This is a genomic window from Pontibacter ruber (assembly GCF_023630205.1).
GTDB classification, from domain to species: Bacteria; Bacteroidota; Bacteroidia; order Cytophagales; family Hymenobacteraceae; genus Pontibacter; species Pontibacter ruber.
The window spans coordinates 576715-692057 of the sequence record NZ_JALPRR010000003.1; the positions used below are offsets into that span (position 1 = coordinate 576715).

At 48.9% G+C, this 115343-nt stretch carries 95 protein-coding genes, 1 tRNA gene and 2 other RNA genes (2 of these 98 only partly in view); 50 read left to right on the top strand and 48 right to left on the bottom strand.

Annotation, left to right across the window (positions count from 1 at the left end):
- Positions 1–1325, bottom strand: the 5' portion of a protein-coding gene (locus tag MJ611_RS14295; RefSeq protein ID WP_250430555.1) for a sigma-54-dependent transcriptional regulator. 31 nt of this gene lie to the left of the window's left edge; only the first 1325 of its 1356 coding nucleotides appear in the window; its start codon is at positions 1323–1325; the stop codon falls past the left edge of the window.
- Positions 1326–1660: 335 nt separating this feature from the next.
- Here MJ611_RS14295 and MJ611_RS14300 point away from each other — a divergent pair, with 335 nt between their 5' ends.
- Entirely contained in the window at positions 1661–4084 is a 2424-nt protein-coding gene (locus MJ611_RS14300; RefSeq protein ID WP_250430556.1) for an ABC transporter permease, read from the top strand.
- 137 nt (positions 4085–4221) lie between these two features.
- On the opposite strand, the gene MJ611_RS14305 is transcribed toward MJ611_RS14300, so the two are convergent.
- Positions 4222–6105 (bottom strand): gamma-glutamyltransferase family protein, encoded by a 1884-nt coding sequence (locus MJ611_RS14305; protein WP_250430557.1) that lies wholly within the window; start codon positions 6103–6105, stop codon positions 4222–4224.
- Between the two features lie 219 nt (positions 6106–6324).
- On the opposite strand from MJ611_RS14305, the gene MJ611_RS14310 reads away from it, so the two are divergent.
- Complete coding sequence (locus MJ611_RS14310; protein WP_250430559.1) at positions 6325–6924, top strand: TetR/AcrR family transcriptional regulator; 600 nt, start codon at positions 6325–6327, stop codon at positions 6922–6924.
- Positions 6925–7021: 97 nt separating this feature from the next.
- A complete protein-coding gene (locus tag MJ611_RS14315; protein WP_250430560.1) occupies positions 7022–7555 on the top strand; it encodes a YceI family protein in 534 nt (177 codons plus the stop codon).
- 156 nt (positions 7556–7711) lie between these two features.
- Here the strand turns inward: MJ611_RS14315 and MJ611_RS14320 are convergent, their stop codons facing one another.
- Positions 7712–10429, bottom strand: coding sequence for a family 10 glycosylhydrolase (locus MJ611_RS14320; protein WP_250430562.1), 2718 nt, complete (start codon positions 10427–10429; stop codon positions 7712–7714).
- Between the two features lie 425 nt (positions 10430–10854).
- Between MJ611_RS14320 and MJ611_RS14325 the strand changes: the two genes are divergently transcribed.
- Positions 10855–11826 carry an aldo/keto reductase gene (locus MJ611_RS14325; protein WP_250430563.1) on the top strand — a complete coding sequence of 324 codons (972 nt, stop codon included), beginning with the start codon at positions 10855–10857 and terminating at the stop codon, positions 11824–11826.
- A 94-nt stretch (positions 11827–11920) separates the two neighbouring features.
- On the opposite strand, the gene MJ611_RS14330 is transcribed toward MJ611_RS14325, so the two are convergent.
- On the bottom strand, positions 11921–12337 hold the full coding sequence (locus MJ611_RS14330; RefSeq protein WP_250430565.1) for a hypothetical protein: 417 nt from the start codon (positions 12335–12337) through the stop codon (positions 11921–11923).
- A gap of 348 nt (positions 12338–12685) precedes the next feature.
- On the opposite strand from MJ611_RS14330, the gene MJ611_RS14335 reads away from it, so the two are divergent.
- From MJ611_RS14335 to MJ611_RS14355, 5 genes are all read left to right on the top strand, one after another.
- Positions 12686–13024, top strand: a complete 339-nt coding sequence (locus MJ611_RS14335; RefSeq protein WP_250430567.1) for a hypothetical protein — start codon at positions 12686–12688, stop codon at positions 13022–13024.
- A gap of 366 nt (positions 13025–13390) precedes the next feature.
- A complete protein-coding gene (locus MJ611_RS14340) occupies positions 13391–14479 on the top strand; it encodes an efflux RND transporter periplasmic adaptor subunit (RefSeq protein ID WP_250430568.1) in 1089 nt (362 codons plus the stop codon).
- A 26-nt stretch (positions 14480–14505) separates the two neighbouring features.
- Positions 14506–17706 (top strand): efflux RND transporter permease subunit, encoded by a 3201-nt coding sequence (locus MJ611_RS14345; protein ID WP_250430569.1) that lies wholly within the window; start codon positions 14506–14508, stop codon positions 17704–17706.
- Positions 17699–19132 carry a TolC family protein gene (locus MJ611_RS14350; RefSeq protein ID WP_250430570.1) on the top strand — a complete coding sequence of 478 codons (1434 nt, stop codon included), beginning with the start codon at positions 17699–17701 and terminating at the stop codon, positions 19130–19132. Before MJ611_RS14345 ends, MJ611_RS14350 begins: the two co-directional genes overlap by 8 nt.
- Before the next feature lie 258 nt (positions 19133–19390).
- Positions 19391–21043 carry a peptide MFS transporter gene (locus MJ611_RS14355; protein WP_250430572.1) on the top strand — a complete coding sequence of 551 codons (1653 nt, stop codon included), beginning with the start codon at positions 19391–19393 and terminating at the stop codon, positions 21041–21043.
- 308 nt (positions 21044–21351) lie between these two features.
- Here MJ611_RS14355 and MJ611_RS14360 read toward each other — a convergent pair whose 3' ends face one another.
- The 4 genes from MJ611_RS14360 to MJ611_RS14375 form a co-directional block, all read right to left on the bottom strand.
- Positions 21352–22218, bottom strand: a complete 867-nt coding sequence (locus MJ611_RS14360; RefSeq protein WP_250430574.1) for a DUF5694 domain-containing protein — start codon at positions 22216–22218, stop codon at positions 21352–21354.
- Positions 22219–22266: 48 nt separating this feature from the next.
- Positions 22267–22413, bottom strand: coding sequence for a hypothetical protein (locus tag MJ611_RS14365; protein ID WP_250430575.1), 147 nt, complete (start codon positions 22411–22413; stop codon positions 22267–22269).
- A gap of 149 nt (positions 22414–22562) precedes the next feature.
- The gene (locus MJ611_RS14370; RefSeq protein WP_250430577.1) at positions 22563–23255 is read right to left on the bottom strand and encodes an aspartate/glutamate racemase family protein; all 693 of its coding nucleotides are present in this window, start codon (positions 23253–23255) and stop codon (positions 22563–22565) included.
- 16 nt (positions 23256–23271) lie between these two features.
- A complete protein-coding gene (locus tag MJ611_RS14375; RefSeq protein ID WP_250430578.1) occupies positions 23272–23460 on the bottom strand; it encodes a hypothetical protein in 189 nt (62 codons plus the stop codon).
- Between the two features lie 168 nt (positions 23461–23628).
- On the opposite strand from MJ611_RS14375, the gene MJ611_RS14380 reads away from it, so the two are divergent.
- Together MJ611_RS14380 and wrbA are read left to right on the top strand one after the other, a co-directional pair.
- Positions 23629–23793 (top strand): hypothetical protein, encoded by a 165-nt coding sequence (locus tag MJ611_RS14380; protein WP_250430580.1) that lies wholly within the window; start codon positions 23629–23631, stop codon positions 23791–23793.
- A 91-nt stretch (positions 23794–23884) separates the two neighbouring features.
- The gene (gene wrbA, locus MJ611_RS14385) at positions 23885–25000 is read left to right on the top strand and encodes an NAD(P)H:quinone oxidoreductase (RefSeq protein ID WP_250430581.1); all 1116 of its coding nucleotides are present in this window, start codon (positions 23885–23887) and stop codon (positions 24998–25000) included.
- A gap of 125 nt (positions 25001–25125) precedes the next feature.
- Here wrbA and MJ611_RS14390 read toward each other — a convergent pair whose 3' ends face one another.
- Both MJ611_RS14390 and MJ611_RS14395 read right to left on the bottom strand, forming a co-directional pair.
- Entirely contained in the window at positions 25126–25617 is a 492-nt protein-coding gene (locus MJ611_RS14390; protein ID WP_250430582.1) for a Panacea domain-containing protein, read from the bottom strand.
- Positions 25614–26444 (bottom strand): hypothetical protein, encoded by an 831-nt coding sequence (locus MJ611_RS14395; RefSeq protein ID WP_250430584.1) that lies wholly within the window; start codon positions 26442–26444, stop codon positions 25614–25616. Before MJ611_RS14395 ends, MJ611_RS14390 begins: the two co-directional genes overlap by 4 nt.
- Positions 26445–26649: 205 nt before the next feature.
- On the opposite strand from MJ611_RS14395, the gene MJ611_RS14400 reads away from it, so the two are divergent.
- From MJ611_RS14400 to MJ611_RS14415, 4 genes are all read left to right on the top strand, one after another.
- Positions 26650–26859 (top strand): heavy-metal-associated domain-containing protein, encoded by a 210-nt coding sequence (locus tag MJ611_RS14400; protein ID WP_250430586.1) that lies wholly within the window; start codon positions 26650–26652, stop codon positions 26857–26859.
- A gap of 302 nt (positions 26860–27161) precedes the next feature.
- Positions 27162–28400, top strand: coding sequence for a hypothetical protein (locus MJ611_RS14405; protein ID WP_250430588.1), 1239 nt, complete (start codon positions 27162–27164; stop codon positions 28398–28400).
- Positions 28401–28901: 501 nt separating this feature from the next.
- The gene (locus tag MJ611_RS14410; RefSeq protein WP_250430590.1) at positions 28902–29303 is read left to right on the top strand and encodes a DoxX family protein; all 402 of its coding nucleotides are present in this window, start codon (positions 28902–28904) and stop codon (positions 29301–29303) included.
- 62 nt (positions 29304–29365) lie between these two features.
- Complete coding sequence (locus MJ611_RS14415) at positions 29366–30265, top strand: cation diffusion facilitator family transporter (RefSeq protein WP_250430591.1); 900 nt, start codon at positions 29366–29368, stop codon at positions 30263–30265.
- A gap of 442 nt (positions 30266–30707) precedes the next feature.
- Here MJ611_RS14415 and MJ611_RS14420 read toward each other — a convergent pair whose 3' ends face one another.
- The 4 genes from MJ611_RS14420 to MJ611_RS14435 all read right to left on the bottom strand — a co-directional run bounded on the left by MJ611_RS14420 (position 30708) and on the right by MJ611_RS14435 (position 35125).
- Positions 30708–31634, bottom strand: coding sequence for an MBL fold metallo-hydrolase (locus MJ611_RS14420; protein ID WP_250430593.1), 927 nt, complete (start codon positions 31632–31634; stop codon positions 30708–30710).
- A 103-nt stretch (positions 31635–31737) separates the two neighbouring features.
- Positions 31738–32640 (bottom strand): helix-turn-helix domain-containing protein, encoded by a 903-nt coding sequence (locus MJ611_RS14425; protein WP_250430595.1) that lies wholly within the window; start codon positions 32638–32640, stop codon positions 31738–31740.
- Between the two features lie 121 nt (positions 32641–32761).
- Positions 32762–34048: a multicopper oxidase family protein gene (locus MJ611_RS14430; protein WP_250430597.1), complete on the bottom strand. Its 1287-nt coding sequence runs from the start codon at positions 34046–34048 to the stop codon at positions 32762–32764.
- A 108-nt stretch (positions 34049–34156) separates the two neighbouring features.
- Positions 34157–35125 (bottom strand): D-2-hydroxyacid dehydrogenase family protein, encoded by a 969-nt coding sequence (locus MJ611_RS14435; protein WP_250430599.1) that lies wholly within the window; start codon positions 35123–35125, stop codon positions 34157–34159.
- Positions 35126–36194: 1069 nt separating this feature from the next.
- Between MJ611_RS14435 and MJ611_RS14440 the strand changes: the two genes are divergently transcribed.
- A complete protein-coding gene (locus MJ611_RS14440) occupies positions 36195–38279 on the top strand; it encodes a T9SS type A sorting domain-containing protein (RefSeq protein WP_250430601.1) in 2085 nt (694 codons plus the stop codon).
- Positions 38280–38523: 244 nt separating this feature from the next.
- Here the strand turns inward: MJ611_RS14440 and MJ611_RS14445 are convergent, their stop codons facing one another.
- The 4 genes from MJ611_RS14445 to MJ611_RS14460 form a co-directional block, all read right to left on the bottom strand.
- Positions 38524–38898 carry a hypothetical protein gene (locus MJ611_RS14445; RefSeq protein ID WP_250430602.1) on the bottom strand — a complete coding sequence of 125 codons (375 nt, stop codon included), beginning with the start codon at positions 38896–38898 and terminating at the stop codon, positions 38524–38526.
- Positions 38899–39124: 226 nt separating this feature from the next.
- Positions 39125–39532, bottom strand: a complete 408-nt coding sequence (uraH, locus tag MJ611_RS14450; protein WP_250430604.1) for a hydroxyisourate hydrolase — start codon at positions 39530–39532, stop codon at positions 39125–39127.
- Positions 39533–39547: 15 nt separating this feature from the next.
- Positions 39548–40108 (bottom strand): heme-binding protein, encoded by a 561-nt coding sequence (locus MJ611_RS14455; RefSeq protein WP_250430606.1) that lies wholly within the window; start codon positions 40106–40108, stop codon positions 39548–39550.
- A gap of 48 nt (positions 40109–40156) precedes the next feature.
- A complete protein-coding gene (locus MJ611_RS14460; RefSeq protein WP_250430608.1) occupies positions 40157–40726 on the bottom strand; it encodes a Crp/Fnr family transcriptional regulator in 570 nt (189 codons plus the stop codon).
- Positions 40727–41079: 353 nt separating this feature from the next.
- Here MJ611_RS14460 and MJ611_RS14465 point away from each other — a divergent pair, with 353 nt between their 5' ends.
- From MJ611_RS14465 to MJ611_RS14475, 3 genes are all read left to right on the top strand, one after another.
- Positions 41080–41928 (top strand): AraC family transcriptional regulator, encoded by an 849-nt coding sequence (locus MJ611_RS14465; RefSeq protein WP_250430610.1) that lies wholly within the window; start codon positions 41080–41082, stop codon positions 41926–41928.
- Between the two features lie 81 nt (positions 41929–42009).
- Entirely contained in the window at positions 42010–43368 is a 1359-nt protein-coding gene (locus MJ611_RS14470; RefSeq protein ID WP_250430611.1) for an amidohydrolase family protein, read from the top strand.
- Positions 43365–44030, top strand: a complete 666-nt coding sequence (locus MJ611_RS14475) for an ankyrin repeat domain-containing protein (RefSeq protein WP_377497142.1) — start codon at positions 43365–43367, stop codon at positions 44028–44030. The genes MJ611_RS14470 and MJ611_RS14475 overlap by 4 nt, the downstream gene beginning before the upstream one ends.
- 141 nt (positions 44031–44171) lie before the next feature.
- On the opposite strand, the gene MJ611_RS14480 is transcribed toward MJ611_RS14475, so the two are convergent.
- Entirely contained in the window at positions 44172–44780 is a 609-nt protein-coding gene (locus tag MJ611_RS14480) for a phosphoribosylformylglycinamidine synthase subunit PurQ (protein WP_317233150.1), read from the bottom strand.
- A 191-nt stretch (positions 44781–44971) separates the two neighbouring features.
- Between MJ611_RS14480 and MJ611_RS14485 the strand changes: the two genes are divergently transcribed.
- From MJ611_RS14485 to MJ611_RS14500, 4 genes are all read left to right on the top strand, one after another.
- On the top strand, positions 44972–45160 hold the full coding sequence (locus MJ611_RS14485; RefSeq protein ID WP_250430616.1) for a hypothetical protein: 189 nt from the start codon (positions 44972–44974) through the stop codon (positions 45158–45160).
- A gap of 84 nt (positions 45161–45244) precedes the next feature.
- Complete coding sequence (locus MJ611_RS14490) at positions 45245–46753, top strand: sensor histidine kinase (protein WP_250430618.1); 1509 nt, start codon at positions 45245–45247, stop codon at positions 46751–46753.
- 44 nt (positions 46754–46797) lie between these two features.
- On the top strand, positions 46798–47859 hold the full coding sequence (locus MJ611_RS14495) for a serine hydrolase domain-containing protein (RefSeq protein ID WP_250430620.1): 1062 nt from the start codon (positions 46798–46800) through the stop codon (positions 47857–47859).
- Positions 47860–48058: 199 nt separating this feature from the next.
- Positions 48059–48745, top strand: coding sequence for a LytR/AlgR family response regulator transcription factor (locus tag MJ611_RS14500; protein ID WP_250430621.1), 687 nt, complete (start codon positions 48059–48061; stop codon positions 48743–48745).
- Between the two features lie 63 nt (positions 48746–48808).
- Here the strand turns inward: MJ611_RS14500 and purL are convergent, their stop codons facing one another.
- From purL to MJ611_RS14515, 3 genes are all read right to left on the bottom strand, one after another.
- Positions 48809–52489, bottom strand: coding sequence for a phosphoribosylformylglycinamidine synthase (purL, locus tag MJ611_RS14505; RefSeq protein ID WP_250430623.1), 3681 nt, complete (start codon positions 52487–52489; stop codon positions 48809–48811).
- 449 nt (positions 52490–52938) lie between these two features.
- Entirely contained in the window at positions 52939–56646 is a 3708-nt protein-coding gene (locus MJ611_RS14510; protein WP_250430624.1) for a T9SS type A sorting domain-containing protein, read from the bottom strand.
- A gap of 639 nt (positions 56647–57285) precedes the next feature.
- Positions 57286–57357, bottom strand: a tRNA-Glu gene (locus MJ611_RS14515).
- A 195-nt stretch (positions 57358–57552) separates the two neighbouring features.
- Here MJ611_RS14515 and MJ611_RS14520 point away from each other — a divergent pair.
- The 3 genes from MJ611_RS14520 (at position 57553) to MJ611_RS14530 (ending at position 59155) form a co-directional block, all read left to right on the top strand.
- Entirely contained in the window at positions 57553–57828 is a 276-nt protein-coding gene (locus tag MJ611_RS14520) for a hypothetical protein (RefSeq protein WP_250430626.1), read from the top strand.
- Positions 57829–57907: 79 nt separating this feature from the next.
- A complete protein-coding gene (locus tag MJ611_RS14525) occupies positions 57908–58255 on the top strand; it encodes a hypothetical protein (RefSeq protein WP_250430628.1) in 348 nt (115 codons plus the stop codon).
- 189 nt (positions 58256–58444) lie between these two features.
- Positions 58445–59155, top strand: coding sequence for an SIMPL domain-containing protein (locus tag MJ611_RS14530; RefSeq protein WP_250430630.1), 711 nt, complete (start codon positions 58445–58447; stop codon positions 59153–59155).
- A gap of 73 nt (positions 59156–59228) precedes the next feature.
- Here the strand turns inward: MJ611_RS14530 and MJ611_RS14535 are convergent, their stop codons facing one another.
- The 4 genes from MJ611_RS14535 to MJ611_RS14550 all read right to left on the bottom strand — a co-directional run bounded on the left by MJ611_RS14535 (position 59229) and on the right by MJ611_RS14550 (position 63468).
- Positions 59229–60230 (bottom strand): hypothetical protein, encoded by a 1002-nt coding sequence (locus MJ611_RS14535; RefSeq protein WP_250430632.1) that lies wholly within the window; start codon positions 60228–60230, stop codon positions 59229–59231.
- Positions 60231–60853: 623 nt separating this feature from the next.
- Positions 60854–61310: RNase P RNA component class A (rnpB, locus tag MJ611_RS14540), an RNA gene on the bottom strand.
- Between the two features lie 116 nt (positions 61311–61426).
- Complete coding sequence (locus MJ611_RS14545; RefSeq protein WP_250430634.1) at positions 61427–62383, bottom strand: Smr/MutS family protein; 957 nt, start codon at positions 62381–62383, stop codon at positions 61427–61429.
- Positions 62384–62556: 173 nt separating this feature from the next.
- A complete protein-coding gene (locus MJ611_RS14550) occupies positions 62557–63468 on the bottom strand; it encodes a DUF2279 domain-containing protein (protein WP_250431395.1) in 912 nt (303 codons plus the stop codon).
- Between the two features lie 447 nt (positions 63469–63915).
- Between MJ611_RS14550 and MJ611_RS14555 the strand changes: the two genes are divergently transcribed.
- Positions 63916–67359, top strand: a complete 3444-nt coding sequence (locus MJ611_RS14555) for a pyruvate carboxylase (protein ID WP_250430635.1) — start codon at positions 63916–63918, stop codon at positions 67357–67359.
- A 288-nt stretch (positions 67360–67647) separates the two neighbouring features.
- Here MJ611_RS14555 and MJ611_RS14560 read toward each other — a convergent pair whose 3' ends face one another.
- A complete protein-coding gene (locus MJ611_RS14560) occupies positions 67648–67980 on the bottom strand; it encodes a tetratricopeptide repeat protein (protein WP_250430638.1) in 333 nt (110 codons plus the stop codon).
- A gap of 67 nt (positions 67981–68047) precedes the next feature.
- Here MJ611_RS14560 and MJ611_RS14565 point away from each other — a divergent pair, with 67 nt between their 5' ends.
- The 4 genes from MJ611_RS14565 to MJ611_RS14580 all read left to right on the top strand — a co-directional run bounded on the left by MJ611_RS14565 (position 68048) and on the right by MJ611_RS14580 (position 71787).
- A complete protein-coding gene (locus tag MJ611_RS14565; protein WP_250430639.1) occupies positions 68048–68788 on the top strand; it encodes an electron transfer flavoprotein subunit beta/FixA family protein in 741 nt (246 codons plus the stop codon).
- Between the two features lie 2 nt (positions 68789–68790).
- Positions 68791–69768 (top strand): electron transfer flavoprotein subunit alpha/FixB family protein, encoded by a 978-nt coding sequence (locus MJ611_RS14570; RefSeq protein ID WP_250430640.1) that lies wholly within the window; start codon positions 68791–68793, stop codon positions 69766–69768.
- A gap of 17 nt (positions 69769–69785) precedes the next feature.
- A complete protein-coding gene (locus tag MJ611_RS14575) occupies positions 69786–70382 on the top strand; it encodes a bifunctional nuclease domain-containing protein (protein WP_250430642.1) in 597 nt (198 codons plus the stop codon).
- A gap of 103 nt (positions 70383–70485) precedes the next feature.
- Positions 70486–71787 (top strand): NupC/NupG family nucleoside CNT transporter, encoded by a 1302-nt coding sequence (locus tag MJ611_RS14580; protein ID WP_250430644.1) that lies wholly within the window; start codon positions 70486–70488, stop codon positions 71785–71787.
- 85 nt (positions 71788–71872) lie between these two features.
- Here MJ611_RS14580 and MJ611_RS14585 read toward each other — a convergent pair whose 3' ends face one another.
- Positions 71873–72700, bottom strand: coding sequence for an ABC transporter ATP-binding protein (locus tag MJ611_RS14585; RefSeq protein ID WP_250430646.1), 828 nt, complete (start codon positions 72698–72700; stop codon positions 71873–71875).
- Positions 72701–72715: 15 nt separating this feature from the next.
- Positions 72716–73447 (bottom strand): MlaE family ABC transporter permease, encoded by a 732-nt coding sequence (locus tag MJ611_RS14590; protein WP_250430648.1) that lies wholly within the window; start codon positions 73445–73447, stop codon positions 72716–72718.
- 114 nt (positions 73448–73561) lie between these two features.
- Between MJ611_RS14590 and MJ611_RS14595 the strand changes: the two genes are divergently transcribed.
- The 6 genes from MJ611_RS14595 to dnaN all read left to right on the top strand — a co-directional run bounded on the left by MJ611_RS14595 (position 73562) and on the right by dnaN (position 80037).
- Positions 73562–74269 (top strand): SDR family oxidoreductase, encoded by a 708-nt coding sequence (locus MJ611_RS14595; RefSeq protein ID WP_250430650.1) that lies wholly within the window; start codon positions 73562–73564, stop codon positions 74267–74269.
- Positions 74270–74528: 259 nt separating this feature from the next.
- Complete coding sequence (locus tag MJ611_RS14600; protein WP_250430651.1) at positions 74529–75233, top strand: SDR family oxidoreductase; 705 nt, start codon at positions 74529–74531, stop codon at positions 75231–75233.
- Positions 75234–75359: 126 nt separating this feature from the next.
- Positions 75360–76274, top strand: a complete 915-nt coding sequence (gene gldA / locus MJ611_RS14605) for a gliding motility-associated ABC transporter ATP-binding subunit GldA (RefSeq protein ID WP_250430653.1) — start codon at positions 75360–75362, stop codon at positions 76272–76274.
- Between the two features lie 100 nt (positions 76275–76374).
- A complete protein-coding gene (gene gldF, locus MJ611_RS14610) occupies positions 76375–77103 on the top strand; it encodes a gliding motility-associated ABC transporter permease subunit GldF (RefSeq protein WP_250430655.1) in 729 nt (242 codons plus the stop codon).
- The gene (gene gldG / locus MJ611_RS14615) at positions 77097–78806 is read left to right on the top strand and encodes a gliding motility-associated ABC transporter substrate-binding protein GldG (RefSeq protein WP_250430657.1); all 1710 of its coding nucleotides are present in this window, start codon (positions 77097–77099) and stop codon (positions 78804–78806) included. The genes gldF and gldG overlap by 7 nt, the downstream gene beginning before the upstream one ends.
- 106 nt (positions 78807–78912) lie before the next feature.
- Positions 78913–80037: a DNA polymerase III subunit beta gene (gene dnaN / locus MJ611_RS14620; RefSeq protein ID WP_250430658.1), complete on the top strand. Its 1125-nt coding sequence runs from the start codon at positions 78913–78915 to the stop codon at positions 80035–80037.
- A gap of 82 nt (positions 80038–80119) precedes the next feature.
- Here dnaN and MJ611_RS14625 read toward each other — a convergent pair whose 3' ends face one another.
- On the bottom strand, positions 80120–81154 hold the full coding sequence (locus tag MJ611_RS14625) for an endonuclease/exonuclease/phosphatase family protein (protein WP_250430660.1): 1035 nt from the start codon (positions 81152–81154) through the stop codon (positions 80120–80122).
- Positions 81155–81231: 77 nt separating this feature from the next.
- Between MJ611_RS14625 and gldC the strand changes: the two genes are divergently transcribed.
- Entirely contained in the window at positions 81232–81570 is a 339-nt protein-coding gene (gene gldC, locus MJ611_RS14630; RefSeq protein ID WP_250430662.1) for a gliding motility protein GldC, read from the top strand.
- 93 nt (positions 81571–81663) lie between these two features.
- On the opposite strand, the gene MJ611_RS14635 is transcribed toward gldC, so the two are convergent.
- From MJ611_RS14635 to guaA, 6 genes are all read right to left on the bottom strand, one after another.
- Positions 81664–82170, bottom strand: coding sequence for a hypothetical protein (locus MJ611_RS14635; protein ID WP_250430663.1), 507 nt, complete (start codon positions 82168–82170; stop codon positions 81664–81666).
- 221 nt (positions 82171–82391) lie between these two features.
- Positions 82392–82928 carry a dCTP deaminase gene (gene dcd, locus MJ611_RS14640; RefSeq protein ID WP_250430665.1) on the bottom strand — a complete coding sequence of 179 codons (537 nt, stop codon included), beginning with the start codon at positions 82926–82928 and terminating at the stop codon, positions 82392–82394.
- Between the two features lie 147 nt (positions 82929–83075).
- Positions 83076–83405 (bottom strand): DMT family transporter, encoded by a 330-nt coding sequence (locus MJ611_RS14645; RefSeq protein WP_250430667.1) that lies wholly within the window; start codon positions 83403–83405, stop codon positions 83076–83078.
- A gap of 59 nt (positions 83406–83464) precedes the next feature.
- Positions 83465–84763: a glutamate-1-semialdehyde 2,1-aminomutase gene (hemL, locus tag MJ611_RS14650; protein ID WP_250430669.1), complete on the bottom strand. Its 1299-nt coding sequence runs from the start codon at positions 84761–84763 to the stop codon at positions 83465–83467.
- Positions 84764–84783: 20 nt separating this feature from the next.
- A complete protein-coding gene (locus tag MJ611_RS14655; RefSeq protein WP_250430671.1) occupies positions 84784–86493 on the bottom strand; it encodes an ABC transporter substrate-binding protein in 1710 nt (569 codons plus the stop codon).
- A 117-nt stretch (positions 86494–86610) separates the two neighbouring features.
- Positions 86611–88140 (bottom strand): glutamine-hydrolyzing GMP synthase, encoded by a 1530-nt coding sequence (gene guaA, locus MJ611_RS14660; RefSeq protein WP_250430673.1) that lies wholly within the window; start codon positions 88138–88140, stop codon positions 86611–86613.
- Between the two features lie 904 nt (positions 88141–89044).
- On the opposite strand from guaA, the gene ffs reads away from it, so the two are divergent.
- From ffs to MJ611_RS14680, 4 genes are all read left to right on the top strand, one after another.
- Positions 89045–89142: signal recognition particle sRNA small type (gene ffs, locus MJ611_RS14665), an RNA gene on the top strand.
- Positions 89143–89373: 231 nt separating this feature from the next.
- Entirely contained in the window at positions 89374–90030 is a 657-nt protein-coding gene (gene fsa / locus MJ611_RS14670) for a fructose-6-phosphate aldolase (RefSeq protein ID WP_250430675.1), read from the top strand.
- Positions 90031–90135: 105 nt separating this feature from the next.
- On the top strand, positions 90136–90339 hold the full coding sequence (locus tag MJ611_RS14675; protein ID WP_250430677.1) for a fructose-6-phosphate aldolase: 204 nt from the start codon (positions 90136–90138) through the stop codon (positions 90337–90339).
- A gap of 6 nt (positions 90340–90345) precedes the next feature.
- Positions 90346–91056 (top strand): cell division ATP-binding protein FtsE, encoded by a 711-nt coding sequence (locus MJ611_RS14680; RefSeq protein ID WP_250430679.1) that lies wholly within the window; start codon positions 90346–90348, stop codon positions 91054–91056.
- Between the two features lie 58 nt (positions 91057–91114).
- Here the strand turns inward: MJ611_RS14680 and MJ611_RS14685 are convergent, their stop codons facing one another.
- The 9 genes from MJ611_RS14685 to pseB all read right to left on the bottom strand — a co-directional run bounded on the left by MJ611_RS14685 (position 91115) and on the right by pseB (position 101290).
- Entirely contained in the window at positions 91115–92593 is a 1479-nt protein-coding gene (locus tag MJ611_RS14685) for a lipopolysaccharide biosynthesis protein (protein WP_250430681.1), read from the bottom strand.
- 66 nt (positions 92594–92659) lie between these two features.
- The gene (locus tag MJ611_RS14690; protein ID WP_250430683.1) at positions 92660–93955 is read right to left on the bottom strand and encodes a glycosyltransferase family protein; all 1296 of its coding nucleotides are present in this window, start codon (positions 93953–93955) and stop codon (positions 92660–92662) included.
- Positions 93956–93958: 3 nt separating this feature from the next.
- Positions 93959–95002 carry a pseudaminic acid synthase gene (gene pseI / locus MJ611_RS14695; RefSeq protein ID WP_250430685.1) on the bottom strand — a complete coding sequence of 348 codons (1044 nt, stop codon included), beginning with the start codon at positions 95000–95002 and terminating at the stop codon, positions 93959–93961.
- A gap of 20 nt (positions 95003–95022) precedes the next feature.
- The gene (pseG, locus tag MJ611_RS14700) at positions 95023–96501 is read right to left on the bottom strand and encodes a UDP-2,4-diacetamido-2,4,6-trideoxy-beta-L-altropyranose hydrolase (protein WP_250430687.1); all 1479 of its coding nucleotides are present in this window, start codon (positions 96499–96501) and stop codon (positions 95023–95025) included.
- 1 nt (position 96502) lies between these two features.
- Positions 96503–97312, bottom strand: coding sequence for a glycosyltransferase family protein (locus MJ611_RS14705; protein ID WP_250430688.1), 810 nt, complete (start codon positions 97310–97312; stop codon positions 96503–96505).
- Positions 97306–98094, bottom strand: coding sequence for an SDR family NAD(P)-dependent oxidoreductase (locus MJ611_RS14710; protein WP_250430690.1), 789 nt, complete (start codon positions 98092–98094; stop codon positions 97306–97308). Before MJ611_RS14710 ends, MJ611_RS14705 begins: the two co-directional genes overlap by 7 nt.
- Entirely contained in the window at positions 98091–98981 is an 891-nt protein-coding gene (locus MJ611_RS14715) for an aldo/keto reductase (RefSeq protein WP_250430691.1), read from the bottom strand. Before MJ611_RS14715 ends, MJ611_RS14710 begins: the two co-directional genes overlap by 4 nt.
- Complete coding sequence (gene pseC, locus MJ611_RS14720) at positions 98978–100183, bottom strand: UDP-4-amino-4,6-dideoxy-N-acetyl-beta-L-altrosamine transaminase (protein ID WP_250430692.1); 1206 nt, start codon at positions 100181–100183, stop codon at positions 98978–98980. Before pseC ends, MJ611_RS14715 begins: the two co-directional genes overlap by 4 nt.
- Before the next feature lie 87 nt (positions 100184–100270).
- Positions 100271–101290, bottom strand: a complete 1020-nt coding sequence (gene pseB, locus MJ611_RS14725) for a UDP-N-acetylglucosamine 4,6-dehydratase (inverting) (protein WP_250430694.1) — start codon at positions 101288–101290, stop codon at positions 100271–100273.
- A gap of 421 nt (positions 101291–101711) precedes the next feature.
- On the opposite strand from pseB, the gene MJ611_RS14730 reads away from it, so the two are divergent.
- The 7 genes from MJ611_RS14730 to MJ611_RS14760 all read left to right on the top strand — a co-directional run bounded on the left by MJ611_RS14730 (position 101712) and on the right by MJ611_RS14760 (position 110617).
- Positions 101712–102803, top strand: coding sequence for a glycosyltransferase family 61 protein (locus tag MJ611_RS14730; protein WP_250430696.1), 1092 nt, complete (start codon positions 101712–101714; stop codon positions 102801–102803).
- Between the two features lie 198 nt (positions 102804–103001).
- On the top strand, positions 103002–103424 hold the full coding sequence (locus MJ611_RS14735; protein ID WP_250430698.1) for a hypothetical protein: 423 nt from the start codon (positions 103002–103004) through the stop codon (positions 103422–103424).
- Positions 103425–103969: 545 nt separating this feature from the next.
- Entirely contained in the window at positions 103970–104806 is an 837-nt protein-coding gene (locus tag MJ611_RS14740) for a CPBP family intramembrane glutamic endopeptidase (protein ID WP_250430699.1), read from the top strand.
- A 226-nt stretch (positions 104807–105032) separates the two neighbouring features.
- A complete protein-coding gene (locus MJ611_RS14745; protein WP_250430701.1) occupies positions 105033–105983 on the top strand; it encodes an NmrA/HSCARG family protein in 951 nt (316 codons plus the stop codon).
- Between the two features lie 29 nt (positions 105984–106012).
- Positions 106013–106822, top strand: coding sequence for a class I SAM-dependent methyltransferase (locus tag MJ611_RS14750; protein ID WP_250430703.1), 810 nt, complete (start codon positions 106013–106015; stop codon positions 106820–106822).
- Positions 106823–107608: 786 nt separating this feature from the next.
- Positions 107609–108052 (top strand): hypothetical protein, encoded by a 444-nt coding sequence (locus MJ611_RS14755; RefSeq protein ID WP_250430705.1) that lies wholly within the window; start codon positions 107609–107611, stop codon positions 108050–108052.
- A gap of 183 nt (positions 108053–108235) precedes the next feature.
- Complete coding sequence (locus tag MJ611_RS14760; protein WP_250430707.1) at positions 108236–110617, top strand: TonB-dependent receptor domain-containing protein; 2382 nt, start codon at positions 108236–108238, stop codon at positions 110615–110617.
- A 72-nt stretch (positions 110618–110689) separates the two neighbouring features.
- Here MJ611_RS14760 and MJ611_RS14765 read toward each other — a convergent pair whose 3' ends face one another.
- On the bottom strand, positions 110690–112012 hold the full coding sequence (locus MJ611_RS14765) for a glycosyltransferase family 4 protein (RefSeq protein ID WP_250430708.1): 1323 nt from the start codon (positions 112010–112012) through the stop codon (positions 110690–110692).
- A gap of 234 nt (positions 112013–112246) precedes the next feature.
- Here MJ611_RS14765 and ffh point away from each other — a divergent pair, with 234 nt between their 5' ends.
- Entirely contained in the window at positions 112247–113581 is a 1335-nt protein-coding gene (gene ffh, locus MJ611_RS14770) for a signal recognition particle protein (protein ID WP_250430710.1), read from the top strand.
- Between the two features lie 87 nt (positions 113582–113668).
- Here ffh and MJ611_RS14775 read toward each other — a convergent pair whose 3' ends face one another.
- Both MJ611_RS14775 and MJ611_RS14780 read right to left on the bottom strand, forming a co-directional pair.
- Positions 113669–114421, bottom strand: a complete 753-nt coding sequence (locus MJ611_RS14775) for a hypothetical protein (RefSeq protein WP_250430712.1) — start codon at positions 114419–114421, stop codon at positions 113669–113671.
- Positions 114414–115343, bottom strand: partial view of a hybrid sensor histidine kinase/response regulator gene (locus tag MJ611_RS14780; protein ID WP_250430714.1) — the end only. Its footprint extends 1410 nt past the window's final position; only the last 930 of its 2340 coding nucleotides appear in the window; the start codon falls outside the window, past its right edge; it ends in the stop codon at positions 114414–114416. Before MJ611_RS14780 ends, MJ611_RS14775 begins: the two co-directional genes overlap by 8 nt.

Below are 115343 nucleotides of genomic sequence, written 5' to 3' on the forward strand. Positions count from 1 at the left end.
AGTGCGGTGCGGGTAATGCCCAGTTCTTTGGCCGCCCTGGAGAGATTGCCGCTGTGCTTCTGCAGCACCCGGTTGATGGTGATCTTCTCCAGCTCCTCCAGGTTCGACTCCTGCACCAGTACTTCTTCCACCGGCGCAGCTTCGATAGGAGAAAAGATGATATCTGGCGCGTCCAGCACGTCGCTATCGGCCATGATCACGGCCCGCTCGATGGCATATTGCAGCTCCCGAACATTGCCTGGATAGTGGTAGTGCAGCAGCTTGTCGAGCGCTACTTTGCTAAGCTCCGGCACCGGTTTCATGTACTTATGGGCGTATACTTCTGCATAGTGCCTTGCCAGCAGTATGATGTCGCTGCCCCGTTTGCGGAGGGGTGGTATGGTAATCTCTACGGTGTTGATGCGGTAGATCAGGTCTTTGCGGAAACGCACTTCGTTGGCCAGATCGGCAATCGGTACATTGGTCGCGCAAAGCAGGCGCACATCAATGTCTGTGGGCTCGTTGGCACCCACGCGAATTACCTGTCGGTTCTGCAGCACACTGAGCAGCTTCGACTGCTGTTGCAGGGATATGTTGCCGATCTCATCCAGGAAAATAGTGCCTCCGTTGGCCATCTCGAACCGGCCGGCGCGGTCCTCGCGGGCATCGGTAAAAGCGCCTTTCTTATGGCCGAACAACTCACTTTCGAAAAGCGACTCAGTAAGCGCGCCAACGTCCACTTTCACAAACGGTTTATCGGCCCGCAGCGATTGCTGGTGAATGGCTTTGGCGACCAGTTCCTTGCCTGTTCCATTTTCTCCAAGTATAAGTATGTTGGCATCGGTGGGGGCTACTTTCCGGATCTTGAGCAAAATATCCTGCATGGCCTCTGACTCTCCCAACAGCTCCAGGCCCATAGCCTTGGAACTTCCTGTTATAGTAGCTTTGGCGCCACCGCTCTTCCTGCTGATTGCGTCGGTTAGGGTTGCCAGCAGCTTTTCGTTATGCCAGGGCTTTACCACAAAATCAAAGGCGCCTTCTTTTACCGAGCGGATAGCCAGGTCTATGTCGCCGTAGGCCGTGATCATGATGACGGCAGCATCGGATTTAAGCTCTTTTATCTTGTTCAGCCAGAAAAAGCCCTCATTGCCCGTATTCAGGGCACTCCGAAAGTTCATGTCGAGCAGAATCACATCAAAAGCCTGCTGCTTTAAAAGAGCGGGAATCTGTTCCGGGTTCTTTTCGGTAACGATCTCCTTTACCTGCGGCCGCAGCAACAGGCGTACCGCTGTCAGCACATCTGCATCATCATCCACCACCAGTACCGAAGCCTTTTTTAACAGCATATGCTCTGTTTTATAGTTATATTGTACATAAAGAAACTATAATTATGCCATTTATACAACATGCTGAATACGAAGTGTTAGCAGCATTGGCACTAGCAGCAGGTGTGCAAAATCGCACACCTGCTGCGCGATTTTGCACGCCGACCTAAGTATGAAAGTGCCCTGATCGTTGAATTTCAGCTATATGTTGTTTTGGCATTGCTTGTGTACGCCTCCTGCTAAGCCAAATTGGGAAGTATAAAAAGTGCTCCTTACATAGCAGGTTATACTTGCCGGCAGGCCATTGCAGAGATAAACAGCATCAACCCAACGCAGAACAGATAAATCACAAGTGTATGTTCAGAAACTACTTCAAAACCGCCTATCGCAACCTTTTCCGGCACAAAGGCTTTACCGTAATCAATATTGCCGGCTTGGTTTTAGGGCTTACCGCCTGCCTGCTCATCGGCCTGTTTGTGTATGACGAGCTGCAGTACGATAAATTTCTGCCGGACCGGGAAAGGATCTACCGCGTTTACAACGACAGGTCAGCGGAAGCCAACACAACCTTAGCGCCTGTGCCTCCCATGTTTGCTACTACGCTGGAACAAAGCTTTCCGGAGGTAGAAGAAACGGTGCGCATCCTGATGCTGCAGTTTGAAGCCAATAACCTGGTAGAGGTAGGAGATAAGCGGATATACGAAAGCGGGCGCTTCTATACCGACCCCAACTTCTTCAAGGTATTTCAGCTTCCGTTCAAGTATGGCTCTCCAGAAAAGGCCCTCGATGATCCTTCCTCCATTGTTATCTCGGATAAGTTTGCAGAGCGTGTGTTCGGAGATATCGATCCTGTTGGCCAGAAAGTATCGGTTAACAAGTTGCCTTACCTGGTTAAGGGAGTGTTCAGCACCAAAGAGAAATTTCACATGCCGGTAAACTTTGTACTGCCCCTGGAATCGGCCGAACTCCCTGCAGATCGCATGAAAAGCTGGTCGTGGCAGCAGTTTTATACTTATGTTAAGTTGAAGCCGGGAACGGACCCGGAACTCACGCAATCCAAGTTCAGAGGCATTGTCAGAAAGCAGATCGATCCGGACCGAAACAAGCCTTATGACTACGTGCCGCACTTTCAGCCCCTGGACGAAGTATACCTCTATTCCTCTGACTTTGAGTATGACAAGTTCATTAAGGGGAATATCACCTATGTAAAAGCATTAAGTATAACCGCTGTGTTTATCCTCTTGATTGCCTGCTTTAACTTCGTGAATTTGGCTACGGCCAAGTCCATACAGCGGGGCAAAGAGGTGGGCGTACGTAAAGCTGTAGGAGCCAGCAGGGGTCAGCTCATGGTTCAGTTCCTGGGCGAAACCGTGCTGCTGACACTCATCAGCGTTATTTTTGCGGCGGCCCTTACTTCGCTGCTCCTGCCATCGCTTAACGCCTTTACGGGCAAAGAAATGGTCTTTAACGTGTTCACCAACCCATTGCTGCTGGGGTTGTTGCTTCTGCTGACACTGGTAGTAGGCATGCTGGCGGGTTTTTATCCGGCTATGGTGTTGTCGGGCTTCCAGCCTGTTCGGGTACTGAAGAGTGCCGTGGTGGTAGATAGCCGTGTGGGCAAGATACAATGGCTGCGGCATGGGCTGATTGTGGTGCAGTTTGCCTTGTCCATTTTCCTGATCATCTGTGCCGTGGTTGTTTTCAAACAGGTATCATACCTGCACAACAAAGACCTGGGCTTTAATCGCGACCAGATCATGTTTTTCCAGATGAGAGGGGAGCATATGTTCGAGAACTATGAAACGTTTAAAAACGAGCTTAAAAAAGCACCGGGCGTAAAAAATGTGTCGGTGGGCTATGGTTTCCCGGGCGATGCAACAGCCGGTGATAGAATCATTGTACCCAGAAATGGCGAAAAGATACACCACAGGGTTACGCAGCTGATGGTGGATTACGACTACATCAACACGCTCGATGTGAAAATTATAGCAGGCAGAGACTTCTCAAAGGCCTATAAAACAGATGCCGGAAACGCCTATATGATAAACGAGACGGCGGTACGGGACCTGGGCTTCGGTACCCCGGAGCAGGCACTCGGAAAGCCTTTGATCTGGCAGGTATGGAACGATAAAAATCCTGATTCGCTGAGTGAAGGAAAGATCATTGGCGTGGTGAAGGATTTCCATTTCAAGAGTCTGTATGAGAAGGTAGAGCCAACCGTGCTCCAGATCTTCCCGGATGCTTACGTGAAGGTAGCGGTGAAAATTGATGCTGCCGATGTCGCTGGTACCATACAGCGGGTAGAGCAAGTATGGAATAAGTTCGCACCGGATTACCCCATCGAGTATACTTTCATGGACGATACGTTTGCCAAAATGTACAAGGCAGAAGACAAGCTCAAGACCCTGCTGTGGATCTTTACCGGTATCGCCATATTCGTCGCCTGCCTGGGTCTGTTCGGTTTAGCCGCTTACGCTGCAGAGCGCCGTAAAAAGGAGATCGGCATCCGCAAAGTAATGGGTGCTGAAAACGCTTCGATTGTGACCTTGCTCTCCAAAGAGTTTATAAAACTGGTAGTGGTGGCGGCCCTTATTGCTTTTCCGCTGGCCTGGTATGCCATGCACCAGTGGCTGCAGGATTTTGCTTACCGTATCGATATCCCGATCTGGATTTTTATACTTGCCGGATTAGTAGCAGCTATCCTGGCTTTCGTAACCATCAGCTACCAGGCATTAAAGGCGGCTTCGGCCAATCCGGTGCTGAATCTAAGGATGGAATAGATCAAGCCACCCAATGTGATATCTTTTGATCTTTAAATCGGGTATAAAAACCTGAGTATTACCCAAAAGAGAAGCCCTGCTGGTGCACCAGCAGGGCTTCTCTTTTGGGTATGCAAGCTTTGGTCAGTAAGGATTCCTTACCAGCCTATGCCGTAATCCTCACCGTGGTTACTGGAGCCACCCCAGAAACTTCCGTGCTGCCAGTCAAAATAAATGGCGTTGATAGGACCGCTGGTACGATCGTCGAAGCTCATGATGTAGCCCATCTTTTTCAGCTCGTTTCTTACCGCTTCCGGTGTGCTGTCGTGCAATAAGATCTGGCCTGGTTTCGGTTTTCGGTCTTCGGTTTTTGTACCGCCCAGCGATAACCAGAGCTGGTTGGTATTGATGTTGGCAGCTTCGGATGCCTGCTGCACGTTCATGCCAAACTCAACCACATTCAAAAAGAACTGCAGCAGGTTCTGGTCCTGGGTGTCGCCACCCTGCACTGCAAAGGATAAGTAGGGTTTGCCGTCTTTTAAGGCCATGGAAGGAGTAAGCGTCACCCTAGGTCTTTTGCCAGGCTCTACTACGTTGAACGGATTGAGTGTAGGGTCCAGTACAAAGCTCTGCATGCGCTGACTCATGCCAATGCCGGTGTTGCCTGCAATTACAGCTGGCGTCCAGCCGCCGCTCGGCGTAATGGAAACTACCCAGCCGTCTTTATCAGCTGCCTCCACCGTGGTGGTACCTCTCCAGAGTCTGTCCTGGTACTCCTCTATGGAAGAAGAGCCGTTGCGGGTATCGTGGGTAGGAGCGAAGTTGCGTTTGGTCGTATCCATTTCGAAGCCTCTTTTCTTCAGTAGCTTTAAGTATGGATTTTTTTTGCCTTCAAACGGATAAGGGTCCCCGGGGCCAATGTTCGGGTCGTTCTTTTCATACTGGATCAGCCGGGCACGCTGTTTTGCATAGTCTTTACTAAGCAATCCTTTCATGGGTTCCTGTGGCGCGAAGTAGGGGTCTCCGTAGTAAAAGTCGCGGTCAGCAAAGGATAAGTTCATGGCCTGGTAAATCGTGTGGATATACTTTGAGCTGTTATACCCCATGCTTTTCAGGTCGAAGTTTTCGAGAATGTTCAGCGCCTGCAGCATGGATGGCCCTTGTGTCCATTGCTGTAACTTGTATACATCTACGCCGCGGTAAGTAACTTTCAGGGGCTCCTCCTCAATTGGTTTCCAGTTTGCCAGGTCCTTCATGGTAATCAGTCCGCCTTGCTCTTTTGAACCGCGAACAAACTCTTCTGCTATATCGCCTTTGTAGAAACGGTCGTAGGCAGCCATAATGGCATCTTTGCGGCTCATGCCTTTTTTAAGTGCAGCCCTTTCAGCTTCCACCATTTTGGTAAGTGTCTGCAGCAGATCTTTCTGTACAAATATCTCACCTGCTTCTGGCGCTTCTCTTTTCTCGCCCGGGTGTGTCAGGAACACTTTTTTGCTGTAAGGCCACTGCTTCAGCAGGTCTTTATTTTTCTCAAAGCTGTTGGCGGTCTGTGCCTCAATCGGGTAGCCGGCTGCCATTTCCATAGCCGGCGCCAGTACCTGCTCCAGGCTCAGGGTGCCATAGTTGGCCAGCATGTAAAGCAGTCCGCCAGGTGTACCGGGCGTAGTGGCTGCCAGCGGCCCGTTCTCCGGCGGAAAGTTGTAGCCTTTGCTTTTGAAGAACTTTGGCGTTGCTCCGGTTGGCGCTACACCCAGCGCGTTAATGGCGATAACCTTTTTGGTTTTCGGGTTGTAGATCAGGGCCTGAGTTTCTCCGCCCCAGCTCAGCACGTCCCACATGGTGCTGGTAGCAGCGAGCATGGCGCAGGCCGCATCCACGGCATTGCCGCCTTTCTGAAAGGTCATGGCGCCGGCTGTGGCAGCCAATGGCTTTCCGGTAATGGCCATCCAATTCTTGCCGTGCAAAACGGGCTTTTGCGTCTGTTGTGCAAAAGCAGACAAGGTAAAAGCAAGTATAAAAAAGAGACTTAGGAGTTGTTTCATATAGGCTTCATTTATGGTATCTAAAGATAAATAAAAACATCCAATTTACTAATCACAGTCTTCTTCAGGGTTGTTACCTATTATTCAATACATAAGCCAGGTTAGTGAACCTGCTTATCCATACTTGTCACCACATCAAAACAGATACTTTTTGAACTTATGGTACAGTTTTATAGTTTTGCTAACAGTGTTAGGTAAAATAACGCATCTAAGAATGAAATGGGAATAGCGGAAAGAAAGCAACGGCATAAAGAAGAAGTTCGTGCTTCCATACTGGAGGCTGCATGGCAGCTGGTGGTACAGGAAGGCTGGCAGGCGCTTTCTATCCGAAAGATTGCGGAGGCTATCGAGTACAGCGTGCCTGTGATCTACGACCATTTCGCTAACAAGGAGGCCATTCTGCTGGAGCTTACCAAACAGGGTTTCCGGAAATTGAATGACGGGCTAATTAAGGCGAAAGAAGGAGCTGGCAGCCCTGAGCAGCAGATAGAGGCAATGGCCTATGCTTACTGGAAGTTTGCATTCGAAAACAAAGCCTATTACCAGGTAATGTATGGCTTGGGAATCCCTTCCTGCGAAACGGTAAACCAGATAAGCGAGCTGAGCACATTCAGTGAGCTGATCCTGGAGCCGATAAAGGAACTGATCGCCGCCGGAAAAAGCCCGAAAACAGATCCTTTTCTAAAACTGCATACGTTCTGGTCTATGCTCCACGGTTTGATCTCCATCAACATGATGGGCAACGAAGACAAAGAGGAACTGAACCAGCTTGTATTGCAGGACTTTATAAAAAGCTTCGTTTCCGGTATGAAGGCATAATTTTTTTATGCTTCTCCTAACAGTGTTAGGAAAGATAACATTACTAACAAAGTATAACTTTTACACTTATATAAATTCAATTTCAGTACAGAATATTATGGCAACTACAAAATGGTCGTTAGACCTTTCTCACAGCGAATTAGGTTTTAAAATCAAGCACCTGATGATCTCAAATGTTACAGGTAACTTTACCCAGTTCGATGTGCAGTCAGAGACAGAGGGCGATGATTTTACAAATGCGAAGGTGGTAGCAAATGTTGACGTTGCATCTATCAACACCAATAACGAGCAGCGCGATGAGCACCTGCGCAATGCGGATTTCTTCAGCGTGGATGCACACCCGAACATGAAGTTTGTGTCTACCAAAGTAGAAAGAGTAGACGAAGATACTTTCAACCTCTACGGAGACCTGACCATCAAAGACACAACAAAGGCTGTAAAACTCTCCGTTGAGAACAATGGCATTGCTACTGACCCTTGGGGCAATGTGAAAGCCGGTTTCTCGATCAGCGGCAAGATCAACCGCAAAGACTGGGGCATCAATTACAACGCTGCGCTTGAAACGGGCGGGGTAATGCTAGGCGAAGAATTAAAGATCCAGGGTGAAGTACAGCTGGTAAAGCAGGCGTAAACCTGATATCTCATATTATAAAACTAAAGCGGCTGCCCTACGTAGGGCAGCCGCTTTAGTTTTATGGAAATACTAAGTATAAAAAGATCAGAAAGTATAAAGCCCCTGCTGACACATCAGCAGGGGCTTTATTATTAAGCAGCTTTTGGGCAGTGCTTAGTTATTCTTCAGCAGTTTGAACGTATAAACCTGCTGGGAGGTGATCAGGCGGGCCATGTACACGCTGCCTTTCAATGCATTGGCATGCACCTCAAAGCTGTATACCTTATCAGCCTCAACGCTGCCCTCGAACAGGCGCTGTACTACATTACCCTGCAGGTCGTAGATTTCTAGCACCGCGTTGCTTTCCTTATTGCTCAGGCTGAACTCTACCGTTGTCCGTGTTGTGAATGGGTTCGGGTACGCTCTGAGTTTAGCCGTGTCGGTTGCTTTGGCGGCAGCCACAGGAGCAGCAGGATTGCAGTTGCCTAATGTAGCACCCGTTCTGGCCAGCAGGGCAGGTACTGCACTTGGCGATACGCAATTGTCGTTCTTACCTTTCACGCAAACCAGCACTTTGTCATTGTTCTGGCCGCAGCGCACATCAGTTACGTGTACCGTTAGTTCAGCGGTAGCAGTACAGCCAAATTCGTTGGTGGCAAGCACCGAGAAAGTATAATCGCCGGCTGCAACAGGCGTAAACTCCACGATAGCGCCTGTTGTGCTGCTCAGGCCTGTGGCAGGGCTCCAGGTATAGCTGGTGGCTTCAGAAGTAGCATTGGCTGCGGTCAGTGTCAGCGACTGCGCGCCGTATCCCAAAGCAATGGTGTTGGCAGGTAAGCCGGTATATGTTGCATCGGCTCTGCTCAGGCTGATGGTAGCCTGCGGCACAGCTCCCTTGATGGTTACCACCGCTGTGGCAGAAGCCATGTTGCCGCTCAGGTCACGTGCCGTAAAGGTCACCAGGTTGTCGCCGGTGTTGCTGCAGTCGAAGGTGCCTTGAGAAATGCTCAGGCTGCTTTCATTCAGACCGCAGTTGTCCCAGGTTCCGCTGTTTATATCGGCAGCAGTGATGTTGACCGTACCATTGCTAAGCGTTCGGGTGATGTTCTGTACAAGTATAACCGGAGCGGTAACGTCTTTCTTCGTGAGCATAAAGCTACCCGATGTAGATTTGCCCGAGGCATCGGTTGCCGTAAAAGTGATCTGCATACTGCCTGCACCGCTCAAAGTGGTACCTGCGGCAGGTTCCTGCGTTAACGTGATCTCATCCGGGAAAGACACATCATCGCTTACCGTAACCAGGCTGCTGTAATCCGGCAGGGTGGCCGAGCAGGAAGCATTCAGTATGAGTTCTTGGTTTCCGATGCTGGCAATGATCGGCGCCATGTAGTCAGTCACGTTAGAGGGGGTACTTTCGTTGTGAAAGCGATCCAGGGCCGTAACAGTGTAGTAGTACGGAGCGCTGGATGCCAGTTTCTTGTCTACAAATTTCTCCATATCCGTGTTGGTGATCGCCAGGATGTTCTCTGTTTTTTCCAGGTCGATCATAGGGCTGAGCGAACGGTAAACGACAAAACGTTTGGCCTTGTCCATTTCGTTGCCGTTGTCTGCCGGTTTGGTCCACTTCAGCACCACCGAGTCGTTGGCGTGCCTTTCTGCAATAAGCTGGGTAGGCGTTGCCGGTGCTGTGTTATCGCGCCACGGCATGTTTGGCAACAGGGCAGGCTTGCTGTAAAAATCGACGCGCAGGGAATCTCGGAAACCGAGCTTGGTGGCACTACGCAGGCTGCTGGTGTTGTAAATTGCTTGTCCGTATACATTGGCGTGCTCCCGGTTAAGGCGCACCTGGTTTGGGATCTGGGAAGGATTTGCCCAGTTCGCGCCCTGTGCCGGATCGTTTACTTTGTAGCCTGCCATACCTATGTAAATGTGTCTGCCGGAGGCGTTGTTGTTCCACCATGGGATCAGGACGCTGTAGTTAGCTCCTGGCTGACCCATGTACCAGTACACCTGTGGGGCCAGGTAATCGATCCAGCCTTCCTGCAGCCACTTGCGCGAGTCGGCATACAAGGTAACGTAATGCTGCAGGCCACTGGTGGCAGAGCCTATCGCCGGGTTGGTGCTGTTGCGGTAAATGCCCGATGGCGAAATGCCGAATTTTACCCAGGGTTTGGCTGCTTTTATACTTTCACTTACCTGTTTAACAAGCAGGTTCACATTGTCTCGTCTCCAGTCGCCGCGGTCAGTAAACCCTCTCGGATCTGCCAGGAAATTTGCATCGTCATTGAAGCTGGCATTTGGATAAAAATAGTCGTCGAAGTGGATGCCGTCTACATCATAGCGGGCAACAATGTCATCGATCACGCTGGTTACATAATCTCTTACTTCCGGCAGGGCAGGGTTCAGAATGCGTTGTACCCCGGCAGCTAACAACCACTCCGGATGGCGCCGCGCCACATGGCTTGGGTCAAAGGAATTGATATTGTTGTAATTAGCAATGGCACGGTAGGGATTGATCCAGGCATGAAATTCTATGCCCCTTTTATGGCATTCCTCGATCATGAATTGCATCGGATCCCAAGCGGGACTTGGCGCTCTTCCCTGCAGGCCTGTCAGGTCGGAAGACCAGGGTTCGATGGTGCTTGGGTACAAGGCATCGCTCTGGCTGCGCACCTGCACGAACAGCGCATTTTTACCGGTTGCTTTGTGGTGGTCAACAATGGAAATAAAGGCTGCACGCTGCTGTGCAGGCGTCTGGGTTCGGTTTGGCCAGTCTATGTTTGCGTAGGTAGCAATCCAGGCACCCCGGAACTCCCTTTTGGGAGCATTTTGGGCCACTCCGTTAAAGAACAGGGCAAAGAATAAAAGTAATGCGAGTAAAGGTGTTTTCATAAGCAATTTTTTTGAGTGTTTTTGCAGGATAAAAGCTAATCTATAGCTCACAGCCTGCAGGAATGTTTAGAATTATAGAAATACTTTGCAAATTCATGCAATAAACATAATAAGTTGCTAATATTCAAGTAGTACTATTTTAAATGCCAAATTATTTGTGCGCTTAAATCCCGATCAGAACACAGAAAGGAAGGAGGGCCCTGTAGACCTATTCTCGATTTAGACTGCAGCCGGATCGATTTATACTTTCATACTTTTGCAGCTCTGGCAGAGGGAGGTTTTAAAGCATGGCTTTTAGTGCAGCTGCCTGCATCAGTTGATAACTTCGCTGCATTTTAATTGTAGTTTTCTGCAAGTTGCAGGTGTGTTAGTTTAAAAGCAGAAGAATTACGTTATATTCACTTCACACAGATTGAACAAGAACTATGGAATACAGAAGATTTGGACGCACCGGTTGGAACGTAAGCGAGATCGGGTATGGCATGTGGGGCATGGCAGGATGGACAAATTCAGATGACGAGCAGTCGGACCGGTCGCTGGACTTAGCCGTGGAAGGAGGCTGTAACTTTTTTGATACGGCCTGGGGCTATGGCAAAGGTAAAAGCGAAACCATACTGGGTTGCCTGGTAAAGCGGCATCCGGATAAGCGCCTGTACATGGCCACCAAGATCCCGCCTAAAAACCTGAAATGGCCATCAAAAGCGCACTACAAACTGGAAGAGTGTTTTCCTGCCGATCATATCATATCCTATACCGAAAAGAGCCTGAAGAACCTGGGCGTAGATACGATCGATCTGCAGCAGTTCCATGTGTGGGAAGATAGCTGGGCCGACAACGAGGAATGGCAGCGCGCAGTCGAGAAGCTGAAAGCCGACGGTAAAATACAGCACATGGGTATAAGCGTAAACCGCTGGGAGCCCGAAAATGTACTGAATACCCTGCGCACCGGACACATAAGCAGCGTACAGGTCATTTACAATATTTTCGACCAGGCACCGGAAGACACGCTCTTTCCATTGTGCCGGGAGCTGGACGTTGCCATCATTGCACGTGTTCCGTTCGATGAAGGAACTCTCACGGGAACATTCACAAAAGAGACTACTTTCCCGGAGGGCGACTGGCGCAGCACCTACTTTGTACCGGAGAATCTCAATTCCAGTGTAGAGCATGCCGACCGCCTGAAGCCACTGGTGCCGCATGGCATGACAATGGCAGAAATGGCCTTACGGTTTATACTTAGCAACCCCGATGTGAGCACGACCATACCAGGCATGCGCAAGGAGCAGCACGTAAAGTCAAACCTGGGCGCCAGCGATGGGAAAGGTTTGCCGAAAGACCTGCTGAACGAGTTGCAAAAGCACCGCTGGGATCGTGAGCCAACCGAGTGGTCGCAGTAGGAGGATCTAACAGTAAACAAACACAAAGAGCCGTTTCCTGTAAATAGGGCGGCTCTTTGTGTTTGTTAGAATAAAGTTATTACTGTTTGATATTTCAGAAAGTATCTTCAATCCATACTTTGCGGGCTATTCCCATGCCCACAAAATTGCCCCTGCCACCGCCTCTTAGTAGTACTGCGACATTTACACCCGGACGTAGCTCTACCATGTCGCTGGGCTGGCCATCTTTATTTATGATCTGCGTGGTTGGCAACACAAGTACGTACGCCCGGTTGTAACGCGAGTCTTGTGAAGGAAAGCCCTCTATTTCCAGCATGACCTGGCCCTGATCATAGTGACTTGAAATAATACTACCCCGGATATCAACCCGCTGTGGGGACAGTCGTGCGTTTTCTGAAGTAGTAGTGTTGTCAGTGCCAGCCGGGGCTGTGCTGGTTTTGCAGCCAGTTAAATACAGAGCAAACAGCAGGCATAAGCCAGGCAGCGCAAGTTGCATATTAGGAGCTTTCATTTATCCGTCTTTTAAATACTTATGATAGTTCAGTACGCCACGGGAGTATGTACTGTTAGATTTTGGCCCAAGGTCGGCCTGTTAACTAATGCAGATAATGAGGGAAATAGCTATTCTGGACTATATATTAGGAGTTATCCATGGCTCAGGCTATACTTCAAAATAGCCCGGAAAGCGCTTAGGTGATAGTTCCTGATCTGTGCACAAAGGATAGATTCATTTCAAGAACAAACATTGCTTAAAATAGAAAAAAAGAAAAATATGATTCTTTAGGTACACAACTATGGAATTTGCTTTACATTTGCGCCCACCAATTCTGAAGTTGTGAAGAGAATACTGTTGTTGTTTTTGATAACTATAACCTGCCTGAATCTGGCAGGCGGTTATGCTATTGCAGCAACCGTGCTGGCACAGCAAAGTGCAACTTTACTGCCTGATGTGCTGCCTGATGCAGGACAGCAGAAAGTAAAGAAGTCGGTAATTGATCTGCAAACCATACAGCTCAACAAAGAAGATTCGGAAGACGAGCCGCTTTTACCTGTACTTGCCCTGATCGCAACCTCTCCGGAGTATAGTTACATCCCCGACTTTAAGTTACTCAACAAGCACTTTCTGCTGCATTATGGCACGTCTATAAAGGATAAGGAACTTGCTGCCTACATCCTGCACCAGAATTTCAGACTATAGTTTCCTCTTTTCAGTTGCTTCTACTTCTGTAGGCCTGCCTCAAGGCCATCTGCAACTATAAATTCCCGCTTTCTTAAGCACCAAATTCAAAATTTTATTTTCCGGGTTCGGGTAAACTGCTGTTACCGGTAGTTTAAGCTGCGTTGCATTTATACCTGCGTATAGTTGCTCCTGGTATTACTGTTGCCATTCAGGGTTTACTCCTGCATGGTGCAGCACGCTGCAACCTTCCTGTTCTGTTGTTTCCCGCCCCGGTTAAACGTGTAACCTGCTGTGCATGATGGTATTTGCTTCTATAGCAACTTGTGTTGTCTTGCACATACTTCTTAAAAAGTCATCAACCAATCCAATCTAAAATCATTTACCATGAAGAAGATTCTCATGCTTATGAGCATCGGTGCCTTGTTGTGCCATTCAAGTTGTACATCAACACAAGGAGAAGAGAAAAAGGAGCACGAAACCGCGTTCCTGGTCAGCAGTCCGGTTAAAATGGACACGACCGTTACTGAAGATTACGTGAGCCAGATCCATTCCATACGCCATATTGAACTAAGGGCACAGGAAAAAGGCTACCTGCAGAAGATCTTTGTAGACGAAGGTCAGTTTGTAAAAAAAGGCCAACTGCTGTTCCAGATCATGCCCAACCTGTATGAAGCCGAACTGCAAAAGGCACAGGCAGAAGCCAATTTCGCAAAGATCGAATACCAGAACACCAAGTCGCTTGCAGACAGAAACATCGTTGCTCCGAATGAGCTGGCGATGGCTAAAGCAAAACTCGACAAAGCAAAAGCGGACGTAGCCCTGGCTAATGTGCACCTGCAGTTCACTGAGATCAGAGCTCCGTTTGATGGGATCATCGACCGTTTCCATGTACGGCTTGGCAGCCTGGTGGATGAAGGCGAACTATTAACAGAACTTTCAGACAACAGCAAAATGTGGGTGTACTACAACGTGCCGGAAGCGGAGTACCTGGATTATCAGACCAATGAAAAGAAGGATGAGGATGTACAGGTAAACCTGCTGATGGCCAACAACCAGCTGTTCAAACATGCGGGCGTGGTGGAAACCATTGAAGCCAACTTTAACCATGAGACGGGTAACATTGCTTTCAGGGCTACATTCCCTAACCCGGAGGGGCTGTTACGACACGGCGAAACAGGTAATATTCGCATGAGTATCCCGCTTAAAAACGCCCTCCTGATTCCGCAAAAAGCCACCTTCGAGGTACTTGATAAAAAGTATGTCTATGTGGTGGATAAAAACAATGTGATCAGGTCAAGAGAAATAGCCGTGGGCGCAGAAATGCCACACATTTATGTGGTGCAGAACGGTTTGGCGGAGAACGATAAGATCCTGCTGGAAGGCCTGCGCCTGGTGCGTGAAAACGAAAAAATCCACACCAAGTTCGTGGAGCCCGGTAAAGTTATTTCTAATCTGGAATTGTATGCGGAGTAAATCCATATCCTCAAAAATCAGAAGACATGTTTAGTAAATTTATACACAGACCTGTATTTGCAATCATAATATCGGTCGTGATCGTTTTTATAGGTGGCCTGGCTATCAAGAAGCTGCCTATATCCCAGTTCCCCGACATTGCGCCCACCACGGTAAACATCTTTATTGCTTACCCGGGTGCCAGTGCCGATGTACTGGTTAACTCTACGCTCATCACCCTGGAGCAGGCCATAAACGGTGTGGAAGGGATGCGTTATATCGCATCGGACGCTACCAGTGCTGGCGAAGCTACCCTTCGTATCATCTTCGAACCGGGCACAGACCCCAACGATGCCGTTGTGCGGGTAAAAACCAGGGTGGACCAGGTAATGCCACTCCTGCCCGAACTGGTGCAGCGGGAAGGTGTTGTGATCACTCCGGTACAGCCGAGTATGTTGATGTATGTCAACCTCTATTCCAAGGAAAAGAGCATTGACGAGAAGTTCCTGTTCAACTACGCCACCGTTAAAATGATCCCGGAAATACAAAGGATCAAGGGTGTGGCAAGGGCACAGATATTGGGTAGCCGCAGATACGCGATGCGTGTGTGGCTGAACCCGGACCGTATGCGTGCCTATAACATCTCTGTAGAAGAGGTAATGGAAGCCCTGGCGGAGCAAAGTATAATTGGCCGCCCCGGCAGGTTAGGACAAAGCTCAGGTATAGCTGCCCAGTCGCTGGAATATGTGCTTACTTACAAAGGCCGCTATAACAAACCGGTAGAGTATGAAGGAATCATCATCAGGGCCAATGCCGAAGGTGAAAGCATACGCCTGAAAGACATTGCCACGGTAGAACTGGGAAGTGAATTCTTTGATATCTACTCTAACCTGAATGGTCAGCCTTCTGCAGCTATTGTGTTAAAGCAGAACTATGGAAGTAATGCCAGTGATGTGATTGCAGACGTAAAAGCCAGGCTGGATGTCATGAAACAATCCTTCCCTCCGGGAGTGGACTATAAGATCAGCTATGACGTTTCCCAATTCCTGGACGCTTCCATCGACCAGGTGCTTCATACCTTAAGAGACGCATTTATACTTGTGGCGCTGGTCGTTTTCATCTTCCTCGGCGACTGGCGTTCTACGCTTATTCCTATACTTGCCGTGCCGGTTTCGCTGGTAGGGGCCTTCTTCGTGATTCAGCTGTTTGGCCTTTCTATTAACTTGATCACCTTGTTCGCGCTTGTACTGGCCATCGGTATTGTGGTGGATAACGCCATCGTGGTGGTAGAAGCGGTCCATGCCAAAATGGATGAAACTAACCTATCGCCTTATAGAGCAACTATAGAGGTACTTCGTGAGATTGGTGGTGCCATCATCGCCATCACACTGGTAATGACGGCTGTGTTCATTCCATTGCTGTTCATGTCAGGTCCGGTGGGTATTTTCTACCGCCAGTTCTCTATCACCATGGCCAGTTCTATCGTGATCTCGGCCGTAATTGCCCTTACACTTACCCCGGTGCTGTGTGCCATGTTGCTGAAGAACAACCATGGAAAGCCAAAGAAGAGTAATCCGTTAACAAAAGCCCTTGACAGCTTTAACAGCGGGTTCGAAAAACTGACTGGCAAGTATGTTGGGTTGTTACGCGCTATTGTAAGCCGCAGAACGCTAACGTGGGGTATACTTTTGGCCTTTGGCGTAGGTATCTTCTTCGAAAACAAAGTGCTTCCGGCAGGCTTTATCCCGAACGAAGACCAGGGTACTATTTATGCTATAGTTCAGACTCCTCCGGGCTCAACCCTGGAAACTACCAACAAAGTATCGCAAAAACTACAGAAGATCTGTGAAGAGATTGAAGGGGTTGAGTCGGTTTCCTCGCTGGCTGGTTACGAGATCATGACCGAAGGACGTGGTTCAAATGCCGGTACCTGTCTTATCAACCTGAAACCTTGGTCTGACCGAAAGCATACCGTGAAGGAGATCATGGAAGAGCTGGAAGAAAAATCGAAAGGCTTGGGCGCTGTGGTAGAGTTCTTCGAGCCACCGGCAATTCCAGGCTTTGGTTCTTCAGGTGGTTTCTCAATGCGTTTGCTGGATAAAAACTCCGATACCGATTACCAGGAGTTCGATAAGATCAACAAGGAGTTTATGGATAACCTGGCCAAGCGTAAAGAGCTTACCGGTTTGTTTACCTTCTTCGCTGCCAATTACCCGCAGTATGAATTAGAGATTGATAATGAGCTGGCGATGCAGAAAGGGGTGTCTATCGGCAAGGCGATGGAGAACCTGAACATCATGATTGGTAGTACCTATGAGCAGGGTTTTATCAAGTTCAACCAGTTCTTCAAAGTATACGTGCAGTCGGATCCTAAGTATAGAAGGATGCCGTCTGATGTGTTAAATCTTGCCGTTAAAAACGAAGCGGGGGAGATGGTGCCTTATTCTGCTTTTATGAAGCTGAAAAAGACGCAGGGACCTAATGAAGTTACCCGCTTTAACCTGTACAATTCAGCTGCTATCCAGGGGTTACCGGCCAAAGGCTATACCACTGCAGATGCCATACAGGCCATACAGGAAGTAGCCGCTACAACACTGCCTAAAGGGTATGATATAGCATTTGAAGGTCTTTCTTATGATGAATCCATCAGAGGAAATGAGTCGCTGTATGTGTTCATCGTTGTACTCCTGTTTGTATACTTCGTGTTGGCCGCCCAGTACGAGAGCTTTATCATTCCTTTTGCGGTGGTGCTTTCGCTTCCGGTCGGGATTTTCGGCTCGTTCCTGTTGCTGAAACTGATGGGGCTGGAGAACAACATTTATGCCCAGGTAGGTATGATCATGCTGGTTGGTCTGTTGGGTAAAAACGCCGTGCTGATCGTGGAATTTGCCGTTCAGAAGCGCCTGCAGGGATATACTATACTTGAAGCCGCTATAGAAGGCGCCAAGGTTCGTTTCCGCCCTATCCTGATGACATCCTTTGCCTTTGTTGCCGGTTTGATTCCGTTGATCGTGGCTACGGGTGCAGGCGCTATCGGTAACCGGACCATTGGTGCCTCTGCCCTGGGTGGTATGTTGTTCGGTACCATTTTCGGAGTTGTTATCATACCTGGCTTGTACTACATATTCGCTAAAATGGCAGACGGCCGTCACCTGATCCGGGACGAACATGAAACGCCGCTAACGGAAGATTATGTTTATGCCAGCGAAAGTGTCCACCTCATCGAAGAAACTGAAAACCATGTCTAAGAAAAGAATAACAAAGTGGGTGGGGGCAGCTTTCGTTTCCTTATCCTTTACGGCATGTAGTGTGCCGGCTATGGTACAAAAATCAGCCAGCACGGCGGTACCTGCGAGTTACAACAACTCGCAGGATACCACCAACACTGCAAAAACCAGGTGGCAGGAGTATTTTACCGATCCTAACCTGAGCGCGCTGATCAACACGGCCCTGCAGAATAACCAGGAACTGAACATTACGTTGCAGGAAATCCAGATTGCCCAAAGTGAGGTAAGAGCCAGAAAAGGGGAGTATTTACCGTCTGTTGGCCTGAAAGCCGGCGCTGGCCTGGATAAGGTAGCCCGATTTACCAACATTGGCGCCATGGAAGCCAACACCAACATTGACAAGGATAAAGAAATGCCTGAGCCGTTACCGGATTTCCTGGTGGGAGCCTATGCCAAGTGGGAGGTAGATATCTGGCACAAACTGCGCAACGCGAAAAAAGCGGCCGTAATGCGGTACCTGTCTTCTGTTGAGGGTAAAAATTTCATGGTGACGAACCTGGTTGCCGAGGTCGCCAATTCTTATTACGAATTACTGGCGCTGGATAACCAGCTGGATATTGTAAAACAGAACATTGAGATACAGGCAAATGTACTGAACATCGTAAAGGCACAGAAAGAAGCTGCCAAAGTGAACGAACTGGCCGTGCGTCGGTTTGAAGCGCAGGTGCTAAGCACCAAAAGCCTGCAGTACAACATTCAGCAACGGATCACGGAAACGGAGAACAGGATCAACTTCCTGTTAGGTCGCTACCCGCAGCCTATTGCGAGGAGCTCCGAAGCTTTCAGTGAACTAAAGCCAGCAAGTGTACAAGCCGGCATTCCGGCGCAGCTGCTGGAGAACCGACCGGATGTGAAGCAGGCGGAACTGGACCTGACGGCAGCCAAACTGGACGTGGAGGTGGCAAAAGCTAATTTCTATCCATCGTTAGGTATAACTGCCGGCATCGGTATTCAGGCGTTTGATCCATCGTATCTGCTGAAATCACCGGAATCGCTGCTTTATTCCATTGCCGGAGATCTGACTGCTCCGCTGATAAACAGGAATGCTATAAAAGCAACGTATTATGGTGCCAGTGCAAAGCAGTTGCAGGCGGTTTACAACTACGAACGCACGGTTTTAAATGCCTATATCGAGGTTGCAAATCAATTGTCGAACATCAGTAACCTGGAGAAAAGCTATGACCTGAAGGCGAAGCAGGTAGAGGCACTTACGCAGTCCATCAGTATCTCTAATGAACTGTTCAAATATGCCAGGGCCGACTATATGGAAGTGTTGCTGACCCAACGCGAGGCGCTGGAATCTAAGTTCGAGCTTATTGAAACCAAAATGCAGCAACTGAATGCTCACGTGGCCATGTACCAGGCACTGGGCGGCGGCTGGAATTGAGAGTTTGAAACGAGCGCACCAGTTCACTAAAAGATGACTGGTTTATACCTGTGAGAAAGAGCCATTTTGCCGGAGGCAGAACGGCTCTTTTTTTTCCTGTCCAACCCAGGTCAGGGTTGTTGTTCGTTTCAGTTAGTACAGGATCGTTTGTGTTTATGCAGATATAACTATACCCTGAAATCCACACTTGTGAGGCGCGCGTCATTTTGTAGGCTGGCACAGGATGTTTATTTTTAAACGAAATTATCCTTCATCATAATGTCTACAACAAAATCTAAACACCCTAAAGGGCTTTATTACCTTTTCTTTTCCGAGATGTGGGAGCGGTTTGGCTTCTACCTGATGCTGGCCATTTTCTTTCTGTACATGATCGACGCACAGAACGGCGGCCTTGGTATTTCTAAGGAAAGCGCTTCGGATATCTTCGGTACTTTTATCGCCTTTGTATACTTAACACCGTTTGTAGGTGGGTTGCTTGCCGACCGTGTGTTGGGTTACAGACTTTCCATCTCCATTGGCGGTATACTGATGGCTATCGGTTACATCGGGCTTGCCTTGCCGGGCGAGCTGGCAATGGTGCTTTCGCTTGGCCTGATCATTATCGGTAACGGTTTCTTCAAGCCGAATATTTCAACTCTTTTGGGTGGCTTATACTCTGCACCCGAATACCAGGACCGTAAAGATGTCGGCTATAACATCTTCTACATGGGTATTAACCTGGGGGCTTTTATAGCTCCTTTTGTGGCTTCTTACCTGCGTAACAACTATGGCTGGGGCTATGCCTTTGCTGCTGCCGGTGTGGGCATGCTGCTGGGCGTACTCATTTTCTGGCTGGGCAACAAGCATTATAAAGATGCGGATGTTCGCAAGCCTGCTGCAGCCAACGATATGTCGCTTACCCGTATTTTCAGCATTGTGATTTTGCCGGCAGTAGTTGCCGGTGTGCTGGGCTGGGTACTTATACCTGGCGATGTTTTCGGCTCCAACTCCACAGACGCTTTTATTTTCGGGGCCATTCCGATCATGGTGTTTTACGGTTCCTTGTGGGCACGTGCCTCTTCCGAAGATAAACGCCCTATTGCCGCACTGCTTTCTATCTTTGCGGTGGTGATCGTTTTCTGGGCCATCTTCAAGCAGAACGGTACGGCCCTTACTACCTGGGCGGAATATTACACCGACCGTGAAATGGCAGAAGGACTAACAGGTCCTGCCGGCGCGATCGGTATGGTGCAGGAAGTGGACCAAAGCCTGGGAACGGTTCCGGATTATGATGAGAATTTCCGGGCGCGCACCGACGCAGACGGTAAAGTAGTGACCAAGGAAGGCGTAGCGCCATACTTTAACAACCTGCCGAAGGAGAACTGGCCGCAGGAAGGCCAATCCCTGAAACTGATCTCGACGGAGCTTTTCCAGTCTATCAATCCATTGTTTGTGATCCTGCTAACGCCGCTGGTAGTATGGTTCTTCGGGTTCCTGCGCAGCCGTGGCAAAGAGCCGTCTACCCCAGCCAAGATCATGTTGGGACTGCTGATCACGGCCATGAGCACACTGGTGATGGTGGGGGCTGTGTTTGCCGGTATGAACGGGGCTGAAAAGAGCTCTGCCATGTGGCTGGTTGGCTCGTATGCCGTGATCACGATAGGAGAGCTGTTCCTGAGCCCGATGGGACTTTCGCTGGTGTCCAAGCTGAGCCCGCCCCGCCTGACGGCCCTGATGATGGGAGGCTGGTTCCTGGCTACTTCCATTGGCAACAAGCTATCCGGTGTGTTGGCAAGTATGTGGGATAAGTATGATCACAAGGCCTGGTTCTTCGTGGTAAACTGTATCGGGTCATTGCTGGCTGCCTTTGCTATTTTCATGATGCTCAAGTGGCTCCGCCAGATCGTGCTGGCACACACCGGGAAAAAATAAATTTATACTTTGGTCAGACTTCAGAATCTGCCTGGGCCTTCGCCTGGGCAGATTTTTTTATTTAAGCAGTTTACGCAAATTATGCTTGATACCTGTTCCTGCTTAAGGTCGTGAGTCGGGCAAAACCATAAAGCTCAAACTAACACAAAAGGCCGCTCCATTTTATGTGGAGCGGCCTTTTTGTTGATCCGAAGCAGGAGAGGAGCCGTGCAGATCCTTCCAAACGGTATAAATATTTACAATCTACATCTTCTTGTTCTGCAGCAAGCTATCAACCGTCCTGTTTCAACTTCCAGCTATAATTTACCCTATTTCAGTATTTTATGGGCAGGTACCAACTGGTGGGTAGGAGAGCTCTCTACGGCCTCCTGCAGCAGGGCCACGTGGGCAGCACCGTAGATCACCAGTATTCGGTCATCAGGGCTTTCGGTGATGCGCTGGATGTTGCGGAAAATACGCAGGTTGCGGTTGAACCAGGTGGCGCTGTACCAGTCTACGCCGGTGTAGTCGTAGGGCTTTTCTTCGTACTGGAAAGCCTCCCGGAAATAGTTTGCGTGTTTGCGGCGGATGGTTTCCGGATGGTTATACTTCTGAATTACTTTGTAAAGCGAGCCATCATGGCTGTTTAGCTCCTTGTCTATCTCGGCACGCTCCAGAGTTTTAGCGCGCATGTAGGTCCAGAACTTTTCCATGCGCTCCTTCTTGTCTTCGCGCAGTTCGAACTGTGTAGTGCCGGGCTTTTGGTACGTATCCAGGTCGCCCATCGTGTTGATGCAGTACAAGCGCTGGTGCCCCAGTTGTTTTGCCAATTCAAACCCGATCAGGTATACTTCATCCACGGCCAGTTGGTAGCGGCCGTCCAGGTAGGCCTGGTAGAGCGAGTCCAGTTCCGCCTGCTTTTCGGGCATGACTTCTACGGCAATTTTAGTAGGCTTGAACTTAGCCAGCCGCTGGTTGATTTTCTCCAGGTCCTTCTGTGCTTCCGGGCTCATCACATCCAGCTGGTCTTTTTTCTCGGTTACCACAATGTCTTTGTTGCGATACGAGAAATGGAAGGTGCCTAGCAGCATCACCTTGGCACGATCGTCTTTATGGCCCGACTTAGCAACCTGTGCCTGTACAGGAGAAAAAAAACTGCCCGTAACCAGGGCCGCCGCGAGGAAAAGCTTTTTCATGGTTTTAATTTTGGTATTGATTTTTGGGTAAGATGAATGTCTGAGCTTTCAGGTTGCATAGGTAGCTGAATAAGGCAGCACGCCTTTTATACTTGCCTGATCTTCATGCTGAAAAATTTTGCTCAGGATTACACTGCAAAGTTCCCTGGTTATCGCCTCCGGCTCAATAGACAAAGTGGTTCTTGTCTTGCACATTTATGCAGACCGGTACAAAGGCTTTCAAAATAATTGGGTTTCCATCCTGTTTATACTTTCAAGGATAATACTGCTGGTAGGAATCAGGGCATGCTGCAGTTCTTCAAGTAAATGTGGCCGTTCGTCAAAATTTATACTTCTGCAAGTTTTCAGGAGAGTGCCATCTCTACCGCATTTGTTGCATGTATTGCTGTTGTATCAAACAATACTACATCCGTATCCTGAGCTCTGACAAGGAGCGGTATCTCGGTGCAACCCAGGATTACGCCTTCAGCGCCGTTTGCAACCAGGTCATCGATGATGTGCAGGAACTCTTTTCGGGAGCTGTCGGTGAACCTGCCCTTTATCAGTTCCTCGTAGATGATGGTATGCACCCGTTCCCGCGCCGGCTGGTCGGGTATAAAAGCCTCAATCTGGTGCTTCTCCTGCAACCGCTTCCTCAGGAAATCCTCTTCCATGGTAAACTTTGTGCCCAGCAGGCCCACTTTCTTAAAGCCATACTTTTTGATTTCGGCTGCCGTAGCGTCGGCAATGTGCAGGAAAGGAATGCGGGTATTTTCCTCGATAGTGTCCGCCAGTTTGTGCATGGTGTTCGTGCAGAGTACGATGAAGTCAGCTCCACCTTTTTCCAGTCGTTGTGCGGCGTCTACCATTATTTCGCCAAGTGTTTGCCAGTCGCCCTGGTGCTGCAGGCGAACAATTTCATCAAATTCTGCGGAGTACATCAGGGAGCGGGAGGAGTGGTGACCACCTAGTTTTTCCTTCACTATAGTGTTGATGAGCTGGTAGTATACCACAGAGCTTTCCCAGGACATGCCACCGATCAGGCCAATCGTTTTCATTTTGCAGATGTATATGTTATAATATGCTACTTCTTTTTAGACAATGTGTAGTTGCCACTGTTCTGTCCTGCGACAGTGTGTAAGGCTCGTTCCATTCAAGCGTCCAGTTGTCGGTTACACGGATGGTAGGATAAACGGTGCCTTTATCTTCTCCTGTCGTTGCCAGTTGCAGCAGCAGGATGAACAATAAATAAATCTTTTTCATAGTAGGGATTTAAGTTCTTAGTGGCCGCAAGATAAAATTAGCTTTTATTAGTTGTACACTCGCCTGTAAATCATGTAAATCACTTTCCGAATTGTGTAACTACTCCGGCCACCCGACCTGCTTCTTTTGTGCCGTTCAATCTTATCACACAATTCACAAAATAAAACCATGATAGACCTTCATTTTACCAGCGGCACCAGCTATGGCAGCGGCAACCTGCCTGCTGTAAAACCCATGCTCCGCACCATGAAAGCCATACTTTACGGCACTGCCACAACGGCTGTTAAACCAGCTAAAAAAGCCCGGCAGGCACAGCATAAGCCTCAGCGATAAATGCTTAAAGTATAAAGTGTCCTTTAAATTACTACTGGCTGTTATCGGTCTGCTGACCTTTAGCAGCCTGCACGCGCAACAACATAAAACCATGAAAAAAGAAGAAACTACCGTACTGGTGCTGTTCCACTCCAAAGGCGGCACTACTTACAAACTGGCTACAGCCATTGCCCGGGGCGTAGAAAAACAGGAGGGCGTAAAAGCGGTGCTCAAACAGGTGCCGCCCATCAACGCACCCGAGAACCTGGAAAGCAAAGCCTTTGCGTCGGTACCTTACGCTACACCTGAAGAACTGGCGCAATACGATGGCATTGCTTTTGGTTCGCCCATTCATTTCGGGGGCACCACAGCCGACATGCGCCTGTTCCTGGAGGGTACGCTGAATCTCTGGTCGGAGCACTGGCTGGAGGGTGAGCCGGCTACGGTGTTTATGGCAGCAGGAGGCGGCGCGGCCCGTGAGACAGCCATACTTTCGGTTTGGCATACTTTGGCGGTGCACGGCATGGTGCTGGTACCTACGGGCATGAGAGGAACTGCCGAGATGGACAAAAGTATAACACAGGGAAATACCGTATTTGGTACCACAACGCTGGCTGCTATGCCAGGCTCTGAAAGGCCTTCTGAAAGCGAGTTATACTTAGCCGAACTGCAGGGTGAGGCATTAGCCAAAGTTGCCAAAGCGCTCGCGCCTTTACGCCATAAAGCGCCGACGCCAACGCCACCCGCCAAAGCACCGGAGGAAAGTATAAACCCGGTAGAGCAACGCCTGCAGGAGCTGGGTGTGCAGCTGCCGGTACTGCCCGAGCCGGTAGGAAATTACGTGCCGTTTACCCGCTCCGGAAACCTGGTGTTCATTAACCAGGTGGCGCTGAAGGAGGGCAAGGTGCTGCACCCCGGCGTGATCGGGCAAGACCTGACCACTGAACAAGCCAAAGAAGCCACCCGCCAGACCATGCTGAATGTACTGGCCGTACTTAAAAGCGCCACTAACAACGACCTGAGCCGGGTAAAACAGGTGGTGCAGCTAACAGGCTACTTAAACACCCCAATCGGCTATACCCGCCATGCCGAACTGATGAATGTAGCCTCTGACCTGGCTGTAGCCGTTTTCGGGGAGAAGGGGAAACACGCCCGCGCCGCTCTCGGCGCTTCGTCTATACCGGTAAATTCTCCGGTGGAGATTCAGGCAGTGTTTGAGGTGGAGTAGGGTATAGCTGGGGAGGAAATGAAACCGCCACGCAGATTTTGGGCTGCGTGGCGGTTTTACTTTAATTTCAATATCCTAAAAAGGTGAGGCTTATATTAATTTTTGTTTAGTCAGTGAAATAGATGCTAATTGGTCATAGCAAGATTACTTTTTAAACTATTAAATTCTATAGAAAGCTTTTCTAAATCTAAAAATGAGTACTGAAGATTAGATTTTATAGGATAACTAGAGTAAACGAGCGAAATAAATTTAGTCCAGCTTAAATGAGATGTTTTTTTAATTATTAAATCAGCAGTTTTCTTCACTTCTGGCTGTAATTGAATATCATCTACATTCCTATTTAGAAGTTGGAATTTATCTGTTACTCCGCCATAAGGGTTTTGGCGAGTTTTGATCTCAAACAAATCTGGATTTTCCTTCATTAAATTGATGACATCATCAACATAAGGGCCGTAATGATTATAAACCCAATTAATGTTAGTCACCTGTTTTCCATAATCAATGGCATACTTCCAATCAATTAGATAAATAAGCTTTACTAATCTGGGTTTTGATAACTCTTCTGGTTTGGGATACTCAAGAAGAACATATTTAATTAATTCCAATAAAGTATTCATATGTCAAGCTCTTTATTGTTAAGGAGTTTTACCCCGTTATTCTTCTCAATAAACATTACTAATGGTTGCTTCACTCCTGCAAGACTTTCAATAATATTGTCTTTTAAAAAAGCCTTTTCTCTTTCACTCTCAAACACTAGAACAGCCTTTGGATTATTATCAAAACCATTAATTCTATAAACAAAAAAAGTTCTAGATCTCATATTTAAATAATTGTGAGTATTTCGATCTATAGGACTAATTCTGTTCACTCTGTTATAATAAGTATCACCATTTTTAAGAGTTGGATCAGGTAGATCATCAACAAAATATTCACCTTCGGCCCATCCTTTACCAATAAAGCCTTCCTTAATTGGATATTTCGGGCGACCCTTTTCCATAAGGTTTGGATTTATAGATGAGCGGCCAATTAAAACAAAGTGATTCTCATATACTTTATAGACGCTTATACGCTCTTGATGAGTAAAATCTAGATTTTTAACTAAAAGTTTTAGGTAAGAATTAAAGAGCTCATTTGTCTCGTTAACTATCTCTGACAAAGTAGTTTCCAAATCTGATATCTTTTCTCCTTTCTCTTGTACATCTTTTTCCAGTGCTGAGATATTCTTGGCATGAGAGATTGATATAATACCAAAGATGAAAGCAATAATAATGACTATATAGTAAAATATTCTACCTATTTGGAATTTCTCGCTCCCAAAGAGATTATAAGTCCATTCATTAACGTTTGAAATATCAATAATGGTTAGTACTAGAACTGCTGCACCTGAGATGTATCCAGATTTGTCAAATAGCCAATCAATTACCGCATGTAATATTTTTCTCATTTGTACTTTGATAAGTATAGTTCTATAGCTAGATTTTGCTAAATCTGTGTTTAATATACAAATAAAACTATATTAATTATTGTTAGCTAATTCAAGAGCCTACAAAATCCTACAACAAACACCCAAAATTCTGTAACACCTCCGCCCACTCCTCACACTACCTTTGTCATGTTCAAGATCAGTAACACTATAAGAAAAATAGAACATGAAAGAGCTACAATTTAAAACAAACATCAATTGCGGAGGCTGTGTATCTAAAGTAACGCCGGTGCTGAACTCCACCGAAGGCGTTTGTGAATGGAACGTGGATACCACTAACCGCAACAAGGTGCTCACCATCAAAACCGATTCTCTTTCTGCCAGCGAGGTAATTGCCACAGTAGAAAAGGCCGGCTTCAAGGCAGAGGCGCTGTAACAAAATGGGCAGCACATCAGCATCTGCCCACCTCTAAACCCTTAGCTAAGCCAGGCGTGTGTGAAGCTTTGCCTGTTTGTCCAGCAAATGCACTTGTTTGTGCATGGCCTGGGGCTGCCAAAACACAGACCTTTGTGCCGTTGCAACAAGAGCAGGCAGGCCCAGTGCAAAGTATAAACTTAACACAGCCTGCAGCACAAGCTAAAAACAATCATTAACCAAAATCAGAGTAAAACGGAAGCTGCCCCTGAAAAGGCGGACTGCCACCTTATTGCCCTAACCATTAGCTACAAAATAAAACCATGAAAAAAACACTACGAACCACCCTTACAGCCGCAGCCCTGAGTACGCTGCTGCTGCACCAGGCCAACGCCCAGATCGACCTCAGTTTTCCGGCCACTCCGGCCCCGGACACCACGCAGGCAGGCAAGCCATACTTTAAGTCAAGTATAAACGGCATCATCACGGCGTCGGGCTTTGTGCAGGACGGTACCTTTGGCATGGGCGAGGGCGCTATTACCATGTGGGCCAACCCGAAGCAACCCACACAGGACGAGTACCAGTTTGGCGGCGACCTGCGCAAGACCTGGCTCATTTTTAAAGGTACCGCCTACAACCTGCCGTACGGCATCACCGCTACCGGTCGCGCTGAGTTGGACTTTTTAGGAGGCACGGCAGGCGCAGGCGGCTTTGCTGACGAGAACCTGCTGCCGCGCGTGCGCCTGGCCTACGTGGAGGTGCAGAAGGGGCAGACAAGGCTGCGACTGGGCCAGAACTGGACCCCGATGGTCGCGCACTTCCCGAACTCGGTTACACACTTTGCCATGGGCTACGGCTCGGCAGGCGGCATCGGCTTCCGCAACCCCGGATTGTTCCTGTACCAGGGCTTAACCAGCCCCACAGCCGCCACCAAAGTCCGCCTCGACCTAGCCGTGTTCCGCGGCTCCTGGACCGGCCCCAAAGCAGAAGCCGATGGTCGTGATGAAGGGGAGATCGGCGTGCCACAAACCGAAATAGGTCTGAACATCAGCAACCAGACCCAGCCGCTGAAGTGGGAGGTAAACCTGGCCGGCCACTACGACCGCAAGCGCCTGGTGCAGGGCGATACCCGCAGCAACCTGGAGGGCAAAGCCATGCAGGCGGGCACCAAGCTGACGTATGGCGGAGCTACGTTGCAGGGGAATGCCTACTGGGGCCGCGCCATCGGGCAGAGCTGGGGCCAACTGCTACAGTTCGGCGATATAGCAGGCTACGGCGCCTGGGGACAGGCGGGGTATAAGTTCGGCAAACACCTCAGCGCCTGGGTCATGTACGGCCAGGACAACCCGAACAACGGCGATGTACTGGCAGAAGTACCCGGCAGCGCCCGCCTGAATAACGAGATCATTGTGCCGATGATTCGGTATGATGTAGGTCCGCTGGGTATAGCTTTGGAATGGTACCGCGCCAATACCGATTGGAGGCTGCTGGAGAACGGGCAGGAGGTATACAAGACAACTTCGGCGAATCAGCTGGCACTGGGCGCGCAGTTTGTGTTTTAGACTTCATTCCAGCCCTACCGGGTCCAACCACCCCTAACCCCTCCTTGTCTAAGGCGGGGAGCCTGCTACTACTGCTTCAATTGTCATTTCGACCAGCGGGAGAAATCTGAAACAGCTGCAGTAGCCCCCTTGCTGTTTTCACCTCACCCTAGCCCTCTCCTCAAGGAGAGGGGACTTGGCTCTGGCTTCATAGAACCAGCGGAGGGGGAATTGGCAACGATTGACACACCCCTAGCCCCTCTCAAGAGGGGAATTTCCGCAGACGATTGTCATCTCCCTGCCCCCTTCAAAGGGGGACTTTGGACACAACTTCGGTTAAGGTAGAGACTCTACTGCACAGGCTATTATGATGGCAGGAGAAGTAGTAAGTAAAAATTCCCCGCCTTGGCTAAGGAGGAGTTAGGGGTGGTTCGACCCGGACATGCAGGTAAATCCCATTAATCTTTATTACATCCCGAAAAATTAATTCAGACAAAAATTCACTCATTCAAATTTAACTCTATGAAAAATTCATCTATTCAATCGTTTCTACTTGTCGCCAGAATCCTGGTAGGAATTACCTTTTTAATAGCAGGTTTGCATAAAGCTTTGTTCTGGGATGGGCCTGCCATGTGGATGGCTTCTAAAGGGCTGCCGTTTGTGCCTTTGCTGCTGGGGATAGCCATGGTAACGGAGCTGACAGGTGCTCTGCTGCTGTTTGCCGGTATCAAGGTAAAACAAACCGCAATCGCGCTGGTACTGCTGTTGTTGCCTATGACCTTTATGATGCACACCTTCTGGAGCATGGAAGGCATGATGCAGCAAACCGCAGTTATGGACTTTATCCAGAACATCGCCATTATAGGTGGTTTGATTGCCCTTGCTACTTTGGCGCATATGGCAGCAAAGCAGAAAGTAGTTTAAAATAAATTGATCACAGCAGCCGTGCTTCAGTTAATGGAGCACGGCTTTATACTTTGTTAATTATGGGACACCATCACCATCATCACGGGCATCACCACCATCATCATCATGCTACCGGCAATATCCGTTTCGCTTTTTTTCTGAACCTGGGCTTTGCCATACTTGAGCTGATCGGCGGCTTTTTTGTGAACAGCGTAGCCATTATGAGCGACGCGCTGCATGACTTTGGCGATGCCTTTACCCTGGGCGTCAGCTATTTTCTGCAGCGTAAATCAGAACAGGCTGGCAACACCCGCTATACCTATGGCTACAAACGCTACTCGGTGGCAGGGGCTATCCTCACATCGGTTATACTTATATTGGGTTCCGTCTTCGTGCTGAGCGAAGCTTTCGAAAGGCTCCGGAGCCCCGAAATGCCGGACCCTTATGGCATGCTGCTTTTTGCTATACTTGGTTTGGCAGTGAACGGGGCAGCTTTTTTCCGCCTGCGCGGAGGGCATAACCTGAACCAGCGGGCTGTGTCGCTGCACATGCTCGAAGACCTGTTGGGTTGGGCTGCCGTGCTGGTGGTAAGCATCCTTCTTTTCTTCGTGGAGTGGCCGTGGCTGGACCCGCTGCTCTCGATCGGTATCTCCTGCTTTATGCTGTTTAATGCCGTGAAAAATACCTGGTCTGCATTTAAGATTCTGCTGCAGGAGAACCCGCTGGCAACCGAGCTGGATAAGGTGAAAGAGCAGGTGCTTTCGGTAAGTGATGTGCAGGAGGTGCACCAGCTAAAAGTATGGTCCCTGGACGGCGAGCATCATGTATTGTCGGCGCACGTGGTGGTGGAAAGTATAAAAGAACCCACCGCCGTTGCTGCCCTCAAACAGCAGATCCGCCACCTACTGGAACCCTTTGCCATAACAGACGCGACGCTGGAACTGGAACAGGCAGGGGAGCAGTGTACGATGAAAGTATAAATTGTTTATCTGGGGAAAAGCGAAGGCCGCTACTTTTAAGTAGCGGCCTTTGTTGTTTATTGATTCTATCTTTTCAGAGGAGAGAACTGTCTCCTAGAGGGTAGGGTCGTTTCATTCTCCAGTTGCTGGCGCGGGTTTGCAACCCGTGTCTTACTATAATGTTGGATTTGTAATCCGACTTGGCCAGAGGCCCAACCTATATCTGGTCACGAGCGAGGACGCTCGCGCCATAGGTATGGTATTTTCCAGAATGAAACAACCCTAACCTCAAAGGTACAGTTCTCCGAAATTTTGATATGCTGCAGAAAGGTTTGGAACAGGCAACCATTTATAGTCTCTGCCACAGCCTCCCTTCCTTTTGCAAAGGAAAGCCAGTTACAAACTGGCTGCAAACTAGTGCCACATTTACGCTGACGCTAAACTTGCGGCAGGAGTACGAAACTTATACTTCAAAAATTCTAAGGTAGCGCTTCACGGATCGGTTGAAAGCTTCTTTGGCTCCGGTTGCGATAACCTGTCCTTCGAAGGCGCCGTGGATGGTGTCGAACGAGAGCGGGGCAATACGACGGCTGATCTGCTCGATGGCCTTTTTGGGGAGCGGCACCAGGTTGGGGTAGCTGTACATCATCGATACATGTTTGCGGTCGCGGGTTACGTAGAGGCTATCGCCGGTGAGCAGGGCGCCTTTGCTGTGCCTGGGTAAGTATAAAACCGTGCTGCCGTCAAAGTGCCCGCCCGTATGCACCACCTTTATTCTGTCCCAAAGAGGCAACGCATCACCCTTCCATAGTTTGATACGGTCGCTCTTGTCCTGTATCCATTGCGTGTCGTTTTCGTGCAGGTAGATCGGGCAGTTGAAGGCTGCGGCCCATTCGGCCATCAGGCTGTAGTAGTGCGGGTGCGAAATAGCGATGGCTTTGATACCTCCCAGTGATTGGATATAGGATACGGTCTGTTCATCCAGATACGGAATGCAGTCCCAGAGTACATTGCCGTTCTCCGACAGTACCAGGTGTGCTTTCTGGCCAATGGCAAAATCGGGTGTGATTTTAAGCTCGTACAGATTTTCCTGTAGCTTAGCAATTTTTATCGTGCTCTTTTTGGCCAGGTTGTGATAGCTGGTCCAGGTCTGGCCGCCATCGCCTACATACTGCCGCTCGTCTTCGCAGATGGGGCAGGTATCGGTCTGGATTTTGGATGTAGCGTAACGGGTGCCGCAGGTAGCGCAAATGTTTGGCTGCTGCGGGTCGCGTACGGAAAGGCTTATACTTTTAGGGCTGCTGCCCGAAAAGAAACTTTGAGCCGGGCCGGGCAGTAGCAGGAGCGATGAGCCCAGCAGCGAGTTTTTCAGGAAAGATGTACGATTCATAGTATGCTGTTTTACGGTATAAATTGTTGTTTAACAGCACAAATGTCCGTGTTCTGATGGCCTGCCTCAATGGACAAAGCCGTGGTTGTTCTGCACAAACAGGTTATGCAGGTACCGGCTCCGACACTTTGTTGCGAAAAGCCACGGGAGAGACACCCGTATTTTTGGTAAAGAAACGTGTAAAGTAGGCTGCATCCTCAAAGCCAAGCTGCGCGGCTATTTCTTTTACAGAGAACTGCCCGTGGTGCAGCAGGCGCCTGGCTTCCAGCACCAGCCGTTCCTTTATCAGCTGGCTCACATTTTTGCCTGCGTACTGATGGGTGATCTCGTTCAGGGTGCGGGGTGTCAGGGCCAGGGCATCGGCGTAGTCCTGCACGGCATGCTGCTGCTGGTAACGCTCCTCGAGCAGCTGCTTAAACGTGCGGTAAATCAGGTAGCGGGGCTCCGGCGCTGGTTGCCATACCTCCTGGTGCAGGTCTTTGAACTTGTATACCTGCAACAGAAATATCTTCAGATACGAAGCAATGATCACTTCCGACAGGCTGGAGGGTTGCTTATATTCCTGCAGCATTTTCTGCATGAGGTCGTCGAGCAAAGCCACGGCCGAAGCATCCAGGTGGAGCACCGGCTGCACGTTGATGTTATCAAAAATGCCATACTTGAGCAGCAGGTTCCCGGCGCCTGCTTCAGCCGCAAACACCGATTCGTTAAACTTCAGTACATAGCCTTTGGTAGGACCATCTTTCCGGATCTGGTGGATGTGGCTGGGCTGCAGCAGAAACAGGCAAGGGCCTTTAAAAGCGTAATCCCTGAAGTCGATGGTATGCGTGCCGCTGCCTTCGGTAATCCAGATGATCTCGTAGTAGGTGTGGCGGTGCGGACTTACTCGCCGCAGGGCTGCATCCTGCCTGTCCTGGTAAGAGGCAATGTAAAAGTCGCGGAAGCTGTTTTTGGTGAAGCTCTCCGTTTCGGTATAAACAGGGATGGGCTTGGTTGCCTTGGTCATAGTTTTGGGGTAGTTGCGGAGCCTGCAAAGATAAAAGTTTGCTGTCTTGTATGAGCTTTTGATAAACGTATAGCTTGCCGAAAATCTTCCGGCAGGCTTTACGTATGAAGGTATACTTCTTTTAAATCACTTCCAGGTTGCCCATCATGCCGTAATCCTCGTGCTCCAGGATGTGGCAGTGGTACATGACCTTGCCGGTATACTTGTGGAAAGGTATGGCAATGCGGACGGTGCTGTTGGCCGGCACATTCACCACATCTTTCCAGGCACGAAAAGGAGCAGGCACCCCATTTATACTTACCACCTGAAAGGGGAAGGTGTGCAGGTGAAACGGATGGTCCATCATCATCGGGTTTACAATATCCCATACTTCCAGGGTGCCGGCTTTCGCTGTCAGGTCGGTACGATGGTGATCGAAGGCTTTGCCGTTGATGGTAAACTGCAGCGGTTGCATGATGGCTCCAAATGTGATGGCTTTGTGGGCGGTGGCAGTGGCCAGATCAAGTTCCGGGATAGCTGTTAGTTTGGCTGGTAGCACTATTTCTTTAGCCTCCCCGGTAATGGTGAATTTTGCCAGCGTCTTGCCAGCTTCGGGTGTGTCTGTACTTGGTCCGGCCGGGGTGCGGCTGTAAGGCAGGTTCAGGAGTTGCAGCTCTTCCGCTTTGGTTGCTTCCACTAAAATATCGGTTCTCTCGCCAGGAGTAAGCAGCAGCGTTTCCATGGCTAGGGGTGCTTCCAGGAAGCCCCCGTCCAGGCCTATTACCTGCAGCTGTTTACCGGGGATGTTCAGGTTATAGTATCGGGCAGACGACGCATTGACAACCCGCAGCCGCAGCAGCCCGGTTAGGGCGGTCATCTCCGGTTGCTGCGCTCCGTTCACCAGCACCAAATCTCCTTCTTTTCCTTTTCCCCAGTCCATGCCGGCATGTGGCGCTACTTTTCCATGTTGCAGGGAAATGTCGTGCAGTACCAGCACTTTTTCGGTAGCAGAAGCAAGCGGCTCCAAAGCATCCACAGCACCACGAATGATAATGGGTCCTGCCAGGCCTTTGAACAACTGGCGTGTAACCTTGCCGTGGGCATGTGGGTGGTACCAGTACAGGCCGGCACTGCCTTCGGCAGCTTCGAAAGTATAACTCAATGATTCACCTGGCTCTACCGTCTGGTGCGGTTTGTCTTCCTCCGGCGACATAAAAATGCCGTGCAGGTGCAGGTTGCTCTGCTCGCGGAGCTGGTTTGTGAAATCAACACGCACCACATTGCCTTCCTGCACCTCGAGCAAGGGGCCCGGGAAACTGCCGTTGTAGGTTAATACCTCGGCCTGTTGCCCAGCAATGGCGAGGGTTTTTGGCTTTGCCGTCAGGTTAAAAGTGCGGGTGGGGTTATCAAGGGGTAAGGACGTGTTCATAGTTCTGTCTTGTGGCGTTTGATCTGTGGCAAAAGTATCAACCCGCTCTGCCGCAAGCGTTACAGGATTCTAGCGAAGGTTTGTAAGTATTTCAGGTGTTCAGGCGGGTTATACTTTCAGCACTTCCGGGTTTGCGATGTTGGCAGGGGTGCCATTGGCGAACGCTAATACGTTCTCGAAGGCTTTGCGGAAGTATAACTCGTAGCTGTTCTGCTCTACATAGCCCAGGTGCGGCGTGCAGATCACGTTAGGCAGTTGCAGCAGCGGGTAGTCTTTGTCGTAGATCGGTTCGGGTTCGTATACATCCACGGCGGCAAATCCGGGCCTGCCTTGCGTGAGTGCGTTCAGCAGCGCGCCTTCTTCTATCAGCTCTGCCCGGCTGGTGTTTACCAGCACGGCCTCCGGCTTCATCAACGCCAGATCGGCTGCCTTCGCGATACTTCTGGTACTGGCTGCCAGGCGCAGGTGCAGCGTTACCACATCGGTTTGCGAAAAGAAGGCTTCTTTGCTGGCAGCTGCCCGATGCCCATCCTGCACGGCCTGTGCCCGAGAGCCTTCACTTCCCCATACGATCACTTCTGCACCAAAAGCTTTGGCATAACCTGCTATAAGCTTGCCTATTTTTCCATAGCCCCAGATGCCGATCCGCTTTCCATTGACCGTGCTGCCGATGTTGGTTTGCCACTTTCCTGCTTTCATGGCAGCGATGGCCTGCGGTACCTGCCTGAGGGCATTCATGATCAGGAGCCAGGTGAGCTCTGCCGGAGCTACCGGAGAACCTATGCCTTCGGCTACTGCAATGTTATACCTGGTGCAGGCTTCCAGATTCAGGTGGTTCGACAGTTTACCAGTCTGGCTGATGAACTTCAGGTTGGGCAGCTGTGATACGAGTTCTTCCGTGATGGCCGTGCGCTCGCGCGTCAGCACCAGGGCATCGGCATCTTTGAAACGGGCTACTAGCTGCTTTGTATCTTTAACAGTATCGTTGTAGATGGTCACCTGATGACCTTCTAGCAACTGAAAGCAGGCTAAGGCAGGTACGGCGTTCTGGTAGTCGTCGGGAATGATGATGTGCATGTCTGGTAGTTTAGAATGGCTGCAAATATTGGCTAAATTATACTTGCATAAAATAGACAAACCGGTGCTTCTCCTGGACAAACAGGCTGCTTCAGTGTTTTCTCCCACGATCGCTCATGAAGCATGGGGTACCCGGCAATAAAATCTGGTGCATTTGCCGCAAGTATGGGGAATGATGGGTCAGGTATGTAAGAAGCCTATTTCAATGCCAACTGCAGGACAAAGGCACAAGTTACAAGGGCGCGGCATCAGGGAGTATGCTATAATAACGTCAGCTTACTTATACTCCTGCTGATAGGAATAATGCAACTTGATAGAGTCTGTTTTGATTGCACTTTTTATATAGTTGTTTCAATGATATTCTTAGGAAATCATATCATAATGTTTAACTATAACAGGTATAATCTAAAAATATTAAAAAATTATAGTGATAACAGGATCATGATTAACTAGTGGTATATAGTTGTTTACAAAAAAAATTGGTCTAAATACCCTTCTTTTGGAATATCTTTAAAAACTCGTAAAAATTTGTAAATATTTTTAGTCCAAAACCGTACAGACTTAAAGCTATATTTAAATGCAATAGTAATTGTGATAATTTACTGAATATTAAATATAGGTAATATATACGAAATGCTATTTTAATGTATTTCTATATTGTCGAAATTGACGCATTCAGTACTAAACTCTTAAACGCTATGAAAACAACTATACTTCCTTTCTTAATTAACGGTCAGCATATCTTATCCTCAGTGCGCTACCCATCGCAAATGCTAGGTTTATAGTATCCATAATATCAAGCATTTAACTTACAGGCAAAGAGCAGTAGCGCTCATTTGCATGGCAGCGCCTTGCCCAATTTTTCACATTTAATTATTCTAATACTAATTCTAAAAGTGCTATGAAAAAAAATTACTCTTACAGCATGCAAAACTCGCTGTCTACAAGGCGGCAGGTATATCAGTTCTTTTTTCCGCTATTCTTTTTGGCCGCCCTGTGCCTATCGAATAAGGCCCTAGCCCAGACAAATGCTTCAACAAATAACTACTCGACTCCAGTTACGGTCCATATGTCAACCAATGAGACTGGCAACATACTGGACTGTGACATTAAAGAAGTAAAAATAGAGGCCAGAGCGATTCAGGGTGACATTGAAAAGGAAGTAGAGAATGTGGTAGCCTATAATTGGTCAGGCCCGAACGGCTTTAGTTCAACGCAGAAAATCGTGACTGTTACAGAACCAGGGATGTACAATGTAGCTGTTACATTAGCTACGGGCGCAATTGCACGAAATGGGACCGAGATTTTAGGTTATAACTATCCAGAGAAATTCGCCGGACCGGACAAAGTGCTACTGCCGACAAGAAGTACTGTTCAGTTGGACGGGTATTCTAATAAACCATCCTATTACAGTTATTCCTGGGAAGCAAGCCAGGGCGGGAACATCGTTTCTGGAGCTAACACGCTTAACCCTCTTGTAGACGCACCCGGCACTTATACCATTACCCTCACCAGTCCCTCCGGCTGCACGATGCAGGATGATGTAGTGGTAACTTACGAAAGTAACCTTTTGGAGGCGCAAGTATGGAGTAATAATATGGGTGGATTTGATTGTAATACAACTTCTGCCGATTTGGTAGGCTATGCCTATTTTAATGGTAAATATGTCACAGAAGGCGTCACCTTCCAGTGGAGCGGTCCTGATAATTTTACTGCCAATACGAAAGATACCTGGGTCAAAGCGCCGGGTACCTATACTTTACTGGTAACGCACATTGCCACCGGAGAGACTGCCACTGCGTCCTGGACCTTTGCCGGCCCTAAGCTTCCTGTTGCCAGTGCCGGCCCTGACAAAAAACTGACCTGTGCCAATCCTACTGTAAGACTGGAGGGCACCGTGCAAGTTGGTGATCGTGTGATCTGGTTAGCAAGCGATGGTGGCAATATCGTTTCGGATTGGGATAAGCTAAACCCACTAGTTGACGCCCCTGGTACCTATACTATGATTATCTCCTTCTATACATCTACCTGTACAGCAAAGTATACCGTAAAAGTAACCCGCGAAGACATACTCACGGTGAGCGCCACCGGCGGAAAACTTGACTGCACAAAGGGCTCTATTCAACTCATGGGCTCATCCAATACAGAAGGGGTAACCTATAGCTGGGCCGGCCCGAACGGCTATACTTCTACTGAGCAAAACCCGACGGTGAAAGTGGCAGGCGACTATACCTTGACCGTCACTGATCCGGAGACTGGCTGCACCGCCTCCACCAGCGTGGCCGTGACGCCGGCAGCTACAGAGCTGGAGGTTACACACCACATGATCGACTTCAACGGCCAGAAACGAGGCCTAATCACTTCCATCGACACAGAAGCAGGTCCCGTGGCACTGATCGGCAGAAAACGAAACGCAGATGGCAACTATGCGCCTGAAAACTATGCCGCCATCTTCGACTCTCAGGACCCTACGGCCGATGACGCCAATCTTTACACCGTTGACTGGGCTGAAGTGCTTATCATCAATCAAAAGCAGGACAATCTGCCGGATGCCAACCAATGGGGAGGCGAGCTGATACTGGATTTCTCAGCCATAGGCCCCGTTACGATGGAGTCGATGAAAGTGGTAGGTATGGACGATTATGAGCAGATGTCGTGGATCTACCTGTATGATGCCGAAGGCAAGGAGTTGAACAAAGTATACCTGAAGCCTTTGGGTATAAACAGCAAGCAGACAGTCCAACTGGGTAACACCAAAGGGGTAGTGAAAATGAAAGTTGTGATGGATGGCAGAAACGGTTCTGGTCATTTCTCAGGCTCAGCCGCTATCGACGACATCAAGTTTCATAAAGAGACGGTTTCCAGCAGCCCATGTACTACAGAAGCCGTTAATTTTACGCATGCTGTTGCATACCCGACCTCTTTCAGCGACAAGGCCAAAATTGAATTTATTGTGCGCGAAACAGAAAACTACACCATCGACCTGTATGACACGCAAGGTATGTTGATCAAAAAACTGGATGCTGGTACGGCCAGAGCCGGCGAAATGACAACCGTTGAATTGAACGGCAGCGAACTGAAAGAAGGCATGTACCTTGCCCGCCTGGTAAGTGCCTCCGGATCTAAAACGTTTAAATTGATTCTGAAGCGTTAGCACTGTACAATCAGAATCCTATAAAGTATACGGCCCTGGTACTTGTTGTATTGGGGCCGTATGCATTTACCAATAGCCCAAGCTTTAGTCAGGGGCTTTAGCAGGAGGTACGTCAGGCTAAACCGGAATGTGGCTATGTGCCAGATGATGCCGCTACCCGAGGCTGTACCAATGTGGCCCTGGCGCAGCACACGCTTCTCCCGCACCTCTGCAGTATGGTTATGTCGGCCGCCATGATTACGATCTAACTCACAAGTATGGCCCTGTTTCCCGGGAAGGTTATTGTGTATGGTTCTTTGTCCGGGTGGTCCTGCCCGATAAAGAGCTTTCCACCCTCCATCCATACGGGTAGCATTACCTGGAGCTGTCCTTTGCTTTCTATAACAAGCCTGTTGTTGTACGTAAACTCATAGGTCTTTTCGCCTTTGTCGTAAAGTTCCTGTTCCCGTTCGGTCTCCTGGTTTCCGGTTTTCTTCGTGTTTGTTTTCGAGATTACATTCCACTTGCCCAGCAGTCTGGTGTCGAGGGGGCTCTGCCCGGTTTCATCTTTCTTTTGGCATGCTACAGACACGAGACACACGAAAAGGAGCAATTTGAACGAAAGAATTCTGGTCAGCATAAGTATGTTTTAAGAGTTAAGTAAAAGAACGGTTGAACCCGTAATTACAAGCCGGACTACTTGCCGGACTTGGCTTTGAAATAAATTCAGGTAGCGAAAAAACAAGCCCTTGCCTCACTCACGGAAGGGAGTGAGGCAAGGGCTATGCAGTAAAATTGGAAAGGAAAGAGCGAAAGTATAACCGTAATTGGGGTAATTCGCTACGACTGTTTACCCAAAGAGGCTGTTAATTCCCTCTGTAGGTGGCGTAGCCGTAGGGCGACAACGTGATGGGAACGTGGTAATGATCGTTGTCTTTTATCTGGAACACGACCTCGATAAAAGGATAGAAGCTTTCTGTTTTTTTGCTCTTGAAATAGTCGGCTACTAAAAAGCGAAGCCTGTAAACGCCTTCGTTTGCATTTTTAGTCGTCAGAAAATCTTTAATGCGACCGTTCTCATCGGTCATCTTCTTGTCCACCTGCTTCCACTTTTGGGTCTTGGTATCCAGTTTCTCCAGTTCAACCGGAACACCTCTGGCCGGCATGCCGGTAGAAATATCCAGGATATGACTTGATAACTGGTAGGTGGCGTTCTGAGCGTAAGCAACAGTAGTTGCCAGGACTAGCAATAGGGCAAAAGCTATTTTTCTCATAATCAAAGTATAAAATTAGTGTATAAGTATGGCTGGGTCTTCCATTGCCGCAGCTAGTGCAATGTTGTGGTCATTCTCCGGTCCGCCTCCGCCGGCAACGCCAATGCCTCCGATCACCTGTCCTTTGTACCAGATCGGGCAGCCACCGCCCAGCAACAACAGCTCCGGCAGGTTAGCCAGGTTGTGGGTGTCGGCGTTTGCGCGGGCATTGCGGGCCAGTAGCAGGGTAGGCGTTTTGGTCGAAAGCGAAGTATAAGCTTTTCTTCTGGCGGCTTCGGTGTTGTGCGGCCCTACGCCATTGCCCCGCGTCAGCATAATGACCTGGCCGGAGGCATCCAGAATGGCAATGCTCACGTCTTTATTCAGGGTCTTGGCTGCTGTCCGGGCGCGGTTTGTCAGTTCCATAGCAGCTTCCAGTGTGAGCTGGTGCGCTTCGGCTACATAGTTGGCCTGCACCGGATCAGTATTGCCTTTTTGTATCTTGTTCCCCTGCTTACCGGCCTGCGCCAGGGAAAGCATCGGCATGCACAGGAGTATAAGCAGCGTCAGTTTGTAGTGCATAATTATTTTTTTCACAAAGCTACCGGTGCTCTTTATGAAAAGCATTGCCCTAAGTCAACGTTTTCAGAGCTTGGCTTTTACTCTGCTCAGGGTAGAGGGGGAGAGGCCCAGGTAGGAGGCGGCCATTTTATTTGAAACACGCAACAGAAAATCAGGCTGGTGCTGAATGACCCATTTTACTTTTTCCAACGCATCAAATCCCTGGAAACCGTAAATCCGCTTTTGAGCGGTAATAAAACCTAGTTCCAGAATCTGCCTGTAGATAAATGCGAATTGCGGCACGGTATCAACCAGGTGGTAAAACTTATCTCTGGAGATTTTGAGGAGCTCGGATTTTTCGATGGTTTGCATGTACTCGCCGGCGGGCGTTTGGTCGATGAGGCTGGGCAGTGCTGTACCAAAACCGCCTTCGAAGGCAAAGAACCGGGTCGCCTCAGTCCCGTCTTTATTGATTGTATAAAGCCGGATGCACCCTTTGTTCACAAAATAATAATGCTGGCATACGTCGCTGAAATTCAGCAAGAGCTCGTTCCGTTTCGTTTTCAGTGGCTCGAAATGAGAGCAAATCAACTCAAGGCAGGCGTAGTCTATACTTGTTCTGCTTTTAATAAAGTTTTCTAAAAGGCTGTACATGGTGTTGGTTAGAGCTCTTCTTCTGAAAGCGACAGCTGGCTTCTGTATCTTTAGTATGTGTTTGCTGGTAAACCGTATTGTGGCTTTAATGTTTACGGTTTTGTGCCGCAGTGTGAGTTGGTCGCCTGTTTCCTATTCGGGAGCAACCGGACGAAAGAGCCAGATTTTATACTTTAAAAGCTTTCTCAAACCAAAACGTAGATACGGCCACTGGTAGAACAGTTTTTTAGCTGCGTGCACCATTGCCCAACCTGAGTTAATGAAAAACGGTTTTACACAGGCACTTGCATCGCATTCGCTTGCTGCTCCAAGTATAAGCCCCTCGTTTAGAAGATATTGTGTACCTTGAAGCTGTGAAACCTAAAGACAATTTCCCGGTTCTCGGCATACACGAGTATCAGCAAGCGCTGCAACAAGACAATGGCCTGCAGTTTCATCTGATACTAGGGGAGCAACACATCGAAAAGCCACACAAGCATGACTTCTTTGTGCTGCTTCTGATCGAGAAAGGGAGCGGAACACATACCATTGATTTCCGGGAATATGCGGTAAGCGACCACCAACTGCACCTGTTGTTTCCTGGCCAAGTACATGCTTGGGATTTGGGTGAAGAGACGCTGGCTTACCAGCTCATGATCAGCCAGGCTGTGTTCGACATGTTCTCTACCTCGCTTGAGTTTACTTTTGTGCTCTATCAGAAGCACCCAGTCCTGCCGCTTTCCTCCGAAACCTTTCAGAAGCTTCGTTATGAGTTTCAGGCCATCCAGGGTGAGCTAAGTATGGAGCCCGTGCACTGGAACATCATTAATTTAAGAAACCGGCTGATCGTCCAACTGGTAAGTCGTGAGGCCAATGACAGGCACAATTCTTTAAGGGCATACCGCTTGGTGCCGGCGCTGCTGAAGTATCACAACCTGGTAGATGTATACTTTAAGGAGCAGAAAACAGTAGCCTTCTATGCCGACCAGCTACACATCTCGGCAAATTACCTGAACATACTTTGCAAAAGGCACCTCCAGGTGCCTGCCATGTTTCTGATACACAACCGATTCTTGCTGGAAGCCAAGCGATTGCTGCATGCTTCTGAACTTTCAATCATGGATATTGCCTTTGAGCTCGGCTTCAGTGACCTTGCTCATTTTTCTAACTTCTTTAAGAATAAAACAGGAGTTTCGCCGCGCTCTTTCCGCAGCCAGTTATAAAATTGACAAGTTTTGGCAGAAACTCTGCATCTCTCCTCTCAGGAGCAGAGGCTATCTTTGTACCTTCTAAACAACAGCACTATGGCTCCTCACCTCTTAACCCGCAAAGATTTTATTAAAAGTTCTTCTATACTTCTTGCTGGCAGCAGCTTGGCTTCCTGTACCGGCTTTCTTGCAACAGCACCACAGGAGACCTCTCAACAGGATACCTATCAGGCTACCGCTAAGACCCTTTCTATGAAAAATGTCAGCCTGGAGACTGGCTTTGAGTATGAAGAAGGCGAGGTAATCGGCACCAAAACCGGATTGTTCACCATCGAAATCAGCAACGGGAAGATAAAAGCCGTTCTGCCCAACAACCCTAAGGCCAACGCACTGGATGCCCAGGGGCTTCTGCTGCTCCCTGGCTTTAAAGACATGCACATACACCTGGACAAGACATTTTACGGCGGTCCGTGGCAAGCCCGTCGTAAGAAGAACAGAACAGTGCAGGACATGATTGCCTATGAGGAACAGGTGCTTCCGGAAATGTTGAACACATCCACCGAGCGGGCGGAAAAACTCATTGAGTTATTGCAGTCGCATGGGGTCAGCTTTGCCAGAAGCCACGTCAATATCGAACCTGCCTCGGGGCTTAACTCCCTTAAAAACCTGCAGCAGGCGCTTGAGCACAAGAAAGACAGCTTTGATGCGGAGTTGGTTGCCTTTCCGCAGCATGGCATACTACGTTCTAAATCGGAGCAGCTGATGAAAGAGGCCGCTACCATGGGCATAGATTTTATAGGTGGGTTAGACCCAGGCTCTATTGACGGCGATATGCAGAAAAGCATGGACTTTGTAGTGCAACTGGCGCTGGATCAGAACAAAGGCATCGACATTCACCTGCACGAAGGCGGAGAGTCTGGTCTGAAAACAGTGGAATACCTGATTGACCGTGTAAACGAGAACCCTGTACTGAAAGGCAAAACGTTTATCAGCCACAGTTTTGTACTTGCCAGGCTTGAAAACCAAAAGCTGGAGGAAACAGCAGAAAAGCTGGCCGGCGCCAAGATAGGCATCATTTCCACCATCCCTTTCGGTAAACTGATCATGCCTATCCCGACACTTTACAAGTATGGCGTAGACGTACGCACCGGCAATGACTCTATCATTGACCACTGGAATACCTTTGGCTCGGGCAGCGTCCTGCAGAAAGCGAATCTGATGGCGCAGCTGTACGGCTATTCCACCGAGTTTGAGCTTTCCAGATGCCTGAAGCTGGCTACGCACAACGTCCTGCCGCTGGACGATAAAGGAAACAGGCAATGGCCACTGGCGGGTGACAATGCCGATCTGGTACTTGTGGACGCGAGTTGCTCGGCTGAAGCTGTTTCCCGTATATCGCCTGTAAGAGCACTGATTCATAAAGGAAGTATCGTGTACCAAGCTCCAACTGTATGAGCACACTGCTGTTAATTTTTTCGTTCATCTTTCTTACATCCTGCCAGACAGAAACTGCTATGCATACGCCCACTACACAAAGCTCAATAGTTGAGGCCGTGAAAAGTAAGAACATACAGGAGGTAACAGCGGCCCTGAAGAACGGCGCTGACGTGAACTCGACAGACGCACAGAAAAGATCGCTGCTACTTTTAGCCACACACCATAACAACCTGGAGATGGCACAGCTCCTGGTAAAGCACGGTGCCGATGTAAACCAGCAGGATGCGATAAAAGACAGCCCTTTTTTGTATGCAGGAGCCTCCGGGTACACAGAGCTGGTGAAATTATACCTGGAAAACGGTGCCCGCTTCAATGTGTATAACCGCTACAACGGAAGTGCCCTGATCCCGGCATGCGAACGGGGGCACCTGGAAGTAGTGAAACTGCTTGCCCATACCAAAGGCTTTCCGATAGACCACGTAAACCGCCTGGGCTGGACAGCCCTTATGGAAGCGGTAGTATTGGGAAATGGAAGCAAGACCTATGTAGAGGTGGTTCAAACACTGGTGGATGCTGGCTGTAATACCAGTATTCCGGACAAGGACGGCGTAACAGCTCTGCAGCACGCCCGCAAAATGGGTTTTTCAGCCATAGCCAGCGTACTGGAACAAGCCCGCTGAAGTTCCTATTCCAGCGCGCCAGTTATATAGAGCACGTAATCAAAAAAACTTCCTGTTTAAGAAACAGATCAGTCTGTAATTCTTAAGCAGGAAGTTTTCTGGTTTTCTATCCCTAGACTGCGGGATGAGTAATGCAGTCTTTTATTTTCCGTTAGCCTCCAGCCACTTTCTGGCATTTACGAAAGCTTCCATCCACGGTGATACTTCATCGTGACGGCCTTTCGGGTAGTGTGCCCACTGCCACTGCAGAAGCGATCGCTCGATGTGCGGCATCATCACCAGGTGACGTCCTGTTTCATCGCATAGCATGGCGGTATTATAGTCAGAACCGTTCGGGCAGGCAGGGTAGGTGTCATACCCGTACTTGGATACGATCTGGTATCTGTCTTCCAGGTGAGGGAAGCTAAAGCGACCTTCGCCATGCGACACCCAAACACCCAGCGTACAGCCGGCCAGGCTGGAGAGCATCACCGATTTGTTTTCCTGAATGGTCAGGGACGTAAAGATACTTTCGTGTTTCTGGCTCACGTTATGATGCATTTTCGGCTTCTTGTCGTGGTCCATGTTGATCAGGCCAAGCTCTACAAACAGCTGGCAACCGTTACAGATACCTACCGACAACGTGTCTTCGCGCTTAAAGAAGTTCTCGATAGCTGTCTTCGCTTTCTCGTTGTACATAAAGGCACCGGCCCATCCTTTGGCCGAAATATACCTAGTATCAGAAATACCTTTATCGGCTTTCAGAGCTATTTATATAGCAGTAGAGTAGCTGATCACATCTTTCCCCCCATTCATCACATTTATTTGATCCCCTTTTCCCAGTTTCCTAATCTTATATCGGCTGAGGCACTGGAAGGCTTTGGCCGAACATGCTAACCCAACATTACTATGGAAACGGGACAATACCACTTTGGCAGTAACTATTCGAATGGGCTGCAGCGTTGAAAAAAACCAGTCTGCTGCTGCTTTCGCTGTATGGCGCGCTGGGCCTGCTCGGAGAGCAGCCTGTGTTGCTGCAACTGCTGCACACGCTGCGGGAGTTCGCCACGGAGCGGCTCCTGCTCGAGGAGCTGGATGTGCTGCGGCAGTCGGGGCAGCTGCTGCACTTTGTGCTCGATGTCCTGTTTTAGCGCCTTCCGTCACAAAAACTACCGTGTTCATTACATTTATTACTTATACTCAACGCTTTAATTTATGATCGTTTCATGGATGATATGACATTAGACAACCCCATCTCCAAACCTATCCAACGGAACAAGGTAGAGTTTTGGGCCGTCACCGCTATCTTCGTTTCCTCACTGTTTTCTCTTTTTATAGACCACAGTCCGAACGAGTATGAGTTTATGCGGGCTGGTGTAGTGTATAACTACTACGAGCATTTTTTCTGGCCCCAGCTCGTGCGCTATACCTGTATCTATCTGGCTTTTTTGCTGCTCAACTTTAAAGTAGTACCGCGCTTAATGCGCAAAGAGGCGATTTGGTGGCATGTACTGCTGCTCGTGCTCGCCTTTTTTGGGGTAGGCCTACTGACCGGCGTCACCGACACCTATTACAAAGGTCACCTACTACCGGCCTATTATTCGGTAGAGGAATTCTGGGAAGATATTTTCCAGGGCAGTTTTCAAAACACCCTGTGGTTATTATTGGTGTTCAGCTTTTATACCTTCATTAAGTATGTGGCGCATTATCTCCTCGACAATGCTGCAGCCATTCAGGCGCGGTATCGCCTCATAACGCAGGAGGTTATTATAGCGGCTATGGGCTGGTTGGTCAGTGTGTTCATTATGGTGATGTTCAACATCGGCGATAGTGAGACCGCCTTGTGGGCGATCATTTCCCTGAATGCGATCATCCTGTATGTTGTTTCGTCTCATTACCTGATACCAGCAGCCCGCAAGGCAAAACGGCCATTCCTGGCGTACCAGGCCCGTGTGCTGCTACTACAGGCATTGGCATATGTGCCTGTTTTCCTGCTGCTGCTGGTTGCCTTGCACAGTGAAAATAGCGCATTCGAAATCAGCTTTTTGAACGCTGTGTTCCAATTCCTGGTAACCGGCCCTATTACCTGGCTGATCTACAAACGCCAGTTGGCAGGCAAGGAAGAGATGGTAGTGCTGAAAAAAGAGCTGGGCACCACCAGCGCCAACCTGGATTTTCTGCGCTCCCAGATCAACCCGCACTTTTTGTTCAATGCCCTGAACACCCTCTACGGCACAGCCCTGCAGGAAAACAGTGAGCGCACGGCACAAGGTATACAGATACTGGGCGATATGATGCGCTTTATGCTGCACGAAAACCACCAGCAGAGAATCCTGCTTTCCCGCGAAATCGAGTACATCCGCAATTACATTGATCTGCAGCTACTGCGTACATCGGCTTCGCCCAATATCACCATCGAAACGAAGATCGAAGATGAAGTAGGCGACAAGTATATCGCGCCCATGCTGTTGATTCCCTTTATCGAAAATGCCTTTAAGCATGGGATTAGTCTCAAGCACAAGTCCTGGATCCGGATAAGTCTGCACAGCGACCAGAATAAGCTATACTTCGACGTGTACAACAGCAAGCAGAAGAAGTCGGAGCAGGACCCGGAAAAAGATAAGTCAGGTATAGGATTGCAGAATGTGAAGCAGCGCTTCGGGCTACTTTATCCCGATAAGCATGAATTGATCATTCGTGATTCGCCGGAAGAATTTTTTGTGCACCTCACCCTGCAGTTGTAGGCCAGCGTGTATATGTTGCTTTCATCCATTAAAAAATCAGCATCATGAAAATAGTATTGTTCTTTTTCGGCTTATTTATTTTCGCTACAAGCGTATCAGCTCAGAATTTCCAGACAACTAAAATGGACAGCTTGCTTTCCTTGTTAGAAAAACATGATAAAGCAATGGGCAGTCTGTCGGTCTACCATAAGGGCGAAAGTATATACCAAAAATCAATTGGCTACGCCGATATAGATAAAAAGGTGAAAGCAACGGCTAATACGCAGTATAGGACTGGCTCGGTTTCCAAAATGTTTACCGCTACGCTTGTCATGCAGCTGATTGAAGAAGGCAAATTATCATTAGAAACCAAATTGGCTAAGTTTTACCCCGAATTACCGAACGCAGATCAAATAACAATACAGCAACTCCTACAACATCAAAGTGGAATTTTTGATATTGTAAAAACCCCAAATTTCAACGAGTGGATGGTAGAAAAAAGAAGTAAGGACGAATTGTTGATCAAAATCAAAGAAAACGGCAGTGTATTCGCTCCAGGGGAAAAAAGGGACTATTCCAATACGAATTATATCATACTATCTTTCATTTTGGAAGATATTGAAAATAAAGATTTCGCTAAAATTCTGGAAAAGCGGATCGTTAAACCCCTTAAACTAAAAAATACTTATTACAGGGAAAATAACCCTAAAAAATTCGTGTCAAGTTCCTACGAAAAGAAAGATGGCGTTTGGGAAAAACCTTCACATATTCACTTAAGCATTCCCCGTGGAGCGGCAGGGATAATTTCAACTCCAGAAGATCTTAATAAGTTTATAAACGGTCTCTTTGATGGAAAATTAGTATCTGAAAATTCCCTTGCGACAATGAAGAAAGAACCTGGAATTGGAATGTACCCTATTCCTGTTTTACAGGAAGAAAAAATGATTGGCCACATGGGGGGTATGGACGCATTTAAGTCCCTTCTGGTTTATATTCCTAAACAAGACATGACTTTTGCATTTACCTTTAATGGGGTTGACTATCCTTATAAAGAAATTGTGATGGGAATCTTTTATATTCTGTTAAATAAGGAATATGATTTACCACAACTGGAATCTGTATATTAACGAGCGTGCAGGTGAGCAGCAGGTATTGCGTGTGCACCCGCGAGTTTATTCCCGACAGCTACAAGGCACAGCTGATCAGGCTTGGGACAAAAGCCTGTAATTGGATGCTGCACTATTTCCTGACTTTTACAGTGCTTTTTATTTGAAACAGAGGTAAAATTAGGAAACCCTAAACAGGTTTAGATTAAAAAGAACAGGTATGCGCGCAATAGCGATAGACGACGAACCAATGGCCCTGGAAGTGGTGCGGGCACATGCCGCCAAAGTGCCCTTCTTGGAGCTGCTGGGCTGCTTTACTGACGCCTTTAAGGCACTGGAATTCCTGCAAAACGAGTCGGTCGACCTGCTGTTTCTGGATATCAAAATGCCCGATATCTCGGGACTTGAGTTTGTGACAAGCCTTCAGAAAAAGCCGATGGTGATCTTTACGACCGCTTACACTGAACACGCCGTCACGAGCTTTGAACTAGACGCAGTTGATTACCTGCTGAAACCATTCTCGCTGCCCAGGTTTATTAAGGCCTGCAATAAGGCACAGGAGCTGCTGCAACTGCGCGGTACTTCCCCCGCGGTACCCGTTAAGGACTATCTCTTCCTGAAGACGGGCTACGAGCAGGTGAAGGTGTTTTATGACGATATACTATACTTGGAAGCGGCTGGCAATTACGTGACCTTTGTGCTGAAAGATAAGAAACTGCTCTCGCGCATGACGATACAGGAGCTGACCGAGCAACTGCCCGCCGACAGCTTTGTGCGGGTGCACCGCTCGTACATCGTAGCCAAAAAGCAGATCGACAAAATAGAGCGCCACCAGGTATGCATCAAAGGAAACGAAGTGCCCGTAGGCGCTTCCTATCTGCAGCTGCTGCAGGGGATGTCCATCTGAAAAGCGAAAGGGGCTATGGAAATTTCCATAGCCCCTTTCGCTTGATAAGTGGATCAGCTATACTTATTGATTCGCTTCCAGCCATTTTCTGGCATTCACAAACGCTTCCATCCAAGGTGATACTTCATCGTGGCGGCCTTTCGGGTAGTGCGCCCACTGCCACTGCAGGAGGGAGCGCTCGATGTGCGGCATCATCACCAGGTGACGACCCGTTTCATCGCATAGCATGGCGGTATTATAGTCAGAACCGTTCGGGCAGGCAGGGTAGGTGTCATACCCGTACTTGGATACGATCTGGTATCTGTCTTCCAGGTGAGGGAAGCTAAAGCGACCTTCGCCATGCGACACCCAAACACCCAGCGTACAGCCGGCCAGGCTGGAGAGCATCACCGATTTGTTTTCCTGAATGGTCAGGGACGTAAAGATACTTTCGTGTTTCTGGCTCACGTTATGATGCATTTTCGGCTTCTTGTCGTGGTCCATGTTGATCAGGCCAAGCTCTACAAACAGCTGGCAACCGTTACAGATACCTACCGACAACGTGTCTTCGCGCTTAAAGAAGTTCTCAATGGCAGTCTTGGCTTTCTCGTTGTACATAAAGGCGCCGGCCCATCCTTTGGCGGAGCCCAGTACGTCGGAGTTAGAGAAACCACCCACTGCGCCAATGAAGCGGATATCTTCCAGCGTTTCTCTTCCGGAGATCAGGTCAGTCATGTGCACGTCCTTCACGTCAAAACCTGCCAGGTACATGGCATTCGCCATTTCGCGCTCCGAGTTGCTTCCTTTCTCGCGGATGATGGCCGCTTTTATTCTTGGCTTGGAAGAGTCGATTACCGGCTTCTTCCCGTCGAATCCTTGCGGGAAGGTATACTTGAGTTCGTGCTTCTTATAATTGTCGAAACGCTCTTTGGCGCTCACCGGACCGCTTTGCTTGATGTCCAGTAGGTACGAGGTCCTGAACCATGTATCGCGCAGTTGGGCAATATCGAAGCTATACGCATCGGCACCGTTTTTCAGTTCAAGGGTGGCTGTAGATGTAGCTATACCTATTTTGTAGAAAGGAACATTGTTCGCATCCAAGGTAGCTTCTACGTCAGCTGATGCCTGGAACACCACGCCGATGTTTTCTGCGAAAAGCACTTTCACGCTGTCTTCCTCACCGAGTGAGCTGAGGTCGATGGTGGCACCCAGGTTATTGTCCGCAAAGCACATCTCCAGCAGGGTCGTGATCAGACCGCCGCTGCCAATATCGTGGCCTGCTTCAATTTTACCTTCTTTGATCAGCCCTTGCAGCGTGTTAAAGGCATTGCTGAACAGGGCTGCATCGGTAATATCAGGTGTTTCGTTACCTATTTTGTTTACGATCTGCGCAAAAGAGGAACCGCCCAGTTTGAAGGCGTCGTTGGACAGGTTGATGTAGTAGATGTTGCCGCCATCGCGTTGCAGTACCGGCTCCACCACCTGGCGCACGTTGCTGCAATTGCCTGCGGCAGAAATGATCACTGTACCCGGTGCGATCACGTCCTCTTCTTTGTACTTCTGCTTCATGGAAAGCGAGTCCTTGCCGGTCGGAATGTTAATGCCCAGGGCAATTGCGAAGTCAGAGCAGGCTTCAACCGCCTGGTATAAACGGGCGTCTTCGCCTTCGTTCTTAGAGGCCCACATCCAGTTGGCAGAAAGTGAAACGCTCTTTAAGCCATCCTTTAGCGGAGCCCACACGATGTTGGATAATGACTCGCCAATGGCGTTACGGCTACCGGCTGCCGGGTTGATCAGCGCCGAAATAGGGGAGTGCCCGATGGAAGTTGCTATACCTTCTTTGCCCTGGAAGTCCAGTGCCATCACACCGCAGTTGTTCAGCGGCAATTGCAGCGGACCAGCACATTGCTGCTTGGCTACACGGCCGCCCACGCAACGGTCTACTTTGTTGGTAAGCCAATCCTTACATGCTACCGCTTCCAGTTGCAGCACCTGCTCCAGGTAAGTATAAAGCTGATCTTTATCGTAAGTTACCGGCTGGTACGTTCTTTCAACTGTCTTGTCGGTCATCACCATTTTAGGCGAGCTGCCGAACATGTCGCTCAGCTCAAGGTCCATCGGCTTTTCGCCGGTAGAAGCTGACTGGAAGGTAAAGCGATGATCTCCGGTCACCTCACCCACGGTATACATCGGGGCGCGTTCGCGTTCTGCAATGCGCTGGAGGGTTGCAATATCTTCTTCACCGATCACCAAACCCATACGCTCCTGCGACTCATTACCGATGATCTCTTTGGCAGAAAGGGTAGGGTCGCCTACAGGAAGTTTATCCAGGTCTATTTTACCGCCTGTTTCTTCCACCAGTTCTGAAAGACAGTTCAGGTGGCCGCCGGCACCATGGTCGTGGATCGAAACAATTGAATTGTGATCGCTCTCCACCATGCCACGGATGGCGTTTGCCGCGCGTTTCTGCATTTCCGGGTTAGAGCGCTGGATGGCGTTCAGTTCGATGCCTGTTCCGTGCTCGCCTGTGTCGGCTGAGGATACGGCGGCACCGCCCATACCGATGCGGTAGTTTTCACCACCCAGGATAACGATTTTATCGCCGGTTTTTGGGTGTCCTTTTTGTGCCTGGCTTGCTTTGCCGTAACCCACGCCACCGGCCAGCATTATAACTTTGTCGTAGCCCAGTTTACGTGGGGCCTCCAGCTCATCTGCTTTCTCGTCGTGCTCGAACGTCAATACCGATCCCGTGATCAGCGGCTGTCCGAATTTATTTCCGAAATCTGTAGCTCCGTTAGAAGCTTTGATCAGGATATCCATTGGCGTCTGATACAACCATTTTCTTTCTTGCGTGGCTTTCTCCCAAGGGCGATCTTTTTCCAGGCGTGACAGGGCCGTCATGTACACAGCCGTTCCAGCCAGCGGAAGGGCTCCCTGACCACCAGCCAGTCGGTCGCGGATCTCACCACCCGAACCAGTAGCTGCTCCGTTGAAAGGCTCTACCGTTGTCGGGAAGTTGTGCGTTTCTGCCTTTATCGAGATAACCGATTCAAACTCGCTTACCTGGTAGAAATCCGGCACATCGGCACGTTTGGGAGCAAATTGCTGTACTACAGGCCCTTTCACAAAGGCTACGTTATCTTTATAAGCCGAAACAATATCGTTCGGGTTTGCTTCGGACGTTTTGCGGATCAGTTTGAAGAGCGAAGTTGGTTTTTCTTCACCATCGATCACGAATTTGCCGTTGAAGATCTTGTGGCGGCAGTGCTCGGAGTTCACCTGCGAGAAACCGAATACTTCGGAGTCAGTCAGTGGTCTGCCCAGTCTTTCAGAGAGCTGGTTCAGGTACTCCACTTCTTCCTCGCTTAGCGAGAGTCCTTCCTGCTTGTTGTAGGCTGCAATATCGGTAACCGGCAGTACAGGCTCCGGCTCGATATTTATGGTGTAGATTTCCTGATTCAGTCCGTTATACTTTTGGGAAAGCATCGGATCGAAATCCGTGAAATCTTCGGCTACAATTCTAAACTCTTCGATCCGGATAATCCCGTCAATACCCATGTTCTGGGTGATCTCCACGGCATTGGTGCTCCAGGGAGTGATCATGGCAGCACGAGGGCCAACAAAAAAGCCACTCAGCACAGTTTCCTGCTTTAGAGTGGCGTTGCCGAATAACCATTCCAGTTTCTGGATGTCTGTAGCGTTTAGTTCCCCCTCAGATTGTAGGGCGTAAACCGTTTCAGGTTGACTAAAAAAGAAGTGAAGCATGCTTGTTTTTGTTTCCTTACACAAAGGTATGGTTTAAAATTTAAAAATAGGTTAAATGTGCTTCAGGACAACACTAACCGTAGATTTTTATTATGAGGCTAACCAATGGTAGATAGACACGGTGAAGAATGCTATTATTTCGTATAGTCTCGGTCAAAGGGGATTATTAATAAGTACGACGAAATGATGTTATTTAAGCCTGCTTTATGATTGTAGTTACTAAACTTAGGTTACAAGATAGAAGAAAGAGCAGAAATTGGTCTAGGAAGAGAGTCTGAAGGGCATAAAAAAAGCCTCTCAGCGTTAACTGAGAGGCTTTTGAGTAGACCAAAGGATTGAACCTTATCCACAGTGACCTCATAACTTTGGAAGAGTATCTATTGGTAATTTAACAACTTATTAAAGGCCTCTGTGGTTAAGCTCGCAAGTGGGTATAAACTGAGATTGCACTATTTCTGTACGATCAGCTTCACCGTTTGTACTTTTGAATCAGTAGTGAGCCGCACTAGGTAGAGGCCTCTTTCTAAGCCTTCCGCCTGAATTTCCTGTTCATACCTTTTGCCAGCATCTGCGGTACCTGCGGAAACTTTTCTTACCAGCGCCCCTTTCAAATCATATAACTCTAAAGTATAATCCGACCTCCTGTCAGTGGTGAAGGCAAGTGTGGTTCTGTCGCTGAAGACGGTAGGGAAGGCCTGGAATTCCTGTGTTTCTGGAGCTGCCCCCAAGGTAGTCAACTGCTGTGCAAACAGGTTGAGGTCGTTGTTGTTGTTGATGACGACGTCTCCTTCTTTAATGCCAGCGCAGGCGATGGCGTTCTCGTCCAGGTTTGTTGAGCAGCCAACTTGGTTGTCGTATACAACCTCACCTTCGCTACCGTCGGCGTTGAGGACCCAGATTTTGAGGCGTAACTGATCGGATGCTGAGCCCGGGCCAAAGTGGCCATCGGTGGCAGCAACCAGGAAGCCAAAGCGCCTGTCATCGGTGCGACTGATGAAACCATCCAGGTGTGTAAGACTTCCGCGGCCTTTGAAAAAAGCCTTGTTTCCTGAAATTACCAGCGAACCATCCTCCAGTGATGTGCTTCGGAAGATATCGGGGCCGCTCTCAAGTACAACCAATGCCATCCCTTGCACATCGTCCTGCTCCTCATAGCCTGCCAGTAATCCCCAGAACAGGTTTCCTCTTCTTTGCATGAGCTCGTAATCCGGGTTAGGAGGCGAATCAGACCAGCCCGCGCCCGTTACAAAGCCGGCCTCGGCATCGGATACATAGACATAGCTTACGGCTGAACCGGCTTCGCAGCCCTCGCCCGCCGTGTAGAAAGCAGTGAGCTTGTACACGTTTGGCTGAGCGGGCCAGTCTACAGAAATGCTATCTGTGCCCTGACCGGAGAAGTCGGTGTAGGCGTTGCCGTCAATGTCGGTGATGTTCCAGATAAACGTACTAGCTCCCGCAACAGAAAAGGAGTAAGGGGAGTTGTCAGTGTTTACTGCTACCGTAGGATCGCCAGCTATACTTACAGCAGCCAGAGTTGGGCATTGGCCATACTTGATGGTAAGGAAGTCGTAGCGTGTAGCCGGATCAAAACTATAGCCTGTAACGATCACGTTGTTCCGGGCATCGACTGCTAGGGTCACAGCTATATCTTCGTTGTTGTTGGCGCTGTTATACCGGTCCACCCAAGTCTGCTCACCCGAAACAGGATCGTAACGGACGGTGGCAAAATCTGCATTTTGGTCGCTGTAGTTCACGCCTGTTACAAAAATGCCACCTTGCCTGTCAATGGCAATGTCCCGGGCTTCCTGCCTGTCGCTCAGTTCATCGTAACGGCTTGCCCAGGCTTGCGCTCCGGTTGCGGCATCGTAACGAACAGTTGCAAAGTCAGAGAGCGAATCGCTTACAAAACTGGTACCAGTTACATACACACCTCCGGAGGTATCAGCGGCAATTGCTCTGGCCAGATCATCTCTGTTACTTTGCCCGTTGTAGCGGCTGACCCAATTTTCTGCGCCCGTGGCGGCCTCATATTGTATCGTAGCATAGTCATAGCCAGTGTTGTAGCTCCTGCTGTAGCCAGTTACATATATTCCCCCCGTGTTATCCGCGGCTATGTCCGTTGCTATTTCTGTGCCTCCAGATTCGTTGTAGCGAGTGGCCCAGGTCTGTTGACCATTTGCTGCTGCATAACGGACGGTGATATAAGCTGTGTTGGTACTGTCAATAAAGCTGTAGCCAGTAACGTAGACCCCTCCCTGATTGTCTACTGTGATGGCTGTGGCATGGTTAAACTGACTATTTTCCCCACTATAGCGGCTTACCCACGTTTGCTCACCTGAGGTAGCGTTATACCGCACTGTTGCAAATTCAGAGCCTCCCTCTTCATTGTAACTAACTCCAGTAACAAAGACACCCCCCTGATTATCTACGGTTATGGCAGCGGCTGAGTCAGGCCAGAAGGCAGCTGGCCCGTTGTAACTTCTTGCCCATACCTGTGCCCCCGTAGCAGCATCATACCGGATAGTGGCAATGTCGGGTGAGAATTCTTCACCAAAATGCTGCCCGGTAACGTAAACTCCTCCTTGGTTATCGACGGCAATGTCCTGCGCCCATGATAATCCTTCAAACTTTACTACCCAGAGCAGCTCACCAGTAGGGGAGTACTTGACTGTCGTTAATCTTGGAAAAAGCTCCTCACTGGTGCCGGTCACATAGCTGTTACCTTCTGCATCCACGGCCACGGATATGGCAAAATCGTTTACATTTTCTTCTACATTAAAGCGTTGTACCCAGAGTTGCTCACCTGTAGTAGCGTTGTATCGAACAGTACCATAATCTCCAAAACTTTCACCTGTAACAATGATGCCACCTTGGTTATCGAAGGCAATAGCAGTAGCTATATTAAACCTATTGTTAACCCCTTCAGGACCACTGTAACGCATTACCCAAACTTGTTGTCCAGAAGCAGCATCGTAGCGCACCGTGGCATAATCCGTATCAAAATCGGTCAAGAAACTGTAACCGGTTACAAACACACCGCCCTGATTATCTACAGCAATGTCAAAAGCTTGATCAGTAAGTTCGCTTGAGCCATTGTAGCGGCTGTTCCAAATCTCTTCTCCGGTAGCCGCCTCATACTTTACGGTTACGTATTCAGTGTCACTGCTACCTATGATACCACTGCTGCCCGTCACGTATACACCTCCCTGGTTATCAACTTCGATAGCGTAGGGTATTTCATTACTGTTGCCAGAGCTGACGAAGTATTTTGCCCAACGTTGTGTGCCATCCGCTGCATCAAAGCGAATAGTGATAAAATCTGAAGCAGAACCTAAGATGAAGCTAAATCCAGTGACATATACTCCTTCGTCATCAATGGCCATGTCAACTGCAATATTATTGCTTCCAGATGGGCCTTCGTATCGAGAAGCCCATATTTCATCACCGGTGGTGGCGTTATACTGCAAAACGGTGAGAGCTGCTACGGTATCGCGAATGCTGCTGGTGCCAGTAACATATACCCTACCTTGGTTATCTACTGCAATGGCCGCTGCTCTGTCACTACTGCCTGGCCTGTCGTATGTGCTGGACCAGGTCTCCTTTCCCGTGGTAGCCTCGTACCGAACAGTTGAGACAACAACAGTTGCATTACCTATGATAGCTGCATCTGAACTGGAGCCGGTAACATAAATACCTCCGGCGCTGTCTACTGCTAGGTCAACGGCTAGATCATTGTTGCCAGCTGTCCCATAACTACTAAGCCATACTTGCTCGCCCGTAGCGGCATCATACCGAATGGTAACAAAATCAGCCTGAACAGAATCCAGTAAGTAGCCAGTAATGTAAACACCACCAGCATTATCCACTTCAATGGCTGATACACTTCTTAATGTTTTATTCTGCGCCACCCAGAGTTGTTCACCCGTAGGCGAATACTTAACAGTATTGGTAATAATTGGATCTATAGCACCAAAACTGGAGCCTGTCACATAACTATTTCCTTCAGCATCTACGGCAACATCTACCGGTGCCTCATTTTTTCCGGCTACTCCGTTCAAACGCTGGACCCATTGACGTGTCAGCTGCTGCGCGGCAGCTGTAGTTACCATAAAGTACAGCAATAGCTGTAGTACTAACAGTAGTAGTTTTAATTTCATAGCTAGAAGAGTTTTTGGTGTGATAAACAAGAGGAATGCAAAGACTCCTGCGCGAGCAGCAGGCTGTCGGGGTACTTTGGGTGAGGTAGCTAGAATAGTTGAAAAAGGAGGGATCTACTATAAAGTACGTTTGATACTGTTTCTAGCTTATACTTTTAAGGACTGCGTTTGGGATATTTTGTTCAAGGTAAAAATAGGAGGGTAAATGGATGAGGAATACATGGAGAGGTTTAGTAAGTATACCTTACTACTTACTATAAATGATACAGCTTTGTCCCTTTTGATGGTTATTGCTTCCTGAGAATGAATTTTATACTAGAAAAGAGTGAGCGGAGAAATGACTATAGTTCCTGAAAAAAGAATGCTCCTCACTTGCATTCTTTTTCGCTAGTACTCAAACTTAAAACAATACTTATTTAGGAAGTCTTTTCTAAGAATGCGATAGAGGTTAAGATTCTAATGATTATAAAACTGGTTATATGCATAAACCAATTTAGTTTTTTAATAAGACTAATGAATTCTTCCAACAACTTAGCTCTTGTTGTCGGGTAAGACAACGATATTTTCGTAATATGATATGAATATTAGAATCCAATGTGCATAAAAAAGCCCCTCAGCATTAACTGAGAGGCTTTCAAGTAGTCCGTAGGGGAATCGAACCCCTGTTGCCAGAATGAAAATCTGGAGTCCTAACCCCTAGACGAACGGACCGTTGTTCCGAATTGTGATGCAAATATAGGGGCTGTTTTCTTATCTGCAAAACGTGTATTAATTTTTTTTAATATGATTCATGTATATCCGCTATACTTACCTTTAACTCAACCAAGCTAACCTGTTTCTGAATCAACAAAAGCTTACATTTGTCCGTTATACTTAATCTTTAATTGCAATTAGAAATCAAATATCATGGCAAGAAGAGCATTCTATTCAGGCGTAACCCCCGAGGTGTACAACCAACTCAAAACCAAGTTGCAGTCCATGGGCCTGACGCTTCACGGCGATAACGGCAACATCAGCGAAAAAGGAGTGAACGCAAGATATAACTATAACCCCGAGGCGCAATCGCTCGAAATCGATGACCTTTCAGTTGGTTTTCCGGCCAGCATGATGATCAATGCCGATAGCCTGGTACAACGGATGAATCAGATGATCGAGCAATATGGTGGCAGGGTAGAGTCTTAATTGGTAAAGCCTAAAAGGAGTAACCTCCGTATAAGGGAGCAACTCTGATTATTTTTTCTGACACAGAATATTAAAAGCTATGGAAAACAATACAAATAAGAACCAGGGCGGTAACTCCGGAGGCGGACAAAGCCAGGGAGGCCAGGGTTCGCAGCAGAAAAGCGGTGGTTCTTCTACAGAAAGCGCCATCAAACTGCTGCAGCCACACGATATGTCCAAGACGGTAGAGTCGGCTATGCACGTAATTCAGGGCCGCCACGAAAAGCTGCCTGAGCTGCTGCACGACGTGGGAACACTGGTAGTGAAAGCTGCCCGCAGAATGACTACCACACAACTGATTCTGGCGGCAGGCGCCGTTACGGTAGGTGCAATTTTACTGGCACGTTATGCAGGCGAGCACGAATTTGATTTCGAAGAAGCTGCCTAAGCTGGAATTTATACTTAAAAGAGCCCCTGGTTACTGTAGCCAGGGGCTCTTTTATTTTACTGCTGCCGTATATTCTGGTATAAGATTTGATACCTTCAAAACTATATAGGCAACTGCTATACTTTATTTTTGATTTGCATAGCTTTGCCTGTACTTGTTTCCCATACTTATACCTAATCAACCAAAATTATGAAAAAGACCTATTGGATTTTCCTGATCGCATTGTTCCTGATTTCGCTGCAATCCCAGGCACAGCAACAGATGATGCCTCCACTGATCAACGTTACGGGGGTAGGCGAAGTAAAACTGCAGCCCAATGAAGTGGTGATAAGTATGGGCGTGGAGATGCGGGATAAAAACCTGGACCAGGCACGCAAGCAAACCGACGCAAAAGCGGCTGCTATTATCTCATACCTGAAAAAGCAGGGAGTAGATGCCAAGGATGTGCAGACATCTTATATGAATGTGCAGCCTATTTATACAGGCGGAGACTATGGCAAGACCACTCCTGATTTCTACCAGGCACAGAAAACCATGACCGTTGTGATCAGAAAGCTGAACAAGTTTGATGAGTTGCTCTCTGGTTTGTATGGCGCCGGCATAAACCGCGTCGATGGCATTTCCTTCAGGGTGTCTGACCTGGAGAAGCACAAAGCCGAGGCACGTAAGCGTGCTGTGCAGGATGCCAAGCAAAAAGCCACTGCCTTAACTTCTGAGCTAGGTGCCAAAGTAGGGCGCGTGTACTCGATCAATGAAAACACCTATAACGGCGGACCAAGACCGCTTGCGGAAAATATGATGATGAAAGCAGCTTATGCCGACGAGGCAGGCGGACCTTCCATTGCAGGCGGAGAAGTTGTGGTGACTTCTAATGTTACGGTAAGCTTTGTGATTGAGTAAAATAACCTGTCTTGCCTAAAACCAAAAGAGCTCTGGCATTACCTGCCAGAGCTCTTTTGGTTTTAGGCAAGATTTATACTTCCGATCTGTCAAAACGTTCTATGGTTTTAAAAGCTCCGGTTTCATCTACCAGGAAGCTGAGCGGCAGGCCGGGCTTTTGCAGAATTTGCTTTTCACGGATCGCCCAAGGCTTGAGTAGCTCCTCCAGCATATGCGCATAAGCACTAAGCTCCCAAGGATTAAAGATTTCGTTTGTCACATCGTCGATGATCGTATCCAGAACCACCTGTGTATCCTCTGGTTTCTGAGGACGCTCGAAATACTCCGGCACCACATTAAACAGGTAGGCTGCATAAAATACACGCGCCTTAAATTCGGCCACCTGCACCGGGTGTAGCTTTTTACCTTCTACCAGGCGGTACAGTTTGCCTAGTGCTTTCCGGATGATGCTGTTGTCCAGCAAGGTGCAAACAATAACCACCGGGCCCAGCTTAACGCTGAACGCCATGGTAGTAAGTTCGTCCTGGTATTCAAACGGCAGCTCGTCTTCGGTAGGGCTCACCTCCAGCAGGAAAAGCGAACAAGGTATAAAATCGGAGAAAACCATCGGTACGCGCAGCGACTGCAGCACCTTAAAGAACTCCCGGAATTTGCCCAGCATCTTAGGGTTCTCGCTCACGGCATACTCCGGCATAACAAGCGGGTCGCTTTCCTTGATCAGCTCTGTTACCAGGGTGCCATAATACATTTTACCAATCCACTGGAACAATCTTTTTTCATCCAGCGCCTGCAAACCTTCCAATCCTTTTTCAGCGGCGTGCTCAATTTCTGCCTCCAGCGGAATGATGTGTTGCACATGGCAGTTGTCGCAGCAGGGGATGGTTAGCCTACTGAAGGTGGTGACGCTTTTATCGAGCAACAGCAGCTCCTTATCTTGCAGGTTATACTTTTGCTGCAGCCACTCGGCAAAAACAGGAGTTCGTTGCTCTTTAGTTATGGTTGTTCCGCATAAGAAGCAGTGCTTATCGCTGAACTGCATGTTCTCGAACGGGTCGTATAGTTTCAGATCTGCCATTTTATTTTGTATTAGCGGCTGCAAAGATACAAAATGATGTTGTGAAAGATTGGTTTTGATGAGTCCGGAGCAGGAGTAAGGGATAGCCGGCGTAGCTGAATATTATAAGATTAGAGTGATTTTACCCACCCCTGCACCCCCCCGAGGAGGGGAATTCCAGCTTTTACTTCAGTTAAGATTATACTTTCATCGCTGCAGTTTGCTAAAGGTATACTTCTGGCGCGGGAATCATTCCCGTGCCTTACAGAGGTGTTGAGTCTCTGACTCAACCGGCCCGCAGGGGCAGGAGAGTTTACCATCTTTTACTGTCATTTCGACCAGCGGGAGAAATCTGATACGGGTAAAGTATAAACGCACACCTGTCCCTCCTTGGACAAGGAGGGAAGCTCTTTCTTTGCTAATACTTCCAGAATTCACCTCACCCTAACCCTCTACTCAAGGAGAGGGGACTTTAGCTATTGCTTAACTAAACACAAGGTATGATCAGTATGATGTATGTAGTTTGATCATTATGTTAATCAGATTGAGTAACGAAATTTATACTTGTAGGTTGATATTAGAAAGAAGGGGTGAGGTGGAAATGAGGGAAGTAAAAAAGGAGGAAGGAAACTATAAGTATAAAAATTAACAACAAGCCTGTAAGCCGGGTTCTGTCGCCTGGCCGAAGCCAGACGTCTTATCATTTATCTAGGCCTGCACTCGCGCACAGGCTCCATCGACCTACCCACCGACATCGGACGAGCAGCCCTTAGCCCCGTCGAAGCGAGACGCTGCCGGCCTATTTGGTCTTTCAACTCCTAAGGTTTACCCAGCTGGGTCGGTCACCCGCCCACTGGTGCGCTCTTACCGCACCTTTTCACCCTTACCCTTTTTCAGTTAACAGTTACCATTTAACAGTAACCAGAAACTGATCACTGTTTATTGTTACCTGCTTACTGTAAAGGGCGGTACTTTTCTGTGGCACTAGCTGTATCCTTCCAGTCTCCCGAAAGGACCCTTCCCGTTAGGAAGTAGGATGCTCTGCGTTGCCCGGACTTTCCTCTCCTCCCTGAAGGGAGCAGCGATAAGACGGCTTGCTGTTAATCTTTATACCTGCAAAGGTATGACAATTGCAGTGAACAGTAATCAATAAACAGTAATCAGTAAATAAAAATTCTCATCACCACTGTTTACTGTTAATTGATAAATGTTTACTGTTACCTGAGCCTGACCAGTGTGGCGCCGTAGCCGAATTTTTCTTTGCGGGCGTCTTCGAAAAAGCGGATACCGGGTGTGCGGCTGAGGATCTTCTGGATCTCTTTGCGGAGAACACCGTTGCCGGTGCCGTGTATGAACACGATCTCGTGCATGTTAGCTGCCATGGCCCTGTCCAATGCATCCTGAAACGTATCGAGTTGCAGCTTTAGCATCGCGCTGTTGCTCATGCCGCTGAAGTCCTTTACCAGCTTGTCGATGTGCAGGTCTATCTCATGTTCGGGTGCCTCTAACTTATAGTTATCCGGTTTGGCTGCCGAGGGTTCTGCCATCTGCTCTTTGATCTTGTCCGTATCCACAGCGGTTGGCTTGGTATCGAGCTGGAACAGGTAAGCTTCTTTATTTAATACAGGAGCCGTTTTCTTGCTCTTGTAAAAGGAATTGGCTCTGAACTGCACCTTTTTTGTAACCGGCTCGAAAAGGGTAGGGCTGCCGTTGCGGTGCTGCAGGAACTGCACGATCAGGCTGGGCCATTTTTCAAAGTCCTTCATGTGGTAGTGTGCCACCACACGGGTAGCTTTGGGAGCCAGTTTGTCGTTCTGCAGGCCACGGTAGCGGGTTTCGCGCTCCTCGCCGGAAGTAAACAGCACATCGTAATCGGTATTGTTTACAATGGTAGCAGCCAGAAGTTCTTCCGACTGGTGCACCATGGCCAGGTAAATACCTTTTTCTGCCAGCACAGGTGCCGGTGGCTCTTTTCGGGCAGGTTTAGCTGTTTCCTGCTCCTGTCCCCGAAATGCTTTTGCTTCCTCGGCAGCGATCAGCACTACTTCCCTCCGCGACACAGGTATGGTGAAGTCGTTATCGATGGCTACTTCTACAATATTATTATCTAAAATGCGCGTTATAATGCCTTCTTCTTTGCCGGACATCAGGCGCACGCGGTCTCCTACGTTCATAGTTTCGTTACTTGTTAATCGTTTTTCGTTGATCGTGTATCGTCACTCTCCTTATGTATATGATAGAGAATAGGGATACTTATACAAAGATACGAGGTTTAGGGCAGGGAAGCACTTTAATAAGTATAGCTACAAGAACGAAGGTTATACTTTGGAGCTAACCCAGGACTTTGCTAAAAGTATAAAGCGTGCATTCTGAAGCCTTTCCTGTTGTTGTACTCCAGCGCAGGGGCGGGTACCTTTACAATGCTCAGCACATAAAGGGCTGTGTTCAGCAGTTTGCTTTTGCCTTTGAAATGCAGCAGGTTGAGGTCGGGGCTCAGGTAGTACTGGCGGTGCGCGTTAAATCCCCTTCCTGTGTTAGTCGGTTCATGGTTATAAACCATTTCTTCGGCGCCATAACCGACCGCTATGTTCAGCCACTTCGGATACCGGCTTTCTTTGTGCAGGAAAGCGCCTACATCTACCGATAGCCAGTACGTCTGTCCGTTGTAGTCTTTCAGGGCTTGCTCGGCTAGCGTACTGCCCAGCACATTAGGGCGCTCAGCAGCAAATTCTGTAGTATGGAACGAGTATTTGGGCATGATGCGTACCTCGCGCCAAGCCAGTTCCTGAGCTACAACGGCCGCCGAACCAACCGTATTGGCCACCAGGTCGCCAACCGAAGCGCCGTACTCCGCCTGGTAACCGTCAAAAATCTCAATCGGAGTCTGTAGCAGTATACCCGTCAGGCCGCCGTAAAGTATGGCTTTCTTATCGGGGACGCCTGCCCACCGCAGCAGGTCAATTCCAGCCCGGCTTTCATGAAAGGCTCCCCAGAAGTGCCCCACTTTGTCTACCTGTCTCCACTGGTTGTTGTCGTTAAAGAAATGGAAGTCGGTTTGCTCCTGCTCCTGGTACCAGGCCTTGTTCAGTGAAACCAGCATAGCCGAATAGCCAACTGTAAATCCTGTCCCAAGCACCAACAGCCGCTGCTCGTTTACCTGCGTTTCCACCGTATCGGATGTTACGGCAGCCATCCCGGCGCTCAGGCGGGGAAACAACAGCGTCAGGCAGATCAGCAGGGAAAGCGGAGTGTACAGCATTTTCTTCACGCTTCAAATATACTTAAACCTTCCTGAAATGCTGATTGAAAGACCTCTGCACCAGCCGCAAGTATAACTTACAGTTAAGCATCCCAACCAGTGCGTAGTTGCTTCAGATTGCACCTGTGCAGCAGCAGTCCTGATGCAAACGAGAAAGCATAAACAGACTATAGTGCTATACATGCAGGCTTGCTTTTGATCCATTTGATCAACATACTTGGTAAAGTATAAAACCCAAAGTATAGTATAAATTGAATTATAACCTTATAAAGAAAAATACTGTATTAACAGAAACTTTCTCTACCGTAGTATTTTCCAAAAGTGAATCGGACGAATTTTTCACTTAAATACTTAACCAGTGTCTTGTAATAAAATTGACTGTCTGCATCATAGTTATATGAGCAGCAGCACCTTTTCATTGCATTAAATAAATACACCTCACCTTCTATGAAAATTAAGAAAGTACTCGTCGCCAATCGTGGCGAAATTGCCATCAGGGTATTACGTGCCTGTACAGAGCTTGGTATCCAGACGGTAGCCATATATACGTACGAAGACCGTTACTCGCTTCACCGCTACAAGGCCGACGAAGCATACCAGATCGGCAAAGACAACCAGCCGCTGCAACCATACCTCGATATTGATGGCATCATCCGCATCGCCAAAGAAAATGGCGTAGACGCCATACATCCGGGTTATGGATTTTTGTCGGAAAACCAGCATTTTTCCCGCAAATGTGCTGAGAACGGCATCATCTTCATCGGTCCGAAACCCGATGTGATGGGTGCGCTTGGCGACAAGATCTCTGCCAAGAAGGTGGCCATGAGCTGCGATGTGCCCATCATTCAAAGCAACGACCTGGACCTGAATACCTACGAAACAGCACGCGAAGAGGCGCACCGGATCGGTTATCCGCTGATGCTGAAAGCCGCTGCCGGTGGCGGTGGCCGCGGTATGCGCGTGATTAGGGACGACGAGCAACTGGAAAAAGGCTTTTTCGAGGCCAAAAACGAAGCCCTGAAAGCTTTTGGCGACGACACCCTGTTCCTTGAGAAGTATGTAGAGAACCCCAAGCACATCGAAGTACAGATCGTGGCCGATAACTATGGCAACATCACGCACCTGTTCGAGCGCGATTGCTCGGTGCAGCGACGTTTCCAGAAAGTGGTGGAGGTGGCGCCGGCTATCAGCCTGAACGAGGATACCCGCCGGAAACTGTACGACTACGCCATCAGCATCTGCAAGGCGGTAAACTATAATAACGTGGGTACGGTGGAGTTTTTGGTGGAGCCGCATACCAACAACATCTTCTTTATTGAAGTAAACCCGCGCATCCAGGTTGAGCACACGGTAACAGAAATGATCACGGGCATTGACCTGATCAAGACACAGATCTTTATTGCAGACGGATATCCGCTGGATCATGAAGAGGTGCTGCTGGGGCCAAACCATATCGTGCGTGCCAACGGGGTGGCCATTCAGTGCCGCATCACCACCGAAGACCCGGAAAACGAGTTCAAGCCAGACTACGGCACCATCATCGCTTACCGCAGCGCCGGAGGCTTCGGCATCCGTTTGGACCAGGGCAGCGTGTACCAGGGCGCCAAGATCAGCCCGTTCTTCGATTCGCTGCTGGTAAAAGTATCGGCGCAGGCGCCGACACTGCGCCATGCCGCCATGAAGATGTCGCGCACACTGGACGAGTTCCGAATCCGTGGGGTAAAGCACAACATCCAGTTCCTGCAGAACATCATCAACCACCCTGTCTTTATCTCAGGCGATGCCACCGTTGATTTTGTTAAGAACCACCCGGAACTGTTCGTGTTCAAGAAGAGCCTGGACCGAGCTACCAAAATGCTCTCTTTTCTGGCAGATGTGATCGTGAACGGAAACCCGGACGTAAAGAACCCGGACAAGACCAAGGTGCTCTCCAAGCCGGATTTTCACGGGTTCAACCTGAACAAGCCTTACGAAGAAGGCACCAAAGAGCTGCTGACAAAGCTGGGGCCGGATGAATTCTCAAAATGGCTGCGCAACGAAAAGCAGATCCACTACACCGACACCACTTTCCGGGATGCGCACCAGTCGCTGCTAGCCACGCGCATGCGCACTTTTGACATGATGAAGGTAGCTGAGGCTTTTGCCAAAGATCACCCGCAAACCTTTAGTATGGAAGTATGGGGCGGCGCTACGTTTGACGTGTGCCTCCGCTTCCTGCACGAAGACCCGTGGGACCGCCTGGCCCAGATCCGCAAAGCTGTGCCGAACATCCTGCTGCAGATGCTCATCCGGGGCTCCAACGGCGTAGGCTACAAAGCCTATCCGGATAACCTGATCGAGTCGTTTGTGGAGAAGTCATGGGAGACGGGCGTGGACATCTTCCGTATTTTCGATTCGCTGAACTGGATGAAGAGCATGGAGCCGTGCATCGACTTTGTGCGCAAACGTACGGGTGGCCTGGCCGAAGGCGCCATCTGCTATACCGGCGATATCCTGAATCCATCCAAGACAAAGTATACGTTAGATTATTACCTGCAACTGGCCAGGCAACTGGAAGATGCCGGCGCCCACATCCTGGCTATCAAAGACATGGCCGGCCTGCTGAAGCCCTACGCAGCACAGGTGCTGGTAGAGGCGCTGCGCGATACCGTAAAGCTGCCGATCCACCTGCACACGCACGATACCGCTTCCATCCAGTCTGCCACCTACCTGAAGGCAATTGAGGCAGGCGTGAATGTGGTGGACGTGGCGCTGGGTTCCATGTCAGGCTTAACCTCGCAGCCAAACTTCAACGCTACCGTGGAGATGATGCGCTTCCAGATGAGGCATCGCGAGTTTGACCAGGTGAGCCTGAACCGCCACTCCAACTACTGGGAAACGGTGCGGGAGTATTACTATCCGTTCGAATCCGGCCTGAAAGCGGGCACGGCGGAAGTATACCGCCACGAGATACCGGGTGGACAGTACTCCAACCTGCGTCCGCAGGCCAATGCGCTTGGTTTAGGCGATAAATGGGAGCTGATCAAGGAGACCTATGCAGAGGTAAACCAGATGTTCGGCGACCTGGTGAAAGTAACGCCAAGTTCGAAGGTAATAGGGGATATGGCCTTGTACATGGTTTCCAATAACCTGACGGCTGTGGACGTGCTGGAGCGCGGCGATCAGATCTCTTTCCCGGAATCAGTGCAGTCGTTCTTCCGCGGCGATTTGGGGCAGCCGGTGGGTGGTTTCCCGAAAAAGCTGCAGTCCATTATACTTAAGAACGAGAAACCATTCGAGGGCAGACCCAACGAACACCTGGAGCCGGTAGACGTCGACAAGGAGTTCAAGGCGTTCCAGGAGAAATTCGGGGAGCACACCAGGTATACCGATTTCCTGTCGTACCAGCTGTACCCGAAAGTATACGAAGGGTACTACAAGCATTACGAACAGTTTGGCGAAGTTTCAAAGATCCCGACACGTTTGTTCTTTTACGGCATGCAGCCCGGCGAAGAAGCCATCATCGACATTGCCCGCGGTAAATCTATCGTGATCAAATACCAGTCGATGGGCCACGTTAACGAAGACGGTATGCGTACGGTCTTCTTCAAGCTTAACGGCCAGACGCGTAACATCGAGGTGCGCGACAAATCGGTGAAGGTGGAGCGCGTAGAGCACCAGAAGGTAGACAAGGCCAACCCGAAGCACATTGGGGCACCGCTGCAAGGGCTGCTGTCGAAGATACTGGTAGAGAAGGAGCAACCAATCAAGAAGAACACGCCGCTGTTTGTGATCGAGGCCATGAAAATGGAAACGACCATCACCGCTTCGGAAGATACGCAGGTTGCATCTGTGCACCTGGCAGAAGGTTCGCTGGTTAACACCGATGACCTGATCCTGACCTTGTCGTAAGTATACTTCTATTTAATACTATAAGAGCCATTGCAGCAGTTCATGGTGCAATGGCTCTTCTTTTTACGCCCGAAGTATAACGTGTACCTTGTTTAACCCGACAGACCTGAAGTAAAGGCAACGCAAAGTATAAGCTACCAGGCTTATATAGGGCTCTTTTAAGTACTGACTGCTGTGGCCTGCAAGTATAAATTACCCTAAATCAAAACATTTTGTACAGAATACCGGTTTTATACTTGTGATTATGCTGCATGCATACTATTTTTGATTCAAGCCGAGGTTACCGGATTAATCGTCTTCGTAGTCGAGGCCCATCATTTTATTGTAGGCTTGCTGCAGCTCTGAAAAGGCATGTAAGTTGCCTTCCTGGCGACTGATCTGCATTCCTTTTTTATAAATGCGTTCGGCGGCATCGTTCTGACCAAACTCTTCGTATAGCTTGGCGGCATGATAATAGGTGCCTACGTAGTTTTCGTGCTCAGACAGGAGCTTTTCATAATATTCCATTGCCTTATGCTTGTCAATATTGCGGTATTCGGTAGCAATGGCATATAGTGTGAAGGGGTCGTTCGGGTCATCTTCCAGGAACCTGAAAAGTTGTTCTAATCTATTCTGAGACATTTCTATTTGGCTATATTTTAACTAACTTCGCACAAATCTATAATTTAATAAGCTAACATTTCTAACCATGAAAATATTAGTTTGCATAAGTAACGTTCCAGATACGACTTCAAAAATCAACTTCACGGGCGATAGCAAAAGCTTTGATAAAAACGGCGTTCAGTTCGTGATCAACCCATGGGACGAGTATGCGCTGACCAGAGCCATTGAGCTGAAAGAAGCCAAGGGCGGTACCGTAACAGTTTTAAACGTAGGCGAAGCCGACGCTGAGCCCAATATCCGTAAAGCGCTGGCTATTGGTGCAGACGATGCCATCCGCGTAAACGCGCACCCGAAAGACGCATTCTTTGTAGCACAGCAAATTGCTGCCATTGCCAAAGAAGGCGGCTACGACATGATCCTGATGGGCAAGGAGTCGATCGACTACAACGGCTCGCAGGTGCACGGCATGGTAGGCGAACTGCTGGGTATACCCTCTATCGTTCCTGCCTTCAAGCTGGATATGATCAACGACAACACGGCTCGCCTGGAGCGTGAGATCGAAGGTGGCAAAGAGGTTGTAGAGGTGCAGCTGCCGTTTGTGGCCAGTGCACAGCAGCCGATGAGCGAGCCCCGTATCCCGAACATGCGCGGCATCATGACAGCACGTACCAAGCCACTGAAAGTGGTGGAGCCGGCAGGCAACGAGGCAAAAACCGAGTATGTGAGCTACAGCAAGCCTGAGAAAAAAGGCGGCGTACGCATGATCGATGCAGAAAATGCAGGCGAATTGATTACATTATTGAGAAACGAAGCTAAAGTACTATAAATATGTCAGTTTTAGTTTTAGTAGAAGGATTAAACGGAGAGATAAAGAAGTCCTCGCTGGAGGCCGCTTCTTACGGAAGCCAGGTAGCCAAAGAGCTTGGCACAACGGCTACAGCGCTGGCCATTGGCGAGGTGCACGAAGATGCCCTGGCAAAGCTGGGCGAGCAGGGCATCAGCCGCGTGCTGTACGACAACGACCCGCGCCTGAACAACTTTGTGACAGAAGCTTATGTGAAAGTGATTGCAAAAGCTGCCGCGCAGGAAAATTCAAAAGTTATCATCTTCTCCAACACCAACATTGGTGCTGCTGTTGGCTCCAGGCTGGCTGTTCGCCTGAACGGCTCGCTGGCTACGAACGTAACACAACTTCCTAAGATAAATGGTAACTCTTTCACGGTAACGCGTGGTGTGTTCTCGGGTAAAGCTTTTGCCGATGTGGAGCTAACTTCTGACGTGAAGATCATTGCTGTTAAGAAAAACTCTATTGAAATAACTAATCAGGGTGGTACTGCTACCGTAGAGAAGTTCTCTGCCGATTTGACCGATGCTGACTTTGCAGCTGCTCCGAAAGAGACGGTTATGCAGGATACAGACGGTGGTGTGCTGTTACCAGAGGCTGAAATAGTAGTATCGGGTGGCCGTGGTCTGAAAGGCCCTGAAAACTGGCACCTGATCGAGGATCTGGCTAAAGCCCTGGGTGCTGCTACTGCCTGCTCCAAGCCTGTGGCCGATATTGGCTGGCGTCCTCACCACGAGCACGTAGGTCAGACGGGTATCACGGTTAGCCCTAATTTATACATCGCCGTTGGTATTTCTGGTGCCATCCAACACCTGGCTGGGGTTAACTCTTCTAAAGTGATTGTCGTTATTAATAAGGATCCGGAAGCTCCGTTCTTTAAAGCCGCTGATTATGGGATAGTTGGCGACGCTTTGGAGGTTGTTCCGAAATTAATAGAAGCTGCCAAAGCTTTAGACAAATAGACTTAGAAGCGCTTATTGTGAAAAAAATTCAGTTAGAGATACTCGGACTCTCTTCCAGCCAGTCCCAGACAGGGTCTTTTGCGCTGGTGCTAGGAGAGAGGGATGGCAACAGGAGGCTGCCCATCATCATTGGTATGTTTGAGGCACAGTCTATCGCCATCCAGATAGAAAAGATCAACCCCAACCGTCCGCTCACCCACGACCTGTTCAAAACCTTTGCAGAGCAGGTAAACGTGAGCATTACGGAGATCCTGATTTCAGATCTGAAAGAGGGGGTGTTCTATTCCAAGATCATGTGCACCGACGGAAGCAGGGAGTTTGAACTGGACGCACGTCCTTCCGATGCGATTGCGATCGGGCTTCGTTTCGGGGTTCCGATCTACACCGTGGAAAGCGTGCTGTCTGAGGCAGGCATCATTCTCAGCGACCTGGAAGAGGAAGAGGAGGAAACCGAAGAAATGTCGGTAAAAAGTACTACTCCTGCCTCCACTACCAAAGAGTCACTTAGCCAGACCTCTGTGGATGAGCTCAACAAAATGTTGAACGAGGCCCTGGAGAAAGAAGATTATGAGCGTGCCGCCAAGATCCGCGACGAGTTGAACAAGCGTAACTGATTTTAACAATACCTGTACTTTAAAAGTCCTGCCTCAACAGAGGGGCAGGACTTTTTGTTTTAATGGATTTTAGCCTTACTTTTGGCAAATTTTTAGCCCAGATATGTTCGATATTTTTAGAGGTTTAATAGGCTTGGTTGTCCTGTTATCGATCGGCTTTTTGTTTTCTACAAAAAGGAAAGCCATTGACTGGAAACTGGTTGCCTATGGCGTATTTCTACAGCTCCTGTTCGGTGTTTTAGTTACAAAGGTACCGTTGGTAGCTGATGGATTTGCTTTTGTTAGCAAGGCTTTTGTTAAGCTTTTAAGCTTCTCGACAGAAGGAGCTAAATTTCTTTTTGGTAACCTGGCCGATCCGGCACAGAACGGCGGGCTTGGCTTCATCTTCGCTTTTTCCGTCTTACCAACCATTATCTTCTTTTCGGCTGTGTCTTCTGGCCTTTATTACCTGGGCGTGCTGCAGAAGATCGTTTACGGTATTGCCTGGGTTATGTCGAAAGGCATGCGTTTGTCAGGTGCTGAAAGCCTTTCAGCTGCAGGTAACATCTTCATGGGGCAGACAGAAGCTCCGCTACTGGTGCGTCCGTTCATTAGCCGCATGACCAGATCCGAACTGATGTGTTTGATGACAGGCGGTATGGCTACGCTGGCTGGAGGTGTGCTCGCTGCATATGTTTCGTTTCTAGGAGGCAATGATCCGGCACAGCAGGCAATTTTTGCAGCGCACCTTTTAACAGCTTCCATCATGAATGCCCCGGCTGGTATCGTGCTTTCTAAAATGCTGGTTCCGGAAACCGAGCAGTATAAGATCAACACCCACTTAGAAGTTAACGAAGAGCAGTTAGGGGTTAACATCATTGATGCTGTTTCGAGGGGAGCATCCGATGGTTTGAGGCTGGCCGCCAACGTAGGTGGTATGTTGCTGGCCTTCATTGCTGTTATTGCTTTGCTGAACTATATTCTTTTAAAACTTGGTGGCGTAACAGGCCTGAATGAGCTTGTAGTTTCAAGTACAGATGGTCGTTTCAACGGCTTTTCGTTCCAATATATTCTGGGGCAGATATTCCGGGTGTTTGCTTTTATTATGGGAGTTCCGTGGGTTGACACCCTGCAGGTAGGCAGCTTACTCGGTCAGAAAACGGCAGTAAATGAGTTTGTAGCTTACCTGGACCTGGCAAATATGAAAGCAGCGGGTACGCTTTCTACCAAATCGATCATCATGGCTACGTACGCGCTTTGCGGGTTCTCAAACTTTAGCTCTATTGCTATTCAGGTGGGAGGTATCGGCGGTATGGCTCCTAACCAGCAGGGCAACATCTCTAGGCTGGGCCTTTTGTCGCTCTTAGGCGCCTCTATTGCCTGTATGATGTCGGCTACTGTTGCAGGTATGTTATTTAGTATCTAATAGCAAGTATAACTAACACAAAGGGCTCCTGTTCTGCGGAACAGGAGCCCTTTGTGTTAGTTATACTCCGGGTAGGTAGATAGGATTAACCTGCAGGTTTGTTTTTTTCCAAGCGGGCGTGTTCTTCTGCCTCACGTTCCTGCTCCTCTTCGCGGTCTTCCTCTTCAATGCGCTTAGCATCGCGCATCAGGCGGTTGGCGAAAATAAAGTCGTTCAGTTCCTTAATATCCGTATCCATAATCTCGTCCTTGGTGCCTTCCCACAGCTTCTTGCCTTCAAACAGGAACATGATCTTGTCTCCGATCTCGATCACGGAGTTCATGTCGTGCGTTACGATAATGGTAGTGATGTTATACTCTTCCGTTATCTCCTTGATCAGTTCATCAATTTTCAAGGCTGTTTGCGGGTCGAGGCCGGAGTTAGGTTCATCGCAGAACAGGTAGGTACAATTAGGCGCAATGGCTCGTGCTATACCCACACGCTTTTTCATACCCCCACTCAGCTCGGAGGGCATTTTTCTATTTGCCCCTTCCAGCCCGACACGCTTAAGACAGAAGTTTACACGTTCTATGCGTTCCTTTCTGCTCATGTTGGTGAGCATTTTAAGCGGGAAATCAACATTTTCCTCCACAGTCATAGAGTCGAACAGGGCAGAGCCCTGAAACAGCATGCCTATTTTGCGACGGATTTCCTGGCGAATATCGAGTTTGTTGTTGGTGAAGTAGGTGCCATCGAAGGTTACGCTACCCAGGTCAGGCTTGATGAGACCTACGATGCATTTGAGCAGCACGCTTTTACCGGTACCGCTGGCGCCCAGCAACAGGTTGATTTTTCCTGTTTCAAAAACACCGCTGATGCCGTCGAGCACCTTTTTGCCGCCAAAGGATTTATGTATATTATGAATTTCAATCATGATTTGTAATATTTCTTACAACAGCACCTCCGCACACACATAATCAGCAATCAACACGGCAATCACACTGTTTGTTACGGCTGTTGTACTTGCTGCACCTACTTCCAGGGCTCCTCCCGAAGTATAATACCCTCTGAACGAGGAGATTGTTGATATGAGAAAGGCAAATACAATAGACTTGATCAGGGCAAACGTGATGTTGTAAGGTATAAAATCGCTGCGAATACCTGTAATATACTCCTGCGCAGTGATCTCGCCAGTAAGCGTACCGGCTACATAGCCACCTGCAATAGAAAGGAACATAGCCAGTACTACCAGCATTGGGAAAACAAGTACGGCAGCCATCACCTTTGGCAGAACGAGGTAGGAGGTAGAGTTAATGCCCATTACCTCCAGCGCATCTACCTGCTCGGTTATCTGCATGGTACCTAAGCCACCCGCAATGTTTGAGCCCACCTTGCCTGCCAGTACAATGGAGGTGATGGTAGGGGCAAGTTCCAGGATCGTCATTTCGCGCACCATAAAGCCGATGGTGGAGCGTGGGATCAGGGCACTGGTGAGGTTATAGGATACCTGCACGCAGGTTACCGCCCCGATAAAGGTCGATACGATTGCTACAATAAAGATGGAGTTTATCCCGATCAGGATGGCTTCGTCGATGGTTCTGTTGAATATGATCCGGGGCGACTCTCCGCGTACAAAGAGGCTGGACATAAACAGGAGGTACTTTCCGAAATGTTGCAACATAAAGTGCCTGTGGTAAGGGTTCAGTTAGGTAAGTAAAGGGGCGTTAGCCAAAAGTAAGTTAATAATGCCTATATTACGTTTAAAATCTAAAAACATATAAAACCACACATCTATATGCAGCGCTATATTCTGGTAACAGGAGGTACTAAAGGAATCGGAAGAGCCATCATCGAGCAGTTTGCCAAAGAAGGCTTTCACATCATTACCTGTTCCCGAAACGAAAATGACCTGCAAAAGTTAAAACTGGATATTGAACAGAGTTATACTTTCTCAAAGGTGTTCTACAAAGAGGCCGACCTGAGCAAGCGGGAATCGGTGAACGAGTTTATAAAGTATGTGCGTTCGCTAGGCGTGAAGGTGGATGTGCTGGTTAACAACAGCGGCTTGTTCATACCGGGCAAGATACATGAAGAAGACGACGAGGCGCTCCCTTTAATGATCAATACCAACCTGTACAGCGCCTATTACATCACCAAAGCCTTCGTGGGCGATATGATCAAACGTCGCTCAGGGCATATTTTTAACATGTGCTCTACGGCCAGTATTACGGCTTATACAAACGGCGGCTCTTACTGCATTTCCAAGTTCGCCATTTACGGCATGACCAAAGTGCTGCGCGAGGAGTTGAAGGAGCACAATGTTAAAGTAACGGCCATACTGCCGGGAGCTACCCTGACGGCCAGTTGGGAAGGTGTGGATTTGCCTCCGGAGCGCTTTATGAAGTCCGAGGATGTAGCCCTGGCTATTTACGGAGCCTATACGTTGTCGCCAAGCAGCGTAGTGGAAGAGATCCTGATCCGCCCACAGTTGGGAGACATATAAGTTAGAGAGTTTGGGAGTTAGAGTGTTAAAGAGTTTATAAATCCATATGCCCTTGCTGTGTGTTTTCACCAGCAGGCACATGCCGTAAAAGTATAATTTATTGGTGAGCCCACCGACTTCGGCGGAAAAGCATTACCTGAAGATCATTCTAATCCAAAACGTGCAGGAAAATCCCCTCCTCGGAGGGGCAGGGGTGGGTAAACAATCAACAATTATAAATTCACTCATCCACTCAATCACACATTCAAAATTAAAAAACATGGAATTAGCAGGGAAAATAGCGGTGGTAACGGGCGTGAGCCGGGGCATTGGTCTGGCAACCGTAGAGGCACTTTTAGAGAAAGGGGCAAAGGTGGCAGGCTGGGGACGAACAGCGCCGGAACTGCAGCATGAAAACTTCCATTTATTTGAATGTGACGTGCGCCGGGCAGATTCGGTGCAGTTGGCTTACAAGCAAACGGTGGAGCAGTTGGGTGGACACGTGTCGGTGCTGGTGAACAATGCCGGCCTGGGGCGATCAGCAAAACTGGAAGAACAAAGCCTGGACGACTGGCACCTGATGTTTGATACGAATGTGCACGGACTGTTTTACTGTACCCGCCTGGTTGTACCGGGCATGAAAGAGATGGAGGAGGGGCACATCATCAATATTTCCTCCATTGCCGGTACTACAGGTGTTGAGGAGATGTCGGGTTATTGTGCTACCAAGCATGCGGTGCGCGGCATATCCCACTCGCTTTACAAAGAGGTGCGGGAGTATGGCGTAAAAGTCACCTGTATCTACCCGGGATCGGTGCAAACCAACTTTTTCGACAACATCGACAGCGTAACGGCTAACGAGAACATGATGCGGCCGGAAGATATTGCCGCTACTATACTGCACGCCCTGGAGTCGCACCCGAATTACCACCACGTTGATATAGAAGTTCGACCGCTAATGCCGAAAGGGAAGCGACAGAAATAACTATACTTTGGCGGGGCTTTTGTAGCTTTGCAAGCTCAATTAATGAATAATTAAGAATGACGAATGAATAATGGTGCAAGCATACTGTAGCAATCCTTATTCATTATTCATTGATCATTACAAAGCATGTCTGTTGAAGTAAAGAACCTTACGAAAATATTCGGGACACAGCGTGCCGTAGACGATATCAGTTTTACGGTAGGGCAGGGGCAGATCCTGGGGTTTCTGGGGCCGAACGGTGCCGGAAAGTCCACGACCATGAAAATTGCGACCTGCTACCTGCCACCTTCTTCCGGAACGGTACTGGTAAACGGCTTTGACGTGGTGCAGCAGCCTATTGAGGTACGCCGCAGCGTAGGCTACCTGCCCGAGCACAACCCCCTCTACCTGGATATGTACGTGCACGAGTACCTGGCTTTTGTAGCTAATGTATATGGCTTAGGTGGGCGCAAGGCGAAGGAGCGCGTGAAGGAGATGGTAGAACTGTGTGGCCTCACCCTGGAGCAGGGCAAGAAGATCGGTGCGCTCTCCAAAGGTTATCGCCAGCGCGTAGGCCTGGCGCAGGCGCTGGTGCACGATCCGCAGGTACTCATCCTGGATGAGCCTACCACAGGCCTTGATCCGAACCAGATCGTGGAGATCCGCTCCCTGATCAAACGGATCGGGCAGGATAAGACAGTTATTTTCTCTACCCACATCATGCAGGAGGTGGCCGCCATCTGTGACCGCGTAGTGATCATCAACCGGGGCAAACTCGTTGCCGACAGCGATGTAGCCAGCCTGCAGGCAGGAGAGCGAACTGAAAAGGTGACCTTAGTGGAGTTTGAGCAGCCGATAGAAGCTGAGGCGCTGCAAAGTATACCGGGCGTACTCAACGTGTCGCTGGCACAGGGGCATACGTACCGCGTCACCTCCCGCCGCGATGCCGACATCCGCTCTGCCGTGTTCCGCATTGCAGCCGAGCGCAACTGGCCGCTCGTTGGCCTGCGCCAGGAAGAAAACTCCCTCGAAAAGATATTCCAACAGCTTACTAAGAATTAAGAATTAGAAATTAAGAATTATGAATTAAAAATGAGGAAGCGATAATGTATAAATCAGAACTCATTCATAATTCATAATTCAGCATTCATAATTAAAAAGAATGTTCGCTATACTTAAAAAAGAATTCAACGGCTTTCTGAACTCGCTGATCGCCTACATCGTGATCACGGTGTTTTTGGTGGCGATTGGCATGTTCATGTGGGTGTTCCCGGAAAGCAACGTGCTCGACTACGGCTTTGCCGATATGCAGACGCTCTTTAACATGGCGCCGTGGCTGTTCCTGTTCCTGATCCCGGCCATTACCATGCGCACCTTTGCCGAAGAGAAGCGCGAAGGCACTATCGAACTGCTGCTCACCAAACCGATCACAGACCTGCAGCTTATACTTGGCAAATACTTTGCAGCGCTGCTGCTGGCACTGTTTGCGCTGGTGCCAACGCTTATTTACTACTACACAGTGTATGAACTAGGCAACCCGCAGGGCAACGTTGATTCTGCTGCGGTGGTAGGCTCTTACATTGGGTTAATCTTTCTGGCCGGTGTATTTACTGCTATTGGCGTGTTTGCTTCCTCCATTTCTGATAACCAGATCATTTCCTTCGTTATCGCGGTGTTTATGTGCTACATCATTTACACTGGCTTTGATCTGATCGCTTCGATCTCGTTCTGGGGCAAGTATAGCTATCTGGTCAGCCAGTTGGGTATTTCTTACCACTACAACGCCATCAGCAAAGGCCTTATCGATTCGCGCGATGTGCTCTACTTCCTGAGCGTGATCGCCATCATGGTTCTATCTACGAAACTTGTTTTAAGCAGCAGAAAATGGTAACGCAAGAGGCAGCAGTGCAACATCAAAGCAAGCGCACCCGCGATATTACCCGTTTTCTGATCTGGGTTGGTGCATTTATACTTCTGAACATCCTGGCCGCCACCTACTTCTTCCGCCTCGACCTGACCGAGGATAAGCGGTACACCATCGCTCCGGTTACCAAACAAATGCTGGGTGAGCTGCCCGACGAGGTGGTGGTGGAAGTATACCTGGAAGGCGACTTCCCGGCCGGTTTCAAGCGCCTGCAGCAGTCAGTGCGCGAAACGCTGGACGAATTCCGGATTTATGCCGGTGGCAACCTGCGCTACGTGTTCATCGACCCGACAGCCATTAAGGATGAGAAGAGCCGTACCGAGTATTTTACCCAGTTGGCTAAAAAAGGCATTATGCCTACCAACCTGCGCGCTACCGAAGAAGGAAAGCAGGTGGAGCGTCTGGTGTTTCCGGGAGCTTTGGTAAAGTATAAAGGCAAGGAAGCAGCCGTAAACCTGCTCAAAGGAAACCTCGCCGCTTCTGCGGACGAGCGCCTGAACCAGTCGGTGGAGGGCGTGGAGTATGAGTTGGCTACGGCTATCCGTAAGCTGGCTTTCCAGGGAAGCAAGATCATCGGCTACATTGAAGGTCATGGAGAGTTGGAGCAGCCGCAGGTAGCCGATCTGGTAGGATCGCTTGGTGAATACTACCGGGTGGCGCGTGGCGAGCTCGCACAGTTACCGATGGCCACGATGAAGGAACTTGATTTGATCATCATAGCCAAGCCGACCAGTCAGTTCACGGAGGCAGACAAGTATAAGATCGACCAGTATATCATGAACGGGGGCAAGGCCGTGTTTTTTGTCGATGCCCTGAACGCCAACATGGACAGCGTAGGTGCAGGCGGCATGTTCGCGATGCCCTACAACCTCAACCTCGACGATCTGCTGTTCCGTTATGGTGTGCGCCTGAACCCGACGATGATCATGGACCTGAATTCCGGCTTCATCCCGATGGTGACCGGCTACATGGGTGAGCGGCCACAGACCGAGATGATCAACTGGCGCTTTTACCCGCTGCTCAACAACTTCAGCAAGCACCCGATCACACGCAACCTGGATGCGGTGTATAGCAAGTTTATTGGTACGATGGATACCGTAAAGGCCGATGGCATCCGCAAAACGCCTTTAATTTATACTTCCCAGTACTCGCGTGTAATGCAGGCGCCAGTACCGCTGTCGCTGGAAGAAGCACGTATGGAAGTAAACCCGGAGCAGTACCAGGCAGGCCCTCAGGCAGTGGGCTATTTGCTGGAGGGTAAGTTTACGTCGCTTTTCCGGAATAGGCGTGCGCCACAGGGTGTGGCAGATACGAAGGTGAAGGAACAGGGTGCCGAAACCAAGATTGCGGTTTTCTCGGATGGCGACCTGGTGCGCAACGAGGTAAACCCTCGTACCGGACAGGCCTATGAACTGGGTTTTGACCGCTACAACAACGTAACGTTTGCAAACAAGGAACTGGCTCTGAACACCATCCATTACCTGCTCGATTCGGAAGGCCTGATCAATGTACGCAGCAAGGAAATTGTGCTCCGGCCACTGGATAAGGTGCGCGTAAAAGAGGAGCGCACCCGCTGGCAGCTGCTGAACCTGGTAGCGCCTATCGTGCTGCTGGGTATTTTTGGAGTTGTACGGTACTACCTGCGCAAGCGCAAGTATGAGCGCTTCTAAAATTTTACTTTCTGTAGCCTAAAAAGCTGAAAAAGCCTGTAGAAAACAGCTAGTATAAATGTGAAATATTTTTAACTTTGTCCAAATAACATTATAGCTATACATAATGAAATTTATCGTCTCTTCATCTGCTCTTTTGAAGCAGTTATCCAGCATAAACGGAGTGGTAACCAACAACCCGGTGGTGCCTATCCTGGAAAACTTCCTGTTCGAAATCAACGGCAGCACGCTGACCATTACCGCCAGCGACCTGGAAACCTCCATGATCACGGAGCTGCAGGTAGAGGCGAAGGAGAGCGGTCGTATTGCCGCTCCTGCTAAGATCCTGCTGGAGACACTGAAGAACCTGCCTGATCAGCCGGTTACCTTCACGATTGATGAGGAGACTTATACGATCGAGATCAGCTCTTCGAACGGCCGCTACAAACTTTCCGGTGAGAACGCTACGGATTTCCCGCGTGTGCCGGTAGTGAAGGGTGCCAATGCGATCGAGATTCCTTCGAACGTGCTGGCAAGAGCCATTAACAAAACTATTTTCGCAGTTAGCAACGACGAGCTTCGCCCGGCTATGACGGGTATCTTCGTACAGCTGCGTTCTGATAATGTTACGTTCGTAGCTACTGACGGCCACCGCCTGTTGCGCTTCCGCCGTACGGATATTGCTACCAATCAGGAGGCTTCCCTCATTATTCCGCGCAAGGCCTTCACGTTGCTGAAGTCTACGCTGCCCTCTGAGGCTACTGCTGTACGCATGGAGTTCAACCAGTCGAATGCTTTCTTTAGCTTCGATAACATCCGCATGATTTGCCGTCTCATCGACGAGCGCTACCCGGATTATGAAAACGTAATTCCGGTACAGAACCCGAACAAGCTCGTGATTGACCGTTACGACCTGTTGAGCTCTGTGAAGCGTATCTCGATCTACTCGAACAAAACCACGCACCAGATCCGTCTGAAATTGTCTGGTTCTGAGCTTCAGGTTTCTGCTGAGGACCTGGACTTTTCGAACGAGGCAAACGAGCGCCTGGCCTGCCAGTACGAAGGCGAGGACATGGAAATCGGATTCAATGCCAAATTCCTGATCGAGATGCTCAACAACATCGATTCAGACGAGATCACGTTTGAGCTTTCTACCCCGAACAGAGCCGGTTTGCTGATGCCAATTGCCAATGAGGATAACGAGAGCGTACTGATGCTGGTAATGCCTGTAATGCTGAATAACTACGTATAAAGATAAGTTCTCCTAACGTTGATAAGGCGGGCCATTTGGTCCGCCTTTTTGATTTATACGTTACGCTGTTTCAAGTTTATACTTAACGTACTTTCTGTACTTTAATGTATACCGGGAAATGGTCGCTGTAGCCATCCAGGTAAAGCGTGTTGGCATAGGTACGGCGGGGAGTGTCTTTATACTTGCCCAGCGTAAACTTGCTGAATTCCGGGTCGTGTATGGTGGCAGACCCTCGCACGTATTGCAGCCCTTTTCCATCGATCCATGACTTGGACAGCATGATCTGATCGGGCATACGAAAATCGCCGCGCTGGAAATAGCTTCCCAAGCCCTGTATGTAGGAAAGGTAAAAGGCATTGTAAAGCTCATCCGCATAGTAGGGGTTTGGCCTTCCGGTTGCTTTCAGTACCTGTTCAATGTTTGCCGAACGAGGCTCGTCCTCGAAATCACCCATAACTAAGATGCGGGCCTGTTTGTCTGCTTTCTGTACAGCGTCGATTTGCTTGCGTAAGGCAGCTGCTGCAGCCCTGCGCCGGCTTTCATTCAGCTTCGGATTGCCGTTGCTGGCAGGCCAATGCGTTACAAGAATGGTAACAGGTTCTCCTTCTAATAGCCCGCTTACCTGCAAGATGTCACGTGAGCGGAAATCTCCCGGGAAATCTATCGGTATACTTCGCTGGGCAGTAGGCTTGAAAATTTTTGGCCTGTACAGCAGGGCTACATCCAGCCCCTGCCTGTCTGGTGAGTCGTAATGGATGATCCCGTAGGTTTTGTTGCGCAGGCTGGCTGTGTTTACGATGTCCTGCACTACCTGCCGGCTCTCCACCTCGGCAAGACCAAGTATAGCCGGGCCTCCCTTTTCGCCCATTGATTCGATAACCGCTTTGATGTGCTTTAGCTTGTTGTCGTAGCGTTTCTTATCCCATTTCATTTCCCCTTGTGGGGTAAAGTCATCATCGGCTGTTTTGGGGTCGTTGGCCGGATCAAATAAATTGTCGACGTTGTAGAAAGCTACTGTGTAGGTTTTCTCTTTCCTGAAAGTCGTCGTCAGGGTGGCGCACCCCGATAGGATAGTAAGTGTAAAAAGAAAAAAGAAGGTTTTTATTCCGTGGCGCATCGCGTAACTTTGTACCTATATATGTAATTCAAGCATAGTACGAGATATATATAGTACAAAGTTTAAAATAAGTGAAAATGAAAAAATCAGAGATATTCTTCAGTATAGCTTTGGACGACCAGCGGGTTCCTGAAGCCATCAGCTGGCGTGCCACCGATGCAGGTGAAAAGATCCACTTTGCCAAGGCCATCAATATTTCGCTCTGGGACCGCGATGAGGCCGGTACCATGAAGATTGACCTTTGGACGAAAGATATGCCTGTAGAGGAAATGAAGTACTTCTACATCGATACGATCGGGGCCATGGCGCAAAGCATTATGACGGCTACCAGCGATAAGGTAATGGCTGACAAAATGAGAGCCCTTTGCCAGGAACTGATGGACCATGTAGAGGAAGACAGAAAGAAAAACTCTTAATCCTATAGATTTTATAAAACAGGAAAGCCGCCCTATTTAGGCGGCTTTCCTGTTTTATAAAGTATACTTGAATAGCGTTAGCTACTAGTTGTATTAGTTAACAGTGGCAGTAGTTGCTTCAGTAGCAGAACCTGAAGTTGCCAGTTGCTCCTTAGCTTTGTTCTGCTCTTTAGCTGGGGCACTAAGGCTTGCTACAAACTCTTTGTCACGCTTGCTGTAGATCTTACGATCGCCGAAGTAGTGGTTGTACTGCACAGTGCTCAACACAGCTTCCAGTTCGCTGTCACGCTCGTCGCAAACCGCTTTGCATTTTGCATCGATCAGCTGCTGGTTTCCGGCAAATTGGTCTTCGATCGCCTTCATTTTTGCAACTTTATCCATGTTGATCGCACGTAGCTTTTTCGCCTGGTAATTGTTCAGACGCAATTCACGGATCATATCGTCTGTAAGCTTGTTGGCTCTCAGTTCAACTATGGCAGCGGCTTTGTTCTCGGTAGCAGCAGCTTTTTCATTCTTCTCTGTTGCATTTTCTTTCTTTACCGAGGTATTTGTATTGCCCTTTGCAGTTGCACCACACATGATACCGAAAGTCATACACATACAAACCATTAGCTTTTTCATAATCTTAGTCGTTTTTCAGTTCTACCTTAGTTGTTTTTGAGCCTCCGCGTTTCCGATCAGCCACATATATATAACGCCTTGCCCTGCTAAATAATTCCGATATCGCTTAAATTAATTACTTCTTAAATTGTACAGAAAAAGTGCCAATAAAAAAGCCTGACTTTCATTACGGTCAGGCTTCTGTAAGAGTTATGGTTTCGTTACCAGGTATTTTTCCACATCATGGACTCTACCGGCGTGATGGTGCGGTTGTTATACTTGGCATTGGCTTTGGCATTGTAATAGTTCTCAATTCCGCCTTTCACCTCAAAGTAGATGAGCTGGCCGATCGGCATGCCATAGTACACGCGTACTGGTTGTGTTACCGAAATCTCTAAAGTCCAGGTATTGCAGAAGCCTACGTCGCCTTTACCGGCTGTTGCATGGATATCTATCCCCAGACGGCCAACGCTTGACTTGCCTTCTAAGAATGGCACGTGGGCGTGTGTTTCAGTATACTCACGGGTCACACCCAGGTATAAGGTGTTCGGCAGCAGCACATAGCCTTCTTCCGGTATCTCAAATACATCGATCTCGTTGTGCTGCCGTGCGTCCAGTACCTCGTTGCGGTAAGTGGCCAGGTAGCGGCCCAGGTGTACGTCGTAGGAATTGGTGCCGAGGCAGGCGCGGTTAAAAGGCTCAACCAGAATGGTGCCTTTCTCGATCTCCTCTAAAATCTGCTTATCTGTTAAAATCATGGGGGTGCGCTAAATGGATTGTAAAAGTAAGGAAAATTGATGAAATGTTGATATTCATTATTGTGGCAGGAGAGCGGCAAAACAAAAGCGGCAGCTTCTGTAAAGGGCTGCCGCTAACCTGTTTTATAAAATGTTATACTTTATTTACTAATGCCCTACCGAACGGGAGAAAACATTGATGATAATTACACCGGCGATGATCAGCGCAAGGCCAATAACAGCAGGAAAATCGAGTTGTTGCCTGTAAAGAAGCACCCCGATCACGGCAATTAGTATCGTGCCTATTCCTGACCAGATGGCGTAAGCGATACCTACAGTCATTGTCCTTAACGTCAGGCTCAGAAAGTAAAAGGAAGATGCATAGCCCAGCACTACAATTATACTTGGGAGCGGCTTGGTAAACTGCTCCGAGGCCTTTAAAGCGCTTGTTGCGGCAACTTCACTAATAATCGCGATTAGTAAGTACAGGTAATGCATAAGGAGGGAAATTTACTTTCTCTTGCTTACGCAATACCTGTAAATAGTTATACTTCTTCTTAGCTGTTGTGCACTTCCTGCAATGCTTCGTAGTTGGCCTGCAGGTATTGGTCCACCAGATCATCGGTAATGGCTGTGGAAACGAACAGGGTCTCGTATTGCGACGGAGCTAGGTATACTCCTTTCTGCAACATGCTGTTGAAGTAGCGGCCGAACAGCGCTGTGTCTGATGTTTGAGCGCTGGCAAAATCTACAACCGGCTGCTGTGTAAAGAAAATGCTGAACATAGAGCCTACCCGGTTGATGGTATAGTTCAGCCCCAGTTTCTGCATGTTCTCCTGCATGCCGCTTACCATCCTGGCTGTCGTAGCCTCCAGGTTGGTGTATACTTCCGGGTGGTTACGCAGATACGTTAGCATGGCCATACCCGCCGACATCGCGATCGGGTTACCCGATAATGTTCCGGCCTGGTACACTGGTCCTGCAGGAGCCACAAAGTCCATGATCTCTTTCTTGCCGCCATAGGCACCTACAGGCATACCTCCGCCAATGATCTTACCCAGCGTAGACATATCCGGTGTGATACCAAACAGTTCCTGAGCGCCGCCCGGGGCCAGACGGAAGCCGGTCATCACCTCGTCAAAAATCAGCACAATGCCTTCTCTGTCGCACAGGTCGCGCAGGTCCTGCAGGAAGCCCTGCTGCGGAATAACCAGGCCCATGTTGCCGACAACCGGCTCGAGGATGATAGCAGCCACCTGGTTTTTGTTGGCCTCTACCAGTGTTTTTACCGCTTCCAGGTCGTTGTAAGGAGCGGTAAGCGTATCCAGGGCAACGCCCTTGGTTACGCCCGGGCTATCCGGAACACCCAAGGTAACGGCACCGCTGCCGGCAGCGATCAGGAACGAGTCGCCGTGGCCATGGTAGCAGCCTTCAAACTTGATGATCTTATCTCGGCCGGTGTAACCTCTGGCTACACGAATAGCCGACATCGTAGCCTCTGTTCCGGAGTTTACCATGCGCACCTTCTCGATGGAAGGCACCATGTCGATGATCAGCTCGGCAATCTCAACTTCTTTACGGGTAGGGGCGCCGAACGACAGCGAATTGGGGATCGCTTGCATGATTGCTTCCTGCACGATCTCAGCGGCATGGCCCAAAATCATCGGTCCCCAGGAGTTGATCAGGTCGATGTATCGGTTACCATCCTCGTCGTACATAAAGGGCCCTTTGGCAGAAACCATAAAACGCGGGTGGCCACCCACTGCTCTGAAGGCTCTTACCGGCGAGTTAACGCCACCCGGAATAGATTGCTGCGCGCGCAGAAACAGCTCGTCGCTTATAGTTGATTTGTTCATGTCGGAATAAGTATCTGATGTTAGTTGTAAACCGGGTTTACCACCATAAGTTGTAAGTTCTCCAGTTTGGTTATCGGTACAAACTGATTATCGTGCCGTACCTCTTTACGTGCTGCGGCATCGGTATACCCCACAGCCTGGTAAAAAACACCCGGCCTTATGCCTGCCTCTGCCAGCGAGCCATTAAAATGAGGACCATACGCTTTCAACATCGATCCGAAATAGTACAGCATCTCAAAACCTGCATAGGCATAGGAAGAAGGGGGGAGGTTATACCTGGAAACATAGCTTCTGCGGAAACCATTGGCCTGCGACGACATTTTGTTCATATACTTCGGGGAGATAAAGTATACTTCCTGCTCATCCAGTTGCTTCAGCGAAATCTGGTTGATGTCCAGCCACGACTCGTAGGTCATGAGCGGCATTCGCACCGGCAGGGCACTCAGCACACTGGTTGCATTTACAGCGGCCGTCATCTTGTCAGAAAACACAGCCAGGTGACCTACTTCGTCCAGTTTTAGGTTGTTAAAAGTAGTAGCTGTAGCTGTACTTTGGCTGGAGTTGATTTTTTTATAGGTTTTTACCTTGCCTCCAAGTTTAATGAACTGCTGGCGGTAATGGGAGGCAAAGGTGGTATCGTCTTTGGAGTTCTCGAAAAGTATAACAGCCGTTTTGGGAGTAAAGGTGTTGTAAGCGTAAGTAGCTGCCTGGCGTGCCTGCGTTGCTACAGACGACTCAAATAAAAAGACGTTCTCGTTATTACGCGTCAGTTCCAGGTCCTGCGACAGCGGGTTGATCACGTTGATGTTGTTCTGCTCGGCAAACTGTGCCGCCATTTTCGCAGCCGATTTATACACAGGCCCTACCACCAGGTCCATCTGCTTCAGTTCCGGCGTAGATAGTACTTTCCTGACACCCGTGGTATCGGAGCCGGTATCGTAGGCAAACAGGTTGATGGTGATCCCCTGTTTCCGAAGGGAGTCCTGTGCCAGTTGCATGCCTGCATACAGGTCTGTCACGAACTGGTTCTTTCGGGCTGTCTGGGCCAGATTCTGGTTTAATTGGAAAGGCAGCAGCACAGCAACGTTATACCCTTGCTTGTTTGCGCTTCCTGCCCGCAGGTAACGGTCGCGGTCCAGCTTGTGCTTTGATACGATGCTTTCCAGTTTAGCCTTATCCTGTGGCTTGTACCAGCCGGACAGCAATTTATCAGCATATACCTGCGCTACGATTTTGTCGTCTGGGTACCGCTGCAGCAATTTTTCGTAAGCGGCTCTGTCGTTCAGGCGGTTCAGGTAATACCGTTTCAGGCCTTCCGCGTCAGCAGAAAGTTTGGAAGAAGAGAGCTGATCCAGTTCGGACAAAGCACGTTCATACTCCTTTTCCTCGAAGAGTACGTTTGCCAGCAGGTAATTCGCCTCCGCCATACTCTGCCAGTCCTTGTGCTGCTCTTTGAGTTGCAGCAACATCTTGTGGGCCTGCGGGAGCTTGTTTGCTTTCAGGGCAGCCAGCGCATATAAATAAGAAGCTTCGGGAGCATAGGTGTTGTTGGAGGCAGCATTTGTAACAGGCAATAGCTCGGCCATGGCCTTGTCGTATTGCTGCTGATCGATCAGGGTTTTCCCGTTTTTATAGTTTACTCCGTAATCCTGCAACTGGGCCTGTGCCGGCATGGCCAGGGCAGCCATCACCAATACGCCCGCAACATGCTTGATAAAGCTTCTCTTCATAGGTTCTGTTTTAAATTTTGAATGAGTGACTGTGTGAATGAGTGAATCTTTGCACCCCATACTCTGGGCTATACTGGAATTCACTCATTCAAAAATCACTCATTCACTCATTATATCTTACTCCCACTCAATAGTGGCTGGTGGCTTGGAGCTGATGTCGTACACCACGCGGTTTACGCCTTTCACCTTGTTGATGATCTCGTTCGATACATCTGCCAGGAACTCATACGGCAGACGGCTCCAGTCGGCGGTCATACCGTCCACGCTGGTTACGGCGCGCAAGGCTACCACGTTTTCATAGGTACGCTCATCGCCCATCACACCTACCGATTGCACCGGCAGCAGGATAGCGCCTGCCTGCCATACTTCGTCGTACAGGCCGGTCTTCTTCAGGTTGCTGATGAAGATATGATCTACCTGCTGCAAAATATGTACCTTTTCTGCTGTGATATCACCGAGTATACGGATAGCCAGACCCGGACCTGGGAAAGGATGGCGGCCCAGTATAGCTTCGTCGATTTTGAGGGTACGGCCTACCAGGCGCACTTCGTCTTTGAAAAGCGTTTTCAGTGGCTCTACCACTTTCAGTTTCATGAAATCAGGCAGACCACCTACGTTGTGATGCGACTTGATAGTAGCCGACGGACCTTTTACGCTTACCGATTCGATTACGTCCGGGTAGATGGTGCCTTGTGCCAGCCACTTCACATCCTCTATCTGGTGGGCTTCCTCATCAAATACCTCAATAAATACACGGCCAATGGCTTTGCGCTTTGCTTCCGGATCGGTAAGGCCGGCCAGAGCCGAGTAGAATTTGTTTTTAGCGTCAACACCTTTCACGTTCAGGCCCATGTGCTTGTAAGAGTCGAGCACGTTCTCGAACTCGTCTTTGCGCAGCAGGCCGTTGTCTACGAAAATACAGTACAGGTTTTTGCCGATCGCCTGGTGAATGAGCATGGCGGCCACGCTGGAGTCTACACCACCGGATAGGCCCAGTACTACTTTGTCATTGCCCAGCGTTTGCTGTAGCTCAGCCACAGTGCTGTCGATGAACTGCTCGGAGGTCCAGTCTTGGGTGCAACCGCAAATGTGTACCACGAAGTTACGAAGCAGGGTCTTGCCTTCTTCTGAGTGTGTTACTTCCGGGTGGAACTGAATGCCATAGGTTTCCTGATCGCGAAGCTTGTAAGCGGCAACGCGCACTGTATCGGTGCTGGCAATTACTTCGAAGTTGATCGGAATTTCTTTGATCGTATCGCCGTGCGACATCCACACCTGAGAGCCCAGGGTCAGCTCTTTCATCAGACGGTTGGTCGTATGCAGTTCTGCAAGCCTGGCGCGACCGTATTCCCGGATGGTAGAAGGAGTAACTTCACCGTGAAGCTCGTGGGCGATCAGCTGCGCACCATAACACACGCCCAGTAACGGCAGTTTGCCCATGTAATGGTTCAGGTCGATGGTTGGATGCTCTGCGTCGCGCACCGAGCAGGGGCTGCCCGAAAGGATGACGCCTTTCACATCGTCCGTTAGTGCTGGAACATGATTGTAAGGATAGATCTCACAATATACGTTAAGCTCGCGTACCCTTCTGGCAATAAGCTGGGTGTATTGGGAGCCAAAGTCGAGGATGAGTATTTTTTCTGGCATGCGCAAAGGTAAGGCGCTTTTATAGTTTTTGCCAATACTTTTAGATATAAGTGTTGGGGAGGGAAGTTATAGTGATATTTGTTCGTAATAGTGTATACTTGTAACATGTGGATTTCCTAATTCTCGTATATAACCCCACCCAGCCCTCCCCTAAGAACAGGGGAGGGGGTTTTGCTAAATATACTTTCTGGCGCATTTCTTCAGCTTCGTGCCTAACTAGGACATAGGGAAAAGAGAGTTACCATCTTTTACTGTCATTTCGACCAGCGGGAGAAATCTGATACAGGCAAAGTATAAACACACTCCCTGCCCCTCTCAAGAAGGGAATTTCTGCCTTTAGCATAGATGGGGTTATACTTTCATAGTTGTTGTTGCCCAACCACCCCTAACACCTCCTTGTCTAAGGAAGGGAGTTCTGACACTGCTATACTTTAAAAGTATAATTTCATAGCTACTGTCTTAACATCCCCCTACCTCCTTCAAAGGGGGACTTGGCTGAAGTTGCATAGCAGCCTACAAAGCAGTATCGTTTCCAGTCCTTGGGTTGAGCGCCTTCTGGGTTTCCGGTGCCCGTGAGGGCATTGCGACCGAAGGGTAGCAAAGGAAAGCTAGAAAGCGCGATGCCCTTCATCGAGGGCCCCTACCCCCAGGACGAGGCCCCGCGGCCCTGAGCGCACCAATAGAGACTATGAAAGTATAGACAAGTATGACTGAGGAAAAACAGGCAACTACGAAGCAAAGGCTTGCTTACTCCACTATAAAACTGTATCAGATTTCTCATTGCATTCGAAATGACAGTAAAATAAACATGCTAGCACACTGCACTTTATACTTCAAACTGTAGATTTTTAAACTTTTTATACTGATTACCCTTGCGGTGAAGTATAAAATTACTACTTTTGTAACGGCAAATCGACACGGCCAGCTCCCGTCGAACTCCCCCAGGACCGGAAGGTAGCAAGGGTAGATGGTTGTAGCGGCGCGATGTTGGTTTGCCACTTTTTTTGCCCCTACCTCAAGGATCCTCCTCCTGGCTTCAAGTTTTCGCTTCCTGCTAAGTACCAAATCAAATGTATACTTGTAGCTAATAGCCAACTGTTTATACTTGCTGAAGCCCCTATTTCACCCCTTAAAAACAGCTCCAAAGCATTATACCTTACATCTTTTGTGTTTTGTCTTTTGTGTTAGTACTTATTGCGTTAGATTTGTAGGCAAATCTACTTTTCCAGCATTATGAAATTCTTTATCGATACTGCAAACCTGCAGGAAATCCAGGAGGCACATGACCTCGGCGTATTGGATGGTGTTACCACCAACCCTTCGCTTATGGCTAAAGAAGGTATCTTTGGCCACGACAACGTAATGGCGCACTACAAGCAGATTTGCGAAATAGTAGATGGCGACATCAGCGCAGAAGTAATTGCTACCGATTTTGACGGCATGGTACGCGAAGGTGAGATTCTGGCCGACCTGCACCCAAACATCGTGGTGAAAGTGCCGATGATCCGCGACGGCGTGAAAGCAATCCGTTATTTCAGCGAAAAAGGTATCAAAACAAACTGCACGCTGGTATTCTCAGCCGGTCAGGCTTTGCTAGCGGCTAAAGCAGGTGCAACCTACGTGTCTCCGTTTGTAGGTCGTCTTGACGATGTGTCTACCGATGGTTTGCAGCTGATCGAGCAGATCGTTCAGATCTATGGCAACTACGGCTACCAGACACAAGTGCTGGCTGCTTCTGTGCGCCACGTAATGCACCTGGTGCAGTGCGCTGAGATCGGAGCTGATGTGGTTACCTGCCCACTGAACGTGATAACCAGCCTGCTGAACCACCCGCTTACCGACATTGGTCTGCAGAAGTTCCTGGCCGACCACGCCAAAGGAAACAAATAAGTTAATTACGAGTTACGAATTACGAATTAAGAGTGCCATAAGAGAGGTCTTCTCGGCTGCACCCCTAATTCGTAATTCATAATTCATAATTCGTAATTCATCCCGATGTACATCATCAAGGTAAAAGGCAAGGCCAAAATTCCGGATTACATACAGTTGCGCGACGATAATTTTGTGTTGATCGCGTATTTTCGTGCCGACCGTCCGCTTAAAAACCTCGACCGCTATGGCCTGGAGGGGAAAGAGGAGGCGCTTGCCGCCCTCATTGAAGGACTGGAATTTGGCAAGCTTCAGAAATTAGAGATTTAAGTATTTATGAGTTTTTCTTCTTCCCCGGTTGTTTCGCTGCGCGATGTAGCGATCTATCAAGACATGAACACCATCCTGAGTAATGTCAATTTTGATATTGACAAGGGGGAGTTCGTCTACCTGGTGGGCCGTACCGGAAGCGGAAAAAGCTCCCTTCTCAAAACTCTTTATGCCGATCTGCCGCTGCTGACGGGCTCTGCCACTGTAGCCGATTTCAGGTTAAGCAAACTGCCGCGCCAGCAGGTACCCTTCCTGCGCCGTAAAATTGGTATCATCTTCCAGGATTTTCAGTTGCTGGTAGACCGCACCGTATCCGAAAACCTCTCGTTTGTACTGCGTGCCACAGGCTGGAAAGACAAATCGAAACGAAAGCAGCGTATTTCGGAGGTACTCATGCAGGTAGGTCTGGATGCAGCCGCGAATAAAATGCCGCACCAACTCTCAGGTGGCGAGCAGCAACGAATCGTAATTGCCCGTGCGCTGCTAAACGAACCTGCCATACTTTTCGCCGATGAGCCAACCGGTAACCTCGACCCGCAGGTGGCCGATGGCATCATGCAGCTATTCCAGGAAATCAATAACAGCGGTACTGCTGTGCTGATGGCCACGCACAACTATGAGATCATCAATCGCTACCCCCGCCGTGTGCTCAAGTGCGAAAGCGGTAAAGTGCTGGATTCGCAGGTAGAAGCCTTCACCCTGACCAACGGCTTCTAACTTTATACTTCTCTTTCCCTGATTTTATACTTCCGGGCAGCCTGAAGCTGCTTCGGTGTTAGCGTTTTACACTTCCGGCAAGCTTCAGTACCCACTGGTTCAGTTCCGGGTATACGTTAAAGCCAAGCGTAAGCGACCCGTAAACCGCTGTGATAAGCGCAGAGCGTATGGCAATATCCAGGAACACATTGCCCAGGTAGGGTAGCAGGTAGGATGCTCCCAACGCCACAGCAGAAATGGCAAGTATCCCCACAGAACTCCAGGCGAAAGGCTGCATTTTGTAGATCCACAGCACAAAGATCATCCGCAGCAGGTTAATAAAAATCAGCGAGAGCATGGTGGCAAAAGCCGCTCCGTTCATGCCATATAGTGGGATAAAGATGTAGTTTGTCCAGATGGTAAGGCCTGCCAGCACAATGTTAAAGAGCAGGTCCCAGCGGTACTTTTCGGATGTGGCCAGGATGATGCCGTTTATACCTGTCGCCAGGTCCACCAGGCGGGCCAGCGCCAGAAACAACACCACATATTTCCCTTCACGATATTCCTCCGGCATAAACGAGAACAGGTTGTCCAGGTTGGCCCAGATACCGATAAAGAGCAGCAGCCCGATGATAAGGTTGATGAGCGTGATCTGCTTGTAAAATTTAGCCAATCCTGGCATGTTCTGATCTTTCCAGAACTCGGCCACCTGCGGAAAAGCAATCTTGAAAATAGCCAGGGCAGGCGTCACGATGGCGCTGGTAATGAAAAAAGCAGTGGTATAGACACCGTTATCGCTCAGGCTGACCGAGCTGATCATCACTTGGTCTACCGTTTTGATGATGGTTACCGAAATGTTGCCCATGAACGTGAACAGGCCGAAAACCAGCATTTCCCGCATCGGCACGATGCTGGCGATGGTAGCAAAGGAAGGCTTCAGGTAAAGCTGTTTCAGCCACAAGGTATACACCATCAGCACCAGTGCAATCACTGAGTTTACCCCTACATACCAGAGCACAAAGGTATGGAAGTCCATCCAGCCGAAACTATAGACCACCAGCAACAATAGGATCAGGACCCGCGACAGAAAATCCTTTACGAAGGAAGAGACAATGGTTTTGAACAGCGACCGCAGGTATGCCGTGAACAGGTTAAACAGCAGCGTGAAGAACGCCAGCGGAATGATGTAGTAATAGTAATCCAGCAGCAGAGCGGAGTTCTCTTGGTAATAATCAGTTACAACCGGTTTGAATACCAGGAACAGGATCGTGATGAGGCCAAAACCCAGCATGGGCACCGAGAGCAGCCAGAACAGAAAGCCATGGTGCTGCTGCTCTTTGTTGCGGAAGTATGGGAAGTACCGCACACTCATGTTCACAAAGCCAAGCGCCGCGAACTGGGCAAACATCTCAGCTATGGTAAGCAGCAGGCGCGTGAGCCCCACCTGGTCCGGCTCCAGGATGTTCGGGAACAGCAGGATCACATTTACATACCCGATCAGGATGCCGGCATACGAAATTATGGTGTTCCAAATACCCTCGCGCTGAAGATGACGCATGTATGGTGGTGCTTTAGGATAAAGAAGGGGCAAATATACTATATATTATGAAGAAGGAATCTGATGTTATTTCTTCCTCTCTACTGTGTTTGCTAAAAACGAGCGGAGGTGCTGCAGGGCCAGTTCACCGCTCCTGCCATCGTACTCTGTGCCGACGGTAGCATTATAATACTGCGCCCGCAGGTATACTTCGGGCCGCTGGTTTATACTTTGCTGCAGCATCTGCCTCAGTTCCTCGTAACTGGCAGCAGCCTCCACCAGGCCGTGGGCGACATAGCCATAGTAATCATGCAGCGCCTCCTTCGGGTTGAAGTTGTAGTAGATAGACCAAACGTTGAGCAGTACCGCCTCCAGGTGAATGCCTGAGTTGCCGCTGATCTGCACATCAAGCTGCCGCAGGTAATCGAAGGTAGCGACGGTGCGGCTGTCGGAAATGCTGATGGTAGAGCTTATACTTGCCAGCGCCCCAAAGTTGCGCTTGTCGCGGGGGTGGGGGCGGAGGATGATCTGAAGGGATGGAAAGTCCTTGGTCAAGTGTATCAGCAACTGCTCGATCTCCTTGGTCAGGTCCATCAGGTTGCAGCCAATGCCGATGGTCTGGATGGTAGAATGGTGGTTGCGAAGCGGCACGAACTTGTCGGCTTTGGGCATGCCGATAAATTCTACGCGTCCTTCCACCGGACCACACAATTTATACTTGTCCAGCGAGTCCTGACCTTCCAGCAGGCTCAGGTCAAAAGCCAGTGGCGGGAAGAGGTTGCTGACGCTGGCATGCTGCACATAAGCGGTCTTTATCCCCAGCTTTTTGGCGGCCAGCAGCATGGCGCGGGCATCGGCGTTGTGGTCGTTGGCAAACACCACGCAGCTCGGTTTATACTTGCGGAGCTTCTGCAGGTAAATCTCATAAAAGCCGATGGCATCGTAGAGCAAGTCCACAAAGCGCAGGGTGCTCTGTTTCCTGTGCGCGAGGAACTGAAAAAAAAGCGGCAGAAACTTGTAGTAGTAGAGCAGCTTTCTGCGGAGTGACAGGCGTGCAACCGTCTGGTTATACTTGCCGATCTCCTTGCTCTGCCCGGCTACCATCACGGCATCGGGTATGCCTTCCTGCAGAAAATGCAGGCTGTCGTAGTTGTTCTGGCTAACCACGTACAGCCATACTTTGTGCTGCAGCTTTTCCAGCTGCTCCACCGACTGGAACAGGTTTCCGAAAAGGCGGAAGAACGTATGGGCTGCCATGCGGAGGAGGCGCAGGAACGGACTTTTAGGAGAGGCCGCATTTTTGGCGCTTTCCGGCAGCTTCAGAAAGCCTTCCGAAAAGTGCATGTACAGAATGCTGCTGTAAATGGCGTACCATTTTTTCATGTGCTACACCAAATCCCAGCTGAGCGGCGTACCCGCTTTGATGTCTTTAGAAGCGGGTCTTCCCAGCAATTCTTCGTAATGCTTCGGCGCCAGCCCCAGGCCCGGACGGATCACGCGGATGTTCTCTTTGGTCAAGGCTTCACCGGCTTTGATGTCTTTGGCTGCGTACACAGAGCGCTTGAACAGGCGACTTTTCTCTTCGGCCCGCTGCACGCCATACTGTACGTGGCCCATGGCCAGCCACGCCCGTTCCGACTCTACCACCAATGCGCGTAGTTCTTCCGGCTCCAGCGAGAAAGCAGAATCCACGCCGCCGTCGGCTCGACGCAGCGTAAAGTGCTTCTCTATTACCGTTGCACCCAGTGCCACAGCGGCTACGGAGGCGCCCACGCCCATGGTATGGTCAGATAATCCTACCTGCACGCCATAAAGGTCGCGCATGTGCGGTATGGTCAGTAGGTTGGTATTTTCCGGAGTGGCCGGGTAAGTGGAGGTGCATTTGAGCAGGATGAGTTCCTGGCAGCCGGCTTCACGCAACACCTGCACGGCTTCTGCTACCTCCTGTACGGTGGCAGCCCCGGTGCTCATAATCACAGGCTTGCCGGTAGCGGCTACCTTGCGCAGCAGCGGGTGGTCAGTGTTTTCAAAAGAAGCAATTTTATACACCGGCGCGCCCAGCTCTTCCAGGAAATCCACGGCCGTTTCATCAAAAGGGGAGGAGAAGGCGATCATGCCGCGCTCTTTTGCCCGATCAAAAAGCGGCTTGTGCCATTCCCAGGGGGTGTAGGCTTCCTTGTAGAGGTCGTAAAGCTCGCGGCCCTTCCACAGCGATCCTTCATCTTCAATGGTGAAGGCGCCGGGCAGGGTCATGGTGTCGGCGGTATAGGTTTGTAGTTTGATGGCATCGGCACCGGCGGCGGCGGCGGCATCCACAATAGCCAGCGCGCGCTCCAGCGACTGGTTGTGGTTTCCCGACATTTCGGCGATGATGAAGGGTTTATGTCCCGGGCCCACCAAACGGCCCGCTATATTGATATCATTGATCATTTTATACTTTTTATACTTGCCTACTTCTTCAACGAAAGCGTGAACCGGTAAGCGGTTGGGTAATCTTTTGAAGGCTCGTCGTAAGCAAAGCCGGCTTTTTCGAAGGCTCTCACGGAGGCTGTGTTGTCCTGCTGCACCAGCCCCTCTACCTGTTGCACATCGGGCCGCTGCTTTTTCAGGCGTTCTACGCCTTTCAGCAACATGGAGTGCCCCAGACCTTTGCCTCGGTAATTTTCCCCGATCAGGTAGCTGATGGTAGCCACTTTACCGGATATCTCGAAGCGGATATGAGCGGCGGGCTCTCCTTCTATTTCGGCAATATAAAGCTTCGTGTCAGGGTTGTCAAGCCGGGCGTGAAACCAGCGGGTGTGGTTCTCCAGCGGAATAGGCTCCGATTTAAAGGAGCGGCTGCGTACTTCCCGATCGTTGGCCCAACTGAAGAGCAGTTCCAGATCATCGGGCGCGGCATCGCGTAAGGTTAGGTTGGCGCTGAGACTGAGGTTGTGAAACAGCTGCTTCAGGCGCTCGTCGCTCTGGCCATCGAAATGCTCTCGCTGGGTAGTTACCTGCTGCTGAAACTGCTCTTTTCTCAGGCCCTGCTCTAGTTGCTGTAGTAGCAGCTTGTATTCAGTAGCCAGGTTGTTCCCAGTAAGGAAGCCATACATGCTTTCCTGGTTGTCGGCTGTCTGTAGTACATATAGAGCACCTCCTACGGCACAGTACTCATAGGCTACGCCGCTTGCCGAAGTTACAGCGAGGGCACAACGGCGCATGAGGTCGCGCATTTCGCGGGCGCTCAGGTTCTGGTGCAACGTGGCGTTCGTGTTCTGTTCCAACCAGTTCTTCAGCGCCATTTTATGCGGATAAGCACTGCCTACAATGATCTCGATGTGCTGGATAGCTTCCAATTGAGTTAGCTCCTGCGTTATTCTTAAAGTATGGTTATCCGGATCGGCACCACCCATGTTCAGCAGCACGCGCAGCTTACCAACCGGAAAGGTGCGTTCGGTACGGGCTGCTTCCAGGAAAGGCTTCCGGAGCAGGGCATAAGCCGGACCTAAACAGAGCTTTGTGTAGGGAGCCGAAGTATACATTTCAGGAGCCATGCCACCGGCCTGGTTGATTACCGCATCGGCAACAAAAGTATAGCTGTGGATGTCGTCGATACACACCAGGGTAGCGCCTCTGGACTTGATGTTCTGCTGGTAGGCGGTGCCAAAGTTGTATCCATCCAGCACCACGATCTCCTCTTCTGAAATATACGCCGCCAGTTCGTAGCCAAAGCGATCTTCGGATGGGGAGGAGGGAGGCAGCGCAATAATGCCATCGCAAACGTGCCGGATCTGTTCCTGTAGAGCCCGGTCCGGCGACTGTATGGCAAACACGCATTCAAAATCGTGCCGTAGCATGTCGGCTAGCGCCAAAGAGCGTACTACGTGTCCCAATCCGATGCGGCTGTTGCCGTCTGCCCGGAAAATAATGCGCCTTTTCTTGTCCATGCTACTGTAGTTTTTGAAGTACCCGGGTAAATCCGCCTGTTTGCAGCAGCTTTTTAGCTTCTGTCAATTCATCCTCCTCCGAAGCAAACGCCTGCCGCTGTGTATTTACGGCATTTACCGCATAAAGCCACGGATTTTCCGCTACAAGTTCGGCTATATCCTCGTGCCGCACATACAGCTCGTCCTGCAAAAGCCTCTCGTACAGGAGCGAAGCCAGGGCATAATCAGACGGATAGTCTATGGTCAGGCGCAGCGCCTGGATCGGAGAAGTATAGGCTATACTTTGCCTGGAGAAGCCTTTCTCACGGCGGATATAGGGCGTGACATGCTCCCGGTCGGCAGTTTCGGTTGCTTCCTTGGCGGCTCTTTGCAGGGCGGCAAAAGAAATAACTTCCACGTTGGTGCCTAGTGGCAGGCCTTCGGTTATGGTGTAATCCGCTTTCTTTTCCAGGTGCTGCTGCACGGCCTCGTCAATCGTTTCTGGATTTACGAACGGATTATCGCCTGTCAGGCGTACCACCACGTCCAGTTTATACTTGCTGGCCGCCTGCATAAACCGGTCCAGCACGTCGTCGGTAGAACCCCGGAAGCACCCGATGGCATTCGGGGTGCAGAAATTCAGAATGGCATCGTCAGTTGTGCTTTCAGTGGTGGCAACCACCACCTCCTGCAGCGTGGTAGCGGCACAGGCTCTCAAGATCACATGCTCCATCAGACCGGGACCGCCGCCGAAGGGCAGGGGCAGGAGAGCTTTGTTCGGGAGCCGCTCCGAGCCGAGCCGTACCTGTATGATGGCGCCAACTTTTACCATGCAGTCCAGCCTCCGTCCAGCACCATGTTTTGCCCGGTCATGTAAGCCGACGCGTCAGAAGCCAGGTACACAAAAGCACCTTTCAGGTCTTCCGGCTTGCCGATGCGGTGGAGCGGGTTCTTGCGCTCCAGTTTCTCTATAAACGTCTTGTCCTGCTGCACCTTCTCGCTTGGGAAAGGACCCGGCGTAACAGCGTTGACTGTGATGTTATACTTGCCCAGGTAGCAGGCAAAATAACGCGTGAGCTGCAGCACACCGGCTTTGGCAGCACCGTAATGCGGCGGATTCAGCGAGGCCGGGCTCTCTTCGTAAATACTAAAATCCGGCGACACCATCCCGTACATAGAAGATACGTTAATGATCCGGCCACCCTTGTCTTTCAGGTAAGGGATCACCTCCCGGATGCAGCGGTACACGCTGTTCAGGTTGCCATCGATGCCGTAGGCCCATTCCTCGTCGGTGAGCTGCTCCGGCTGCTGGCCTTTGGAATAAAAGGCGTTGTTTACCAGCACATCCAACCGGCCCTGCGTTTCCTGCACTTGTTTGAAGGCATTGGCTATACTTTCGGTTTGGGAGATGTCACAAGTAAGGAAGTATACCTTATCCAGTGCCTTGCCTTTAAAAGCTTCCTCAAATTTATCTACGCTGCGGCCCAGTACATAAACTGTTGCGCCGGCCTCTGCCAGGCTTTCGGTTATGGCCGTACCAAGGTGCCCGTAGCCGCCGGTTACCAGCGCCACTTTACCAGTTAAGGAAAATAGCTCGTTTATAGGTTTGCTCATGATGCGGGCCACTTGTAAGGTAGTATGATGTTCTCGTTCTCTTCTTTCAGTTGCTCCAGGGCCGCCAGCAGTTGCTCTGGCAGGGTATAGACGCAGAAGCGGATATTCTCCAGAAGCGTCTGCAGGCTTTCCACCCCAATCACCGCATTCGAAATGTAAGGATTTGCCAGCGCAAAGCCCAGGCAAACTGCTCCAAGTGGTAGCTGGTATTCCTGCGCCAACTGCTGCAAGGCAGCGATTTTGGCAGCAACCGGTTGCAGGTGCTGCGGCAGCTTGTCGGGCTGCATAAAGTATAGCCCCTGCAGGTATACCGAGCGCACGTGGGCCTCTATTCCTTGCTGCTGTAGCTTCGGCAGTACTTCGTCAAAGCGCCTGTCGAAGATACTATAAGGGAACTGCACTATATCGATGGGAGCATTAGCGCTTAAGAGCTCTTCGGCCTCCTGCGGATGGTAAAGCGAAATGCCTACTTTTTCTACCAGGCCGGAAGCTTTTAGTTCCTGCAGCTCTTCGAGCACAGCCGGTTTGCTGCTATAAGTGCTGTAGCTGTGCAGCAGGTAACCATAAAGCTTTGGCACACCCAGTCGCTCCAGCGACTCCTCAAAAGCCTGTTTTATACTTTGGTCCGGCCTGTTGGGCGGATATTTGGAAATGATGCGGAAATCTGTTCCTGCTTCGGCTAGGGCATTGCCTATACGTTGCTCGCTATTTCCGTAAGCCGCGGCCGTATCCAGGGTAGTGATGCCGGCTTGGGTGGCCTTCGCAAGTATAGCTTTTACTTCCTCCTGTGGAATCTGACCACGTTGGTTGCTGATGCCATAGTTGAGGCCAAACTGCGCGGTGCCCAGTATCAGCCGGTTGATATTGCTTGCCTCGGGAGCGCTCACTTTCGGACAAACTCCTTTATTTTTACAATTACGAACTGCTGTTCCTCTTCCGTCAGGGTAGGGTACATCGGCAGGCTCATGCATTGGCTGTAGTAATGCTCTGCTTCCGGATAATCACCTTTTTTAAAGCCCAGGCTGCGGTAGTAAGGCATGGTGTGGGCCGGAATGTAATGCACCTGCGCAAAGATGTTGTGCTGACGCAGGTAATCATACAGGCCTTTGCGGTCTTCTACCCGGATTACATACAAGTGGTAAGCATGGCCTGTGTGGCCTTGTTCTGCGAGTGCCTCTGCCGAAGTGCGCAGTGTTTCCACACCCTCAAATCCGGCAAAAGCAGTATCGTAAACTTGGGCGATTTCTCTGCGGCGGGTAAGGCCGGCGTCGGCGCGCTGCAGTTGCGAAAGGCCCAGTGCGCAGAGCATGTCCGGAATGCGGTAGTTGTAACCGAGCTCCTGCATTTCCATGTACCAGCCGCCGTGGTTTTCTTCCAGCAGCTCCGGGTCGCGGGTGATGCCGTGGGTGCGGTAGAGCAGCAGTTTTTTATACAGCTCCTCATCGTTGGTCGTTACCATCCCGCCCTCACCAGTGGCAATGTGCTTTACCGGGTGGAAAGAGAAAATAGCCAGATCAGCATACTTGCCGTTTCCGCACAACTGCTTCTCGCCCTGGCTGTCGATGAAGTAACCGCCGGGCGCGTGGCAGGCGTCTTCAATGATCCACAGGCCGTGCTCGTCGGCCAGTTTCCGCAGCTCCTCCAGGTTCACCGGGTTCCCGGCAAAGTCTACCGGAATGATTCCGGTAAAGTAGCCTTTGGGCTTGCTCTCCAGCAGCTGGCGAACTTTTTCAATGTCAATCAGAGCTGTAGCGGGATCGATGTCGGCAAACTCTACGGTGCCGCCGCAGTAGCGCACGCAGTTGGCAGAGGCCACAAACGTAATGGGCGTAGTGATTACGCGCGACTCTTCGTTCACACCCAGTGCCATGGCGCATAGATGAAGCGCAGCCGTTCCGTTAGCCACGGCCACGGCATACTTAGCGCCTACATAGTGGGCAAAGGCCTGTTCAAACTCAGCCACCTTCGGCCCCTGCGTCAGGAAATCCGACTGAAGCGTTTCCACCACGGCTGCAATATCCTCTTCGGTAATGTGCTGCCTGCCGTAAGGGATAGGTTTTTGAGTGCTGAGTTCTGAGTGCTGAGTCATGCGTGTTAATTAATAATGAGTAGTGATTAATGATTAATTTTTCGACAGACGTGGCTGATACCCTAATTAATCATTCATCATTAATAATTATACATTAAAATTCGGGTCTACGTGCTCGCGGATCTGGTCGCGGAGCTGCTCCACGGTTAGCCAGTCGGTGTTGGTGCCGGAGTTATACTTGAAGCCCAACTCCACCATCTTGCCGTTGTGCGCTTTCAGGAAATCATCCGTACTCCAGACCGGTGTAGAAGGCAGAATTACGTAGTACTTATCCAGCTCCACAGTGTTTAAAGAGTCGGTTTCGGTGATCATCTCTTCGTGCAGCTTTTCGCCAGGACGAATGCCGACTACTTCCTGCTTGCAGTTCGGACCAATGGCCTCAGCCAAATCGGTGATCACGTAAGAAGGAATCTTTGGAACAAAGATTTCGCCGCCCCAATGGTGCTCCAGCGCATGGAATACCAGTTCCACGCCTTCCTCCAGCGATATGTTAAAGCGCGTCATATCCGGGTGCGTGATAGGCAGAACGCCCTCTTCGCGCTTCTTCAAAAAGAAAGGCACCACCGAGCCACGTGAGCCAATCACGTTGCCGTAACGCACTACCGAGAAACGCAGGTCGCGCTTGCCGCGCATGTTGTTGGCTGCTACAAACAGCTTGTCGGAGCACAGTTTGGTTGCACCGTACAGGTTGATTGGGGCAGCTGCTTTATCGGTAGAAAGCGCTACTACGTCTTTTACACCAGAGTCAAGGGCTGCGTTGATGATGTTCTCGGCACCCAGCACGTTGGTCTTGATGCACTCCATCGGGTTATACTCGGCAGCCGGTACCTGTTTCATGGCCGCAGCATGCACAATGATGTCGATGCCCTCGCAGGCGCGTTTGAAACGCTCGGCGTCGCGCACATCGCCAATGAAATAGCGGATGGATTTATACTTGCTGTGCGGAAACGTCTGCGACATTTCGAACTGTTTCAGCTCGTCGCGGGAGTAGATCACGAGGCGCTTCACGTCCGGAAAACGCGCATACACCATCTCCACGAACTTTTTTCCGAACGAGCCGGTGCCGCCCGTTACCAGTATAGACTTATTGTTAAGGTCTAATGCCATTCTGAATTTTTTGCTTTATACAGCAGGTGCGTTTTAGTCACCCGAAACAGGGTGCAAGATAAATATTTAATTGCTGATTGATTTAATTGATGATTGTTAATTGTTAAATTGTTGATTGTCTGAACCAGGATTTACAGGATGAATGAAGGATCAGCAGGATTTGGATCAAAACCAAATTTTATACATCAGCTTTCATTGTGCTTTCCCACCCTTGTTGGTGTTCTCAACAACAACTTATACTTCAGCGGCCGTTGCGCTTGCTGGTGAAAACACGCAGCAAGCGCAACAGATCTCTACCGCCTAAACTTTTTTATCCTCTAACTCCCAAACTCTCTAACTCAAATCAACTTTCTAACTTTAATTCTTAACTCTCAACTTTTAACTAAAACTCCTATCTTTCCGGCTATACTTCTGCTTGATCATGTTGAAGAAGATCCTTTTCGGGCTGCTACACTCCGCCGGCTATTATTTCCGCTATACTTCGGTGCTCCACCATCCGTCTAAAAAAGTGATGGCAGGTAGCCAGTTGCTATACTTTGGTGAGGAGGAACGGGCCTTTCTGGAGCAGTCGGCTGCGAGCTTTAACTATAGTATAGATTATAGTTTAGGTTATCGGCAAAAGGAGCAGTACTTGGTGCGGCTACAGCAGGCTGTGTTGCTGGGCAACTCCGGTGCTGTGGTGCAGGAAGGGCGCGTGGTGGTAGAGTCGGTATTTGATGTGAGCCGCCTGGCTAAGTCGCCTGCTTTTAAAACGCCTGCCTTGCTGCTGCCCAGGTATAAAAAAGGACTTTATACTTCTATACTTCACCTGCCTTGGGCCAGGAACAACAATTACCACTGGTTTTTCGACTGCTTGCCGCGGCTCTACTTTGTGCTGCAAGCGGTTCAGGAGCCAATCCGGATTATCATGCGCCGCGACCTGCCGGCTTACCAGTTACAGACGCTCCAGTTTATACTTGCCGATTATCCGCAGGCGCAGGTGGTGTTTATAGGCAAACACGAGAAGTGGGAGGTAGAGGAGTTTATACTTCCGTCGTTCCTCTCTAACGCCCAGAGCGGTTTCCTGCCACAATCGGTTAACCAGTGGCTGCGCCACAAGATCTGGAGCGGCTATGGTGTGCAGCCGTCTGGCAACAAAAGACGCATTTACATCAGCAGAGCCAATGCCCAAACCCGGCGGGTGCTGAACGAGTCGGAGCTGCTACCCGTGCTGGCAAAGTATGGCTTTGAGGTGGTTCGGGCCGAGGAACTGAGTTATCAGCAACAGGTGCAGCTGTTTTTCGAGGCTGAAGCTATCGTTGCTCCCCACGGCGCCGGCCTGACCAACCTGCTGTTCTCGGAGCAATGTAAGGTGCTGGAGTTTCATCCGGCCAACCTGATCAAGACGCATTACTTCCTGCTCTGCAAAGGCCTAGGCTTTGACTACACTGCCGTAGTGGGCTCCGTGGGAGACAAGCAGGAAAATTATAAGGTGGACGTGCAGCAGGTGGAAAAGTGGCTGGAGAAAGTATAGTTGTATGGGAACGTTTTATTAGGTTTAGTTGGAGTATTAAGGTAAAGATACTCCACATATAGTGCAGATAGCAGGAGTAGGTACTCCTGCTATACAGAAGTTGGGAAAATAAAATATTATTTATGAAAAAAAATATGTTACTACTACTACTTTAAAAATTTGCGAAGAAGCTATTCTCAAACCTACAACTCATTGCTTATGAACTTTATTCAAAAAGCTACTATAGTAGCTGGATTAGTATTCCTGCCGTTTATGACGTTGGCTCAAGGTTCACGTGCTCTGCCTTATAATGAAGATCAGATAGAACTTGATCAAGAAGTGAGTCCATCAGGTACCGCAACTGATAAATTCAAAGCTATTCATGTTATTTCTACTAGTTTAAGAGGGGTGCGTGGCGCCAATGGAATAGTCTATTGGGTTAGCAAGGATAAGGCTACACTGTCGGCCTATAAAGGAGCGCGACTACTCTGGCAGACGAATGTGGCCGAAGCCTTCAAGTCGAAGTTTCAACAGCCTCTAATTGAGAAGATTATTCTTTCCTCCAATGTGATTTTTGTATCAGTTAGTAATAAGGTGTTAGTTGAAATTAACCGAGAAACCGGTCAACTAGGGAAAAAATAAACTGAGAAGGCAGCTTTTTTGATGGTAAAAATATCTTTACACAATATCATTAAAAATAGATTACTTTGCCCAACCACACCTTTACGGTAATTGCGCCACTGCAAAGCCCAGTACGTTGGTGGTAATAGTAAATTACGAGAAGTAAGGGGAAAGCCATCACAGTGTAAGAACAATAATGAAATTTAAATGCCAATAATACTCTTAGCAGCAGGCTTTTTATCGATTATCATTGGAATTTTAATCTTCAGGGATATTCAAAAAGATAATAAGCGTGGGTATGAAGACAAGTATGGTGCTAACATCAAAATGTACTTTGCTTCATTCGGATTTTGCTTGATAGGTATAGTTGTAATATTTAGAACTATCCTTGATTTGTTTTAAAATAAAAAACCACTTCCACCAACAAGGTTCATAGTTTAGGTTCGGCTACGCCTCCCCACACTATGCACAAGACGTTAACTTACTCATTAAACCAATCTCAATCCACCCAGGCAACCTTTCCTTACAGCCACGCATCTGTTTAGTAAAAGAAAGGAGGATTGGTTATGAGCAAAACATTAAAAATCAGTACGATTACAATTGTAGCTTTCAGCATACACTTCCTGTTCGATGGTATTTATTTCAAGAGTATCAGAAGCTGGATGCACGAGGTAATCAATCAATTCGGGGTAAGCCATATAATAGCCTATCTCATTGTAGGGATTCCAATTTTTGCCGGTACACTTTTAATCGGTAAACAGAAGGAGTTTTTTAAAAACCTGGGTTTAGACAAAAGCTTCTTAAAGGCATTGGCATTCGCTGTGGTCTGTACAGCACCTATGTTTTTAGGATTTTCACTCTTATTTGATTTCAATACAGACATAAAGCTAAACACCATTCTGGTTTCTATCCTGGCGGCCGCTTTTTTCGAAGAACTATATTTTCGAGGTTTTCTGTTCGGGCAGCTCTACAAACACACGTCTCTTGGGTTTATTACTTCTGTATTGTTAGGCGCATTACTTTTCGGGCTGATACATTTATACCAGAGCACCGATCCGATCGAATTAGTCGGGATATTCCTCATCACGTTCTTAGGCGCAATCCTGTTTGCATGGGCGTACGTGGAGTGGAACTATAACTTATGGGTTCCGGTACTGCTTCACTTACTTATGAATTTAGCCTGGGAGTTATTTAATGTAAGCGATAATGCCCTGGGAGGAGCCTACTCCAATGTCTTCAGGACCATTACAATTGCTTTGATCATTGCTGTAACCATACTTTACAAAAAACGAAAAGGACTACCTCTGGAAATAAACAAGCATACTCTGTTTATGAAAAAGTCTGTATCAACAAAGCATGTAAATAAGAGCGCCTTAAGAGCTAAAACGAGAGTGGCAGTTTAAGATAGAGGCGTGTTGCTTTCCCAAATTTATACAGTGATAATCTGCTCCTTTTTCATACATAAGACATACTAAAAGAGAATTCCTCTACAGCTTAACCGTATCCACTTCACCTAAACCAGGTAAGCTGTCACTAAATAATCACAGCTCTGTCCTAAGCTGACATTACCCCTCTGCAAGCCTCGCGTACACTGTATTGTTTCTGATCTAAACTTAATCATATACAGGTATGGCTGAGAAGAAAGTGATCACCGTATTTGGAGCAACCGGTGCCCAAGGTGGCGGCGTTGCCCGTGCTATACTTAACGACCGCGACAGTAACTTTGCCGTGCGTGCTGTCACCCGAAATCCTGATTTGGATAAAGCCAGAGAGCTGGCCCGCCTGGGTGCTGACGTAGTAACTGCCGATATCGATGACAAGGAAAGTATGCGAAGAGCACTGGAGGGAGCTTATGGTGCGTATTTTGTTACCTTCTTCTGGGCTCACTTTTCACCGGAAAAAGAACTGGCAGAGGCCCAAAGTATGGCGGGAGCCGCAAAAGAGGCGGGGCTAACGCACGTGATCTGGTCTACGCTGGAGGATACCCGCAAGTGGGTGCCGCTGGACGACAACCGCATGCCCACGTTGCAGGGCAAGTATAAAGTACCGCACTTTGATGCCAAAGGCGAGGCCGACCACTTTTTCACGGATATGGGTGTGCCAACTACTTTCCTGAGAGCCTCTTTTTATTGGGATAATTTCATCTATTTTGGGATGGGACCAAAAAAGGGACCTGATGGCAAGCTATACCTTACCTTGCCCATGGGTGATAAAAAGATGGCCGGCATTGCCAGCGAAGACATAGGAAAGTGCGCTTATGGTATTTTGAAGAAGGGAGAAGAATTAATTGGTAAAACCGTTGGTGTGGCCGGCGAACAGCTTACCGGGCAGGAGATGGCCGAAAAATTTAGCAAAGCTCTCGGGCAGGAGGTGCTGTATAACAGTATATCCCCTGAGACCTTTCGCAGTTTTGGCTTCCCGGGAGCCGATGATCTGGGCAACATGTTTCAGTTTTACCGCGATTTTGATGAGGTTTGCAACAGTGTTCGGGATGTTACCTTCTCAAAAGAACTCAACCCGGAGTTAAAATCTTTTGACGAGTGGCTGTCTGAAAACGCAAAACGCATACCTTTAGAATAATCAAACACCGACCCTATATCCACTATCACATGTCTGCCGCTGATAACTACATCGAATTAAACAGGCGCTCCTGGAACGCGCGCACTGATTTTCATGTGAAGTCTGACTTTTACGATGTCGAAGGCTTCCTGAAAGGCAATACCTCGCTTAAGGAGATCGAGCTGAATTTGCTGGGTGACCTGCAGGGGAAAAGCCTGCTGCACCTGCAGTGCCATTTCGGGCAGGATACCCTCTCACTGGGCAGGATGGGTGCCCAGGTAACCGGTGTTGATCTTTCGGATAAGGCCATCAGCCAGGCAAATGAACTGGCGCACAAGGCAGGCATACCGGCAGACTTTATCTGCTGCGACCTTTACGACCTTCCGCAGCACCTCGACAAGCAGTTTGATATCGTGTTCACCAGCTACGGCACCATCGGCTGGCTACCCGACCTGCAGAAATGGGGGCAGATCATTTCCAGGTTCCTGAAGCCGGGCGGCAGGTTTGTTTTTGTCGAGTTCCATCCTGTGGTCTGGATGTTCGACGACAACTTTAAAACAGTCAAGTATAACTACTTCAACGAGGGGCCGATCATAGAAACAGGCAATGGAACCTATGCCGACAGAGATGCGCCTATTGCGCTGGAATGTGTAACCTGGAATCACCCTCTTAGTGAAGTGTTAAACAGCCTGATCGGAAATGGGCTTGAGATCAACGCTTTCGAAGAGTTTGACTATTCTCCTTTCAACTGCTTTAATGAAACCATTGAAGTTGGGTCGGGCAAGTATCGCATAAAACATCTTGGCAACAGAATACCTATGGTATATGCCTTGGTTGCTACTAAGAAAAGTGAAAATTAACATTACTCAACCCAATAGTTAGTTGAGGCTTTTCGCACATGTCCCATCTACAAATCTGTACTGGCCTTTATTCCCATGTCCACATCTCCTAAAACTTATAGATCGGAATTTTTATATACTTTTTCTCATATTGCCAATTCGTGAAATTTTGAATGCTTTTCTTTGCTTTTGTTTACTTTTGTCTATTATTTATTAAGAATATCTAATTATATCATATGTAAAAAAGCAATATTTCTACACTATTTGTTATGGTACTTTTATCTTATTTTAAAGTTAATCTACTTGAAACAAAAGTAAAAATGAGAACTATGCTAATTTAAACCGTATAGGTTAGTATATGACGCAGAACTAGATTCGGTATGTACTTAGTGCGTTGTGGTGAATACACAAAGCAAAGAAATGCTTGTTACAGTCAAATTATTTTAAACCTTGATTACACCAGTACCCTTCGTCGATACCTGCAGTTAAGCTCCTTATCTAATGGAGTTGAAGGTATACCTACCTGTTAAGATCAGACCATAAACAACATCTTAATTTGAAATCCTAGTTTATTCTACTTGGTCTGCAAGTAAAAACTTGCGTGGATTAATATCCAGGATTTTCTAACCTCTTTACCTTTCTCGATAAGCTTATTAAAGCTTAGCACCACAATAGTGTGCTGGGCCTTGCGCCCCACGGACAATGATTATGCAGAAATCATTGGAGAGGCACTGCATTGCCGAATTTTTAACCACAATTCTATAATCCAATCATTTCAATCATTTTCAAACTTTAACATTCACATTTATGAAAGCAAAAGTTTTAAGTTTCGCCATCGCGCTTATTGCGTTGTTTAATTTCAATAGTGCCTTTGCACAGAGTCCTCATTTTGTGCAAGACCCATGCGTTAGTTCGTCTTTAGATGCCATTGTGTTCAAAGTTGCAGGGCTTGGTAATGATGCAATTATTGCCACATTCTCAGGAGAAGTCTGGTGTGAAAACCCTGCTGATAAAGATGATGTTCCTGCGTGGGAGTCTAAGGATATAACACAAAGGCTAAAGCCGATAGGTACTGATGAAAATGGTAACTATGTATTTGCACTTGAGACATGTAACAACAGATGGGATCTAAGAGGCGTGCAAAACGGAACTTTGACTATCTATGATCCTAGTGACAGAAGCACACCACTAGATTCATACACTTTCTCAGGTACTCATTTAGCTTCTGATGCCTGCAAGTTTATCAGATAGCATTTGAGTTTCTAGTGTGTTAAAAGGCCGGAGCTTATGTTCCGGCCCTTCACTTTATACAAGAGGGAAGCATCATCTTACTTGTGCTACACAAATGACGGGCAAAACAAGTGTTATTAGCCATTTGCCTACTACGCTATGATTAGGGAACAATAGAACTTACTTGGAACTGCGCTATCCATTATGCGAAAATTGCTACTGTTCCTTTTCACTAGCATTGCAGCCAGCATTACTCTGGCACAGGTTCCTGTTCAAACGGGTGTGGCTACTTCTCTTATCAAAGGCACGGTGATAGATTCTGCCACGCAAATTCCCCTTGGCTATGTAACGGTAGTGGTACAGAAAGTCGGGAAAAGTGAGGCTGTCAAAAGTACCCTTACCGACGAAAGCGGTGATTTTATGATAAGCGATCTTACACCAAAACAGTACCAGCTCACACTTTCTTACATAGGCTATAAAACAAAAACATTGCCCCTGCCAGCCCTGGGCATTCAAACTACTATTGATCTGGATACCATTGGCCTTGCTACCAAAGCCACTCAACTCCAGGAGGTACAGATAACAACAACGGTACCTCTTGTAGAACAAAGCATTGACAAGATCACCTATAATGTGGAGGTTGACCCGGAGGTTGATATCCTCAATTCGCTGGATATGCTACGCAAGGTGCCGCTGCTGACAGTGAACGCTGAAGATAACCTGCAAATCAACGGCAAGAGCAATTTGAAGATTCTGTTAAATGGCAAACATTCCTCCCTCTTTTCAGGTAACACAAGTGAAATCCTTAAGATGCTTCCTGCCAATTCTATCAAAAAAGTTGAGGTGATCACAAGCCCATCTTCTAGGTATGAGGCTGAAGGGGTAGGGGGCATCATCAACATCATTACTCACAAAAAAAGTATCAGAGGGTACAACGGATCTGTTAACATGAGGGCAGCAAACCCTGAAACTTATAATATGGGCGCTTCCCTGCTTTTAACAGCTGGTAAGTTCAATTTTTCCGGATTGTATAGTAATAGTTATAGTAACAGCCCGAATCAACGCAGCACCTTTTACAGATTAGATAAGATGCAGGGAAACAAGCTGGAGCAGACAGCAGAGGGCAAAAGCGAAAGTACATCACAAATCATAGGCAGCGAATTGACTTATGATCCTGGTCAGTTTGACCACTTTGTAGCTTCTTTCAATATTAACAGAAACAGCAGCAACAATTACCAGGCACAGTATGTGGAGCAACATAATGCTGCAGGGGAAATGTCAGAAGCATACCAGAACCTAAATAGAGGTGATAATAACGGTCAAGGGAAGGATATAAACCTGGACTACCAGCGCAGCTTCAGTAAGAACAACCAACAGCAACTTTCCCTGTCTTTGAACCTGGTTAACACTGGCAACCAGAACTCAGGTGACTTTACGTTGCAACCACTGCTCAACTATACCAGCCAGGAGAGCATGAACAACTACGACGATGATTTAAAAGAATACAACCTGAAGGCCGACTACACGCAGCCTTTAGGTAAACAAACACTGGATTTGGGTATAAAATCTACCTTCGAAAAGAGCAGTAGTGACTATTACTATAAGGACCTGGACCAGGAAACAGGTATTTTTCAGCTTGACTTCAGCCAGAGCAACAGCTTCAGTTACCGGGAGAGCATCAATGCTGCTTATGCCTCTCTGAACTTTAAAAGGAGCAAATGGGGGCTTAGAGCAGGCTTGCGGTACGAGGGGACAAGGCTAAAGGCTGAGTTTCGGTCGTCAGGTACCAGTACGGAACAGCAGTACTATAACCTGTTCCCTAATATTACATTATCACGCATGCTGAAAGAAAGTGGGACCCTAAATTTGTCCTTCAGCCAGCGCATACAGCGCCCCGGCCTCTATGATCTCAACCCTTATGTAGACCTGACTGACCCGTTGAACATCAGTTATGGCAATCCTGAACTCAAGCCGGCCACCAGCCACGTATTTCAAATCGATTACAACAATTATGTGAAGAGCACTTCTTTTAACGCTAATCTATTCTGTAACTTTACTCATAATGCTATTGAGCAATTCACTGTTTTGGGAGAGGATTCCGTTGCGCGCACTACGTATGGCAACACTGGCCGGGGCCAGAACTACGGCCTATCAATAAGCGGAGGCACCAGCTTAGCCAAGAAATTAAATATTAACCTGAATAGTAGTGCTCAGTATGTTAAATACACGAGTATGATAAATGGGGAACAGGGGAAGAGTGCGGGCTTTACCTATACTATTCAGAGTACTGCCAGTTATCAGTTTAGTAAAGGCTGGCGTGCCAATGGTAGTATAAATTATAATTCTCCTAATGTCATGTTACAGGGAACATCAGCAGGTTATACTGCCAGCAATATTTCAGTAAAGAAGGACTTCCTGAAGAACAACAAAGCAAGTATAAGTTTCTCTATACGTAACCCTTTCCAGAAGTATAGGCGCTCTACCAGCGAAGTTAAAGGGCTTACTTTTTACCAGTTCCGGGAATCGTATACTGTAACCCGCCAGTTTAACCTTGCCTTTAATTACCGTTTCGGTAAACTTCAGTAATGAACACATCAAAGCTAAAGGTTACAGGTGCACAGCAACCTATAGGAAGCCGTGATCTCAAGAAAACTATACTTACTTTACCAGCTTCTTAATCACCTCCGCCAGTTCACCTGTCAGCTCCCTTCTCGAAAACTGTGAGTGGTTGATCAAAGGCAGGTCCAGGTTCGAGTTGATCTTCCAGGCTTTGCTCATCTGCGTCATATGGTCGAGCATGAGGTCGTAAGCAGTGTAGTGGAAGAGACGACCGGCGCCACATTCGTCTATGATACGGTCGGTGTCGGAGTGCACAGGGCCCAGGCATACGATCGGTTTGTTCGACGCCAGGTACTCAAACAACTTGCCCGGTACGTTGGCAAACACGCTTGGCACATCGGCAATGGCCAGCAGCAGCACTGTGCTCTGCATCAGGTATTTAATGGCCTGGTCGTGCGGCACGTAAGGTATAAACTCCGTAACGCCCAGCAACCCCGCTTTCTCGATCTGGTGCTTCACACCCTCCGATACTTTGCCAACAAAGCGCAACTTGTAGTTGATTTCGCTGTGCACCGACATCAGGTGCGCGATCACCTTCAGAAACACATCAATGTTGTAGGTCTCTGTGATGGTACCTGTGTAAGTGATCAGGAATGTATCCTGAGGCGGCTCTGACGGATAGATAAAATCATCTTCATCATAGCCGTTCGGTATCACGTGGATCTTGTTAGGATTTATATGAGCAGGTTTGTTCAGGAACAAACGCTTGGTGTCTTCGCTTGTCACGATCACAGCGTCAGCCTGCTCCAGCACCTGCCGTTCATACTTCTGGTCCAGGCGTTTGGCCAGCGGCGTATGGTACAACTGGTCGTAGTAGTGGATGTTGGTCCAGGGGTCGCGCAGGTCGGCGATCCATTTTACGTTATACTTTTTGCGCAGCTTTAGCCCGATCAGTTGGGTAGAGTGCGGCGGGCTGGTGGTAAGTATGGCTTTATACTTGCCGTCCTGCAGCAGTGCTTCCGCCTTTTTCAAGGCGTGCTTGTTCCAGCCCACGCGGGCATCGGGTATAAACAAATTGCCCCGCACAAACTTAAACAACTTGTCTACCACGGTGTCTTTGGCCTTCTGGTTGGCAAAGCCGCTGTAAGGGATCTCTTTTTTGCCGGACAGCTTCTTGTAGTACTCGAAAGGTTCAGATGTGGCCGTGCGGTAAACCTCCAGCTCCTGCGGAACTTCGTTTAGGAAAGTATTGTCAAGAAGAGGGTAGGAGGCCTGTTTTTCATCTACCGTCAGTACAGTCGGGCGTACGCCAAAGGTAGGCAGGTGCTTCACAAATTTAAGCCCACGCTGTACGCCTGGTCCGCCGGAAGGTGGCCAGTAATAAGAAATATAAAGCAGGTTTAATAAGTCTTGTTGTTCCAATTCTGTCACGCGGTTATCTGAACTCCCAAATATAAAAATATTCTGCCAGTAAGGCTTTACGCGCCGCAGTTGTTGCTGTTGTATGGCCGTAAAATTTCAGTTTTTGAAGTATAAAACAGCCGACAGAAGATTGGCAAGAACCATACTTACAGCCACCCATTCATAATTCGTAATTTGTAATTCATAATTAATTAAGATTTATACTTATTTTTGTAGGTAAATCCAGAAAAGAAGATGTTTGATAATTTAAGTAACAAACTTGACCGCGCCTTTAAAACGCTGAAAGGCCAGGGAAGCATTACCGAGATCAACGTTGCACAGACCATTAAAGAGGTACGCCGTGCCCTTGTGGATGCCGACGTAAACTATAAAGTTGCCAAAACTGTAACCGACAAGATCAAAGACGAGGCCATGGGCCGCGACGTACTGATTGCTGTTTCTCCGGGACAGCTGATGGTTAAGATCGTGTACGAGGAGCTTACCCAGTTGATGGGTGGCGAGAAGCAGGACATCAACCTGAAAGGTGATCCGGCTATCATCCTGATTGCGGGTCTGCAGGGTTCTGGTAAAACAACCTTTACGGGCAAACTGGCCAATCACATCAAAAAGCAAGGCCGTAGCGTGCTGGTAGCTGCCTGCGATGTGTACCGTCCGGCGGCGATCAACCAGCTGCAGGTGCTGGCCGAGCAGGTTGGTGTAGAGGCGTATACTGAAATGGAAAACAAAAATCCGGTTCAGATTGCACTTAATGCCATTGAGCACGCCCGTAAAACACATAAGAAAGTAGTAATCATCGACACCGCCGGTCGTCTGGCCGTGGACGAGGCGATGATGAAAGAGATAGCCGAGATCAAGGCAGCCGTGAAGCCAACCGAGACGCTGTTCGTGGTGGACTCCATGACAGGTCAGGATGCGGTAAACACAGCCAAGACCTTCAACGAGCGCATCAACTTCGATGGCGTGGTACTGACCAAGCTCGACGGTGATTCGCGTGGTGGTGCGGCCCTTTCTATCCGTGCCGTAGTAGAGAAACCGATCAAATTCATCTCTACCGGTGAGAAGATGGAAGCGCTTGATCTGTTCTACCCGGATCGTATGGCCCAGCGTATCCTTGGCATGGGTGACGTAATCTCCCTGGTAGAGCGCGCGCAGCAGGCATTTGACGAGGATGAAGCGAAGCGTATCAACAAGAAGATCCGTAAGAACCAGTTCAACTTCGACGACTTTCTGACGCAGCTGGAGCAGATCAAGAAAATGGGTGATATCAAAGACCTGGTAGGTATGATCCCGGGTGTTGGCAAAGCCCTGAAGGATGTGGAGATTGACGAGAATGCATTCAAGCCGATTGAAGCGATCATCAAATCGATGACACCACAGGAACGTGAGAACCCGGATATGATCAGCGGCAGCCGCCGTGCGCGTATTGCCAAAGGTTCCGGTACCGACATTACGCAGGTAAACAACCTGATGAAGCAGTTTAACGACATGCGCAAAATGATGCGTTCGATGAACAAGATGGCTGGTCAGCGCGGAGGCCTGAGCAACCTGGCTAAAATGATGAAGCGCTAATTTAGTAGCACACCATAAAACAAGAGCGGCTATACTTCCAAAGTATAGCCGCTCTTGTTTTATGGTGTGCAAACTTGCAAACTCTTTTTACTGAACCAAGTTGTCAGAAGCTATTTGAGTGCTGTTTATTGTCTCAACTGCTGATAGTATCTTTACAAGCAGTTCTTCATTATCAGATGAGCTGAATACCTCTTCAAGCCTTGGCAGCATTTTGCTTTTAGCCCAATTTATAAACTCAAAAGTCAGCTTTGGGTTATCCCTAAACTGCTTAAGGCTGTTCCTTCTTATCAGCTCAGTGGCATTATCCTCTATGAAGTTGCAGAAGCGAAGTATGGAAGTCGCATTCTGAGAATCTTCCCACTGCTTCAATATCCACCTGAAAGAAGGATGTACCTTTGCAATTGAGGAAAATAGCTCATCGAAATTCCAAAGTGCAGCTGTGTCCTGCTCATTTATCAACTGTACCCACAAGGAGTTAAGATAGCATAGCAGAGCCTCATACTCTGATGCCTTCCAGTTCTTCCAATCAGTGTAATTTAGTTTTTCAAATGCTATCCAGGCCTCTGTTTCTCCTGATTCGTACCTTGCGATCAACTCAAAGATCCTTGGCAGGAAATGTTTGAAGTCCTTTAACTCGCCCCAGGTATAACACACCTTTCCTACAAACAACCAGAGATCATCACCAGTTAATTCTTCAAGCGATTTAGCTGAAACCTTTTGATTCCATGCTTCAACCTCATTTTTATCATATAGAGGGCTGGCATCCATTTGCGGATTCAACCTGTAATTGCTGAAAACAGCATAAAGGTTCTTAATTGCACTGCTTGTTTCTTCAGTCATTGTTAGTTGCCGTGAACTGCTGCTTTAACAACAGGCATATGTGTTCGCTTTGTATAGTAGCCTGCTGCATGAGCTGCTGCAACTGATCAAAGTCTTGCTGGTGCAGGGTCGGAAGCATAGCCTCCAGTATCGAAGATAAAGGCTTCGGTTCGATGATCGAAATACTCTCCTGGAACTCAAGCAGGCTTTCCCTGAACTCCTGTGCTTGTCCGGCTGCTGCCAGTTTGCTCAACCGCTGTATTCCTTCCGGAATGGTCGTCAGATACATAGTTACGATCTCTTTCAAAAACTCCGTGTTGCCACCTGCCATACTTTCCAGCGAATCGGTGTTTATACTTGCGTACTGGTCAGGCTCCTTCCTGGATGCTCCCTGTGTTAGATCCGTGATCGTCTGGAGCAGCTCGTCGGGGTCGAATGGTTTTGAAATGTAGGCATTGGCACCGGAAGCAAGGCACTTTTCGATCTCGCCTCTGCTTGCATGTGCTGTCAGGGCGATAACCGGAACAAGCGCCTGTGCTGTACCCGAACTTCGGATGCGGCCAATGGCTTCGTAGCCATCCATAAGCGGCATTTGCATGTCCATCAGTACCAAATCATACCTTTGGCTAAGTACTTTCTCGACAGCCTCCAGCCCATTGTCTACGGTGTCGATGTGAAAGCCCCATTCCGAAACTACCTGGTTTATCAGGAGCTGATTTATCTCGTTGTCTTCGGCTAAAAGTACCTTTAAACCGGTTGACGTTTGCATTGGCTCAGGCATTTGTGCTGCCAGGGGAGGGGCAAGGGTAACAGCCTGCTTCTTAAAAGGCAAGGTAAAGGTGAAAACACTGCCCACCATCGGCTGGCTTTTCACGGAGATGGCGCCCCCCTGCATTTCCACGATACTTTTAGAAATGGTCAGGCCCAACCCAGTGCCGCCATA

Excerpts from the sequence above, each read along its gene's own strand:
- MJ611_RS14320 (WP_250430562.1), bottom strand. The coding sequence starts at position 10,429 with ATGAAAACACCTTTACTCGCATTACTTTTATTCTTTGCCCTGTTCTTT.
- uraH (WP_250430604.1), bottom strand. The coding sequence starts at position 39,532 with ATGAGAAAAATAGCTTTTGCCCTATTGCTAGTCCTGGCAACTACTGTT.
- MJ611_RS14570 (WP_250430640.1), top strand. The coding sequence starts at position 68,791 with ATGTCAGTTTTAGTTTTAGTAGAAGGATTAAACGGAGAGATAAAGAAG.
- MJ611_RS14755 (WP_250430705.1), top strand. The coding sequence starts at position 107,609 with ATGAAAGCAAAAGTTTTAAGTTTCGCCATCGCGCTTATTGCGTTGTTT.
- MJ611_RS14330 (WP_250430565.1), bottom strand. The coding sequence starts at position 12,337 with ATGAAAGCTCCTAATATGCAACTTGCGCTGCCTGGCTTATGCCTGCTG.
- MJ611_RS14675 (WP_250430677.1), top strand. The coding sequence starts at position 90,136 with ATGTACATCATCAAGGTAAAAGGCAAGGCCAAAATTCCGGATTACATA.
- gldG (WP_250430657.1), top strand. The coding sequence starts at position 77,097 with ATGGTAACGCAAGAGGCAGCAGTGCAACATCAAAGCAAGCGCACCCGC.
- MJ611_RS14645 (WP_250430667.1), bottom strand. The coding sequence starts at position 83,405 with ATGCATTACCTGTACTTACTAATCGCGATTATTAGTGAAGTTGCCGCA.
- MJ611_RS14420 (WP_250430593.1), bottom strand. The coding sequence starts at position 31,634 with ATGAATCGTACATCTTTCCTGAAAAACTCGCTGCTGGGCTCATCGCTC.
- MJ611_RS14520 (WP_250430626.1), top strand. The coding sequence starts at position 57,553 with ATGGCAAGAAGAGCATTCTATTCAGGCGTAACCCCCGAGGTGTACAAC.
- gldC (WP_250430662.1), top strand. The coding sequence starts at position 81,232 with ATGAAAAAATCAGAGATATTCTTCAGTATAGCTTTGGACGACCAGCGG.
- gldA (WP_250430653.1), top strand. The coding sequence starts at position 75,360 with ATGTCTGTTGAAGTAAAGAACCTTACGAAAATATTCGGGACACAGCGT.
- MJ611_RS14530 (WP_250430630.1), top strand. The coding sequence starts at position 58,445 with ATGAAAAAGACCTATTGGATTTTCCTGATCGCATTGTTCCTGATTTCG.
- MJ611_RS14510 (WP_250430624.1), bottom strand. The coding sequence starts at position 56,646 with ATGAAATTAAAACTACTACTGTTAGTACTACAGCTATTGCTGTACTTT.
- MJ611_RS14690 (WP_250430683.1), bottom strand. The coding sequence starts at position 93,955 with ATGAAAAAATGGTACGCCATTTACAGCAGCATTCTGTACATGCACTTT.
- MJ611_RS14585 (WP_250430646.1), bottom strand. The coding sequence starts at position 72,700 with ATGATTGAAATTCATAATATACATAAATCCTTTGGCGGCAAAAAGGTG.
- MJ611_RS14490 (WP_250430618.1), top strand. The coding sequence starts at position 45,245 with ATGACATTAGACAACCCCATCTCCAAACCTATCCAACGGAACAAGGTA.
- MJ611_RS14635 (WP_250430663.1), bottom strand. The coding sequence starts at position 82,170 with ATGTGTATGACTTTCGGTATCATGTGTGGTGCAACTGCAAAGGGCAAT.
- MJ611_RS14365 (WP_250430575.1), bottom strand. The coding sequence starts at position 22,413 with ATGTGCAAGACAAGAACCACTTTGTCTATTGAGCCGGAGGCGATAACC.
- MJ611_RS14550 (WP_250431395.1), bottom strand. The coding sequence starts at position 63,468 with ATGCTGTACACTCCGCTTTCCCTGCTGATCTGCCTGACGCTGTTGTTT.
- MJ611_RS14525 (WP_250430628.1), top strand. The coding sequence starts at position 57,908 with ATGGAAAACAATACAAATAAGAACCAGGGCGGTAACTCCGGAGGCGGA.
- MJ611_RS14535 (WP_250430632.1), bottom strand. The coding sequence starts at position 60,230 with ATGGCAGATCTGAAACTATACGACCCGTTCGAGAACATGCAGTTCAGC.
- MJ611_RS14305 (WP_250430557.1), bottom strand. The coding sequence starts at position 6,105 with ATGAAACAACTCCTAAGTCTCTTTTTTATACTTGCTTTTACCTTGTCT.
- MJ611_RS14775 (WP_250430712.1), bottom strand. The coding sequence starts at position 114,421 with ATGACTGAAGAAACAAGCAGTGCAATTAAGAACCTTTATGCTGTTTTC.
- MJ611_RS14565 (WP_250430639.1), top strand. The coding sequence starts at position 68,048 with ATGAAAATATTAGTTTGCATAAGTAACGTTCCAGATACGACTTCAAAA.
- MJ611_RS14475 (WP_377497142.1), top strand. The coding sequence starts at position 43,365 with ATGAGCACACTGCTGTTAATTTTTTCGTTCATCTTTCTTACATCCTGC.
- MJ611_RS14355 (WP_250430572.1), top strand. The coding sequence starts at position 19,391 with ATGTCTACAACAAAATCTAAACACCCTAAAGGGCTTTATTACCTTTTC.
- MJ611_RS14380 (WP_250430580.1), top strand. The coding sequence starts at position 23,629 with ATGATAGACCTTCATTTTACCAGCGGCACCAGCTATGGCAGCGGCAAC.
- MJ611_RS14315 (WP_250430560.1), top strand. The coding sequence starts at position 7,022 with ATGGCAACTACAAAATGGTCGTTAGACCTTTCTCACAGCGAATTAGGT.
- MJ611_RS14740 (WP_250430699.1), top strand. The coding sequence starts at position 103,970 with ATGAGCAAAACATTAAAAATCAGTACGATTACAATTGTAGCTTTCAGC.
- MJ611_RS14370 (WP_250430577.1), bottom strand. The coding sequence starts at position 23,255 with ATGAAAACGATTGGCCTGATCGGTGGCATGTCCTGGGAAAGCTCTGTG.
- MJ611_RS14405 (WP_250430588.1), top strand. The coding sequence starts at position 27,162 with ATGAAAAAAACACTACGAACCACCCTTACAGCCGCAGCCCTGAGTACG.
- MJ611_RS14685 (WP_250430681.1), bottom strand. The coding sequence starts at position 92,593 with ATGCGTCATCTTCAGCGCGAGGGTATTTGGAACACCATAATTTCGTAT.
- wrbA (WP_250430581.1), top strand. The coding sequence starts at position 23,885 with ATGAAAAAAGAAGAAACTACCGTACTGGTGCTGTTCCACTCCAAAGGC.
- MJ611_RS14340 (WP_250430568.1), top strand. The coding sequence starts at position 13,391 with ATGAAGAAGATTCTCATGCTTATGAGCATCGGTGCCTTGTTGTGCCAT.
- MJ611_RS14590 (WP_250430648.1), bottom strand. The coding sequence starts at position 73,447 with ATGTTGCAACATTTCGGAAAGTACCTCCTGTTTATGTCCAGCCTCTTT.
- MJ611_RS14440 (WP_250430601.1), top strand. The coding sequence starts at position 36,195 with ATGTCAACCAATGAGACTGGCAACATACTGGACTGTGACATTAAAGAA.
- purL (WP_250430623.1), bottom strand. The coding sequence starts at position 52,489 with ATGCTTCACTTCTTTTTTAGTCAACCTGAAACGGTTTACGCCCTACAA.
- fsa (WP_250430675.1), top strand. The coding sequence starts at position 89,374 with ATGAAATTCTTTATCGATACTGCAAACCTGCAGGAAATCCAGGAGGCA.
- MJ611_RS14600 (WP_250430651.1), top strand. The coding sequence starts at position 74,529 with ATGGAATTAGCAGGGAAAATAGCGGTGGTAACGGGCGTGAGCCGGGGC.
- MJ611_RS14495 (WP_250430620.1), top strand. The coding sequence starts at position 46,798 with ATGAAAATAGTATTGTTCTTTTTCGGCTTATTTATTTTCGCTACAAGC.
- MJ611_RS14595 (WP_250430650.1), top strand. The coding sequence starts at position 73,562 with ATGCAGCGCTATATTCTGGTAACAGGAGGTACTAAAGGAATCGGAAGA.
- MJ611_RS14760 (WP_250430707.1), top strand. The coding sequence starts at position 108,236 with ATGCGAAAATTGCTACTGTTCCTTTTCACTAGCATTGCAGCCAGCATT.
- MJ611_RS14400 (WP_250430586.1), top strand. The coding sequence starts at position 26,650 with ATGAAAGAGCTACAATTTAAAACAAACATCAATTGCGGAGGCTGTGTA.
- MJ611_RS14680 (WP_250430679.1), top strand. The coding sequence starts at position 90,346 with ATGAGTTTTTCTTCTTCCCCGGTTGTTTCGCTGCGCGATGTAGCGATC.
- MJ611_RS14425 (WP_250430595.1), bottom strand. The coding sequence starts at position 32,640 with ATGACCAAGGCAACCAAGCCCATCCCTGTTTATACCGAAACGGAGAGC.
- MJ611_RS14410 (WP_250430590.1), top strand. The coding sequence starts at position 28,902 with ATGAAAAATTCATCTATTCAATCGTTTCTACTTGTCGCCAGAATCCTG.
- guaA (WP_250430673.1), bottom strand. The coding sequence starts at position 88,140 with ATGCCAGAAAAAATACTCATCCTCGACTTTGGCTCCCAATACACCCAG.
- dnaN (WP_250430658.1), top strand. The coding sequence starts at position 78,913 with ATGAAATTTATCGTCTCTTCATCTGCTCTTTTGAAGCAGTTATCCAGC.
- MJ611_RS14430 (WP_250430597.1), bottom strand. The coding sequence starts at position 34,048 with ATGAACACGTCCTTACCCCTTGATAACCCCACCCGCACTTTTAACCTG.
- MJ611_RS14580 (WP_250430644.1), top strand. The coding sequence starts at position 70,486 with ATGTTCGATATTTTTAGAGGTTTAATAGGCTTGGTTGTCCTGTTATCG.
- pseC (WP_250430692.1), bottom strand. The coding sequence starts at position 100,183 with ATGACTCAGCACTCAGAACTCAGCACTCAAAAACCTATCCCTTACGGC.
- gldF (WP_250430655.1), top strand. The coding sequence starts at position 76,375 with ATGTTCGCTATACTTAAAAAAGAATTCAACGGCTTTCTGAACTCGCTG.
- pseI (WP_250430685.1), bottom strand. The coding sequence starts at position 95,002 with ATGATCAATGATATCAATATAGCGGGCCGTTTGGTGGGCCCGGGACAT.
- MJ611_RS14750 (WP_250430703.1), top strand. The coding sequence starts at position 106,013 with ATGTCTGCCGCTGATAACTACATCGAATTAAACAGGCGCTCCTGGAAC.
- pseG (WP_250430687.1), bottom strand. The coding sequence starts at position 96,501 with ATGGACAAGAAAAGGCGCATTATTTTCCGGGCAGACGGCAACAGCCGC.
- MJ611_RS14360 (WP_250430574.1), bottom strand. The coding sequence starts at position 22,218 with ATGAAAAAGCTTTTCCTCGCGGCGGCCCTGGTTACGGGCAGTTTTTTT.
- MJ611_RS14350 (WP_250430570.1), top strand. The coding sequence starts at position 17,699 with ATGTCTAAGAAAAGAATAACAAAGTGGGTGGGGGCAGCTTTCGTTTCC.
- MJ611_RS14655 (WP_250430671.1), bottom strand. The coding sequence starts at position 86,493 with ATGAAGAGAAGCTTTATCAAGCATGTTGCGGGCGTATTGGTGATGGCT.
- MJ611_RS14460 (WP_250430608.1), bottom strand. The coding sequence starts at position 40,726 with ATGTACAGCCTTTTAGAAAACTTTATTAAAAGCAGAACAAGTATAGAC.
- MJ611_RS14500 (WP_250430621.1), top strand. The coding sequence starts at position 48,059 with ATGCGCGCAATAGCGATAGACGACGAACCAATGGCCCTGGAAGTGGTG.
- MJ611_RS14445 (WP_250430602.1), bottom strand. The coding sequence starts at position 38,898 with ATGCTGACCAGAATTCTTTCGTTCAAATTGCTCCTTTTCGTGTGTCTC.
- pseB (WP_250430694.1), bottom strand. The coding sequence starts at position 101,290 with ATGGCATTAGACCTTAACAATAAGTCTATACTGGTAACGGGCGGCACC.
- MJ611_RS14435 (WP_250430599.1), bottom strand. The coding sequence starts at position 35,125 with ATGCACATCATCATTCCCGACGACTACCAGAACGCCGTACCTGCCTTA.
- dcd (WP_250430665.1), bottom strand. The coding sequence starts at position 82,928 with ATGATTTTAACAGATAAGCAGATTTTAGAGGAGATCGAGAAAGGCACC.
- MJ611_RS14730 (WP_250430696.1), top strand. The coding sequence starts at position 101,712 with ATGTTGAAGAAGATCCTTTTCGGGCTGCTACACTCCGCCGGCTATTAT.
- MJ611_RS14325 (WP_250430563.1), top strand. The coding sequence starts at position 10,855 with ATGGAATACAGAAGATTTGGACGCACCGGTTGGAACGTAAGCGAGATC.
- MJ611_RS14390 (WP_250430582.1), bottom strand. The coding sequence starts at position 25,617 with ATGAATACTTTATTGGAATTAATTAAATATGTTCTTCTTGAGTATCCC.
- MJ611_RS14745 (WP_250430701.1), top strand. The coding sequence starts at position 105,033 with ATGGCTGAGAAGAAAGTGATCACCGTATTTGGAGCAACCGGTGCCCAA.
- MJ611_RS14560 (WP_250430638.1), bottom strand. The coding sequence starts at position 67,980 with ATGTCTCAGAATAGATTAGAACAACTTTTCAGGTTCCTGGAAGATGAC.
- MJ611_RS14375 (WP_250430578.1), bottom strand. The coding sequence starts at position 23,460 with ATGAAAAAGATTTATTTATTGTTCATCCTGCTGCTGCAACTGGCAACG.
- MJ611_RS14705 (WP_250430688.1), bottom strand. The coding sequence starts at position 97,312 with ATGGTAAAAGTTGGCGCCATCATACAGGTACGGCTCGGCTCGGAGCGG.
- MJ611_RS14395 (WP_250430584.1), bottom strand. The coding sequence starts at position 26,444 with ATGAGAAAAATATTACATGCGGTAATTGATTGGCTATTTGACAAATCT.
- MJ611_RS14470 (WP_250430611.1), top strand. The coding sequence starts at position 42,010 with ATGGCTCCTCACCTCTTAACCCGCAAAGATTTTATTAAAAGTTCTTCT.
- MJ611_RS14345 (WP_250430569.1), top strand. The coding sequence starts at position 14,506 with ATGTTTAGTAAATTTATACACAGACCTGTATTTGCAATCATAATATCG.
- MJ611_RS14310 (WP_250430559.1), top strand. The coding sequence starts at position 6,325 with ATGGGAATAGCGGAAAGAAAGCAACGGCATAAAGAAGAAGTTCGTGCT.
- ffh (WP_250430710.1), top strand. The coding sequence starts at position 112,247 with ATGTTTGATAATTTAAGTAACAAACTTGACCGCGCCTTTAAAACGCTG.
- MJ611_RS14735 (WP_250430698.1), top strand. The coding sequence starts at position 103,002 with ATGAACTTTATTCAAAAAGCTACTATAGTAGCTGGATTAGTATTCCTG.
- MJ611_RS14415 (WP_250430591.1), top strand. The coding sequence starts at position 29,366 with ATGGGACACCATCACCATCATCACGGGCATCACCACCATCATCATCAT.
- MJ611_RS14545 (WP_250430634.1), bottom strand. The coding sequence starts at position 62,383 with ATGAACGTAGGAGACCGCGTGCGCCTGATGTCCGGCAAAGAAGAAGGC.
- MJ611_RS14625 (WP_250430660.1), bottom strand. The coding sequence starts at position 81,154 with ATGCGCCACGGAATAAAAACCTTCTTTTTTCTTTTTACACTTACTATC.
- MJ611_RS14710 (WP_250430690.1), bottom strand. The coding sequence starts at position 98,094 with ATGAGCAAACCTATAAACGAGCTATTTTCCTTAACTGGTAAAGTGGCG.
- MJ611_RS14300 (WP_250430556.1), top strand. The coding sequence starts at position 1,661 with ATGTTCAGAAACTACTTCAAAACCGCCTATCGCAACCTTTTCCGGCAC.
- MJ611_RS14555 (WP_250430635.1), top strand. The coding sequence starts at position 63,916 with ATGAAAATTAAGAAAGTACTCGTCGCCAATCGTGGCGAAATTGCCATC.
- hemL (WP_250430669.1), bottom strand. The coding sequence starts at position 84,763 with ATGAACAAATCAACTATAAGCGACGAGCTGTTTCTGCGCGCGCAGCAA.